Annotated in this window: 109 protein-coding genes, 1 tRNA gene and 2 pseudogenes (1 of these 112 running past the window's edge); 58 read left to right on the top strand and 54 right to left on the bottom strand. The window is 45.8% G+C overall.

Annotated elements, in window-relative coordinates:
- From QT979_RS02645 to QT979_RS02635, 3 genes are all read left to right on the top strand, one after another.
- A protein-coding gene (locus tag QT979_RS02645; protein WP_333307995.1) for a pitrilysin family protein crosses the window boundary here: on the top strand, positions 1–1093 show its 3' portion. 173 nt of this gene lie to the left of the window's left edge; 1093 of the gene's 1266 nt are visible here — the last part of the coding sequence; its start codon lies beyond the left edge, outside the window; its stop codon occupies positions 1091–1093.
- A gap of 263 nt (positions 1094–1356) precedes the next feature.
- Entirely contained in the window at positions 1357–2625 is a 1269-nt protein-coding gene (locus tag QT979_RS02640; protein WP_333308100.1) for a pitrilysin family protein, read from the top strand.
- 7 nt (positions 2626–2632) lie between these two features.
- Positions 2633–2821: a hypothetical protein gene (locus QT979_RS02635; RefSeq protein WP_333307993.1), complete on the top strand. Its 189-nt coding sequence runs from the start codon at positions 2633–2635 to the stop codon at positions 2819–2821.
- Between the two features lie 244 nt (positions 2822–3065).
- Here the strand turns inward: QT979_RS02635 and QT979_RS02630 are convergent, their stop codons facing one another.
- Positions 3066–5369, bottom strand: a complete 2304-nt coding sequence (locus tag QT979_RS02630; protein WP_333307991.1) for a patatin-like phospholipase family protein — start codon at positions 5367–5369, stop codon at positions 3066–3068.
- 629 nt (positions 5370–5998) lie between these two features.
- Between QT979_RS02630 and QT979_RS02625 the strand changes: the two genes are divergently transcribed.
- The 9 genes from QT979_RS02625 (at position 5999) to QT979_RS02585 (ending at position 13650) form a co-directional block, all read left to right on the top strand.
- Positions 5999–7816, top strand: coding sequence for an efflux RND transporter periplasmic adaptor subunit (locus QT979_RS02625; protein WP_333307989.1), 1818 nt, complete (start codon positions 5999–6001; stop codon positions 7814–7816).
- Positions 7817–7989: 173 nt separating this feature from the next.
- A complete protein-coding gene (locus QT979_RS02620; protein ID WP_333213779.1) occupies positions 7990–9255 on the top strand; it encodes an ABC transporter permease in 1266 nt (421 codons plus the stop codon).
- A gap of 344 nt (positions 9256–9599) precedes the next feature.
- Entirely contained in the window at positions 9600–9938 is a 339-nt protein-coding gene (locus QT979_RS02615; protein WP_333307987.1) for an NADH-quinone oxidoreductase subunit K, read from the top strand.
- A complete protein-coding gene (locus QT979_RS02610) occupies positions 9935–11368 on the top strand; it encodes a cation:proton antiporter (RefSeq protein ID WP_333307985.1) in 1434 nt (477 codons plus the stop codon). The genes QT979_RS02615 and QT979_RS02610 overlap by 4 nt, the downstream gene beginning before the upstream one ends.
- Positions 11365–11748, top strand: a complete 384-nt coding sequence (locus QT979_RS02605) for a Na+/H+ antiporter subunit E (protein WP_333230471.1) — start codon at positions 11365–11367, stop codon at positions 11746–11748. Before QT979_RS02610 ends, QT979_RS02605 begins: the two co-directional genes overlap by 4 nt.
- Positions 11749–11893: 145 nt before the next feature.
- Positions 11894–12124, top strand: a complete 231-nt coding sequence (locus tag QT979_RS02600) for a hypothetical protein (RefSeq protein ID WP_333308098.1) — start codon at positions 11894–11896, stop codon at positions 12122–12124.
- Entirely contained in the window at positions 12121–12408 is a 288-nt protein-coding gene (locus QT979_RS02595) for a monovalent cation/H(+) antiporter subunit G (protein ID WP_333307983.1), read from the top strand. The genes QT979_RS02600 and QT979_RS02595 overlap by 4 nt, the downstream gene beginning before the upstream one ends.
- Positions 12398–12985 carry a DUF4040 domain-containing protein gene (locus tag QT979_RS02590; protein WP_333213789.1) on the top strand — a complete coding sequence of 196 codons (588 nt, stop codon included), beginning with the start codon at positions 12398–12400 and terminating at the stop codon, positions 12983–12985. The genes QT979_RS02595 and QT979_RS02590 overlap by 11 nt, the downstream gene beginning before the upstream one ends.
- Complete coding sequence (locus tag QT979_RS02585) at positions 12985–13650, top strand: Na(+)/H(+) antiporter subunit B (RefSeq protein ID WP_333213791.1); 666 nt, start codon at positions 12985–12987, stop codon at positions 13648–13650. The genes QT979_RS02590 and QT979_RS02585 overlap by 1 nt, the downstream gene beginning before the upstream one ends.
- A 277-nt stretch (positions 13651–13927) precedes the next feature.
- Here QT979_RS02585 and QT979_RS02580 read toward each other — a convergent pair whose 3' ends face one another.
- The 7 genes from QT979_RS02580 to ndhC all read right to left on the bottom strand — a co-directional run bounded on the left by QT979_RS02580 (position 13928) and on the right by ndhC (position 17847).
- Complete coding sequence (locus QT979_RS02580; protein WP_333213793.1) at positions 13928–14548, bottom strand: Uma2 family endonuclease; 621 nt, start codon at positions 14546–14548, stop codon at positions 13928–13930.
- A gap of 115 nt (positions 14549–14663) precedes the next feature.
- Entirely contained in the window at positions 14664–14912 is a 249-nt protein-coding gene (locus tag QT979_RS02575) for a DUF4926 domain-containing protein (protein WP_333307981.1), read from the bottom strand.
- An 18-nt stretch (positions 14913–14930) separates the two neighbouring features.
- A complete protein-coding gene (locus QT979_RS02570) occupies positions 14931–15263 on the bottom strand; it encodes a DUF6883 domain-containing protein (protein ID WP_333307979.1) in 333 nt (110 codons plus the stop codon).
- Positions 15264–15368: 105 nt separating this feature from the next.
- Positions 15369–16139, bottom strand: coding sequence for a hypothetical protein (locus QT979_RS02565; RefSeq protein WP_333307977.1), 771 nt, complete (start codon positions 16137–16139; stop codon positions 15369–15371).
- 136 nt (positions 16140–16275) lie between these two features.
- A complete protein-coding gene (locus QT979_RS02560) occupies positions 16276–16779 on the bottom strand; it encodes an NAD(P)H-quinone oxidoreductase subunit J (protein WP_332960671.1) in 504 nt (167 codons plus the stop codon).
- A complete protein-coding gene (gene ndhK / locus QT979_RS02555; RefSeq protein ID WP_333307975.1) occupies positions 16772–17494 on the bottom strand; it encodes a photosynthetic/respiratory NAD(P)H-quinone oxidoreductase subunit K in 723 nt (240 codons plus the stop codon). The genes QT979_RS02560 and ndhK overlap by 8 nt, the downstream gene beginning before the upstream one ends.
- Positions 17485–17847 carry a photosynthetic/respiratory NAD(P)H-quinone oxidoreductase subunit C gene (gene ndhC, locus QT979_RS02550; protein ID WP_006635500.1) on the bottom strand — a complete coding sequence of 121 codons (363 nt, stop codon included), beginning with the start codon at positions 17845–17847 and terminating at the stop codon, positions 17485–17487. The genes ndhK and ndhC overlap by 10 nt, the downstream gene beginning before the upstream one ends.
- 162 nt (positions 17848–18009) lie before the next feature.
- On the opposite strand from ndhC, the gene QT979_RS02545 reads away from it, so the two are divergent.
- The 7 genes from QT979_RS02545 to QT979_RS02515 all read left to right on the top strand — a co-directional run bounded on the left by QT979_RS02545 (position 18010) and on the right by QT979_RS02515 (position 22864).
- Positions 18010–18345, top strand: coding sequence for a rubredoxin (locus QT979_RS02545; RefSeq protein ID WP_333307973.1), 336 nt, complete (start codon positions 18010–18012; stop codon positions 18343–18345).
- Entirely contained in the window at positions 18332–19345 is a 1014-nt protein-coding gene (locus QT979_RS02540; protein WP_333070732.1) for a photosynthesis system II assembly factor Ycf48, read from the top strand. The genes QT979_RS02545 and QT979_RS02540 overlap by 14 nt, the downstream gene beginning before the upstream one ends.
- Before the next feature lie 56 nt (positions 19346–19401).
- A complete protein-coding gene (gene psbE, locus QT979_RS02535) occupies positions 19402–19653 on the top strand; it encodes a cytochrome b559 subunit alpha (RefSeq protein WP_333139432.1) in 252 nt (83 codons plus the stop codon).
- A gap of 20 nt (positions 19654–19673) precedes the next feature.
- Complete coding sequence (gene psbF, locus QT979_RS02530; RefSeq protein ID WP_006635504.1) at positions 19674–19811, top strand: cytochrome b559 subunit beta; 138 nt, start codon at positions 19674–19676, stop codon at positions 19809–19811.
- 9 nt (positions 19812–19820) lie between these two features.
- Entirely contained in the window at positions 19821–19943 is a 123-nt protein-coding gene (locus tag QT979_RS02525) for a photosystem II reaction center protein L (RefSeq protein WP_015176850.1), read from the top strand.
- A gap of 69 nt (positions 19944–20012) precedes the next feature.
- Complete coding sequence (locus QT979_RS02520; protein WP_006635506.1) at positions 20013–20135, top strand: photosystem II reaction center protein J; 123 nt, start codon at positions 20013–20015, stop codon at positions 20133–20135.
- A gap of 476 nt (positions 20136–20611) precedes the next feature.
- A complete protein-coding gene (locus tag QT979_RS02515) occupies positions 20612–22864 on the top strand; it encodes a transglycosylase domain-containing protein (protein ID WP_333307970.1) in 2253 nt (750 codons plus the stop codon).
- 154 nt (positions 22865–23018) lie between these two features.
- Here QT979_RS02515 and cobA read toward each other — a convergent pair whose 3' ends face one another.
- The 4 genes from cobA to QT979_RS02495 all read right to left on the bottom strand — a co-directional run bounded on the left by cobA (position 23019) and on the right by QT979_RS02495 (position 27241).
- Positions 23019–23828: a uroporphyrinogen-III C-methyltransferase gene (cobA, locus tag QT979_RS02510; RefSeq protein WP_333307968.1), complete on the bottom strand. Its 810-nt coding sequence runs from the start codon at positions 23826–23828 to the stop codon at positions 23019–23021.
- The gene (locus tag QT979_RS02505) at positions 23825–24568 is read right to left on the bottom strand and encodes a sirohydrochlorin chelatase (protein ID WP_333307966.1); all 744 of its coding nucleotides are present in this window, start codon (positions 24566–24568) and stop codon (positions 23825–23827) included. Before QT979_RS02505 ends, cobA begins: the two co-directional genes overlap by 4 nt.
- 266 nt (positions 24569–24834) lie before the next feature.
- Complete coding sequence (locus tag QT979_RS02500) at positions 24835–25518, bottom strand: manganese catalase family protein (protein WP_333107647.1); 684 nt, start codon at positions 25516–25518, stop codon at positions 24835–24837.
- 196 nt (positions 25519–25714) lie between these two features.
- A complete protein-coding gene (locus QT979_RS02495) occupies positions 25715–27241 on the bottom strand; it encodes a serine/threonine-protein kinase (RefSeq protein WP_333307964.1) in 1527 nt (508 codons plus the stop codon).
- 767 nt (positions 27242–28008) lie between these two features.
- On the opposite strand from QT979_RS02495, the gene QT979_RS02490 reads away from it, so the two are divergent.
- The 4 genes from QT979_RS02490 (at position 28009) to QT979_RS02475 (ending at position 33833) form a co-directional block, all read left to right on the top strand.
- A tRNA-His gene (locus QT979_RS02490) sits at positions 28009–28081 on the top strand.
- Positions 28082–28256: 175 nt separating this feature from the next.
- On the top strand, positions 28257–32561 hold the full coding sequence (locus QT979_RS02485; RefSeq protein ID WP_333307962.1) for an AAA domain-containing protein: 4305 nt from the start codon (positions 28257–28259) through the stop codon (positions 32559–32561).
- Positions 32539–33420 (top strand): hypothetical protein, encoded by an 882-nt coding sequence (locus QT979_RS02480; RefSeq protein WP_333213815.1) that lies wholly within the window; start codon positions 32539–32541, stop codon positions 33418–33420. The genes QT979_RS02485 and QT979_RS02480 overlap by 23 nt, the downstream gene beginning before the upstream one ends.
- A gap of 260 nt (positions 33421–33680) precedes the next feature.
- The gene (locus QT979_RS02475) at positions 33681–33833 is read left to right on the top strand and encodes a hypothetical protein (protein WP_333213817.1); all 153 of its coding nucleotides are present in this window, start codon (positions 33681–33683) and stop codon (positions 33831–33833) included.
- Positions 33834–33844: 11 nt separating this feature from the next.
- On the opposite strand, the pseudogene QT979_RS02470 reads toward QT979_RS02475, so the two are convergent.
- The 4 genes and pseudogenes from QT979_RS02470 to QT979_RS02455 form a co-directional block, all read right to left on the bottom strand.
- Positions 33845–33895 (bottom strand): annotated as a pseudogene (locus QT979_RS02470) (hypothetical protein); the annotation flags it as partial.
- A gap of 63 nt (positions 33896–33958) precedes the next feature.
- Positions 33959–34093, bottom strand: a complete 135-nt coding sequence (locus tag QT979_RS02465) for an S-layer homology domain-containing protein (protein ID WP_333308096.1) — start codon at positions 34091–34093, stop codon at positions 33959–33961.
- Positions 34094–34136: 43 nt separating this feature from the next.
- On the bottom strand, positions 34137–34856 hold the full coding sequence (locus QT979_RS02460) for a DUF3747 domain-containing protein (RefSeq protein ID WP_333213819.1): 720 nt from the start codon (positions 34854–34856) through the stop codon (positions 34137–34139).
- Positions 34857–35288: 432 nt separating this feature from the next.
- Positions 35289–36281 (bottom strand): ribose-phosphate pyrophosphokinase, encoded by a 993-nt coding sequence (locus QT979_RS02455; RefSeq protein ID WP_333213821.1) that lies wholly within the window; start codon positions 36279–36281, stop codon positions 35289–35291.
- 608 nt (positions 36282–36889) lie between these two features.
- Here QT979_RS02455 and QT979_RS02450 point away from each other — a divergent pair.
- The 4 genes from QT979_RS02450 (at position 36890) to QT979_RS02435 (ending at position 41775) form a co-directional block, all read left to right on the top strand.
- On the top strand, positions 36890–37348 hold the full coding sequence (locus QT979_RS02450) for a GatB/YqeY domain-containing protein (protein WP_006635515.1): 459 nt from the start codon (positions 36890–36892) through the stop codon (positions 37346–37348).
- Positions 37349–37834: 486 nt separating this feature from the next.
- A complete protein-coding gene (locus QT979_RS02445; protein WP_333307960.1) occupies positions 37835–39535 on the top strand; it encodes a serine/threonine-protein kinase in 1701 nt (566 codons plus the stop codon).
- A 60-nt stretch (positions 39536–39595) separates the two neighbouring features.
- Positions 39596–40303: a dethiobiotin synthase gene (bioD, locus tag QT979_RS02440; protein WP_333213825.1), complete on the top strand. Its 708-nt coding sequence runs from the start codon at positions 39596–39598 to the stop codon at positions 40301–40303.
- 257 nt (positions 40304–40560) lie between these two features.
- Entirely contained in the window at positions 40561–41775 is a 1215-nt protein-coding gene (locus QT979_RS02435; protein ID WP_333307958.1) for a M20 family metallopeptidase, read from the top strand.
- A gap of 270 nt (positions 41776–42045) precedes the next feature.
- Here QT979_RS02435 and QT979_RS02430 read toward each other — a convergent pair whose 3' ends face one another.
- From QT979_RS02430 to QT979_RS02420, 3 genes are all read right to left on the bottom strand, one after another.
- The gene (locus QT979_RS02430) at positions 42046–43026 is read right to left on the bottom strand and encodes an aldo/keto reductase (RefSeq protein WP_333307956.1); all 981 of its coding nucleotides are present in this window, start codon (positions 43024–43026) and stop codon (positions 42046–42048) included.
- 347 nt (positions 43027–43373) lie between these two features.
- Positions 43374–44765, bottom strand: coding sequence for a glycoside hydrolase family 10 protein (locus QT979_RS02425; protein ID WP_333307954.1), 1392 nt, complete (start codon positions 44763–44765; stop codon positions 43374–43376).
- Positions 44756–44986: a hypothetical protein gene (locus tag QT979_RS02420; RefSeq protein ID WP_333307952.1), complete on the bottom strand. Its 231-nt coding sequence runs from the start codon at positions 44984–44986 to the stop codon at positions 44756–44758. Before QT979_RS02420 ends, QT979_RS02425 begins: the two co-directional genes overlap by 10 nt.
- Before the next feature lie 8 nt (positions 44987–44994).
- Here QT979_RS02420 and QT979_RS02415 point away from each other — a divergent pair, with 8 nt between their 5' ends.
- The 3 genes from QT979_RS02415 to QT979_RS02405 all read left to right on the top strand — a co-directional run bounded on the left by QT979_RS02415 (position 44995) and on the right by QT979_RS02405 (position 47979).
- On the top strand, positions 44995–46248 hold the full coding sequence (locus tag QT979_RS02415; RefSeq protein WP_333307950.1) for an FAD-dependent oxidoreductase: 1254 nt from the start codon (positions 44995–44997) through the stop codon (positions 46246–46248).
- Between the two features lie 116 nt (positions 46249–46364).
- Positions 46365–47027 carry a DUF2834 domain-containing protein gene (locus tag QT979_RS02410; RefSeq protein ID WP_333307948.1) on the top strand — a complete coding sequence of 221 codons (663 nt, stop codon included), beginning with the start codon at positions 46365–46367 and terminating at the stop codon, positions 47025–47027.
- 199 nt (positions 47028–47226) lie between these two features.
- Positions 47227–47979, top strand: a complete 753-nt coding sequence (locus tag QT979_RS02405) for a gamma-glutamyl-gamma-aminobutyrate hydrolase family protein (protein WP_333215527.1) — start codon at positions 47227–47229, stop codon at positions 47977–47979.
- Between the two features lie 4 nt (positions 47980–47983).
- Here QT979_RS02405 and QT979_RS02400 read toward each other — a convergent pair whose 3' ends face one another.
- The 8 genes and pseudogenes from QT979_RS02400 to QT979_RS02365 all read right to left on the bottom strand — a co-directional run bounded on the left by QT979_RS02400 (position 47984) and on the right by QT979_RS02365 (position 52918).
- The gene (locus QT979_RS02400; RefSeq protein WP_333084521.1) at positions 47984–48172 is read right to left on the bottom strand and encodes a CPXCG motif-containing cysteine-rich protein; all 189 of its coding nucleotides are present in this window, start codon (positions 48170–48172) and stop codon (positions 47984–47986) included.
- Positions 48156–48617 carry an SRPBCC family protein gene (locus QT979_RS02395; protein WP_333307945.1) on the bottom strand — a complete coding sequence of 154 codons (462 nt, stop codon included), beginning with the start codon at positions 48615–48617 and terminating at the stop codon, positions 48156–48158. Before QT979_RS02395 ends, QT979_RS02400 begins: the two co-directional genes overlap by 17 nt.
- Before the next feature lie 13 nt (positions 48618–48630).
- Entirely contained in the window at positions 48631–48981 is a 351-nt protein-coding gene (locus QT979_RS02390) for a transcriptional regulator (protein ID WP_333215523.1), read from the bottom strand.
- A complete protein-coding gene (locus tag QT979_RS02385) occupies positions 48974–49315 on the bottom strand; it encodes a type II toxin-antitoxin system RelE/ParE family toxin (protein ID WP_333215521.1) in 342 nt (113 codons plus the stop codon). The genes QT979_RS02390 and QT979_RS02385 overlap by 8 nt, the downstream gene beginning before the upstream one ends.
- Before the next feature lie 34 nt (positions 49316–49349).
- Positions 49350–49463: pseudogene (locus QT979_RS02380) on the bottom strand (SRPBCC family protein); the annotation flags it as partial.
- Positions 49464–49576: 113 nt separating this feature from the next.
- The gene (locus tag QT979_RS02375; RefSeq protein WP_333307943.1) at positions 49577–51214 is read right to left on the bottom strand and encodes a radical SAM protein; all 1638 of its coding nucleotides are present in this window, start codon (positions 51212–51214) and stop codon (positions 49577–49579) included.
- Between the two features lie 394 nt (positions 51215–51608).
- Entirely contained in the window at positions 51609–52124 is a 516-nt protein-coding gene (gene lspA / locus QT979_RS02370; protein WP_333215517.1) for a signal peptidase II, read from the bottom strand.
- A 215-nt stretch (positions 52125–52339) separates the two neighbouring features.
- Positions 52340–52918: a biotin transporter BioY gene (locus QT979_RS02365; RefSeq protein ID WP_333215515.1), complete on the bottom strand. Its 579-nt coding sequence runs from the start codon at positions 52916–52918 to the stop codon at positions 52340–52342.
- A gap of 383 nt (positions 52919–53301) precedes the next feature.
- On the opposite strand from QT979_RS02365, the gene pstS reads away from it, so the two are divergent.
- The 4 genes from pstS to pstB all read left to right on the top strand — a co-directional run bounded on the left by pstS (position 53302) and on the right by pstB (position 57640).
- Positions 53302–54486 (top strand): phosphate ABC transporter substrate-binding protein PstS, encoded by a 1185-nt coding sequence (pstS, locus tag QT979_RS02360; RefSeq protein ID WP_333215513.1) that lies wholly within the window; start codon positions 53302–53304, stop codon positions 54484–54486.
- Between the two features lie 343 nt (positions 54487–54829).
- Positions 54830–55786, top strand: a complete 957-nt coding sequence (gene pstC / locus QT979_RS02355) for a phosphate ABC transporter permease subunit PstC (protein ID WP_333215511.1) — start codon at positions 54830–54832, stop codon at positions 55784–55786.
- 34 nt (positions 55787–55820) lie between these two features.
- A complete protein-coding gene (pstA, locus tag QT979_RS02350; protein WP_333215509.1) occupies positions 55821–56714 on the top strand; it encodes a phosphate ABC transporter permease PstA in 894 nt (297 codons plus the stop codon).
- Positions 56715–56839: 125 nt separating this feature from the next.
- Complete coding sequence (gene pstB / locus QT979_RS02345) at positions 56840–57640, top strand: phosphate ABC transporter ATP-binding protein PstB (RefSeq protein WP_333036858.1); 801 nt, start codon at positions 56840–56842, stop codon at positions 57638–57640.
- 233 nt (positions 57641–57873) lie between these two features.
- On the opposite strand, the gene QT979_RS28940 is transcribed toward pstB, so the two are convergent.
- Positions 57874–58137: an NblA/ycf18 family protein gene (locus tag QT979_RS28940; protein WP_445242851.1), complete on the bottom strand. Its 264-nt coding sequence runs from the start codon at positions 58135–58137 to the stop codon at positions 57874–57876.
- A gap of 135 nt (positions 58138–58272) precedes the next feature.
- Between QT979_RS28940 and QT979_RS02335 the strand changes: the two genes are divergently transcribed.
- The 3 genes from QT979_RS02335 (at position 58273) to QT979_RS02325 (ending at position 60833) form a co-directional block, all read left to right on the top strand.
- The gene (locus tag QT979_RS02335; RefSeq protein WP_333215507.1) at positions 58273–58869 is read left to right on the top strand and encodes a phycobiliprotein lyase; all 597 of its coding nucleotides are present in this window, start codon (positions 58273–58275) and stop codon (positions 58867–58869) included.
- Between the two features lie 248 nt (positions 58870–59117).
- The gene (locus tag QT979_RS02330) at positions 59118–59876 is read left to right on the top strand and encodes a phycobilisome rod-core linker polypeptide (RefSeq protein WP_333307939.1); all 759 of its coding nucleotides are present in this window, start codon (positions 59118–59120) and stop codon (positions 59874–59876) included.
- A gap of 279 nt (positions 59877–60155) precedes the next feature.
- Positions 60156–60833: an NERD domain-containing protein gene (locus tag QT979_RS02325; protein ID WP_333307938.1), complete on the top strand. Its 678-nt coding sequence runs from the start codon at positions 60156–60158 to the stop codon at positions 60831–60833.
- A gap of 236 nt (positions 60834–61069) precedes the next feature.
- Here the strand turns inward: QT979_RS02325 and QT979_RS02320 are convergent, their stop codons facing one another.
- The 4 genes from QT979_RS02320 to QT979_RS02305 all read right to left on the bottom strand — a co-directional run bounded on the left by QT979_RS02320 (position 61070) and on the right by QT979_RS02305 (position 64644).
- The gene (locus QT979_RS02320) at positions 61070–62035 is read right to left on the bottom strand and encodes an RluA family pseudouridine synthase (RefSeq protein WP_333307936.1); all 966 of its coding nucleotides are present in this window, start codon (positions 62033–62035) and stop codon (positions 61070–61072) included.
- A gap of 195 nt (positions 62036–62230) precedes the next feature.
- Positions 62231–63679 (bottom strand): ATP-dependent DNA helicase RecQ, encoded by a 1449-nt coding sequence (locus QT979_RS02315; protein WP_333307934.1) that lies wholly within the window; start codon positions 63677–63679, stop codon positions 62231–62233.
- 37 nt (positions 63680–63716) lie between these two features.
- On the bottom strand, positions 63717–64085 hold the full coding sequence (locus QT979_RS02310; protein ID WP_333215497.1) for a DUF4087 domain-containing protein: 369 nt from the start codon (positions 64083–64085) through the stop codon (positions 63717–63719).
- Positions 64086–64260: 175 nt separating this feature from the next.
- Positions 64261–64644, bottom strand: a complete 384-nt coding sequence (locus QT979_RS02305; RefSeq protein WP_333215495.1) for a hypothetical protein — start codon at positions 64642–64644, stop codon at positions 64261–64263.
- A 33-nt stretch (positions 64645–64677) separates the two neighbouring features.
- On the opposite strand from QT979_RS02305, the gene QT979_RS02300 reads away from it, so the two are divergent.
- Entirely contained in the window at positions 64678–64857 is a 180-nt protein-coding gene (locus QT979_RS02300; RefSeq protein WP_333083634.1) for a hypothetical protein, read from the top strand.
- Positions 64858–65124: 267 nt separating this feature from the next.
- Positions 65125–65679 (top strand): M23 family metallopeptidase, encoded by a 555-nt coding sequence (locus QT979_RS02295; RefSeq protein WP_333215537.1) that lies wholly within the window; start codon positions 65125–65127, stop codon positions 65677–65679.
- Positions 65680–65861: 182 nt separating this feature from the next.
- Here QT979_RS02295 and ftsH read toward each other — a convergent pair whose 3' ends face one another.
- A complete protein-coding gene (ftsH, locus tag QT979_RS02290) occupies positions 65862–67796 on the bottom strand; it encodes an ATP-dependent zinc metalloprotease FtsH (protein ID WP_333466423.1) in 1935 nt (644 codons plus the stop codon).
- Between the two features lie 457 nt (positions 67797–68253).
- Between ftsH and QT979_RS02285 the strand changes: the two genes are divergently transcribed.
- Positions 68254–68799, top strand: coding sequence for an NADPH-dependent FMN reductase (locus tag QT979_RS02285; protein WP_333308093.1), 546 nt, complete (start codon positions 68254–68256; stop codon positions 68797–68799).
- A gap of 199 nt (positions 68800–68998) precedes the next feature.
- Here QT979_RS02285 and QT979_RS02280 read toward each other — a convergent pair whose 3' ends face one another.
- Positions 68999–69229: a hypothetical protein gene (locus tag QT979_RS02280; RefSeq protein WP_333046561.1), complete on the bottom strand. Its 231-nt coding sequence runs from the start codon at positions 69227–69229 to the stop codon at positions 68999–69001.
- 132 nt (positions 69230–69361) lie between these two features.
- Between QT979_RS02280 and psb32 the strand changes: the two genes are divergently transcribed.
- The gene (psb32, locus tag QT979_RS02275; protein WP_333307929.1) at positions 69362–70084 is read left to right on the top strand and encodes a photosystem II repair protein Psb32; all 723 of its coding nucleotides are present in this window, start codon (positions 69362–69364) and stop codon (positions 70082–70084) included.
- Between the two features lie 60 nt (positions 70085–70144).
- Here psb32 and QT979_RS02270 read toward each other — a convergent pair whose 3' ends face one another.
- Entirely contained in the window at positions 70145–70528 is a 384-nt protein-coding gene (locus QT979_RS02270; protein WP_333213357.1) for a DUF4346 domain-containing protein, read from the bottom strand.
- Between the two features lie 61 nt (positions 70529–70589).
- On the opposite strand from QT979_RS02270, the gene QT979_RS02265 reads away from it, so the two are divergent.
- The gene (locus QT979_RS02265; RefSeq protein WP_333213358.1) at positions 70590–70790 is read left to right on the top strand and encodes a hypothetical protein; all 201 of its coding nucleotides are present in this window, start codon (positions 70590–70592) and stop codon (positions 70788–70790) included.
- Between the two features lie 76 nt (positions 70791–70866).
- Entirely contained in the window at positions 70867–71919 is a 1053-nt protein-coding gene (gene dcm, locus QT979_RS02260) for a DNA (cytosine-5-)-methyltransferase (RefSeq protein ID WP_333307927.1), read from the top strand.
- Positions 71920–72317: 398 nt separating this feature from the next.
- Here the strand turns inward: dcm and QT979_RS02255 are convergent, their stop codons facing one another.
- The 3 genes from QT979_RS02255 to QT979_RS02245 all read right to left on the bottom strand — a co-directional run bounded on the left by QT979_RS02255 (position 72318) and on the right by QT979_RS02245 (position 75811).
- A complete protein-coding gene (locus tag QT979_RS02255) occupies positions 72318–72728 on the bottom strand; it encodes a hypothetical protein (RefSeq protein WP_333213360.1) in 411 nt (136 codons plus the stop codon).
- 267 nt (positions 72729–72995) lie between these two features.
- On the bottom strand, positions 72996–74804 hold the full coding sequence (locus QT979_RS02250; protein WP_333307925.1) for an aspartate kinase: 1809 nt from the start codon (positions 74802–74804) through the stop codon (positions 72996–72998).
- Between the two features lie 212 nt (positions 74805–75016).
- Complete coding sequence (locus tag QT979_RS02245; RefSeq protein WP_333213362.1) at positions 75017–75811, bottom strand: Uma2 family endonuclease; 795 nt, start codon at positions 75809–75811, stop codon at positions 75017–75019.
- Positions 75812–75860: 49 nt separating this feature from the next.
- On the opposite strand from QT979_RS02245, the gene QT979_RS02240 reads away from it, so the two are divergent.
- Both QT979_RS02240 and QT979_RS02235 read left to right on the top strand, forming a co-directional pair.
- Positions 75861–76520 (top strand): HAD family hydrolase, encoded by a 660-nt coding sequence (locus QT979_RS02240; protein WP_333213363.1) that lies wholly within the window; start codon positions 75861–75863, stop codon positions 76518–76520.
- Between the two features lie 405 nt (positions 76521–76925).
- Positions 76926–80270, top strand: a complete 3345-nt coding sequence (locus tag QT979_RS02235; protein ID WP_333307923.1) for a PAS domain S-box protein — start codon at positions 76926–76928, stop codon at positions 80268–80270.
- Between the two features lie 273 nt (positions 80271–80543).
- On the opposite strand, the gene QT979_RS02230 is transcribed toward QT979_RS02235, so the two are convergent.
- A complete protein-coding gene (locus QT979_RS02230; protein WP_333307921.1) occupies positions 80544–82793 on the bottom strand; it encodes an iron uptake porin in 2250 nt (749 codons plus the stop codon).
- Positions 82794–82964: 171 nt separating this feature from the next.
- Between QT979_RS02230 and QT979_RS02225 the strand changes: the two genes are divergently transcribed.
- Complete coding sequence (locus tag QT979_RS02225) at positions 82965–83696, top strand: sucrose-phosphate phosphatase (RefSeq protein WP_333307919.1); 732 nt, start codon at positions 82965–82967, stop codon at positions 83694–83696.
- Between the two features lie 145 nt (positions 83697–83841).
- Here the strand turns inward: QT979_RS02225 and QT979_RS02220 are convergent, their stop codons facing one another.
- Complete coding sequence (locus tag QT979_RS02220; protein WP_333307917.1) at positions 83842–84840, bottom strand: IS630 family transposase; 999 nt, start codon at positions 84838–84840, stop codon at positions 83842–83844.
- Between the two features lie 346 nt (positions 84841–85186).
- Here QT979_RS02220 and QT979_RS02215 point away from each other — a divergent pair, with 346 nt between their 5' ends.
- Positions 85187–85540 carry a DUF6464 family protein gene (locus QT979_RS02215; RefSeq protein WP_333066483.1) on the top strand — a complete coding sequence of 118 codons (354 nt, stop codon included), beginning with the start codon at positions 85187–85189 and terminating at the stop codon, positions 85538–85540.
- Positions 85541–85622: 82 nt separating this feature from the next.
- Here the strand turns inward: QT979_RS02215 and QT979_RS02210 are convergent, their stop codons facing one another.
- From QT979_RS02210 to QT979_RS02185, 6 genes are all read right to left on the bottom strand, one after another.
- On the bottom strand, positions 85623–85973 hold the full coding sequence (locus QT979_RS02210; RefSeq protein ID WP_333231044.1) for a late competence development ComFB family protein: 351 nt from the start codon (positions 85971–85973) through the stop codon (positions 85623–85625).
- 74 nt (positions 85974–86047) lie between these two features.
- A complete protein-coding gene (locus tag QT979_RS02205) occupies positions 86048–86356 on the bottom strand; it encodes a DUF1830 domain-containing protein (RefSeq protein ID WP_333307915.1) in 309 nt (102 codons plus the stop codon).
- Positions 86357–87416: 1060 nt separating this feature from the next.
- Complete coding sequence (locus QT979_RS02200; protein ID WP_333083611.1) at positions 87417–87803, bottom strand: response regulator; 387 nt, start codon at positions 87801–87803, stop codon at positions 87417–87419.
- Between the two features lie 275 nt (positions 87804–88078).
- Positions 88079–91540 (bottom strand): PAS domain S-box protein, encoded by a 3462-nt coding sequence (locus tag QT979_RS02195; RefSeq protein ID WP_333307913.1) that lies wholly within the window; start codon positions 91538–91540, stop codon positions 88079–88081.
- Between the two features lie 279 nt (positions 91541–91819).
- Positions 91820–93742 (bottom strand): response regulator, encoded by a 1923-nt coding sequence (locus QT979_RS02190; protein ID WP_333307911.1) that lies wholly within the window; start codon positions 93740–93742, stop codon positions 91820–91822.
- Between the two features lie 202 nt (positions 93743–93944).
- Complete coding sequence (locus QT979_RS02185) at positions 93945–95231, bottom strand: chemotaxis protein (protein WP_333213372.1); 1287 nt, start codon at positions 95229–95231, stop codon at positions 93945–93947.
- A gap of 249 nt (positions 95232–95480) precedes the next feature.
- On the opposite strand from QT979_RS02185, the gene QT979_RS02180 reads away from it, so the two are divergent.
- From QT979_RS02180 to QT979_RS02170, 3 genes are all read left to right on the top strand, one after another.
- On the top strand, positions 95481–98033 hold the full coding sequence (locus QT979_RS02180; RefSeq protein ID WP_333307909.1) for an ATP-binding protein: 2553 nt from the start codon (positions 95481–95483) through the stop codon (positions 98031–98033).
- 120 nt (positions 98034–98153) lie between these two features.
- Positions 98154–98519: a four helix bundle protein gene (locus tag QT979_RS02175; RefSeq protein WP_333307907.1), complete on the top strand. Its 366-nt coding sequence runs from the start codon at positions 98154–98156 to the stop codon at positions 98517–98519.
- Positions 98520–98633: 114 nt separating this feature from the next.
- Positions 98634–99308, top strand: a complete 675-nt coding sequence (locus QT979_RS02170) for an N-acetylmannosamine-6-phosphate 2-epimerase (RefSeq protein ID WP_333307905.1) — start codon at positions 98634–98636, stop codon at positions 99306–99308.
- Positions 99309–99627: 319 nt separating this feature from the next.
- Here the strand turns inward: QT979_RS02170 and QT979_RS02165 are convergent, their stop codons facing one another.
- A complete protein-coding gene (locus tag QT979_RS02165; RefSeq protein ID WP_333213375.1) occupies positions 99628–99987 on the bottom strand; it encodes a phage holin family protein in 360 nt (119 codons plus the stop codon).
- Positions 99988–100201: 214 nt separating this feature from the next.
- Between QT979_RS02165 and mrdA the strand changes: the two genes are divergently transcribed.
- Entirely contained in the window at positions 100202–102016 is a 1815-nt protein-coding gene (gene mrdA, locus QT979_RS02160) for a penicillin-binding protein 2 (protein WP_333213376.1), read from the top strand.
- A gap of 138 nt (positions 102017–102154) precedes the next feature.
- Here mrdA and QT979_RS02155 read toward each other — a convergent pair whose 3' ends face one another.
- Entirely contained in the window at positions 102155–102856 is a 702-nt protein-coding gene (locus tag QT979_RS02155; protein WP_333307903.1) for a Uma2 family endonuclease, read from the bottom strand.
- A 308-nt stretch (positions 102857–103164) separates the two neighbouring features.
- Positions 103165–104196 (bottom strand): hypothetical protein, encoded by a 1032-nt coding sequence (locus QT979_RS02150; protein ID WP_333307902.1) that lies wholly within the window; start codon positions 104194–104196, stop codon positions 103165–103167.
- A gap of 102 nt (positions 104197–104298) precedes the next feature.
- Between QT979_RS02150 and QT979_RS02145 the strand changes: the two genes are divergently transcribed.
- Both QT979_RS02145 and QT979_RS02140 read left to right on the top strand, forming a co-directional pair.
- Complete coding sequence (locus tag QT979_RS02145) at positions 104299–105234, top strand: metallophosphoesterase (RefSeq protein WP_333213379.1); 936 nt, start codon at positions 104299–104301, stop codon at positions 105232–105234.
- Between the two features lie 27 nt (positions 105235–105261).
- Entirely contained in the window at positions 105262–105744 is a 483-nt protein-coding gene (locus QT979_RS02140; RefSeq protein ID WP_333213380.1) for a PD-(D/E)XK nuclease superfamily protein, read from the top strand.
- An 88-nt stretch (positions 105745–105832) separates the two neighbouring features.
- Here QT979_RS02140 and QT979_RS02135 read toward each other — a convergent pair whose 3' ends face one another.
- Positions 105833–106708, bottom strand: a complete 876-nt coding sequence (locus QT979_RS02135; protein ID WP_333307899.1) for a DNA adenine methylase — start codon at positions 106706–106708, stop codon at positions 105833–105835.
- A gap of 274 nt (positions 106709–106982) precedes the next feature.
- On the opposite strand from QT979_RS02135, the gene QT979_RS02130 reads away from it, so the two are divergent.
- From QT979_RS02130 to QT979_RS02120, 3 genes are all read left to right on the top strand, one after another.
- Positions 106983–107186: a DUF751 family protein gene (locus QT979_RS02130; RefSeq protein WP_333083642.1), complete on the top strand. Its 204-nt coding sequence runs from the start codon at positions 106983–106985 to the stop codon at positions 107184–107186.
- 344 nt (positions 107187–107530) lie between these two features.
- Positions 107531–107923: a PadR family transcriptional regulator gene (locus tag QT979_RS02125; protein WP_333083597.1), complete on the top strand. Its 393-nt coding sequence runs from the start codon at positions 107531–107533 to the stop codon at positions 107921–107923.
- A 319-nt stretch (positions 107924–108242) separates the two neighbouring features.
- Positions 108243–108785 carry a cofactor assembly of complex C subunit B gene (locus QT979_RS02120; protein ID WP_333213382.1) on the top strand — a complete coding sequence of 181 codons (543 nt, stop codon included), beginning with the start codon at positions 108243–108245 and terminating at the stop codon, positions 108783–108785.
- 356 nt (positions 108786–109141) lie between these two features.
- Here QT979_RS02120 and QT979_RS02115 read toward each other — a convergent pair whose 3' ends face one another.
- Both QT979_RS02115 and QT979_RS02110 read right to left on the bottom strand, forming a co-directional pair.
- Positions 109142–109465, bottom strand: coding sequence for a DUF3155 domain-containing protein (locus QT979_RS02115; RefSeq protein WP_006635576.1), 324 nt, complete (start codon positions 109463–109465; stop codon positions 109142–109144).
- A 106-nt stretch (positions 109466–109571) separates the two neighbouring features.
- On the bottom strand, positions 109572–109739 hold the full coding sequence (locus QT979_RS02110) for a hypothetical protein (protein ID WP_333307896.1): 168 nt from the start codon (positions 109737–109739) through the stop codon (positions 109572–109574).
- A 121-nt stretch (positions 109740–109860) separates the two neighbouring features.
- Here QT979_RS02110 and QT979_RS02105 point away from each other — a divergent pair, with 121 nt between their 5' ends.
- Both QT979_RS02105 and QT979_RS02100 read left to right on the top strand, forming a co-directional pair.
- Positions 109861–111249, top strand: coding sequence for an ATP-binding protein (locus QT979_RS02105; protein WP_333307894.1), 1389 nt, complete (start codon positions 109861–109863; stop codon positions 111247–111249).
- 28 nt (positions 111250–111277) lie between these two features.
- Positions 111278–111973: a hypothetical protein gene (locus QT979_RS02100; protein ID WP_333213386.1), complete on the top strand. Its 696-nt coding sequence runs from the start codon at positions 111278–111280 to the stop codon at positions 111971–111973.
- Positions 111974–112701: 728 nt separating this feature from the next.
- Here QT979_RS02100 and QT979_RS02090 read toward each other — a convergent pair.
- Positions 112702–114234 carry an ATP-binding protein gene (locus tag QT979_RS02090; RefSeq protein ID WP_333213387.1) on the bottom strand — a complete coding sequence of 511 codons (1533 nt, stop codon included), beginning with the start codon at positions 114232–114234 and terminating at the stop codon, positions 112702–112704.
- Positions 114235–114404: 170 nt separating this feature from the next.
- A partial coding sequence (locus QT979_RS02085; RefSeq protein WP_333213388.1) for a GAF domain-containing sensor histidine kinase occupies positions 114405–115343 on the bottom strand: 939 nt, incomplete at its 5' end.

Genomic DNA, 115343 nt, shown 5'->3' with positions numbered 1-115343 from the left:
AGAACACATGATATTTAAAGGGACGGATTCGATCGCCCCTGGAGAATTTGATCAAGTAATAGAAAATCGCGGCGGTGTCGCGAATGCAGCTACAAGTCACGACTACGCGCATTTTTTCGTCAACGCTGCGGCCGATTATTTAGCAGAAACAGCGCAGCCACTGGCAGAATTGCTGCTGCGGGCTTCGATTCCCGATCGGGAATTCGATCGCGAGCGAGATGTGGTGCTAGAAGAAATCCGCCAAGCTCAAGACAATCCCGATTGGCTGGGTTTCCAAGCCATGATGGAAACAGTTTACCAGCGACATCCCTACAGGCGATCGGTATTGGGCACGGAAGAACTGCTGATGTCGCGAACTCCCCATGAAATGCGCTGTTTTCACCGATCGCACTATCAGCCGGAAAATATGACTGTGGTGGTAGTCGGGGGAATTGATGAACAACAGGCCAGAGATGTTACGGGGAAAGCATTCGAGCAGTTTTCGGATCGGTGGGATTGTCCCAAATTAACCGCAGAGGCGGAACCGCCACTGATAGAAATTCGCCGTCAGGAATTGAGCCTCCCGCGATTGGAACAAGCCCGCCTGATGATGGCCTGGACGGGCCCGGGAGTTGAACACTTGCAAAGTGCTTGCGGCTTGGATTTGCTGTCGGTGTTGCTTGCAGACGGGCGGACTTCGCGTTTAGTCAGGGAACTGCGGGAAGAATTACAATTGGTAGAGGCGATCGACAGCACTTTCTCGCTGCAACGGGAATCGAGTTTATTTACTATCAGTGCAGTCTTGGACGCCAAGGATGTCGAACAGGTGGAATCTCGGATTTGCGATCGACTTTGGCAATTGCAGTCTGAGCCAGTTTCCGAGGTAGAATTGCTCCGCTGTCAGCGTTTGCTGTGCAACGATTTTGCTTTCTCGCTCGAAACGCCGGGACAGCTAGCCGGTCTTTACGGATATTACAATACGATCGCCACTGCGGAAGTAGCGCTCAGCTATCCCACTAGGATTAAGGCATTTGGGCCCTTAGACCTCCAGCGCCTAGCTCAACAATATCTCTCTCCTCGGCGCTATACAGCAGTGGTACTCAAACCAATCTAATAATAGTTGACTGTTCACTGTTCACTGTTGACTGTTCACTGTTAACAGCAACTAGGTTGAGTTGAGACATGAAACCCAAGTCTATTAATTGGAAATTTGAGATTTGTCCCTCAATCTAAAATCTCAAATCGCCAATCTCAAATCGGATGATCGGTAACGCTCACGCTCTACCCATCCTACGAATAATCATGACTAACAGCCAACAGTCAACAGTCAACAGTCAACAGTCAACAGTCAACAGTCAACAGTTAACAAATAATTCAATGAAAAATGAAATCCAGCGCACGGTTTTAGACAACGGTATTGTTGTCTTAGCAGCAGAAAATCCAGCAGCAGATATTATTGCAGCTAGGATATTCCTGCGGGCCGGCAGTCGCTACGTGCAGCCGGAACAAGCAGGGTTGTGTCACTTGCTGTCGGCGGTAATGACTAAGGGAACCGATCGGCTGTCTTCGCTGGAAATTGCCGAGTGTGTAGAATCGGTGGGAGCGAGGTTGAGTGCCGACTCTACTACAGACTATTTTTTAGTGAGTTTGAAGACGGTTTCTGCGGATTTTGAGGAGATTTTGGAGTTGGCGGCGCAATTGACGCGATCGCCCACTTTCCCGGAAGCTGAAGTCGAACTCGAACGCCGCATTGCCATATCGGCAATTCGATCGCAACAAGAACAGCCATTTGCGATCGCCTTCGAGCAATTGCGGCACGCGATGTACCAGGAACATCCCTATGCTTTCTCTCCCTTGGGCACGGAAGCTACTATGTCAAAGCTCACCAGAAACGAGCTCGAACAGTTCCACAAAACCTATTTTCGTCCCGATAATGTAGTTATTTCTGTAGCCGGCAGAATATCGACCGAAGATGCGATCGCCCTGATCGATCGAACTTTTGGGGACTGGAAAGCGCCTTTAACACCCCTGCCAACTTTAACCGTCCCCCCCTTATCACCATCCCCTCAATCGGTCGTTACAGCGCAAGATACGCAGCAATCAGTGATTATGCTGGGCTACCTCGCACCCTCTGTCAAAAATCCCGACTACGCAGCGATTAAGTTGCTGAATACTTATTTGGGTAACGGTTTGTCGAGCCGATTGTTTGTGGAATTGCGGGAAAAGCGGGGCTTGGCTTACGACGTTTCCGCGCTCTACGCGACGCGCTTGGACACGGCTCAGTTTGTCGTGTACATGGGTACGGCGCCGGAAAATACGACGACTGCTTTTGAAGGATTGCGCGCAGAAGTCGATCGACTCGCCAACATCGAACTAAGCGAGGAAGAATTGCAAGCTTGCAAGAATAAAATGCTCGGTCAATATGCTTTAGGAAAACAAACTAATTCGCAAATTGCCCAAGTTTTAGGCTGGTACGAAATTTTGGGATTGGGAATTAAATTTGACCAGCAATTTCAAGAAGAAATTGCACAGGTGACAGCTTCACAAGCGCGGGATGCTGCTAAGAAATATTTTGTAGAACCGTATGTTTCTTTGGTGGGCCCGGAGGCGGCGATTACAGAGTTGGGTGTAGTGGCTGTTTGTTGAGGAGGAAATGGGCGATCGAACTTTTGAAAAGTTCGATCGATGCGATCGCAGATTAAAAGACTTTTCGCTTAACAATTATTGGTGGTTTGCGATCGCTTTTAATTTTTCCAAACTTAACAACAAAGCCAACTATTCTTGCTGGCATTATCTAGAACTGAAACCGACCACCTCAATGAACTTTTCGCTGCGGGTATAACGTTCAGGTTGAGCGGTTGCAAATAGCACTCCTAGCACCACCAGCGACTTTCAACAATCTCCTCCAACCGAATTGTTAGGTTGCGCCGTTAGCTTAACGATTTCACGATCCCGCCTTTGCTAAATAGACAGTAGGTGTAGATCGCTAGACATTACCTTAATCTAACTCAAATCGTTGCCAATCAATGCGATCGCACAAAGGTTATGATTGTCATCCCTGCTCACCTGAACGTTTGCAATGGCTTCTAGGAATTTTTTGGTATCACAGGGTCTTGCTTTGGGGTCATTCTCAAATCGTCGCCAATCGATGTGATCACACAAAGGTTATGATTGTCATCCATAACCACCCGACCTTTTGCAATGGCTTGTCGGAATTTTTTGATATCACAGGGTCTTGCTTTGGGGTCAGGTGTCTGCTGATCGATAAATACCCTTGAGTGTTTAGAGATGAGCCAACCCAGAGGCAACTTAACTCCATCACCTGACTTTTTCAGGAACAAGGTTCTGAATTTATATTTGAGTGGATCGTCAATCCCATCATTGACCGTGAACGTAGACAACTCAACAGCACTGCGGCTGCGGGACTTGCGCGCACTAAACAAGGCACGAACTGGGGATAAAACCTCGTTCAGTCCTTCACTCTTGAGTTGAGTTGTAGGCTCGTTAAATTGCCCATCAATTAAGGATAGGTAGACAATTTCAAAGGTTGTTCCGTAACCATTAAGTCGCTGTAAGCTCCGCCCAATGTCCAAAGCGGTAGGAATACCAGAATTATCAAAATAGCCGCCATCAGCCAAATGCAATTTACTTTTGTCCTTACTGCGTTGGTACCACCCTACAGGGGTGAAGTAGGGAAAACGAGCACTGAGGCCAGCCGCTGTACTCAGTTTCAAATCTAGATCGGGTTCATCAATGGCAATATTTTCTTTGTTGGGCAAGTTAATCTGAAAGGGGCTGATCACCAGGCGATCGCCAGTTTCGACAACAGTTGTGTTGAGAACCAGTGCAGGGGCAATGCCCTGGGGCTGCCAGTGTTGGTAAAAAGACTGCCGCAAGGGATTATCTTGATTTGGAAGAGACAGCTTATCCCAAGCTTTTTCAAACGCAACTTCCAGACCTCTTCCCCGATCCCAATCGTATATTGGGAAAAAGATAAATCGTTGAATCAGGTCAGGGAATAGCCCCATCGTTAGGAGGGGCGTAAGCAAGTCACTGCTAAACAGTTTGCTAGCCGTTTGGCTAAGGGATGTACCACTAATTCCACCAAATTTCACCAAACTTGAAAAGGCAGAAGCCCCCAAGCTACCGCCAGAAACACTACTGATTGCAAATATATGCTGAGGAAAACTTGGAAAATATTCTGTTAGCTTTGTGAAGGCTGTCGCTGCATGATAAGCGGCATAGATACCCCCACCTTGAGCCGCAGCGATATAGACAGGATAGGGTTTATTTGAGAATTGATCGAGATCGGGGCGATTAGCTAACCATTGCTGAAAACTAGATTCTAAAGCTGGAAGGACTGACTTTTCGGGTTTGCTAAATTGTCGAAAGCGATGATTGTCATTAAAATTAAAATTGCTAGAAACAACAATCAACACGATGAGAATCGTAATCCCAGGTATTTTGGTTTGCAGACCCCAGTCGTAAATTGTTGAAAAAACAACCACCACAATCGTCAATGATATTGCCACCACACTAATTGATCCCAGCAGATCGGGAAGAAATGTCGGAGGCATTATCAACCCTAATGCGAGGGATGCCAGCAGAGAAATTGAACAAGTCCTAACAACTGTAATTCGTGATTTTATCGTGGGTTGCCAAGAAAACAGCGCCATATTAAAAAATACGAGCAACAGAAAAACAGCAACTAAACCAAAAGACAAATGTGAATCTTTTGCTGCCACGATCATAGGCAAAGATAAAACAATAAAAACAAAGCAGGAAATATTAACAAATACATTTTCAAATTTTTTACCAAATAGACCTTCACCCTTTTTGCTAGAGGCAAAGGAACCTAGGTACTTTGAGTTTTTTAAAAGTTCAACACGTTTAATTATTAAATAAGATAAAATTCCTAATAAAACTATATTGCTAAACATCCACACTAGCAAAAAAATCTTGGGAGTAGGATCTGATAAGTTCTGCAATGTTTTTTGGGTAGCCCAAGTGCCATAAGCAAGGCTACCCAGTGGTATAGTACCTAGCAAACGAGGTGCATTTTTGTATAAGCAATCGAATTTTGGCTTGTAGAAGTCAGGAAGACGAGCTTCATAGCATTTCTCAAGTAAACGTGCCGCGAACCACACACCAAGTGAAAGAAAAACAACCAATACTGTAGAAAAAACTGCCTGAGCTACATTATTATCGAAAGCAATTACACGATAGACCTCAATGGTTTGATCGATCTGGGTATAAAAATACCAAGATACCACTGCGATTGTCAGAGGTACTCTTAAATATATCAAAAACTGCACGATGGGTTTAAGCTGGTTTTCAAACCAATTAGAAATTATTTTAATTAATTTATTTCTGTTATCACTTTCAAGCATATATCACTAACTAATGACTTTAAGGGAACATCTCTATCTTGACATAAGTGCAACCTAACGGCTAAATTGAGCGGAAAACGATCGCCTCTGACTCAAACCTCAAATATTGCGATTTTGTCAGATCCAATGATTCGTTAGGCATCGATCGCTTAACAATTATTTATGCTTTGCGCTCACCGATAACTTCAGCTTGACTAAAATCATAGGTGTTTGTCCGCTCCAATGATTTGTTATACCTTGATCGCTTCAATAGTCCGGACTGTTTTTAGTTCTTAGGCTGAAAACCACGATTTTCCGTTCGTAGCGAACTTGCCTTGGAGCTTTGAAACCCTTATTCTACGGTTGGCAATCAAAAACTGTCCGAAGTATTGTTAACAATTATTTATGCTTCGCGATCGCCAGCCCAAAATGCTCACTCATCCCAAAATTCGTGGTGTGACACGCTCGCGGGTGCCAAAGGTGGGATCAATTTTAGCGTGAGGTTCTTTCTCTAAAGTCATGTTTAAGTCGTCCAGGACTGTGAGTAACTTGGCGCCACCACAAACGCAAAAACTCGCTCAGACTTCAATTGAACCTTTTCTGTTCCCGATCGGTCTAAATTCAAGACAGACCCATCAGGTCTAATTTATATGTACTTAGTAAAGCACTTTCAGATTAAAAAAGAGTTGACTCCGTGGCTTAGCGGACTCCTGGCCACATCCCTGCTTGCAGGAGTCGGCTACACAGCTTACAGCCAGTTAACAGTCAAATCCAGCCGCGAAACCAGGCGCAAGGAAAAAACCGTTGCTATCGAAAGGGTGAACCTGCCGATTACTATTTCGGCAAATGGCACAATTGTGCCTGAACGTTCCGTTAACGTCAGCCCCAAAACTTCAGGAATGCTCAAAAGTTTGCTTGTCAAGGAAGGAGATAAGGTTGAACAAGGGCAGATTCTCGCCTACATGGACGACTCCAACCTCCAAGGCCAACTTACCCAAACTCGCGGACAACTCGCAGCCGCGGAAGCAAACCTGCAAAAATTGCTCAACGGCACTCGAACCCAGGACATTGCCGTGGCTAAGGCAGTGTTAGCAGAACAGCAGGCAAGTCTGGAAAAATTGCTCAACGGCAATCGAACCCAAGACATTGCTGTAGCTGAGGCACAACTAGCAGAACAACAGGCAAGTCTGCAAAAATTGCTTAACGGCAATCGAACCCAGGATATTGCTGTAGCCGAGGCACAACTAGCTGAACAACAGGCAAATTTACAAAAATTGCTTAAGGGCAATCGGCCTGAAGACATCGCCCAAGCGATCGCCAAACTCAGAGATGCCGAATACGCCAAAAACCAAGCAGAGGAAGACTTTCAGAGAAATCAGGAACTCTATAATGCCGGAGCCATTGCTTTGCAAGTTGTCAACAACTCCCGCACCGAGCGCGATCGAGCTCAAACGCAAGTCAGGCAAGCCGAACAAGCTGTAGCTTTGCTGCAAGCGGGTGCTCGCCCCGAAGAAATCGCTGCGGGGCGGGCTGCTGTGGAGCAAAAACGGCAAGCTTTGACCCTGGCGCGATCGGGTGCTCGCCCCGAAGAAATCGCTGCGGGGCGGGCTGCTGTGGAGCAAAAACGGCAAGCTTTGGCCCTGGCGCGATCGGGCGCACGCCCGGAAGACATCGCTGGGGGACAGGCTGCCGTCGAGCAAAAACAGCAAGCTTTGGCGCTACTAGAAGCCGGTTCTCGCCCGGAAGACATCGCCCAAGCCCGCGCTCAAGTTCTCGCCGCTAGAGGCAGCCTGCAAAGCGTTCAAGCGCAGATTAACGACACTGTGCTGCGGGCTCCTTTCACCGGCACTGTTACTCGCAAGTACGCCGATCCGGGCGCTTTTGTGACTCCCACTACGGCAGGTAGTGCGGTTTCTTCGGCGACTTCTTCTTCGATTTTGTCCTTAGCTTCAAAAAATCAATTAGTAGCAAACGTAGCAGAAACAAATATTTCTCAGATTCGGATCGGCCAGGCTGCGTCTATTCAAGCTGATGCTTTTGCGGGAAAGACTTTTGTAGGTAAAATCAGTCAAATTTCGCCTCAGTCGATCGTCCAGCAAAATGTGACAAGTTTTGAGGTTAAAGCGGCAATTATTAATGATGATAAACAAATGCTGCGATCGGGCATGAATGTGAATGTTGAGTTTAAGGCTGGTGAACTCAAAAATGTTTTGGTAGTTCCGACTGCGGCAATTGTCCGCCAACAAAGGGAAACGGGGGTTTATGTTCCGGGTCCAGAAGATGGTAAACCTGCTTTTATGCCGATTAAGACTGGTATGACGGTGGATGATAAGACGGAAGTGCGATCGGGTTTGAAAGGAGATGAAAAAGTGCTGCTTAGTTTACCCCCCGGATTGCGGCCTAGATCCCAAAATCCATCGGGTGGGATTCCGGGTTTGCAACCGGGTGGGGGAACGCGCTTGCGTTAGGGTTTTGATTTTTTTATTGAACCGCGAAGGCGCGAAGGGCGCGAAGGAGGAAAAGTTCGGCAACGGATTCTGTAACGGATGTCAGGAAGAAGGAAGAAAGTTTTAATTACCGATGCCCAATGCCCAATGCCCAATGCCCAATGCCCAATGCCCAATGCCCAATCAATAATAATATGAAATTACAGACTCGCCCCCGCACCAACAAAATCTCTAATGTTCAAATCGCGTTCATGGCGACAGAGGCGCTGTGGAATAATAAGTTGCGTACCAGTTTAACTATGCTGGGCGTAATTATTGGGATATCTTCGGTAATTGCTATTACTTCGGTGGGACAGGGAGTACAAAAATCAACTGAAGAACAGTTAAAGGCTTTGGGTACAAATGTGCTGTTGGTTTTATCGGGCGCTTCGCGATCGGGCGGTGTCAGTCAGGGAAGCGGTTCTGCTACTACTCTTACTTGGGATGACGCTAGGGCGATCGGCAAACAAGCTCCCGCTGTTAAGGCGATTTCGGCTTATTTGCAGCGCCAAGTGCAAGTGGTTTACGGCGGACAAAATTCATTTACTTCGATTTTGGGAACGGATTTAAACTATCCAGATGTGAAGAACATTCAACCCCAAGAAGGACGGTTTTTTAACGAGGATGAATTGAATGCTGCTGAGCCTGTAGTTGTCCTCGGTTCTAAGGTGCGGGACGAACTTTTTGGAGCCGGAGTTAATGCGCTATCCTCCGATATTCGCATTCAGGGAAACCGCTACAAGGTCATTGGAGTGATGGAAAGCAAGGGGTCTGTAGGGGGGACTGATCAGGACGATAGAGTGTATATTCCCCTCAAAAATATGTCTTCGCGGATTGTGGGTAGAAATTCTTTAGCGGGGATTGCGATATCGGGTTTTTGGTTGGAAACTGCCGGCGAAGCGGATTTAGCGGATGCTCAATTTCAAGTGGAAAATATCATGCGCTTGCGCCACAATATTTATCCGCCACAACCGGATGATTTTCGAGTTGTCAATCAAGCTGAAATAGTCAATACTTTTAGTAATGTGATCGGTTTATTTACGGTTATGGTGGGCGCGATCGCCGGAATTTCTTTGGTGGTTGGAGGCATCGGTATTGCTAATATTATGTTGGTGTCTGTTGTGGAACGGACTAAGGAAATCGGGATTCGCAAAGCGGTAGGTGCTACTAATGCAGCAATTCTAATTCAATTTATGGCGGAATCTATTTTAGTTTCCACGGTGGGGGGAACGGCGGGTATTGGGTTGGGAGTTGCAATCGCGTTTGGGGCTTCGACAGCGTTCAAATTTCCGTTTGTGGTTTCTGTATGGTCGATCGCGGCAGGTTTTGGGCTGTCTTTTACTGTAGGCTTATTGGCGGGAGTATTGCCGGCTCGGAATGCGGCTCGCTTAGATCCGATCGCAGCTTTGCGGAATGATTGAAGTTACTGACATTCAACCCCGTTAAATTCAACAGTCTTGGACGCAGGAGTGGTCAGAAACCAGGTTTGATGGACGATCAGACTTCGTTTTAGGCTACAGATGCGCTAACGGGACTTAAACAAAAATCAGCTCAAAAATGGCTGCAAACTCAGATCGGTAAACCATTTGAGCTTGAATTTGCTTGGATCTCGAATTGACAAGGGTTTTAGCTCTGACGGGGCGTCAAACTCTTTCCTTTATCTAGACTGCGTTTCAGGTAAGGGAAAGAGCTTGACGCCCATTATAAATAATATACGCTCATTCAAATATAATAACAAAAACCCCTTATCCAACACGCAATTTCCATGTTAGAAGCATTGGTATTGGCAACAGTATTTTGCGGATTTTTTGGTATCATCTTTAAAAAGAACCTGCTCATGAAAATCGTCTGTATGGATGTCATGAGTACAGGGGTTATCGCCTATTACGTGGTGGTGGCATCGCGAGCAGGCTTGCTGACACCAATTATTTCAAAGGGGAAAAATGTTGTCGCTTACGCCGATCCAGTTCCCCAGGCGGTGATCTTAACGGCGATCGTGATCGGCTTTTCGATTCAGGCTTTAATGCTGGTCAGTGTGATGAAGCTGGCACGAGATAATCCGACATTAGAAAGTAACGAAATCGAGATGAATAATACCCCATGAATACCCTGACGCTAGCCTGGATTGGACTCCCGTTTTTTGTCGGGTTTAGTATTTATTTGATTCCGAAGTTTGCCAAGTATCTGGCAATATTCGGCGCGATAGCGTCCGCTGCCTATGCGTTCCAGCTTTTTGCTATGCCGTCAGCGGTGACGCTGCAGTTACTGGATAATTTCAGTGTCACGTTGTTAGTCGATCGCTTGAGCGGCTATTTCATCTTAACCAATGCCTTAGTCACAGCAGCGGTGATTATCTACTGTTGGCCCACAGATAAGACGGCATTTTTTTATGCACAAATTCTGATGTTGCATGGCAGCCTGAATGCGGCTTTTGCCTCTACTGACTTTATCAGTTTATATGTGGGGTTAGAAGTCAGTGGCATTGCGGCTTTTCTGTTGATTGCCTATGCTCGCACCGATCGCTCGATTTGGGTGGCTTTGCGCTATCTATTTATTAGCAACACGGCAATGCTGTTTTATCTAGTCGGTGCCGTGCTGGTTTATAAGGCTAGTAATTCGTTTAGTTTTGCCGGCTTGGGTGCAGCGCCCCCAGAGGCGATCGCTCTGATCTTTATGGCACTCTTGGTTAAGGGAGGTGTGTTTGTATCGGGGTTATGGCTACCGTTAACTCACTCGGAATCAGAAACGCCTGTGTCGGCTTTGCTGTCAGGGATTGTGGTCAAAGCGGGGGTATATCCCCTCGTGCGGTGCGCGCTGATGGTGGAGGAGGTGGCACCAATCGTCCAGATTTTCGGAGTCGGGGCGGCGTTTATGGGCGTGTTCTATGGCATCTTTGAAAAGGATACCAAGCGGGTGCTGGCGTTCAGTACGGTTTCACAGTTAGGTTGGATTCTCGTAGCCCCGGAAGTAGCAGGCTTTTATGCCCTCGCCCACGGCTTGGTCAAATCGGCGCTGTTCCTGATTGCGGGTTCTTTACCCAGCCGCGACTTTAAGGAATTGCGACAAAAGCAGATTAATACTACGCTTTGGATTGCCTTAGTCGTGGCTAGCCTTTCGATCTCAGGCTTTCCCTTTTTGGTTGGCTTTGGGGCAAAGATGTTGACTCTGAAGAATTTGACACCCGCTTATGCGATCGCCATGAATGTAGCAGCAGTAGGAACGGCTATCCTATTTGCTAAATTCATCTTTCTGCCCCGTGGTGGAGAAGCAAAAAAATCAAAACCTGGTTTTTGGCCTGCGGTGTTGCTGTTGCTAGGTGGGCTGATTGCAGCCAATGCTTTTGATGTTCAGGCTTATACGCTGGAAAATATGCTTAAGGCGATCGCCATCATCGGTGTTGGTTGGTTAGCCTATTTTCTAATTTTTCAACGCACGGCCATCAAACTGCCACGTATGCTTGAACAATTCGATCATTTGGTCGGTTTTATGAGCTTGATTTCGCTCCTACTATTCTGGATGGCATTCTCAACATGATTGGACAGCTAATATTAAGACTGACGATCTGGTTTCTACTGACAGCCGATTTTAGTTTGGCAAATATTGCGATCGGCTTCATCATTGCTTTCCTGTTGCCGCGCAGCTACGCACCCCCGGAACCTTTGAGGGAATGGTTGGGAGTGTTGGGTAAAATCTTCATGGCGATTCCGATAGCTTATTTAGAAGCATTTGAACTCATCCTCCGTCCCCATAGGCACGAAGATGTGATCATGGAAAAAGTGCCAAACCATCGATCGCCCTTGCTGATCTTCCTAGATGTCTTCCTGATCACTTTTACTCCCAAGACGATTGTTGTGAAATATCACGAAGAGGGTTTTTACGAAGTACACCGAGTGCGACGGACATCAAACACCTAGTTCAAGTTTGTTTCTGAATGATTTAACCGCTTTTGGCGCCGAGTCAGAGAAGAGAAGAGAGAAATGAATAATTCCGATTTAGCTAAGTAAGAAAAATCAGGAGTGAACACAATTGAACAACTTGAACAACTTGATTCTAATTGCGATGATTCTGGCTCTGCTCATACCCATGTACGAGGTATGGAAAGATCATGATATCTGGCAGACAATGTTGGCCTTTGCAAGTATTTCGAGCAAGGCGGCAATCATCGCTCTCGTCATATCCGTCTGGCGCGATGATTGGATGATCGGTGTGGTGGCGGCGATTATCCTCAGTGTGGGTAATGCTGGATTGATGTTGTTGGCACATATAATCAAACGTATCAGTGAAGCATGATCGTAATAGATGTATTGAGCTATACCTGCATCGGTATAGGGATTTTTTTCTGGTTTTGGGGTACTTCTTTCCTACTTGGGAAGCGATCGGTTTTATATAAACTGCACAGTCTTTCGGTAGCAGATACGCTGGGTTCGATCGCGATCGTCGTCGGATTGCTGCTGCAAATACCCAATAAATGGCCCCTGCTGATTCTGGCGATCATTTGCTTAGCAACCTGGAACACCATGCTGGGATATGTGTTGGCCTATTGTTCCAAAACAGGGAGTAACTATGAACGATAATAGCTACATTTATGTCCTCGTCGCTCTGCTACCCTTAGCTGCTGGTATGGTGGTATTTCAGGTCAATCCATACCACGCATTGCTACTGCGGGGGGTATTGGGAGCGATCGCCGCCTTGGTGTATACAATTTTAGGCGCGGGGGATGTGGGCTTGACCGAAGCCTTGATGGGTACTCTGCTGGCGATTACACTTTATGCAGTGACGGTGCGTTCATCCTTCGTGCTGCGTCTGGGTGTAATCGAAGAGGGGACAGAGGGCGATGCTATACCAAACGACAAAACCGCAGGTGATTTTAAGCAACTGATAGATGACATCCGCACAATTTTTCAGAAACGCCATATGCGCCTGGAACTCGTTCCCTATGCGACTACACAGGCATTGCAGCGGGCGCTGAGGGAAAAAGAAGTTCATGCAGCTTGTGCGCCACAAAGCCTATTGGAAAACAGCGGCGAAGCGCAACTTTATAACACCGCAACCAGAGTTCGGCGTGTCTATGACATCATGCAAACCGAACTTTCATCACCAGGGACAACCCTAACCTATGTAAATACACCAGACGCAGAGGACAAACATTGATGAAGTGGGTTTACTTTTTATCAGGGATAGCGCTGTTTGTCAAAATGCTGCTAATCGCCAATCCCACAATGGAGTTATCGCAGCAAAGTTCGATCGTCGAATTGGTTGTTCAAGATAGTGGAGTAACCAATGCGGTTTCCGGTATCATTTTGCGAAATCGGCTGTACGACACGATCTTTGAAGTTGTGGTATTTACGATCGCCATCTTGGGTGCAAGTTTTATGCTAGCAAATGAAAAGCCGTCCTGCGCCATATATCAGTTTACCGATCAACCATCGATTATTTTGGCGCGATTGGGAGCGACGATTGCCGCGTTGGTGGGTATCGAACTAGCAATTCGCGGGCATTTAAGTCCTGGCGGTGGTTTTGCTGCGGGTGTAGCGGGGGGAACTGCAATCGGCTTGGTGGCGATTACCTCATCACCGCAGTGGATGCAAGAAATCTACCAGCGCTGGCACGCCGCGACTTTGGAGAAAGTTTCGGTACTTGTTTTCATTGTATTGTCCGTTATCACTCTGTCAGGATATGAGTTACCCCACGGAGAGTTAGGCACGCTTTTCAGCGGTGGCATTCTCCCCTTGCTGAATATCCTGGTTGCAGTCAAAGTCGCATTAGGATCGTGGGCGGTGATGTTGGTGTTTATTCGCTATCGCGGATTGCTATGACAAATGTTCCGATCTCAAATCCATTGACATCGAAATTAATCATCTCTCTCAATCTCTGACTCAGTGTCCTCTGTGTTCTCTGCGGTTTAATCATTCAGAAACAACCGTAAACGATATTTTACGTTTATAAGGCTTACGCACGAGTAGTCAGAAACCGGGTTTTTTTGCGAGGTCAAAAACCCGGTTTCTTTGCTTTTGATAAGAAATTCCTGTGAGCTCATCTGCGTTTATCTGCGTGCATCTGCGGTTAAAAAATCCCAATCTGTAAGATATCAGCTTACACTAAACCAGCTTGAAAAATCTGGTTTGCAGTGAGGTTCAAATCAGGAAAAGTTTGCGACACAATGCGATCGTTCTCTCGAAACTTGAGGATTTGATATTCACCATCAACCAAGTTACAGACAGAAATTGTCGGTTGTTTAGGATTGCCAATAAAATTGCGTCCACCCAACGCAGCATAATCCACAATCCAATATTCAGGGATACCCATCTCTTCATAATCAGCGTATTTCAAATAGTAATCATCGCGCCAATTGGTTGACACAACCTCAATTACCAACGGTATCGATGCACCCCAAGTTAGGATAGATTGTTTTTTCCACAATGTTTCGTTCGCCAGATTTCCACGATTCAGCACCAACACATCAGGCAAATAACCAGAATCTTTTTCAGGAGGTCTAACTATCACTTGGCGGGGGATACCGTAGGGCAATCCCAGACGTTTGATTTCAACAGGAATTTCGACTGCAAGAAAGCTTATAACTTCCTCGTGTTCGCCTACTGGTTGTGCCATCTCAACAATATCTCCATTATGCAGTTCGTAGCGTACCGCCGAATTTTCAGGTAGCCACTCCACAAATTCCTCGAAGTTTACGAGTTTGGGTAAAGCTTGAGTCATAGGTTTTCAGAATCACCGATAATATAAATTATATCTCTATCTATCTGCGTTTATCTGCGTGCATCTGCAGTTATAAATTACAATTTTTTATAAAGTCCGTAAGTTATTGTGCCGCTTATGCTGTAACCATTTCGGGTTTGATATCAGGTGATGCTGGCTCAAAATACAACACCATGATTTGCTCTGGATACAACCCGACAGATTCATAAGTGCGTCCGTTGCGATCGCTAAATTCAACCTCAAACGCTGCACCATCAGCCAACAGTTCAACTACAGTCCCTACTTGTCCGCGCCACAGATTGTATTCAGGAATGTCAACGGTTAAGGCAACGACATCTAGTAATTTAATTGTATTCTTTACCACTTTTATTACCTTCAGGCACTACAGAGGATAGCAGGTTGTTAATCTCGGAATTTCCAAGTCGTGCTCAATAATCCAGCCACTCCGAAGAGTCGCGCTTCTATTTTGCCATTCTATCGTGAAATCTAGGCTGTAGCGTTGCCCGAACCCATCCCGCCTCCCTAACTGAGCTTCGTGAGTTTGAATGACTTCAAGCAAAATTTGGCGCAATTCCTCAGCATTGTTAGGCGTCATCCCAAGAATTGAAGAAAAAAGCCGCGCTTTGTGTTTGCCATCGTCGTGTTCTGGATTGAGGCAGTAGTCACGAAGTTTACGAATATCAACAACTGCATTCTTTGCATTTGGAATGAGCATAGAAAAGCTGATACGAATAAGCAGCCCTCAGTTTATCTTGAAATCGGCGATCGCTTTAACGGCCAAGCTCACCGGATGCAGATAATCTTTCGGACTCAACGTCATCTACCTTGAAGATTTAATCTTATCAATAACCTGCAACATTCTCTTTGCACAGGCAACTGCCTGATCTGCGGTTTGGCACTCTGAGGCTCGGATTCGCTCAATATGGACCCCCTCATGGGCAAGCATAGCTGTCCTATCATGTGCTGCTGCTGGTGTTTCTTTATGTACAGTATCACCATCTACTTCTACAACCAGTACAACACCGTTTTTAACAATGACAAAATCGGGTTCAATTCTTTTGTATTCTTCACCACCTCTAATGAAAACGGGTAATGGAGCAAAGGGTACCCCAAGTAATTTAAGAGCTTTGTAAAAAAGCACTTCGTTCTGAGAACGAAAGAACAGCCCGTCTACTATTCTCGAAGGTATATTATCAGACCTAACACGACCTTGATTATTGACACCTTTACCTGTGACCCAATTGTTTGCTTTTTCACGCCACTCCTCACCTGCGCTCAGAATTGGAGTAATACTCAAATAAGCTAAATCATCATCTGGGTATGGTTTGAGAAGTATTCTTGCCTTCTCCAGAATTAGATTTTCATATACCTCAATCTCGTCAGAAATTTCCGAGTAAAGGCAATCAGGAACTTGAAGATAGAGGTGGTAAATGTCTTGGCCGAATTCTTCCCGACACCAGTCGATACTATACTCTGCATTTGCTAGGATAGCCACCTGACGCACGGAACCTTCTGACGCAAATAGGCTTGCGCTTGTCGCCAGAAGAGCTTCAATATCATTAATGAGTCTGCGACTTGGGTTTGAGGTCATGCGAAGGTATTATAATTCTTAGAGTAAAAACATCGCCCTACAGCAATAGATTAAAAAAACAGAGGGCGGGTGGGTGCATAAAACTTGACTGCAAAAGTCAAATTTTATGCTCTACACCCGCCCTCGCAAAACTCCCTTAATAAGCGTCTTGCAATTCGTAAAAATCAGGGGAAATGTAATCTTTCCGCAGCGGCCAGCCTACCCAATCTTCGTTCATCAAAATCCGTTTCAGATTCGGATGTCCTTCGTACACAATGCCGTACATATCGTAGGATTCCCGCTCTTGAAAGTCGGCTGCTTTCCAAATCCAGTATACTGATGGCACTCTGGGATCTTCGCGGGGTACGAATACTTTGACGCGGACTTCTTCAGGCTTGGAAGCATTGTCTGTCAGTTTAACCAAGTGGTAGACGCTGACTAAATCTTGTCCCGGCCCTTGGTCGTAGGCGCACTGGCACTGCATATAATTAAACCCGTAGGCATACAGTGCTGTTGACATTGGAATTAAGAAGTCTCGATCGACCTTTAATATCTCCACGCCCAAATTATCGGCCGCTAAAGCTTCATGTTCAAAGCCATTTTGAGTCAACCACTGGGAAACCTTCCCGGCTTCAACAATTGAGGTTTCTGTCTCAGCCACGGTTTACCTCCTGTTTTTGTCCTGCAAGCAGGGCCGGTGGTACTGGCATTCCCATAGCTTCCGTCAATTCCTTCGGCGGCGCTATCCGGCCTGGAATAGACAAGTATTTGCCGTCCAAAATGTCGTCTACTACTTTCATTTTGTGGGGTCTGGTGTAGTAGCGGTGGGTTGGCAGCAAATTGGCCCGTTCTTGCATGGAATCGTTGGCGATTTTTTTCCGCAGTTTGATAATTGCGTCAATAATCGCTTCAGGGCGGGGGGGACAGCCGGGGATGTACACGTCTACGGGAATCAGTTTGTCAACGCCTCTGACTGCTGTGGGGGAGTCCATGCTGAACATTCCGCCGGTGATGGTGCATGCGCCCATCGCGATGACGTATTTGGGTTCCGGCATTTGTTCGTACAGCCGCACCAAGATGGGGGCGTACTTCATGGTAATTGTGCCGGCGGTGATGATCAAGTCGGCTTGCCGGGGGCTCGATCGCGGTACTAAGCCGAATCTGTCGAAGTCAAAGCGCGATCCGATCAAAGCTGCAAATTCGATGAAGCAGCAGGCTGTGCCGAAAAGCAGCGGCCACAGGCTGGAAAGTCTCGCCCAATTGTAGAGGTCATCCACTGTTGTCAGGATGACGTTCTCTGAGAGTTGCGATGTGACTTCCGGGCGCTCGACTGGGTTGATCAGCGCTTTTTGTGATTTGTCAGAACTTAAGACCATTCCAAGGCTCCTTTGCGCCATGCATAGACAAGAGCAATAACGAGGATCGTGATAAAAAACAAGGCTTCGATGAAAGCCAACAGTCCTAGCTGGTTGAAAGCAACCGCCCAAGGATAGAGGAAGACGGTCTCTACGTCGAAGATGACGAAGACTAGGGCGAACATATAATATCTGATGTTGAACTGAATCCAGGCTCCGCCGATCGGCTCGACGCCGGATTCGTAGGTAGTGCGTCGGTCGTAGGGACGACTTTTCGGGCGCAGTACCTTAGACGCCGTGAGGGCGAGGATAGGGACTAGGCTGGAAATTAACAGGAAGCCTAAGAAATACTCGTAGCCGCTGAGTGCAAACACGGTGAATAATTACTGCCTAGGTGAAAGGGTTCTGTAACTTGTCTGTTACATTATATAGATTTTGGGTAGCTAAAATTACGAGTTAGTTGAGATTAATCCTCCATCTTCTGCAATAATTTTTAATGTATATTTTAAGATTAGCTTACCTACTCTTTTTGAGCTATGAGCGATCGAGCCACTGAAACCAAAACCCTCGATCGGCACGAGTGCCGCGCCTGCGGCTACGTCTACGATCCGAAAAAAGGGAATCCTAAAAATGACATTGCCCCTGGCACGGCTTTTGAAGATTTGCCCCAAACTTGGGTCTGTCCCGTTTGCGGGGCGCGCAAGTCGGTGTTTCAAAATCTCGGTCAGCAGGAAGGGGTATCGGGATTTAAGGCAAATCAGCGCTACGGTGTCGGTGTCAACGGCATGACCGAAGGTCAGAAAAGTTTGCTGATTTTTGGCGGCTTGGTCGTTGGTTTCTTGTTTTTACTTAGTATGTATGGTTTGCAGTAAAACGATTGTGAGATTTTGGCAACGAATTGTAATGTTATTGGCCGCTGCGCTCATCTGTACGAGTTGCAGCACCATCGGTTCTGTGAGTTACAACCCCTGGCAAGTGATTTCCTTGCCGACGGAAGCTAATTTGCAGGATATTGCCTTTACGGGCAATCCTCAGCACGGCTGGGTTGTGGGTTCTGAGGCGACTCTGCTCGAAACCCTTGACGGTGGCACTAGCTGGAAGTCTATAGCACTGGATATCGACGATCCTCGATCGCGTTTTGCCTCGGTGAGTTTTTCGGGTTCCGAAGGCTGGATTGTCGGCCAGCCTTCTGTTTTGCTCCACACGAACGATGAGGGCAAGTCTTGGACGCGGATTGCTTTGAGCAGTCAGTTGCCAGGTTCTCCGAGTACGATCGCAGCTTTGGGCCCGAATTCCGCCGAAATGACGACCGATGTCGGGGCGATTTACCGGACTTCTGACGGCGGCAAAAATTGGAAAGCTGTCGTCCAGGATTCTTTTGGGGTAGTTCGCAATATCAACCGTTCTGAAGACGGGCAGTATGTTGCGGTTTCCTCGAAGGGCAATTTCTACTCGGTGTGGAAACCAGGACAAGAAGCTTGGGAACCTCACAACCGCAATAGTTCTCGCCGCCTGCAAAATATGGGCTTTACCAAGGACGGGCGTTTGTGGATGCTCGCCCGCGGCGGTCAAATTCAGTTTAGTGACCCGTCCAATCCTGAAGGTTGGGGAAAACCGTTTTTTCCCGATCGCAAGGCGAGTTGGGGTTTGCTGGACATGGCTTACCGGACTGATAATGAAGTTTGGGTAGCCGGCGGCGGCGGCAATTTGCTGTGCAGTTTGGACGGCGGGAAAACTTGGCTAAAAGACCGCGAAGTTGAAGATGTTCCGGCTAATTTTTACAGGATTGTCTTTATGGGCCCCGATCGCGGATTTGTGATCGGCGCGAGCGGTACTTTACTTAAATATCAAGGTTCCGCGCAAGCTGCTTGATAGTAGAATAGTAATAGAGATTGTCTGTCAATTTGTTGTTGAAAGGAGGATTCTAAATGGCTGGTACAACTGGAGAACGTCCGTTTGGGGACATTATTACAAGTATCCGTTATTGGGTAATTCACAGCATCACCATTCCGGCTTTGTTTATTGCTGGATGGCTGTTTGTGCAAACGGGTTTGGCTTACGATGCTTTCGGAACTCCTCGCCCTAACCAGTATTTCACACAGCAGCGGGAAGAAGTGCCGATTATTTCGGATCGCTTTGAAGCTAAGAAACAAGTAGATCAGTTCATTAACGCCAAGTAATTTAACAAGGATTTGGAAAAATGACGAGCAGAACCCCAAATAATGAGCCAATTTCGTATCCGATTTTTACGGTGCGCTGGTTGGCAGTTCATACTTTAGGTGTCCCAACAATTTTCTTTTTGGGCGCGATCGCAGCAATGCAATTTATTCAACGATAGGAGTTTACAATGCCTGAGCGCGTTCCTAATCCCAACGAGCAGCCTGTTGAGTTAAACCGGACTTCTTTGTATTTGGGTTTGTTGCTGATTTTTGTTTTGGGTATTTTGTTTTCCAGTTATTTCTTTAATTAACTGGTGTCTGAGTTTGCTTTCGATAGTTCCATCGAATTTGTTTAGCTGTAAATTAGTGAGGTGATGGCTATGTTTAGTGAAAGTGGCAGAATTCCTTTGTGGCTGGTAGCTACTGTTGCAGGCCTCGGTGTTCTCAGCATTGTGAGTCTTTTCTTCTACGGTGCTTATGCCGGTTTGGGTTCTTCGATGTAAGGAGAATCAAGCTGATTTTCGGCTTTTAACCCCCCTTTTTCAAGGGGGGTTTTAATTATGCGAATTGTGTTGGTAAATCGGGGATAACTGTTATCGATAGTGTGAATTTTTTGGCCAGTTTATGATATAAGTTCCGGTGGCACCGGAATTATTGTTGACTGTTGACTGTTGACTGTTAACTCGGGGTCGAAAAACTGAATGATAGTTGAGTCTTGACTGTTGATTCCATTTTACAATTCCGATGCTAGCGGAGTTGATATGAGAATTTAATCCGGCGTTGTCAGATGAAGATTTTTGGTGGTTGGGTGGAGATTTGCTCAATCAACTGCTGGCATTGCGGGTTCACCAATAACCCCAAAATCGAGCGCCACTAGCCGACGATCGCTAAGAGAGTGTGAGCCGATCGTGAAATTAGCCAAAAGTTGCGAGTAGAATGGTGCAAGAGCCGATCGCTCGATCGTAGTGCACAGCGAAATATGACCCCACCGCCGCCGCCCCGCAAACCTCAAACCGTCTTGGGTGCGATTACCCAAGCAGTCCAGACTATTGCTAAGGTTAATTTTAACCAGCTAGCGCTGAAACCTAATGCCAAAGTACCCGAATTGTGGGTACAGGATGCTGGTGCAGCTAAAGCTGAGGTTTATCCGCTGTTGGGCGATCGATATTTGTTAGGTCGATCGTCCAAATCTTCAGATATTGTAGTTCGCAATCCCGTTGTCAGTCACGTGCACTTATCCCTGTCGCGCGATACTCGGCGGCGGACTCCTTTTGTCATCAAAGATGAAGACTCCACAAACGGTATTTACAATGGCAAAAGGCGAGTTAAAAGTATGTCCCTGCGTCACGGAGACGTGTTCACTTTAGGGCCGCCGGAACTAGCCGCCGCTGTCAGAATTCAGTACGTATATCCGCCGCCTTGGTATTTGCAACTTGTGCGTTACAGCTTTTACAGCGTCAGCGGAATCACCGCTTTGATTGCCGTGTTGGTAGGCATGGAATCGACAAAGTTTCAAGTGAGGCCTCTGCCAAGAAGTATCAATGGCCCCGTGATTGTTTACGCCCGCGATGGGCAAACTCCCCTGCGTCCTCCTCAGAATAACGCTCACTTAGAATTAAAGCAATTACAGGATTTTTCGCCTTATTTATCCAAGGCGGTACTTGCTTCGGAAGACAGTCGCTACAATTGGCATTTGGGAGTAGATCCGATCGGAGTTTTGCGCGCGCTTTTGACCAACGTTCGCGGGGGAGGAATTCGCGAAGGCGGAAGCACTGTGACGCAGCAGTTAGCGAGAAGTTTGTTTCGAGATTATGTGGGAACTCAAGATTCGGCAGGACGTAAGTTACGGGAAGCTGTAGTTGCGTTGAAACTGGAGAATTATTACAGCAAAGATGAGCTGTTGCTGACTTATTTAAATCGGGTGTTTTTGGGAATTGACCTTTACGGTTTTGAGGATGCGGCTCGGTTTTATTTTGGGAAGTCGGCGAGGGATTTAACTTTGTCAGAGGCGGCAACTTTGGCAGGGATTTTGCCTGCTCCCAACAGTTTTAATCCGATTCAAAATTATCAGTTGGCGGTACAGTACCGCGATCGAGTGATCGAACGGATGCGGGCACTGGGGACGGTTTCTCAGGAAGAAGCCGATCGCGCAAGGCGATCGCGAATTGAGATCAATCCTAAAGCCCGCCAATATCTGCAAAGTACGATCGCTCCTTATTTCTACAGTTATGTATTTGACGAATTGGAGTTTTTGCTGGGGGAGCAGTTAGCCAGAGAAGGCAATTTTATTGTAGAAACAGGTTTGAATCCCGGCCTGCAAAAAGTGGCTGAAGCTTCCCTCAGAAATGCTGTTGAAAATGCCGGAGCCAGTGCAGGTTTTTCTCAAGGAGCCGTGGTAACTCTCAATAGTACAACCGGGGAAGTCTTAGCTTTAGTTGGGGGCGTAGATTACTTGAAAAGTCAGTTTAATCGGGCTACTCAAGCTTTGAGACAGCCTGGTTCTACATTTAAGATTTTCACCTATGCAGCGGCCCTGGAACGGGGAATCTCACCCGATAAAACTTATTCTTGCGCTCCCCTTTCCTGGGGCGGACAAAGTTACAGCGGCTGCGAAAGAACCAGCGGCAGTGCGGATATGTATCGGGGTTTAGCACAGTCGGAAAATGCAGTTGCTTTGAGAATTGCACAAGATGTCGGTTTAGACAATGTAGTGGGAATGGCAAGACGTTTGGGAATTACTTCGGAACTGCGTTCTAACCCTGGTTTAGTATTAGGTGAAAGTGAAGTTAATGTGTTGCAATTAACGGGTGCTTTCGGGGTTTTGGCAAATCGGGGTTTGGGCAATCGCCCCCACGTAATTAAGCGAATTATTGACAGCAGCGATTGCAAAGATCGAAATGATTTTAAGAGTTGCCGGGTGATTTATGAGTATCAAAAAGATGGCATTGCCAATCGGCAGTTAGTTTCGGAAGCCGTAGCGGATACGATGACTGATATGCTGCAAGGTGTTGTGCGGGGAGGTACGGGTAGCAGTGCTGCTTTGGGGTTGGGAGAAGCTGGAAAAACAGGTACGACTAATGATAATAGAGATTTGTGGTTTGTCGGTTATATTCCGAGTCAGCAACTGGTGACTGGAGTTTGGTTGGGAAATGATGATAATTCTCCGACTGGGGGAGGTAGTTCAAATGCCGCTCAGTTGTGGGGGGAATATATGCGGCAGGTGGCGCGTTGAGTCATTAGTCATTAGTCATTAGTCATTAGTCATTAGTCATTAGTTAGTGGTTGGTTGTTAGTTGTTGGCGAGCATAACTAATCGCCAAAAAAGATTTAGCAGTAAGGTGCGCGGCCCGGCGCACCCTACGAGGATTTAGGGGGAATTTCTGCGCTTATCCTAGAGTCTGAGAAACTGGCCGACAGCCAGACAATATTGAGTGCAAATTGACAACATTTCCGATTACCGCGATCGCAGGTGCTGCAAATCCGGCAGCCTCAACTTGCTCTACAATTGTACCCAAAGTCCCAATCAATTCTTCTTGTTCCGGCCGCGTTCCCCAGCGCACTAACGCTATGGGCGTTTCTGCACTCAATTCGGCTGCTGTTAACTGACCGATAATATAAGGCAAATTGTGGATTCCCATGTATACTACAATGGTTTCGGAGCCGCGGGCGATCGCCTGCCAATTTACCTCCGGTCGATATTTGCCCGCTGATTCGTGGCCGGTGACAAAGGTGACAGAGGAACTGTACGATCGATGTGTTAAAGGAATTCCCGCATAAGCAGGGGCAGCAATCCCAGAAGTTACGCCGGGGACTACTTCTACTGACACTCCAGCTTTTACCAACTCTTCCATTTCTTCGCCACCGCGGCCGAAGATAAACGGATCGCCGCCTTTAAGACGAACTACGATCGCATTATCTCCAGCTTTTTCTATCATTAACTGAGTGGTTTCGTCCTGCATTAACGAGTGACGCCCTTTGCGTTTTCCGGCATCAATTCGTTCTGCTTGGGGGTTGATTGCTGCCAAAATTTGAGGGCTGACTAAAGCGTCATAAATCACCACATCCGCACACTCTAACAAAGCTTTTCCCTTCAAGGTCATCAAACCCGGATCTCCGGGCCCCGCACCTACTAAATACACTTTTCCTAAAGACATCTTTCTTGCTTCCTTTACCTCTTCTGTGCCTCTGGGGTTCATTTTTGAATTAAATTCCCAATTAAGTCTGCTAATTGTACACTTGCGCCTAGAGGATTCGCGAGATGAAGTTCCGCCGCAGGAAATTGCTGCTTTAGCTGTGCGACATTTTTGGCGATCGCATCTGTAATTCCTCCATTAAATAAGAAGTATGGCACAATCCCTATTTGCTGCTGTCCACCACGAACCAAACTGTCAATTTGCTCTGACAAACTCGGCTTTACCGACCAATAAGCTGTCAGCGCACCGAGTTTGCTGGCGATTTCCTCAACTGTCGAGTTACCTCCGGGCCGACGGCTGCCATGAGATAATAAAATCCATTTTGGCAATAGCAGATTGGGGAGAAAAGCAACCTCTTCCATCTGACTTTTCACCAATTTTGTTAAGCCTGCTTCCTGGGAACCTAAATGCGGGCGCAATGCAATTTTTAGCTTGTCACCAAAAGTTTGTTGGGCAATTGCCACCTCTGCCGGTATGTCTTCGGCGACGTGAACTCCCGGCAATAAAAATACAGGCAGTATTTGCAATTCTGTCAGTCCCAGCGACAAAGTACGTTCGCCAAAACTGCAAATTTGTTCGTGCAGCGGTGCGGGGCCGAGTTCTAAGGTGGCGGTTGCGACTGCGGGGAATGAGTCAGCCAATGTTTGAGACAGCAGTTGACCTAGGTTTTCCAAAGCTAGTTGGGGTCTGGGGTCACGGCTGCCGTGAGAAACTAATAAATAGGTCGATGATCGCAATTTCAATATAGATTTGATGTTAATGTTCGAGCCGGATTTAAAATAATTATAACACCGTGGGGCGCGTGACTTGAAAAATACTCAACCCTCAACCTGAAGCTTGCGAGTCACGCACCTTTAACAACTAAAGCAAAGTACCCGGCTGGGAAATTAATCAACACAGGGCTTAAATTTTCTAAGCCGCCCACCTTACAAAAGAAGGTGCGCGGCTTAAAAATTACTTACTAGAGGGCTTAAATCTTCTAAGCCACACACCATAAACAACTCACAAATTAACCTTTGGGAGCGGGATCGGCGATGTATTTGAAAGTAGGTTCCGAGTTCCAAGGGCCGCGTTCATCCTTGCCATTTGTGGACAAGTTAAAGTATAGATCTACGGTGTTATCTGGCGGAATGTTGCCGAACATCGGATCGGTGAGTTTACCCAGCGATTCCAGAGCTTTCATGAACATTTGAGTGTGAGAAATTTCGCGAGTCAGCAGAAACTGCAACGTCTTTTTCGTTCCCATATCCGGTGCTAGTTTAATCAACTCTTCGTAAGTTTGGCGGGCTCCTGCTTCCGCGCCGATATCAGCGCGCAAATCGCGCACCACATCCCCGCCTTCGTTGATATAAGCTGCTGTCCAAGCTTGACCTTGGCTGTCCAACAAGTGTGGGCCTATGCCACGCACGGCAAACAAAGTGCTTTTGTAAGCTTCTGTTTGGTCAACGTTTTTGGTGTGCATTTCTATGAGTTGGCCCACCATTTCTAAGTGGCTGAATTCTTCGATAGCAATATCTTGAAGCATATCCTTAATCCCTGGATTTTCACAGTGGAATGACTGCACCCAGTATTGCAAAGCTGCTGTGAGTTCTCCGGTTGCTCCGCCAAACTGTTCTAGCAGCAATTGGGCAAAACGGGGGTTGGCTTCGTCTACTGTGACTGCAGCCATTAATTCTTTTTTATGAAAAAACATGGATCGGTACCTCTTTTTAGTTCGGTTGTTAAAGTCTGAAGGATTGCAGACTTTATCTGTGTTCGCCTTCAGAATCCATTGTGCGACAATCGATCGCACCGAGCCTCGGTCGATGGATACATCTAGCTCGACAAATTTCTCTGCTTTCAGGTAGAGTTTAAATATGAAATTTTACTTAGTGAGTCGGTAGACCAAATTACAATTTACAAGCTGCATTATTGTCGCACTCGGTTAATTTTGCTGACAGGGCATCGAGATGCCGCAGCCACTGAACGCCACCAACCCAAGTGCGAGAGGGGAGGTGTCCGATTGGTGCTTGCTGACTAAATTTAATCTGCCCTAAAGTAGTAGCAGAATTGTAGGTTTGCCAGTTGACCCGATCGCAAAATCTGATATAGTCTCCCTTAACGCTTTCGTAAATCTGTTTTTGGACGCTGAAGCCAAACCGACCTTGACTGTAGTGCAGCCAAAGGCGATCGACTGTTTGCAAATCTTCGCAGGGGATCTGGTAAATTTGGCTAATTTCTAGCTGAGTTCCCGGTTGCTGGGAAAGAGATTGACACATCAAGCCCCAAGTTTCGCGATCGGCTTCTTTCCAATTTTTGTTTGACAAAAAATCTCGCAGTTTGGTATAATTAATTCCCCGGGCAGAAATCAGGGTATGATCTAGATTTGAAATAACAGAGAAGGGAAAATTTTCTGCGGAATTGGCTACGGCATTTGTGGGTAAAATCGGAGAATCAGGAGTTGGTAGCGCGTTGAGATCAGAAGAGTTGTCGCTATGATTAAGAGCAGGAGCGATCGGCTTTTTGGGCGAAAGCAAATGTTGATGGCGAATATCTAAAGCTGCTTTGATATCATCCAAAACTTCCGTAGCAAAACTGTACCGCTGAGTGAGACGAGTTTGTAGCAATTTATCTAAAATTTCACCTAACTCGTCGCTAATACTCGTGGCTTTGGGGAGAAACTCGCGCCACCACCAGCGCTCGTTGTTGCAGTCGTACATATCCAAGGGAGGAACTTGCGTCATCAGGCGAACGCAAGTAACCCCTAAACTGTAAAGGTCGCTAGCAGGAAATACTTTGCCGCGCATTTGTTCGGGAGCTACATAATCTTGACTGCCGATGAGCGTTGCTGAACGGAGTATCGCTGAATCAGTCAGCAGTTTGGCTATGCCGAAATCGATCAATACGAGTTTGTTGTCCGACTGTCTGCGGATAATATTTTCGGGTTTGATATCGCGGTGAATGACGCGCTTGTCGTGGATAAATTGCAGCACGGGCAATAAGTCTTGCAGCAGTTGCCAAATTTGATTTTCATCGTAGACACTCTTGTCTAATTCTTGTTTAAGAGTCTGCCCCTCTATAAACTCTTGAACTAAATAAATATGACCTTCTTGTTCAAAGCAGGCTAATAATGTGGGGATTTGCGGGTGTTGTCCGAGTTCGTCTAAACGGACGCCTTCTTGCCGAAATAATTCAACTGCTTTGTTGAAAATTTCGGGGTCGCGGTCGTAAAAATAAAATTGCTTGACTGCACAGCGGGGTAGAGATGGGATGTCTTCATCAATTGCTAGGAAAGTTTTACCAAATCCGCCTCTACCTAAAAGTTCAATCGGGCGATATCGCTGTCTCAGCAAGAGGTTAAAGCCGCAGTTTAAGCAAAATTTGGCGGTGTGGGAGTTTTGAGGATTTTGACATTCTGGGTTGATACAGTAGCTCATATCGATTTTAGATTTTAGATTTTAGATTTTGGATTGCGGAGAAGAGTTTTTTTTAAACGAACCGCGAAGACGCGAAGCGACGCGAAGGAATAGGGAAAAGAGAAGAGAGAGAAAAGGGATGGTTGATAACTCATGCGGTGTGGGATAAGCTGTCCCGCTTCTGGCGTTGTATTTTTCGGGCGGGCGGGACACCCCACAAGCATTTCATCTGAGATATTGCACCATTCTCAATCAGGCTTTTAGGGGTGGGCTAGAAGATCCCACCCTAAAAGAAATTCATTCTTTGTGGAACAGGCATCTTGCCTGTTCTTAAAAATGGTGTCAGAGGTGAGTTTTATCAAACTGGACTGTAGATGCGCCTGGGCTGATAAGGCTATTTTAATGCGCTGGATCGAATCGGGACGCGGCCAGAGCTGCCGAACCCACGCCCCATGACCGAAAGCATCCAGGATACAAGCCCCCGGGTTCATCCGTGGAGACATAAAAAACCTGTATCCGATAAAGGAGCCCCCGAATTTATCCGTGGGGTCAATTCTAAAATCTAAAATCTAAAATCTAAAATCGATTGAGTGCTGGGGGCGAGATAATTGCCGATCGCCCTGTGCGATCATCGCACAGACCGAAAATTGTGCTAAACTCTTACTGTGCCTGGAATTTAATGCACAATCGATCTGTCCGGTTCAGGGACGCTCAAAAATATTTCAAAATATTTTTGCCTTACCCCTAGACTTGTGCTGAGATCTGGTGCTATAGTTAAAACTGATACGGCGAGCGTAGCCAAGTGGTTAAGGCAGTGGTTTGTGGTACCACCATTCGTGGGTTCAAGTCCCATCGTTCGCCCTTTTGATTCTCCACTGTTTAATACGATCGCCCGTTGCCTGTACGGTAATTTGCGATGCTCTTAGGGTGTGCAGTGCACACCTTAATTTTTTTTGGGATGTCGCGGTTCTGTCGGCACAAGTTCCGATGTGCTAATCTTAAATCCAATCTAAAATCTAAAATCTAAAATCAAAATATGCCATCTTTAGTAACAGAAGATTGGGGATATAAATTTAGTGGCGAGCGCACAATTAATAAGTTTATTCGGGATATAGAAGGAGAAGCGGCTTTAGCGAAATATTGCGATTGGGAATGCAAAGAGCGTGCGGAAATTCTGATGTCGGAGATAGCTGGCAAATCCCACAATCTTTTCTACGTGCGTCGCCAAAAGGTAAATGAGAGATTTTCGGAAGAAGAAATCTGGGAATTGCTGCTTGCTACGGATGGAGATGATTTTGAATTACCCGAATTGTTGCAAAAAGCAGATCGCACTTTGCGGTTGTTAGCAACTGTACGCTGTGAAGACGGAATCGGCGGTTTAAAGCTGCTGGATGCTGGTTTGGTGGCGATTCCCAGAGGGAGGAAAGATGGGTATGCTTTGCCGGTTCAGTTGCGACTTTTGGCTAACAGTAGATCGCCAATTCCTGTAAAGTCGATCGCCCGCGTCCAACAAATGCCATTTTGGGACGACAGACACATACCAACTACCGAACAGCTAAAAGTTTGGCATACTTTTTTAAATGTTGAAAAACGCATCGCGGAAGCGCGTCAATTTTGCGTGCCTTTCCGAGGACACAATTACGGTTCCGGCTTCAAAATCGTCACTTTTGAAATCGATCGTAATTCCGCAACTCTTGATGGCTACGAGGAAAATTCCTTAGAATTGGGCGACTTTCGCGAAAGGCTAAAAAAGGCACGAAATGAAGAAATTATCCTGTTTGATTCCCCCCCCGGAAGCAGAAGCAGCCGCGATGGAGAGACATTGGGTAGCATCGCCGAAATTGACTTTGAACATGGTAAATTACGGATTAAGTTAGATGTTGATTTAGGCGATCGCATGGCGGGCGGCAGATATCAACTGCCGAAACAAGGATTCTTGTATTTTGAGGCTGCGGGCGATATCAGTCAGATCGAACGCAAGAAAAAAGCTTTAAAAATGCTGACCGACGGGCGCGCTCAAAATCCCTATTTGAGCGAGTTTTTATTCGACTCTTCTCAGGCGAGAATGCCGGAAAAACTGATTAAATTGGATCGGGAAAACTTATTAAATCGCAATGCTAATGACGACCAACTTGCCGCCGTAGAAACCGTGCTTTCGGCGCGGGATTTAATTTTGATTCAAGGCCCGCCGGGAACTGGCAAAACGACTGTGATTGCGGAGATTTGCTATCAAATTGCCCGTCAGGGCGGCAAAACGCTCATTGCTTCCCAAGCAAATTTGGCTGTAGACAATGCTTTGAGTCGGTTAGTTCACAATCCGGCGATTCGGGCTTTGCGGAAGGGAAAAGCTCATAAGGTGCAGGAAGAAGGGCAGCCGTTTTTAGAGGAAAATGCGATCGGCACTTGGCTGCAAAATACGGCGACTGACTGCGAACAAAAGCTCTCGCAGCGCCTGACTAATGTCAAATCTTTGCGCCAGTTGGTGGCAGAATCAGAGCGATTTACCGCCTACTGTGCCGCCGAAAGAGATTTTTTTAATGAACTAAAACACCTGCACGACAGCAAAGCAAATATTGAGGAAAAGTGCAACCAACAAGCAGCCGATTATGAACGGAATTTAACCAAAAAAAGCGAGATTGAATGTGTGGTTTCGGGGCTAGAGAATCTACTGGATGCGCCGCAAGTTAACTGGGAATCTCCAGAAGTTGCCGAGTTTATGCCGAGGTTAAAACCCTATTCAGAAGGCAATGTTTTAATAGAAAACTTTATGGCAAATGTTCGGATTGCCACTAGCAATGCTATTCAAATAGGTTTCGATCGCCCTGCTTGCGGCGCGTTTGGGATTGCGGTTTGGCTGCAGGAAACTGTAGCAGCGCAAATATCGGAATTTAAGACAGCATTCGATCGCGCTGATGATATTTGTCACGCTATGTCAACGGTTGCGGAGTCGTTGCGGGTGTCGCGGCAGATGTCGGATGCTGTGAATCAACTCGAATTGGGCGATCGGCAAAATCAGACACACCGCCAAAATCTTGAACAGAAAATCAAGAATTTGGAACTGCGAAAAGCGGAAATTGCAGCAGTTGTTGTCGCCGTTGCACAGTGGATTGAGACAGCAGATACGGGACTTTATGAAGTCGTGAAAAATTGCTGGGAAACGGGCGCAATGCTCACGGATGATATGGTAGAATTGCCCGCAGGATTGTTGAAAATTGCCCGATCGCTCAAATTGCCGATCGTGCCGCCCAAATGCAAAATCAATTTGCCCGATTTGGATCGGTTGCAAAAGGCGGTAGCCCACGAAGAAAGCGCAGGTTTTAAGGATATACAAGGGCAACAGTTCCGGTTTAGCGAGTTTTTGCACCTAAATTTGAGTCAAACGCCGATCGTGCTCTCTGCGGGCGATCGTACACAGTGGCAACAACTCGCCAAAGACTTCGCCAGCTACTCCCAAGTCAGCCAAAGTCAGCGCAAATTTATCATCGAAAAAGCTCGCACTTTCTTAGCTAGCATTCAACAATTTTACAGTGAATCATTGCAGCCAAATCATATCCAGGCTACCTTCGATCGCCTAGTCAAAGAATTGCTGCACAGTATCCTCGCCAATGCCCGTCAGTGCGTGGTTCCCCTGAAAACCGAAACCGAACAGCAGCTTATCAAACAGCAACAGTTATTAGATAAAATCGGTCAAACCTTGAGCCAGCAGGAAATAGCCGCCGCTAAACTTCAGGTAGAAACAGCGCAGCAAGAGGCTAACTTAAAAATTAGCGAAGTTACTAATTTGTTGCAAGCAATTGTCCAGCAGCCCCATGTACCTGAAAAATTGCGGATTTTATCCGAACAATATCTCGCCCAAAAATCGAATATTTGGGAGCAGCCGCAGCAGTTTGTCAAGCAAGTTGAGGCTTGGAAAGCAAGCGCGCTTCAGCTTGAAAAATCCATTGCTGAGTTAGATCCTTTTGGGGTTTTGGAAACCATCAAAAACACCCTTGACGAGCATTTCTCCCCGCTACAAATTGCGGCTGCAACTTCGCAGCAGCAACTCGCTCAACTTCAAGCAGAGTTAAGCGAAATTAACGCTCAACTCCAACAGCAGCAACCAACACCAGCATTACTTCTTGAGAGAAATTGGTGGGAGTCAGTATGGCAAACTATCCCCAGTCAATACCAGCCCGAAGTTCCGAATACAGGATTATTTAGTGTAGCTTTTCTGAACAAAATTAACCGTTTATTCAAAACCTGGCAGCGGAAATTAGAGCAAGAAGAAACCGCCCTAAATCGTTCTCAAAACTTTGTAACTGATTGGATTCAAAAACTCCGCAATCCATCAGAAAAAGACCGCAACGATTTAAAGCAAATTTATATTGACAATGCCAACGTAATCGGCATTACTTGCGTGCAAGCTGCCAGTTTCGATTTTACTAAAAACTTTCCCAGCTTTGATGCAGTCATCATTGACGAAGTTAGCAAATGCACTCCCCCAGAGTTATTAATTCCCGCTTTGAAAGGCAGAAAGTTAGTATTAGTGGGCGATCACCGACAATTGCCGCCGATGTTTAATCAAAGTACGATCGACGATATTGCCGAAGACATCGGCTGTACCGGAGACGAACTTAGCTTTATCAAAGAATCGCTGTTCAAAGTTTTGTTTGAAAATGCCAGCGACAGCATCAAAAAAATGCTGACAACTCAGTATCGAATGCACCCACAAATCATGGGCGCAATCAATCAGTTTTACCAGCAAAAGCTCAACTGTGGCATTCAGGAAGCTGACACAAAACGCGCCCACAACCTCGCAGGTAGAATCATTCAAGAAAATAATCACATTCTGTGGGTGAAAACGCCGATCGGACAAGGGTTTGAAGAGGAAAAACAGGGTACTTCGCGGTGGAACGTCAAGGAGATTGATGCGATCGAGCGTTTGTGCGAACAAATGGACACAGCTTGGCGGCCCAAAGTTGCCGAGGGTGAACCGCCAAAAGAAATCGGAATCATCACTTTTTATGCTGCTCAATTAAATGCAATTAAAGACAGAATCGAAGGCGATAGATTCCCTGCTTTGAGTATCCGCACTGGTACGGTTGACATATTTCAAGGCATGGAAAGACCTGTAATTATTGTCAGCACTGTGTGTAATAATGTTAGGGGCGATATTGGATTTGCTAAGGAACCAGAACGGGTGAATGTGGCATTTTCCCGGGCTCAAGAATTGCTAGTAGTTGTCGGCTGCCACGATTTATTTACCCAACAAACAGGTACAGTGGGGAAAATGTATCAGGAAGTTTCAAAAACGGTGCGTCACTGCGGAGGTTTTGTAGATGTCTCTAGCGTCCTCAACTAAACCAATTGACTCGAATTTAAGTTCGCTAGCCGAACAGATTGAGCAACAAAATCCGGGTTTGTCGGTGTTGGCGGCGCGTCAATTCCGCTTTGCAATCCGCCAAACTCCGCTGGAGGTGGCGATTAGCGAACCGCGCGAGTTTAACGTGTTGGAAGAGTTCATTTTGCGGGCGGGCGTTGAGTTTGAACCTGCGCCAACTTTGAAGGAATTGGCGGATTTGCTGGGTTTGGATGAGATTTTTGTGAAGACTACGGCGGCGACTCTGGTTAGTTTGGAAAGCTTGGAGGTGGCTGAAAATGGGCAAATTGCGATCGCCCCGCAAGGTAGAGATTTTTTTGCTAAAGGTGCGGTTAGTCGATCGCAAATTCAATCAATTTATGCCATTTCCGATCCGCTGAATCAAACTCTTACCTTTAAATTTGATCCTTTAGCGACAGAATCGGTCAACTTGCCAGATTTAGCAGATTTAATATCCCTAGAACATAAAATTACAGACCTTGCGGATTTAAGTATAGCAGAAATCCAGCCGTTAATTCAAGCTTCCGGCTTAGGAATTCACGTCCCAGAAAACGGCAAAATTGTCTCTGCTTGCGATGTCGTCGGCGACGATTTAGATATTTGGCAAACAGTCTCGATTTTTGTGTTGATAGATGCGATCGAAAATAAAACTACTATTCAAGTCCGACAGGGAAAGCAAATATTAGAAACAGCTTCAAACTTGCTAAACGAACTCGAATCGCAGCAAAAACTTTCCTTAAACGACTTGTGTAAAGTAACCCCAGACACCGCACAGCAAGAATCAGAGACAATCCCCGTCCAGAAAACTCCTAAAAAGCCATCTAAGAAGAAACCCAAGTAAACGATATGATGAGAGCTAAAGTCCTGATTACGAAGTGGTTTGTCGTAAAGACTACAGTCCTGATTAACTGATATCTTGCACCAGGCTCAATTACTTTTTTAGGAACGGGCAAGATGCCCGTTCCACAATAAAATCAAATTTTGTGGAACGGGCATCTTGCCCGTTCTTGACAAGAGTACAACATATAACTATTAACCCACAAATGAGGTGATTGTATAAGGGACAGACTAGATCAATATCGTCAATACCTTCAGACATTAATGAGCCGTTATTCTAAAAAAGTTTTAGACGGCTCTTTAGCAACTAAATTTGGCTGCATTCCCGCCGAAAAACCGAATTCCGCCTCTCGACGGCGCACCCCCATCAATTCAGCGCGAGTGACGGGCTGCGTAGGTTTAAAAGTTCCATCTTGATAGCTGCTAACTATCTTGTTGTCCCGTGCAAATAGAAGTTTTCCGGCACTCCAGTGGGAAATAGGAACGTCGCTATAGGGAGGGATAGAAACATAGCTAGGAAATGTGATATTAGCACCTTGTATTCATTTCAAGGATTCCCAAACTAAAGATACCAATTGCTCTCTGGTAACAGCAAGTTGTGGTCGAAAGGTATTATCTTGAGAAAACCCGGCTACAAACCCCAGGTCCACAGCTTCTTTAATTTCGGAAGCGTAGATATCATCGGTAGCTATCTCCGAATTGTAGAAAAGGCAGTATTGCCTACGGTATTGGTATTTCCTGCGGTATTGGCTGCGGTATTGGTATTTCCTGCGGTATTGGCTGCGGTGATAGCTGCGGTATTGGCTGCGGTGTTGGCTGCGGTGTTGGTATTGGTATTGGTATTGGCTGCGGTATTGCTTCGGTATTGCCTCCGGTATTGCCAATTTCTCCCGGTGCGGATTGATTGGTAGTGAAATAAAAGTGGCCTAATGTGCGGCCTTGGTAAGCTCTTTTACTCAAGCGCCAAGCAGGATCGAGACTGATTTTCATGAAGTCGTTAACATCGCCGTTTGTGCGACCGATAACCACCGATTTACCTTGGTAATCTACCGGAGTTCCAATTAGTAAAACATTGCCATCAACAGTTTCCAAAGTTAGGGTGTATTTTAATGCTAAATCTGTGCCTGCCATGCGAATTGAAAAGCCGTTGCTGTCGGTTGCGCGGCCACAAATACCCGTGAAATCAAAACTAACTAATAAGGGATCGACTTTCACGGGATTAGAGCCACTTTCGCTCCAGCATTTTCGCGTGTCAGAGACTTGTTCTAGAACTAGCAATTGGTAGCCGCCGAAAGGGCGGGGTTGGGCGATGACAATTACTCGGTCTTGGTTAATGTCGGTTTCGTCAAAAGTAAATGCTTTAGCCGAACCGATCGCCCCAAGTGTTAAAATTGCTGAACCTGCCAGTGCGGCCACTGTTCGTACAAGTGAATGTTTCATGATTTTTCCCTATTGGCTCCTTATGGTGATGAGACTTATCTAGAATATAAAAAAGTCGCCCTCTTCAGACAACAAGATAGAATTTTACCATCTCTTGTTCCGGTGATACCAAGTGCGATCGATCGCCGATCGTCACATTGGTTCGTAGTGAAAACTCAACTCCGAGCGAATTTTATGAGGACTTGAGTCCTCCCTACAAAGTTATAAGCGTTATTTTACCGAGGAACTTGATAAGCTGTTCGACCTCTAAATTGTATTTTCCGGGCGGGCGCGACGCCCAATCCACAAGAATTTGATGGGACTTGAGAGTAAAAGTTAGATGAGACTGGGCTGATTACTTGCGGGAAATGATCGCACTCTTCACAAAAAAATGGTGCGTTACACTCTTGTTAACGCACCCTAAAACAAACATTCAAAAACTGTCTTTGCCCTCTAGCGGAACATACTGCTAACAGAACTATCTTCGTGAATCCGCCAAATAGTTTCTCCGAGCAAATTGGCTACCGAAAGCACCGTCAACTGCTGAAAACGGTTCTCTTCAGGCACAGGAATTGTATTCGTAACAATTACCTCTTCCAAAACCCCGCTAGACAAACGCTCGATCGCCGGAGGCGAAAACACCGCATGAGTAGCACAAGCATAAACCTGCCTCGCACCCTCGCGGCGCAACAATCTCGCACCTTCAGAAATCGTGCCGGCAGTATCGATCATGTCGTCCACCAACACAGCAGTTTTGCCCCTGACATCACCGATAAGATTCATCACTTCTGCCACGTTGTGAGCTTGGCGGCGCTTGTCAATAATTGCCAGGGGAGCATCACCAAGCTTTTTGGCAAAAGCTCTCGCCCTAGCGACTCCGCCAACATCCGGCGAAACCACAACAATATCCGTCAATTGCTTGCTCGCCAGATAATCTAAAAGCACCGGCGAACCGTAAACGTGATCGAAAGGAATGTCAAAATAACCTTGAATCTGAGCCGAGTGCAAATCCATCGCCAAAATGCGACCGGCCCCAGCTTCCGTAATCAAATTAGCCACTAATTTTGCAGTAATCGACTCTCTTCCGGCCGTTTTGCGGTCAGCCCTAGCATATCCGTAATAGGGGATGACGGCAGTAATTTGTCTGGCCGAAGCGCGGCGACAAGCATCGATCATAATTAACAATTCCATGAGGCGATCGTTTACCGGACAGCAAGTTGGCTGAATCAAGTAAACATCGCAACCCCGAATCGATTCTTGAATTTGAACGTAGAGTTCCCCATCAGCAAACCGCTTGCGAACCATCGGCCCCAAATCAATCCCCAGATAGCGAGCCACCTCTTGGGCGAGGGGAATATTAGCAGAACCGGAGAACAGCCGCAGACGGTCATGAGCGGAAACCGGCGGCTCGGGAAGCGGAAGCGGTAAAGTAGCAGAACGGATCACAGCAGGCCTCTTGCAGGACGTTTATTCCATCGCTATCTTACCATCTGAAACTAGAAATATTCAGCCAATTTTTTAATAGATTTAACTTTCGGGGCGGCCACAAGTGTGAAGTTAGGCGAATTGAATAGGACTTGCAGAAATATGTCCAACAAATCCGGTTTCTACCCCACATTCGGTATCCTTAACGGTCAGAATCGGTTTTTACTTATTTTTATCCAGCAATAAAACTATGAATTATACTTGAATACCGTACATTAACGGATATAAAACTTTTTAAAGGCATAATTTATTACTGTAAAGATAGAGTTTTCTGCGTAATTATGCTGTATGACACGCCAGGGTGTGGAATGTGGGTTGTAGCGAACTCTGTACTGGCAGAAGTACGATCGCACTTGTGTCCCTGCGTCTAAAAATTCTGGCGAGAGTCAATTTAGGGCTGAGGCTGGAAGTCTAGCCACCCAAAATTCAGCCGAAAGCCGAAGGCATCGGGGTTCAATGCGATAAAAAAGCCACCAACAGGCAATAAACTTGAAAAATACTGTAAAAAAAGTTAAGAATCGGAAGCATACTTCAGATTTTTGATATCGGGCAAAGCAAGGTAGAAATCGATGAGCTTAAGAGAACGCATTGACGAAGAAATCAAAGCAGCCATGAAGTCCAAGGACAAAGTTCGCTTGGAAACAGTTCGCGGCATCAAGAAATTTATTCTCGAAAAAGAAGTCAGCCTTCGTCCCTCTGGCCAAGAGACGCTGACAGAAGCTCAAGAAATGGAAATTTTGATGCAAATAGCCAAACAGCGCCGGGATTCGATCGAACAATACCGCAAAGGTGGCCGCGAAGATTTAGTGGCACAAGAGGAGGCGGAGTTAGCAATTGTTGAAGAGTATTTGCCACCCCAGATGTCAGACGAAGAGGTGAGTCAAGTCGTTGACGAAGTGATTGCCTCGGTTGGCGCTACTTCTGCAAAAGATATGGGCAAGGTGATGGGCAAGGCAATGCAGCAGCTTAAGGGCAAAGCAGACGGTAACAGAATTCAAGACATGGTGAAAGCAAAGCTTAACAGTTGACAGTTGGCAGTTGACAGTTGGCAGTTGACAGTTGGCAGTTGACAGTTGCCAGTAGTCAGTTGACAGTAGTCAGTTGACAGTAGTCAGTTGACAGTTGGCAGTTGACAGTTGCCAGTAGTCAGTAGACATCTCGCATAAATCATCTCAAGCTTTATAGAGATGTATGGGTTAGGCCGGGGGGCGACAATTTATTAGGGCTAAGACCAAAAAACCCGGTTTCTACGAAAAATCGTGCATTTCTTCCTTGAGATATTGACGCAGAAACCGGGTTTTTGATCGGATATGCAGGTGGCAACCTCTGTGTTTTCGTGAAAAAACCCGGTTTCTGACCATCCTGGCGTCCAAGAATGTCAAAAAAATGTAAAATACTAACTTTGGTCGGGACTGGGGACTACAGAGAGTGAAGTATGCTCAAGAGCATTAAAGACCTAGCATTACTAAGTCTGTGAGCGATCGTCTATTTTTTAACAGTTTCAGCTTAAACTTATGCAGCCACCTATTGCTATTGGAACTCTCCTACAAAACCGCTACCGCTTGGTGAATATTTTAGGTCAAGGAGGATTTGGCCGGACTTATTTAGTAGAAGATTTGGGACGGTTTCAAGAACGCTGCGCCCTGAAGGAATTGATCCCGGTGCAAAGCGGGCCTTACGTTTTGGAAAAATCGAAGGAATTGTTTCAAAGAGAGGCGGCAATACTTTACCAAATTGGGCACCCACAAATTCCCCAGTTTCGGGCAATATTTGAAGAGAACCAGCGTTTGTTTTTAGTGCAGGATTACGTGGAAGGGATGACTTACCGCGAACTAATGCTCGATCGAACTTCAAATGGTCGCAGCTTCACCGAAGCCGAAGTCTTGGTATTCATCCGGCAAATGCTGCCGGTACTGGCTCACATCCACGCCCGCGGCATCATCCACCGCGACATCTCCCCAGAAAATATCATCCGGCGGGAAAACGACCAGTTGCCGGTGCTGATTGACTTTGGAGTGGTGAAGGAACTCGCCACCAAAGTCCAGTCTCCCGAAGGAACAGCCCACGCGACAACAGTCGGTAAAATCGGCTACGCGCCGATGGAACAGTTGCAAAGCGGGCGGGCAACAGCCAGCAGCGACCTCTACGCTTTAGCTGTAACGGCGATCGTCCTGCTGACAGGCAAAGAACCGCAGGAATTGCTCGATCAAACAACGCTGCAGTGGAATTGGCAGCAACAAGCGCAGGTGAGCACAGGTTTGGCTTTGGTTCTCAATCGGATGTTGAGTCGGTCTCCGGGCGATCGATATCAATCTGTCAGCGAAGTCGCCCAAGCACTCGACGCCCAAACTAATCCTAAACCTAGCCAGCCAACTGTACCGCCCGCGCAGCCAGCAGTGGTGCCGCCAAATCCTTCGCTAATAGCAACGGTGGCCGTGGGCAGACCGCCCGAGCCCGCCGCCCAGAGTTCCCACCCCCAAAAAAACCAACCAGACCCGTTAATTGAGCCTGCTGCCGACACTTTTTGGGACAATCCCATTGCTGCGATCGGACTGCTGGCGGGCTTAGTAATCTTGACGGGCTTCGGTTCATGGGCTTTAGTCGGCTCATTTCTCAACAATTCGCGCCCCAAACCCACTCCGACAGGGCCAGCACTGACAAGTCCAACGCCGACACTAACTCCGATACCAAACCCGCTACCTTTACCAACCCCAACCCCACAACCTTTACCAACCCCAACCCCGCAACCTTTGCCGGAACCAAGCCCAGAACCTTTGCTGGAACCAACCCTAGAACCTTTGCCGGAACCGAGCCCAGAACCTTTGCCGGAACCGAACCCAGAACCTTTGCCGGAACCGAGCCCAGAACCTTTGCCGGAACCCAGCCCAGAACCAAGCCCAGCGCCAACTCCGACACCAAAACCGACGCCAGCGCCGGCTCCAGCGCCCAAACCGGCGCCCAAACCGGCGCCCGCACCAACACCCGCACCCAAACCAACTCCCGCGCCGTCCCCAACACCCGCACCAACACCCGCACCAACACCCGCACCGTCGCCGGAACCGGCCCCAACACCCGCACCGTCGCCGGAACCGGCTCCAACTCCCGCACCAACACCGGAACCGGCTCCAACACCCGCACCGTCGCCGCAACCGGAACCGGAACCCGCGCCGTCACCGGAACCAGCACCAACACCCGCACCATTGCCCGAACTCTAAACTTCTGGCAAAATTCCCCTAGACTGAGGTTGATGCCAATTAATTGTTAGCTATTTGCCAATGAACTCGCTGCTAATTGCTGGAACTGATACCGACGCGGGCAAAACTGTTTTGACCAGCGCTCTGGCTGCTTATTGGCAAATGTATTTTCCCGATCGCAGTTTGGGAATTATGAAACTCATGCAAACGGGAACGGGCGATCGCGAACTCTACACCCGTTTGTTTCCCCTCGACCAATCCCCCGAAGAACTCAATCCGCTGCACTTTGATGCGCCTTTAGCACCACCGATTGCTGCGGAACGGGAGGGGAGACGTATTGAACTCGAAAAGGTCTGGACGGCTTGGCAAAGCCTCTCGGAGCGCAAGGATTTTGTGTTGGTGGAAGCTTTGGGAGGGCTGGGCTCGCCTGTAACGTGGGAACTGACTGTAGCCGATATTGCCAGGGATTGGCGGCTGAGGGGGGTTTTGGTAGTACCTGTGAAGTTGGGGGCGATCGGGCAAGCTGTGGCGAATGTTGCTCTCGCCAGACACACTGGTTTTAAGCTGAGAGGAATTGTGCTTAATTGCGTTAAAGCTTATTCTGAACAAGAAATTGCCGATTTAGCGCCCGTTGATTTGATCCAGTCGCTGACTCAAATACCTGTGTTGGGTATTTTGCCGCATTTAGATGACCCAACTGACCTTGCTAAATTAGCTAAAATTGCTTCAGATTTAGATTTAGAACGGTTACTGCCAGGGGTTAATTTAGTTGCTCAGACTTCTAAATAACCCTATTCTCAACACCTCTCTTTCTCATTCCTCTCTTCCTCTGCGTACTCTGCGTCCTCTGCGGTTCATTTAAAAAAAATCTCCTGCACAACTCAGATAAGAATGAAGAAGATTTTCTTTTAACCGCAGAGAGCGCAGAGAGCGCAGAGAAAGAGAAGAGAGAGTTTCACAAATTATTCGGGTTTGCTATAATTAGTGATTACCATTTATTAAGTGATTAAATCTAAAACCTCATCAAAAAAAAAGGAGAATAAAACATGGTTTCTACTGTACCAAATTTAACCTCTGTCGATTTATCTCAATTGCGGCTGGAAATTAGAAATTTGCAGCCTCAGCTAGTCGAATGGCGTCGCCTTTTGCATCAAAAACCGGAGTTGAGTTTTGATGAAAATTTAACGGCGCAGTTTATCTCACAAAAGTTGCAGGAATGGGGAATAGATCATGAAACTAATATTGCTAAAACTGGTATTGTCGCCACTATAGACAGCGGCAAACCGGGGCAGGTTTTGGCAATTCGGGCGGATATGGATGCTTTGCCTATTCAAGAAGAAAATGAGGTGGATTATCGATCGCAGCATGATGGAATTATGCACGCTTGCGGTCACGATGGCCACACTGCGATCGCCCTTGGTACTGTTTGTTATCTGGCCAAGCACAAACACAGCTTTTCGGGTAAAGTAAAATTTATATTTCAGCCCGCCGAAGAAGGGCCAGGGGGGGCAAAACCGATGATTGAAGCGGGAGTTTTGAAGAATCCTGATGTTGATGCGATCGTCGGCTTGCATTTGTGGAACAATCTACCTTTGGGCACTGTAGGCGTTCGCAGCGGCGCGCTGATGGCGGCTGTCGAAGTTTTTGACTGCACGATTTTTGGCAAAGGCGGGCACGGCGCAATGCCACATCAGACTGTGGACTCGATCGTAGTTACAGCCCAAATTGTCAGCGCTTTGCAGGCAATTGTCGCGCGGAACATTGACCCGATCGACTCAGCGGTAGTAACTGTCGGCAAATTCCACGCAGGCCACACCCACAACGTCATTGCCGACACCGCTCAAATCGGTGGCACGGTGCGCTATTTCAATCCAGTATATCAAGGTTATTTTGCAAACCGAATCGAGCAAGTAATTGCCGGAATTTGTCAAAGTCACGGGGCAAATTACCAATTAGATTATTGTGCGCTTTATCCGCCAGTTATTAATGATTCGAGAATAGCTGAATTGGTGCGCGGCGTTGCAGAATTAGTTGTCGAAACTCCTGCAGGAATCGTTCCCGAATGTCAAACAATGGGCGGCGAGGATATGTCGTTCTTTTTGCAAGAAGTTCCCGGTTGCTATTTCTTTTTGGGTTCAGCAAATCCAGAGAAAAACTTGGCTTACCCGCACCATCACCCACGCTTTGATTTTGATGAAACTGCGCTGGGGATGGGTGTAGAAATGTTTGTGCGGTGTGTGGAAAAGTTTTGTGTCATGTAAATCAGGCTTTTAGGGGTGGGCTAGAAGCCCAACCCACCACAAAATTTAGTTTTTCTAGAACAAGCAAATTCATGTCTTGTGGAACAGGCATCTTGCCTGTTCTTCAGAATGGTACAACATCTCACATCTTGCACCATTCTCGATAAGCATTTTATGGGCGGGCTAGCAGCCCACCCTACAAGAAAATTTAGTTTTTCTAGAACAAGCAAATTCATATCTTGTGGAACAGGCATCTTGCCTGTTCATGAGAATGGTACAACATCTCAGATATTACCGAGTTTGGAAGATATTCTGCACCATTTTCTTATCTACACTCGCCGCCGCCTTATCCAATTCGGCAATCTCCCCGGAGTTTAACTCCCAGCCCAAAGCACCAATATTATCCCTCGCCTGTGCCGCAGATTTCGCCCCCGGAATCGGAATAGTTTCTTTGCAGATGCACCAGTTAATTGCTATCTGGGAAACAGTCTTGTTTCTGAATGTCGCTATTTCTCGCAAACACTCCAAAAGCGATCGCATTCCCGGAAGTAGCTGCTTGCACGCCAAACCTCGGATACCTTTAGGAAGAGAGCCGTTTTCGGAATATTTACCCGTCAGCAACCCCAAGGCTAGAGGACTGTAAGCAATCAATTTTATTCCCAATTCATCGCAAACATCTTTCAATCCGAGTTCTGTCACCGGATAGGTGGAAAGTAGCGAATATTGCACTTGTAAAGTAACAATAGGAATTTGGCGATCGCTAAATTTCCGATGCACCCATTTCAGCCGTTTCGGCCCGTAATTAGACAAGCCCACTCCCTTGACCAATCCTTGCTCATAAAGGTCAGCCAAACCATCTAAAAGAGCACCCTCTTGCCAAGGAGCGTAATTGGCTGTAGACCAGTGCATTTGCACCAAATCTACATTTTTTCCGAGGCGCGCCGCAGAGGCTTTGCCAGCCGATATCATTGATTGTCGCGTCAGTCTCCAAGGATAAGCAGCCAGTTTTGTCGCAATACAAATACTGTCTTTGTTTGCACCTTGATATTGTTGAGAAAATTCCCCCAAAAGCTGCTCGCTGCGTCCGTTTAATTTCCCTGTTCCGTAAGAGTCGCCGGTATCGAATAAAGTGACGCCGTTACTAACACAAAGATTGAAAACGGCTTGCAATTCCTCGTCCATACTTTCATTGTAGCCCCAGAGGAATCTGTTGCCCCATGCCCAAGTGCCGCAGCCCATTTTTGGCAGTAAAAGTTTTTGGTTAGTTGGCATTTTTATTGATGGTAGTTGTTGGTAATATGGATATTTTATAGGAACATAACTCGGTATCGCCTAGCCCCCAGTAGAGCTGTTTCATTCTGCCACAGGCCGCCAGGGACTCAAGTCCCTGTCTAATAGCATAAGTCGGTTAAAACCGACTCAAATAGTAATTTCAATTTTGAAAATTAGAGTTACACATATATTCAGCGCTAACTCTATACAAAAACAGCTTTGATAGAATTGCTACAGTCGTCTAAAGACGACTTCAGCTATGAGACAGGGGTTTAAACCCCTGTCGGACTGTCGGACTAATGGCACACCCTACAAAATTACCAATGACTGATGACTTGTTAATTCTTTTACGTGGTTGGCGAGGGTGAAGGTGTGCTGTTTTTGGTAGGTTGCTCTGGCTTAGTTTTCGGATCTGGTTTTGGTGGTGGCGGCGGAGGGAAAGTAGCCGCGCGTCTGGGTATTTGTAGCGCTGTTCGGAATGCAGAAGACGGGAAGAAAGCACTAAATTGAGACAGTCGATGGGCGATGGGTTCGGGCGCATATTCCCACAAGCTTTCGTAGTAGAAGAAAGCGGCGCCTAAGCCGTATTGTTGGACTGCTTGCACCTGAGATTTAATTTGCTGAATCGGTACTGGGTTATTTCTCAAACCTGTCATAATCCCAACTCCGGTGGGAATCTTTTGCTGTGCTTCTTGCATTTCTGGACGGTTAATCTTGCCCACAAATGATTCTAAATTGGGACGGTACACTTGCACGATTAGCTCGTCGGCAATATCCAAACGCACCCAAGTCAGCCAATCTTGTAGATGATGTTTGTAAGCAAACTCGTAGTAATTGGGAGAAATTGAGAAAATTGCATTGGGCTTGACTGCTTTGACGGCTTGATTTAGCTGCGACATAAAAGCGGTGATTTTATTGGCTCGCCACTGCACCCATGCTGGATTTTGAAAATCTTTGGGCGGCGCTTTTTTGGTTTCTTTGGTATACAAAGCAATTGTGTAGTCATCGTATCCAAATTCCGACGGCAAACTCATGTGGTCGTCAAATTGAATGCCGTCTGCGTTGTATTGAGTGGTGATTTCTAGTACGAGTTCGGTAATGAATTGCTGAACTTCGGGATGAAAGGGATTGAGCCAAACTACTTCGCCGCCCGCGCCGTTTGATGTTTGGCTGCCATCTTGTTTTTGTGTCAGCCAATCGGGATGATTTAAGGCTAATTCTGAGGTGGGAGGAGCCATAAAACCAAACTCAAACCAAGGAATTACTAGCAGGCCTTGGCGGTGAGATTGAGCGATTAAATCGGCGATCATATCTTGTCCCTCTAACCCTCTGTAAACAAAGGGTTGAATATCTCTTTGCTGCGCTACATTGCTGGGATACATTGCATAGCCCGAATTCCAGACAACGGGATAGATTGTGTTGAAATTTAACCGTTTTAGTTTGCTGACAGCATCTCCTAGTTTGCGACGATCTCTGAGGATGTCTTTGTCGTTTGTCGTCATCCAAACGCCACGAATCTCCTGGCGGGGTTGCTGGGCGATCGCCGGAATGAAGTTGTTCGCCAGCAATACTATAATGAATGAGAGGGCAAACAGAAGCGGGAAAAGAGTTTTAATCGATCGCTGCCAACTGCGCGGAATGATGCGTAATGTCATAGTTTTGAATGGTGAGTTAGCTATTGAAACACACCCCGACATAATTTGGTGATAAAATTTGCTCGCTCTACAGTCTACAGCCATTGGCGCTGAATGTGGAATCGGTTAACTGAAATGGGTGAATTGATGTTATGCGATCGCAACTGAACTCCGTATAATCTCTGAGACAGAGGGTAAGTGACAGCATTCTGTCTAACTGCTGGGAAATCATTAATTACGCACTGCCAGCTCTCCTTACCGGACTGTGCTGCCCAATGAGTGCGAGTGCTGTAGAATATCGGTGCTGGAATATTTCGATCGAACATCTGTAATTGTGAAAGATTTAGTGTTAATTGGTGGCGGTCACAGTCATGCTATCGTATTAAAAATGTTCGGTATCAAACCGCTGCCGGGAGTGCGTTTAACTTTGATTAGCGACGTGCTGCACGCGCCTTATTCGGGAATGCTGCCGGGACACGTTGCCGGGTTTTACGATTATGATGAATGTCACATCGATTTGCGATCACTCGCGGAATTTGCCGGATGTCAAATATTAATCGATCGGGCGATAGCGATCGACCTTAACAAAAATTTAGTTATTTGTCAAATTCACCCTCCGGTTAATTTTGATGTGCTTTCGGTGGATATCGGCAGCACTCCTGCGGCTTTATCTGTACCGGGTGCTGCTGAATATGCAATTGCAGCTAAACCCGTACCGGAGTTTTTAGCTAGCTGGAATCAGTTAATTTCAGAAAGGCAAAACTCTCTCCAAAAACCGCTGCGGATCGCCATTGTAGGGGGCGGTGCAGGTGGCGTAGAATTAGCATTAAATATACAATCTCGATTGGGGAAGGAAGAGGGGTTCGGCAACGGATTGTGTAACGGATTTAACGGATTTAACGGATGGGGATTCAGGGAAGAGGGAAGGGGGAAAAAAGAAGAAGAACTAGAAATACATTTGTTTCACAGCGGTGCTGAATTGATGCAGGGACACAATCAGCGGGTGCGCCGACGCCTTCAAGAAATTCTCATCAGTCGCGGCATTCAATTGCATTTAAAGGAAAAAGTCTGTGCTGTAAAAAAGATTGAGAGGGAAACCAATCCTCAATTCCCTACCAATTACCAAATTTCCTGTAAATCAGGTTTAGAATTAGAGTGTGAGATTATTTTTTGGGTGACACAAGCATCGGCAGCCAATTGGATAAGAGAATCCGGTTTAGCAGCCGACTCAAACGGCTTTATGGAAGTCAACGATTGCCTACAATCAGTCTCTCACCCCAACGTATTTGCGGCTGGAGATATCGCTGCGATGGTTAATTATCCCCGTCCCAAAGCAGGCGTGTTTGCCGTGCGTCAGGGCAAACCGCTGTTTGAAAACTTGCAGCAGTTTTTATTGGAAAAACCGCTGAAACCCTTTGCACCGCAGGAACAATACTTAGGGTTAATTGGTACTGGGAATAAAAGGGCGATCGCATCTCGCGGCAATTTCATGTGGGAATCATGGGTGTTGTGGTATTGGAAAGATTGGATCGATCGCCAATTTATGCAACAATTTAGCAATCTGCCCAAAACAGGCGATACCAAATAGCAAGACATTCAGATATTCTCCTCTCTTCCTCTGCGTCCTCTGCGGTTAATAAAAAAGTGTTATTCAAAAACGCTTTAAGATTGTTATAGTAATATCAGAAGTAAAGAAAACTAACTATGTTCAGGAAAATTGGATTTGGGCTGCTTTGGATTGCATTTATCACCTACGCCTTTGTATTTGCACCACCCGACAGTCCAGAAAAAACCATCACACTAATTACCAATATTTCCACAGGCAAAATAGCAGACATCAACCCTTTAATTGTAGCGTTATTCAACCTCATGGGAGTCTGGCCGCTCATCTACAGTTGTGTCTTATTTGCTGACGGCAGGGGGCAGAAAATACCTGCATGGCTATTTGCCACTTTATCCTTTGGCGTCGGCGCCGTTGCCTTGCTGCCTTATTTAGCCCTGCGCGAACCGAATCCTGAATTTCCCGGTCATAAAAATATCTTTTTAAAGATATTAGACTCCCGTTTTACTGGAATTTTCTTAACATTAGCTGCGGGTGGTTTAGTTGCCTTTGGCTTGACAAACGGCGATTGGTCTGATTTTATTCAGCAGTGGCAGACTAGCCGCTTTATCCATGTAATGAGTTTAGATTTTTGTATGCTTTGCCTACTATTTCCTGCCTTATTAGGAGACGATATGGCGCGCCGAGGAATGCAAAACTCTACAGCATTTTGGGCAGTAACATTAGTACCGCTGTTCGGGCCGTTGGCTTATCTGTGTACGCGCAAACCGCTGCCGGAAACTAATACTAAAACTGTTACAAATTAGACAGCAGTGCTGGTAATTTTCAGTTTAATGTAGGAATCCATCACAAGTAATCAGACAAGAAACAGGCAAGATTCCTGTTTCACAATAAGTAAGTAAGTTTTATTGTGGCGTTGGCTTCTAGCCCGCACATGAAACACTGATTACAAATAGTGCCAAATCTGAGTATTAATGTAAATAATTATCTCCCAGTCTCTAGCAAATGAAAAAATTTCCGATTGTTGGTATCACAACATACAACCGCTGTCCAGCAGGCGAATATCGCTTAAATGGAACTTATATTGATGCAGTTCAGGCTGCTGGTGGCATTCCGATTTTACTGCCGCCCAATCAATTAGATCCGGCTAGTATTTTTGATGCAGTAGATGGTTTGATTTTGTCCGGGGGCGGAGATATCAACCCAGAACTTTATGGCGGTTATGTCGATCACACAGTTTACTCAGTTAATGCAGAACGCGACAATTTTGAATTAAGCTTAGCAAAGCTAGCTTTGAAGGCTGACATACCTGTGTTGGGGATTTGCCGGGGAATGCAAATGTTGAACGTAGCCAGCGGTGGCAGTTTGGTGATTCACGTACCGGATGCTTACGGAAATGAGGTTAATCACGGATCGGGAATTCCCCCGCGTGCGATCGAGCATACCATTGAAATTGAGCCAACCAGTCGGCTAGCAAAAATTATGGGAAAAACTTCAACAACCGTTGTTTCCTGGCATCATCAAGCAGTGAGGAAAGTAACATCCGATTGGCAAATAGTAGCGAATGCACCTGACACTTTGGTAGAAGCAATGGAACACTGCTATCACCCTTGGATGATAGCAATTCAATGGCACCCCGAAATGTCCCCAAACTGTTCATTCAACTCTCGAATTTTTCAGGCTTTCGTAGAAGCAGCAGCTTCAAGATTTATGAATTCTACCAAGTCAGACTCAAAGGCAATTCCTACATTTTTATAGTCACTTATTCTTGATAGTCAGTATCTATTTCAATATCCAGGGTATCTTCGTCTATTCTGACATACAGAACATTGGGGCGACAGCAAACCTGACAATCTTCGATATAAGATTGTTCCATACCACCGCTGATATCAATAAAAGTTGTACTCGGTTCGCCGCAGAAAGCACAGTAATATTCAGCCGTTGTTTGCATCTTTCTCGCACTCTATTTTTGTGACTTCGTGGCGGTAGCGAAACATATCTGTTAATCGCATTTCCACCCACCAACCTAACAACAAATCGACAATCGGGCCGCCCGGTATCGAAAATGCGATCGCATCTGTCAATCTAGTCTTGCCATTTTCTGAGGTAAACTCGTGTCGGTGAGTCCAACGTGCCATCGGCCCCTCAGTTTGTTCATCAACAAACAAGCGATATTGTTCGCACTGAGTGTGAGTCGCCACCCATTTTACAGGAATCGGCCCCAATAACAGGCGAAATTCTGATACAGCACCCACATCGAGTCCCCCTTCGCGGCGAATGATTTTCACCGGTTGCCAAGGCGGAGTCAAAAGTTGCAGAATGTCCGGCCTTTCGTGAAAGTTCCAAACTGTTTCCACGCTCGAATTAATTAGGGATGAATATCGAAAATTAGGCATTTTCTAGATTAAGTTAAACAGTTATTTCCGATCGCGTTTCAGCATTTGCAGTATTATCCTCTGTATCCGTACAAACAGCAACAGTTAGTTTCAATCCCAAAGCATTCAGCCAAGTGCCCAGATTGTAAATCGCATCATTTCCTTGCTGCGATAGCAATTCATCCAGTTTTTTTAATTGCAATTCATATTGTTCGGGAGACATCTGCTGTTTGCCAAGAGCTTCTGCTACATTGCTAAGTACCACTTTTAGCAATTCGGTTTCCGGGTTTTCTTCTTCAAAAAAAGCCTCTAGATACATCGCAGAATCTATTGGCTTTTTGAGAGATTCTATTAAAAAGGGATGGTAAGGTAAACTTTTAGGCATTATCTTCACTCCTGTAATCAGTCCAGTATTTGATAGCTTGCTGTATGTCTCGGTCTTGAGTGCTTTTATCCCCGCCTATTAAAAGCAGGATAATAGTTGTGCCGACTTGTCCGAAATAGATTCGGTATCCAGGGCCATAATCTATTTTTAATTCATAGACTCCTTCTCCAACAAATCGATAATCTCCGAGATTGCCGAGTTGAACTCTGTCTAATCTCAACCTAATTCTAGCTTTAGCTTTGCCATCTCGGAGAACATTAAACCATTCCTCGAAAGGCACTCTGTTGTCTGGCGTAGTATAACGCTGAATTTCTTTCGGTTGGACTTCAGGCATAATTGTATTATAGTATGTCGCTCCTCATCTTATCTTGAACCGGTTGCCAAGGCGGAGTCAAAAGTTGCAGAATATCCGGTTTTTCGTGAAAGTTCCAGACTACTTCAACGGTGGCATTAATCAGCGACGAGTAGTTAAAATGGGGCATAGTATCGTTGCGCTAGACAGTTAAGTGCGATCGCGTTTCAGCATTTGCAGTATTATCCTCTGTATCAGTACAAACAGCAACTGTTAGTTTCAATCTTTCGCATCCGCTATTTCTTAACTCGTCAACTGCAAATCCTTCGTCCTAAAATGACTCGTCGCCTCAGCCAAATGCTTCTTCAAAGTCGCCTCCGGTAGTGGCCCTTTTAAATGACTCCAAGGCAAAACCCGATCCAATTCCCACTCTTGAAAAACATAAAAATCCATCTCCGGCAACTGTCCCCGCAACTCCTTAAACGCCCGCCTATAACTCCCCAAAGTATCGCCGTAATGCCGCACTAATTCTAACAGCCGAGACAACCGCCGATCGCCCTTTGACAACAAACCCTGAATTACCGACCAGTTATAGCTTTCAGGTCTAAATTCTAAACCTAACTTACGCAATTCTTTATCTAAAAACTTCAGCCTCTTCTCCGCATCTTTATTCACTCCAAACCACTGAAAAGGAGTGTGAGATTTCGGAACAAAAGTGCTGCATCCCAGAGTCAACCGCAAACCGGGAACAGCTTTTCTAATCGCCCGCATCATCGCCACCGTCTCCTCTAAATCCTCCATTTCTTCGCCGGGAATTCCCGCCATCCCGTAAAGTTTAATTCCCTTTAAGCCACCAGCTTTAGCATTGATAGCAGCTTGAATAATTTCGTCATTGGTGAGTTTTTTGTTAACGATTTTGCGGAGGCGATCGCTCCCACTTTCCACCGCAATAGTCACAGATTTGCTGTCTCTGTTGGTCAATATTTCTGCCAATTTAACTGTCACCGTATTCGTCCTTACCGAAGAAAGACTCAGCCGCACGCCGTCGTATTTCGGATGATTCAAATGATCCAGCAACGCTTCAAATTCGGGGTGCTGAGTGACCGAAGCACCCAACAAACCCAAACGATTAGTCACAGCTAAACCGCGATCGATCGCCGGAATTAACGAATCCTCCAAACTCGCAGTTCTAAACGGCAAAGTCAGATAACTTGCCAAACAAAAACGGCACATTTCTGGACAACTCCGAACCACTTCCACCATGTAAATATTTTCCCAAGCCGCTTTTTCTGTCACCACAGTGGAAGCAGATAAAGTATTGCCGCGGTACGTCTGTTTTTCAACCATACTGGGAATTTCTGAATCGACAGGCTGAATCGATTTAATCCCCTCAGTCGCATCCAGATAAGTTACTTCGTACAAACTGGGGACGTAAACTCCCGGAACTTGGGCTAAATGCCGCAATTTAGTTGGTCTGTCGGCGGTACGGACTTGTTTATAAGCATCAATAAAATTGTCAATGAGATGTTCGCCATCTCCCAGCAAAATCACATCAAAAAAATCGGCAAAAGGTTCTGGATTCGCAGTAAAAACCGGGCCGCCCCCGAATACTATCGGATGATTATCAGTTCGTTTTGACGCCCAAATCGGAATTTCGAGAGATTCCAATAAATTTAGAATATTTACATAGTCTAGTTCCCAAGAAAGCGAAAATCCCAGTAATTCTGGATTTCGGGGAAGTAGTTCGCTGATATCAGTAAATAAACGGCCCACTTCAATATCCGATCGCACAGCCAAAGTGGCCCACACTATCTGATAGCCGAGACTGGTAATACCCACCGTGTACTCGTTGGGAAAAGCAAAAATAGTCGGGATAGCATCAGCATCGGGGGTTGCTGGGACAAATAGTAAGCGTTCTTGAGCAAATGGATTAGGAGTCATCCGATTTTAGATTTTAGATTTTAGATTTTAGATTTTAAATTTTAAATTTTAAATTTAAAATTTAAAATTTAAAATTTGGGAATTTATCCCACGGATAAACCCGGGAGTTTGTGACCAAATTGCTTGTGATCACGGGCAAGTTTAGCCTTAGCACTAAAAAATTTAATTATAGCTCATAAATGACTCTAACTTTAAGTTGATACCTATACCTTTTGACAGCAGACAACGGACAAATGACGGAAAGCAATTGGTGGCGATGCCCCTAGCTTTGTTAGTGGATAAGCAAAAAAAAGCTCCGCACCCGATAAACCTGAGAACGGTACAGCCCATGGATGGGTTAATCTAAAATCTAAAATCTAAAATCTAAAATTGATTGACTTCTTAAAAGTTACTCTTAAATAGAATCGCGATCGTCCTGAGTTCTCGGAGTAGTCGGAGTAGGTGGTGCACTGTGAAAAGTTGCAATCAGCAAACAGATAATCCCAGCATTAATAAACACATCAGCTAGATTAAAGACGGGGAACCGAATCAGCCGAAAATCGATAAAATCTACAACATGGCCCGAAACAAATCGATCGATCCCGTTCCCCAGTGCTCCACCTAAAATCAAACCGTAGCCAGCTTGTTCCCAGCGGTTAATTCGCGGCCCGAACCAAGCCAGCACAATCAATCCCACACTAACGCCCAAAGACAGCCAGCGCAACCAAATCGCCCCGCCATTGCTGAACAGACTAAAAGCCGCACCGGTATTAACAACATAAGTGAAGTGAAACACTCCGGGTAACAGCGGCTGTGTCTGCGGAGGAACCGTCAAGTCAAAATTTTGTACCACCCAAAACTTAGTCAGGTGGTCTAAAACTAAACTTATAGCAGCAGCAATCCAGAACAAGGGATTTCTTTTAAAACGCATGGATTAAGCAATAGAAAAGGGGGCATCGGGCATGGGATAATTTACTCAAATTTCGCTGGTTATTGTCAGCAGAATGCAGTGCAGCAAAGCAATCCCAGCCGCAGCGAGATGACTCTCCCGCTGGGCAATGATAGTATAACCTTATTTGACACAACTACCAATCCCCGATTACCGATTACCAATTCCCAATTCCCAATTCCCAATTCCCCAATTAATTAATAAAACATCAAGCGGCGTAAAGTAAATGACAGGACTGCGATCGCACAAACTACCGCCAATTGTCCCGGCAGGGGATAAACCGAATATTTAAGAATCTCATCGAATAAAGGTGTTGTTTTTGCCGGAGGTAGCCAGTAAGTAAAAATTAGATAAATTAAGCCGATCGCGTGAACAGTGAACAAACCGCATAAACAGCTAAAAGCCATAGATTCCAGCCGCGAAGCCACCTTAAAAGCTACCCAACCGCACACCCAAGCACCAGGCACAAAACCCAGCAAATACCCAAAACTCGCTTCTTTGAGATAGCCGATGCCGCCGCCTTGAGAAAAAACTGGCCACAAAGTTAATCCTAATGCCAAATAAGCAATTTGCGAGAGAGCCGCAGCATTTTTACCCCCCATGCAGCCTACTAGCAAAACGGCTCCAATTTGATAGGTAACACCTAAAGAGTACGCCTGAAGTCCTCGATCGTCCCACAACCCAATCGGAATTGTGACAGATGCAGGCAAAAAAGTGCCTCCTATCGTCAGGAGCAAACCAATAACAGCCCAGATTAATTCAATAGGAGCAGGCATTATCATCAAACGGCATTCGTCAGAAGGTATAAGGCAGAAGGCATTTGTCAGAGGCAAGCTTCAATGCCCGCAGGTTTTAAATTCTTAATACTAGCACTACTCTCAAAATAACCACCATTGTATGGTTTTCTGGCTCTCAAGCCTCGATCTTGTGATAATTTAATGAGGAATTTTTCGCGATCGGGCGATCGACTGCTTGTTTCCGTAGCTCGGTCTCTGCTATATACCTTATATATTGACACTTGTCAAGCTCATATATAACATTAATAATATTAATTAATATTAAATTGCCATAAAGTGTAAAGATTCTTAACCTAACCTTTACTTTTGCGCGCTATGCTGATGCGGGACACCCATATAACGATCGCAGATTTTTTATACCTATGCTTTTTCGTCTCAACTTGATTAATTCAAACCGTCTGACTACTGCAATTTCCGCTATGGCGATCGCCCTGAGTTTAGCAGCTTGCGGCGGTGGCAGCACAACCACAAGCAGCAGCCCCAGCCCCGGCGACACCGCAGCATCCCCCGGCGCATCTCCCGTTGCAGCCACCGGCACAGCGGAAAACACCAAACTCGCCCTAGCCTCAGACGTAGCCATCACCGCAGCCGGCGCCTCATTCCCCGCCCCTCTGTACCAGCGTTGGTTTCAAGACTTCAACAAAATCAACCCCAAAGTACAAATTAACTATCAATCAGTAGGCAGCGGCGCCGGAGTCGAACAATTTACCAAAGGCACAGTAGACTTTGGGGCCAGCGACACCGGCATGAAAGACGACGAAATCGCCAAGGTTCCAGCCGACAAAGGCGTGATCTTGCTGCCCATGACAGCCGGCAGCATCGTCATCGGCTACAACCTGCCAGACTTAACCGAACCACTGAAACTGCCACGGGATGTTTACGCAGATATCTTCGCCGGTAAAATTACCAACTGGAACGATCCCAGAATTGCAGCCGCCAACCCGGCCGCTAAATTGCCAGACCAAGCCATCACCATCGTCCACCGTTCCGACGGTAGCGGTACCACCGCCGTCTTTACCAAACACCTGAGTGCCATCAGCCCCGACTGGAAAAGTGCAGTAGGCGACGGCAAAACAGTACAGTGGCCCGTAGGCGTAGGCGCAAAAGGCAACGAAGGCGTCACAGCCCAAATTCTGCAAACTGTAGGCAGCCTCGGCTACATAGAATACGGCTATGCCAAAAACAACAATGTCAAATTTGCATCTTTGGAAAACAAAGCAGGCAGCTTTGTCGCACCTACCGACGAATCAGCTTCTCAAGCTTTAGCAACTGTGCCCATGCCGGAAAACCTGCGAGCATTTATCGAAGACCCCGAAGGCGCTCAATCCTATCCAATAGTGACCTACACTTGGATGCTGGTCCCCAAAACAGTTACTGACCCCAACAAAGCCAAAACTATCGAGGCAATGGTTGAATACGGCTTGAATGAAGGTCAAAAAGTTAGTTCCGAATTGGGCTACGTTCCTCTGCCCCAAAGCGTTAAAGAAAAAGTAGCCGCGGCCGCGGACGGCATCAGCCCAGATTACAAAATTGAGGTTGCCAAATAGTAACTCTTGACTGTTGATTGTTGTCCGTTGTCAGAGGGAAAAAAGCCCTTCGGCATTGCGCGTGCGGGTAAAAATCAGCAAGAATGAAGAGAGATATTTCTGTGGGGCGGGTTTTACCAGAAATATTTGTTAAAAAGTCAGGGGATTAATAAATCCGCCCCTCTTCTATGTAACAATCGGTGCATCTGTGTAGGGGTGGGTTTGACCAGAAATACTTGTTGAAAAGTCAGGGAATTAATAAACCCGCCCCTCTTTGATTTTATTTATGGTCTTTCTTTCTGCTTCGTTCTAGCTTTTTCCGAAACAGGCTATTTTCGGCTACTATATATTTGGTTTTTTTTCTATGATTTCAGATAATAACAGCGCTCAATCACAGACCCGATCGCGCTCTCAAGCCGAAAAGTCCTTAGACCAAGGCTTTATCTGGCTGACCCGGATTTTGGGGATAGGAGTAGGTGTAATTTTGCTGGTAATCGCGCTCACCGTTGCTTATCGGGCTTTACCGGCCATTCAACAGTACGGTTTGGGCTTTCTGTTTGGCAGTAGCTGGAATCCGGTTAAAGAAGAGTACGGTGCGCTGCCGATGATTTACGGGACGATCGTCAGTTCGGCGATCGCGCTCCTAATTGCAGTACCATTAGGAGTAGGGACTGCCATTTTCTTGAGCGAGGACTTTCTGCCATTACCAGTGCGTACAGCTTTGGTTTTTTTAGTAGAACTTTTAGCCGCCATTCCCAGCGTAGTCTACGGTTTGTGGGGAATTGCTGTATTGATTCCCATGATTACCACTCTCGGCAAGTTTCTCAACGGCACTTTCGGATGGCTGCCGATTTTTAGCACCTCGCCAGTGGGGCCGGGAATGTTACCAGCCGGAGTAATTTTGGGAATCATGACTTTGCCCATTATTACTGCTATCTCCCGCGACTCATTGGCAAGTCTCCCGCCCGACTTGCGGCAAGCATCTCTAGGTTTAGGAGCTACTCGCTGGACAACAATTTTTAGAGTGCTCGTACCGGCGGCTTTTTCCGGCATTGTCGGCGGAATTATGCTTGGGCTCGGTCGCGCCATGGGAGAAACAATGGCTGCAACTCTGTTAATTGGTAATTCCAATCAGTTAAGTCTTTCTGTGCTAGCTCCGGCAAATACTATTGCTTCTCTGATGGCAAATCAGTTTGCGGAAGCCTCCGGGTTGCAAATAGCAGCTCTGATGTACACTGGGCTTATTCTGTTTATTATGACACTGATTGTTAATATTTTGGCAGAGTGGATTGTTTCTCAAGTAAGAGCGAAGTACAACTAGAAGTTTGCCGCCATTTCCTACATATTTTTAGTTTATGTCAAATAGCGTCTCCGATGAGAATCCTTTGGTATCAAAAACAGGCAGTTTAAAGAAGGTTAAAAACAGCCCGCAAGCGCTGTTTAGTCTGGGGATGACTCTACTGGCTGGAGCTAGTCTGGCCATCACTCTGCTGCCTTTGTTTGCAGTGCTTTCCTACGTCACCGTACAAGGTTTTAATCGCCTGAATTTAGACTTGTTTACCAAGCTGCCACCGCCGCCCGGACTATCGGGAGGGGGTATTGCTAATGCAATTCTCGGTACATTGATGACGGTGGGAATTGCTTCTTTAATTGCTGTTCCTTTTGGTGTATTGGCCGCCGTTTATTTGTCGGAGTTCAGCAGCGGTCAAGTAGCTCGCTGGGTACGTTTTGCTACTAATGTCCTCAGCGGCGTTCCTTCGATTATTGCCGGGGTATTTGCCTACGGTTTGTTCGTGGTAAATATGGGAGGTTTTTCGGCAATTGCAGGGGGTGCGGCGCTGGCTGTGCTGATGTTGCCCACGATTGTGCGGACTACTGACGAAGCTCTACAAATCGTCCCACAAGATATTAGATGGGCGTCGGTTGGTGTGGGTGCTTCTAATTATCAAACGGTTTTGCAGGTCGTTTTGCCTGCGGCAATTCCGGCTATTTTAACGGGTGTGACTCTGGCAATTGCTCGCGCTGCTGGAGAAACTGCTCCTTTGATTTTCACGGCGCTCAATTCGCCTTTTTGGCCGGCAGGATTTGATAAGCCAACTCCGAGTCTTTCGGTTTTGGTGTACAACTTTGCAACGGTTCCTTTTAAGGCACAGAAAGAATTAGCCTGGGCGGCATCTTTAATTTTGGTGATTATGGTTTTGCTGACGAGTATTCTTTCTCGCTGGGCTACTCGCCAAAAAGTTTATTGAAGGAAGAAGATTTTTCAACTTGGCGAATGGGTAAAAAGAAGGAAGAAGGAACATTTTCCCCATCTCCAACTTTCTCACTCTCATCTTCTCCTTATTTTGTAAATTTCGATTGGATACTTACCTGTATGATGATGGATTTAGACAAGCAAACGGAAACAGTTTTACGGACAGAGAATATCAATATTTTTTACGGCGCTTTTCACGCGGTTAAAAATGTTTCAATGGAGATTCCTAAAAATCGCATTACTGCCTTGATTGGGCCGTCTGGCTGCGGTAAAAGTACAATTTTGCGATGTTTTAACCGTCTCAATGATTTAGTTAGCGGTTTTCGTTTAGAGGGTAGAATTGATTACCACGGTCAAAATCTTTACGATCCTGATATTGATGCTGTGGCGGTGCGCCGCAAGATTGGGATGGTGTTTCAAAAGCCGAATCCTTTCCCGAAGTCGATTTATGACAATATTGCTTACGGTGCGAGGGTGAACAATTATAAGGGGGATATGGATGAGCTGGTGGAAAAATCGCTCAGCCAAGCTTATTTGTGGGATGAGGTGAAGGATAAGTTAAAGCAAAGCGGTTTTTCTCTTTCGGGTGGCCAGCAGCAGCGTTTGTGTATTGCTAGGGCGATCGCGATTAATCCTGATGTAGTGTTAATGGATGAACCTTGCGCTTCTCTTGACCCGATTTCTACGATTAAGATTGAGGAGTTGATGCGGGAACTCAAGGAGAAGTATACGATTGTGATCGTTACTCACAATATGCAGCAGGCTTCTCGGGTTTCTGACCTAACTGCTTTTTTCAATGCTAAACTTTCTGACGATGGGAAGCGGTTTGGCTATCTTGTGGAGTGTGACAAGACTGAGGTAATTTTCCAAAGTCCGAAGGAAGAGTCTACTTTAGATTATGTGAGTGGCCGTTTTGGTTGATTCCCCGACAAGTTGAAACAATCGGGCTACACAAACTCTCGTCCCTCTTTAAGGGATGAAAAGAATTTAATTTGCTGAGTATTGTAACGACAAAAAAAACTGCGTAAAACTTTTGTCAATTTAGAATCCCGCTTTCTTGGAGGAAGCGGGATTCTGGATTTTATGATTAAAAGCTCGATCGTACTTTTTGCAGATACAAGCCGCTGATTTTTGTGAAGAAATGCTCGAAGAGTTCACATATTCTTCATCCAATGCTTTAACAGGTTTTCTTTGACCATGTTTTGCCGCATAACTTCGAGCAAGTATTCCTGAGCTTGGTCTTGGCTTAACCTTTTGACTTCTTCGCGCAGCACTTGAAGTTTGAACTGCTGTTCCATGCTGAGGCTGGTTGTAGGCATATCCATAAATCGCTCCTCCAGTTTGCTGAGATTGATGCGAAATTGATCGGAATGACGTTTCGCAGGATTTGTTGTGTCTCCTACATTGTAAACTATCATAACATTCGCTTGACAATATGTCCAAAGTAGACATTTTGAGACTAATTTGTGTAGCAAAAGTACATCTAAGTGGGGGGAGCTCTATCATAAAAAGGCGTCAACACCGGGAAGCATAAGCCAAAGGAGCTAGTTCGTATGGATGCAATGGAGTTTTTTCAAAGCAGTGCTGGGGAGTGGCGTTCTCAGCGCAGCACTCACCACCTCGCTTTCCGTCAAGCGGAGATTGGGGATTCAAATATTCAGGTAACGGCGCTGGGTGCGGATGACGCGAGAGTCGCCGAGATTTGCAAGATGCACGAAGTCGATCCGAGCCGGGCTGCTGGGGGGGCTTTTGTGACCTGGCACGGCTCGATGGCATGGGATAAGGATGATGAGAATCATAAAGGGTCTACCGTGTTCGCGATCGTCCCCGATCCTGAAAATCCCCGACAGGGCTTGATGTTGCGGGAACGCGGCTATGCGGAAATTGTGCCGGTGGCTGGCCGTTTTGAGATGGATGATGAGGATGGGCTGCTGCTGATTACCGAATACGAGACGATGAGTTCGATCGAGCGTTTCTGGTTTGCTAATCCGAACGTGCGGATGCGGACGAGTACCGTAAAGCGCTTTGGCGGTTTCAGCACATCGACTTTTTGTACCGAAATTCGGGTGCAACCAGACTCGGATGCAACATCAGAAGCAGCAGGAGATCAAGTGGCCGGCAGCGAGTTTTATTCGGCTCTGGGTTGGTAATTTATTTGACTGTGAACGGTTGACTGTTTACGGTTGACTGTTTACGGTTGACTAAAATCTGCCAACTGCCCACTGCCAACTGCCCACTGACAACAGTCAACAAATGTTACAGATTGTTGCAAAAATTCAGGAAAATCAGATTTAGATTGCGGGAATCCCCTAATCTGTATGTTGGTTAGTTGTATCCGTTTTGCTGGCAGCTCACGGTGTCAACTATTTCTGAAATTTGAGATAACGGAGATTTTAACGTGGCGCTTCCTTTATTAAGCTACGCCCCCAAGAGCCAAAACCAGCGCGTTGCTGGTTATGAAGTGGGGAGCGACGAGCAGCCGAGAATTTTCACAACTGAAAATGTGCTCTCGTCTGGAGACATCGAAAATTTGATTTGGGCTGGATATCGCCAGATTTACAGCGAACACCAAATCCTCAAGAGCAACCGCCAAAAGTCTTTGGAGTCGCAACTCAAGTTCGGCCAAATTACTGTGCGGGACTTTATTCGCGGTTTGGCGACTTCTTCTCCTTTCTTGGAGCGGAATTATCAAACTAACAGCAATTACCGGTTTGTGGAAATGTGCGTGCAGCGCATTTTGGGCCGGGATGTGTACAGCGAGCGCGAAAAGATTGCTTGGTCGATCGTGGTAGCAAATAAGGGGCCTCAAGGCTTTATTGACGAGTTGGTCAATAGCGAAGAGTACCTGGATAAGTTCGGCTACGATACAGTACCTTACCAGCAGCGCCGAATTTTGCCTCAGCGAGTTGGAGGGGACACTCCTTTCAACTTGAAAACGCCCCGCTACGGTGAGTACCACCGTTCGCAGCTTGGCTTCCCGCAAATCATCTGGCAGACAAGTGTCCGCCGTTTTGTTCCTCAAGAACAGCAGGCGAAGGCTGGCGATCCGTCGAACTATTTGAGTATGGCGCGCAATATGCCCCTGCCTGCTACTGCGCCGCAGCGCGTGCCTCTAGCTAATATCAATATCGAGACGATGGTTCCCCGTCGCCGGTAATTGATGCTGTCCTGATGCGATTATTTGTGTCGGGCGATCAACTGAATCGATCGGCTTTTAGGCTGAGAGAGTTTTGAGTCTTGAGTTTTGAGGTTTGAGTTTTTTGATAAACTTGGAATCCAAAACTCGGGACTCATAATTTTTTGTCATTAGTCATTAGTCATTAGTCATTAGTCATTAGTCATTAGTCATTAGTCATTAGTTATTAGTCATTCGTCATTAGGAAGAAAAATAATTCGACCTTTTCCCATTGTTAACTATAAGTACATAGGTGCATTTATGCAGCCGCAATATAACGAAGGTGCTGGAAAACCATTGCGTCGCCATGCTAAACAGCTTCGTACCAAAGCCTTATACAGGTACGGTGCCGCAACAGGGTTGGTGTTGTTGCCACTGCTGGTATACGCGGTAGCACCTTTTGCTCCTTTATTTTTGGTCGCGGCTCTTGTGATAGCGGCATTAATCGCCCTTCCGTTCATTGAGGACGGGAAAACGTTTTGGAAGTCGTCTCAGAGATTTGACCAAGGGGCGTGTGGTGAAGAAAAGATTCAGCAAGTTTTGGAGTCCCTAATCCAATCTGGATGGATAGCTGAGTACAATTTAAGATTGCCGCAAGTAGGGGATATCGATGTGTGGCTGCGATCGCCTAAAGGAGTCAATTTTATCCTTGATGTGAAGTCTCACTCAACCGTAGTTCTGTTGGATGGCGATGTGCTCAAGCGTCTATCTTACGGGAAATTGAGAGATTTTGAGAAAGATTTTCTGGCACAGATTGCCAAAGAAGTCATGGCTATCAAAAAAGCTAAAAAGTTAACCAAGGTCACTCCAGTAGTTGTATTTAGCGATGCCAAAGTTAGTTTTAGCAACAAAAAGAAGATTAGGGGTGCTTACGTCATGGAACTGGGCAATCTGGTGTCAGGGTTGCAAGAACTCGATCGTACCTATAAAAGTAGATAAGATTAAGAGAAATCAGATAAACGCCTACATCGATATGTTGGACATCAACAAATTTGCACAGAACAGTACCATCCCCGACTTGCACTAGCATCTAAGTGATACTTGTGCTATTAAAAAAAGTTAAGGTAGAAACAATATCCTGGAGGGAATATTGAACAAAGCAATCAAGGTAGATAACATTCTCAACGCCTGATGGCGACTTGTCATAACAGCTTTGGCGACTGCTATACCACTTATCAAATGTGAGATCGCAGGCGCAATATTTTCAACAAGGTATTGAATTGATCTGGTAAAGGTGCGATCGCCTCTATTAATTCTCCGGTTACAGGATGCTGCAAAGTCAGCCGCCATGCGTGGAGGGCTTGTCCTGTTAAATTGACGCCGATAGAACGGTTGGAACTGTACATCGGATCGCCGACAATGGGATGTTTTATTTCGGCTGTATGCACGCGAATTTGATGGGTGCGGCCGGTTTCTAATTGATAGTGCATTAAGCAATAGTTGCCGATTCTTTCTTTGATTGTCCAGTGAGTAACTGCGGGGCGACCGCCTTTTTCTACTGGTACTACCGCCATTTTTTTGCGGTCTGTGGGATGCCGCCCGATGGGTAGGTCTATTGTGCCTGTTTCGGTGTTGGGAGCCCCGTAAACTATGCCTAAATATTCGCGGCGGGCTGTTTTAGTTTTGAGTTGGGCTTGCAGGTGTTGGTGGGCTATGTCGGTTTTGGCGATCGCGATCGCACCTGTTGTATCTTTGTCTAATCTGTGTACGATTCCCGGCCGCTGAACTCCGCCTATTTCTGCTAGGGGACAGTGCGCTAACAAAGCGTTGACTAATGTACCGTCTGCGTGTCCGGCGGCTGGGTGGACGACTAATCCGGCTGGTTTGTTGATGATAATTAGGCTGTCATCTTCGTACAGAATGTCGAGGGGAATTGCTTCGGCCTGCAACTTTGTGGGCTGGGCTTCGGGTAATGTGAGGTGGATGCGATCGCCCGTTTTTACTGATATTTTTTTCGAGGTGCAGGTTTCGTCGTTGACTTTAACGTTACCTTGTGATATCAGGCTTTGGATTCGCGATCGGGATAAGTCCGGTATCTGGTTTGACAGCCAAATATCTAATCGCTGATTGACATTACTGCGATCGAATTCCTCTGTATTTTCTACTGTGTAAATCTGTGCCGCAGTGTCTGTTTCTATCATTTACTTTTTACTATTTTTTGCCAAGTGTGTAAAGCAAATATCTTAATCATAACATCTGTGAGTTAGTTCGCGATCGCACGGGTAGCGAGAAACCGGGTTTTTTCACAGCAATACTTCCTTTAGACCCGCAGATTCGGTAAAAAACCCGGTTTCTTGGATAGGAGTGGTTAAGTCGTTTGAGTATAATCGTCTATTCTATCGACAATTGTCGCAGTGGCCACAGCGCATTGATTTAGCTTCCTTGGCAAACCCAAAAGCTTGCAGCAAAAATTGCCACCTGCACTCGCGATGTTTGAGATATTTTGCCATTTCTTCCGCTGCGGTAAAATTTGATTTTTCCGCTTTTTGCTGGGGAGATTTATTAATCGCATAATTAAAAGGATCTTGCCATGTTAATTGTCCGCTGCTGTGCAAGATTGAAAGGGCGATCGCACTTTCGGGAAATTCGCGGGAAACAGCTTCTATATCGCCTTTAACAGGCAGTTTATTAGCTAATTGCTGAGCTTCTCGGTATTGCGATCGTAATTTATCTTGAAAAAATTCCTTTCTTTGTTTATCTTCGGGATAAAGCAAACCCGTCGGTTCGCTAATCAATGTCAGGGCGATCGCCGATTTGCCGTCGCGTCCGCCTCTACCAATTTCCTGAATGTATTCCGATAATAGCAAAGGTGCTTGATAATGAACAACCCACCGGACATCAGGCTTATTAATTCCCATACCGAATGCTGAGGTACAAGTCACGAATTTAATCTCATTGTTCAGCCACGCTGTTTCTATTTTTCGCCGTGATTCTGGACTTAAACCTGCATGATATGCTGCTGTTTCATAACCTGCTGCTTCCAACAAATTCGCCAAGTTTTCGCTATCTTTTCTAGTGCGGACATAGACTAAACCTGCTTGTTTTGGTCGAGCTTTAATAAAATTTAATAACTGCTGTTTGCGTCCTCTCGGCGTCCAGACTGTTTGCACTTGCAGGTGCAGATTAGAACGGTAGGGACTTAGCAAAAATGCTTCTGGTTTTTGCAGTTGCAAGACATTTTTGATTGTCTGCTGTGCTTCCGGGTTGGCGGTAGCGGTGAAAGCGGCGATCGCAATTTTACTACCTTCCGGCTTGGTTTTCAATAAAGCCGAGCGCACTGCGCCCAAACGGCGGTAAGCTGGTCGGAATGTATCGCCCCACTGCACTAAACAGTGAGCTTCATCTAATATTAAACCATTGATTTGGATGTGGGGCTGACTGATAATTTCCCAAACAGGTTTGCTGAGTAATGTTTCGGGAGACAGGTACAGTAATCTTAATTTGTTTTGTTGCAGCGACTGCATAGTTTGTCGGCGCTGCGCTGTTGGCAATTGACTGTGGAGGAGGGAAGCGGGTAAATTGCGATCGCGCAATTCTTGCACTTGATTTTCCATCAGTGCCACTAACGGCGAAACTACCAAAGTTAAGCCTGTTTGTAACAAAGCTGGCAGTTGAAAGCAGATTGATTTGCCGCCACCTGTCGGCATAATTATAAGTGTATCTTTTCCGGCTAATAAACTGCCGACGATTTCTCCTTGGGGCGGGCGAAAGTCGTCGTATCCCCAAATTTTTTTAAATGTGGCGCGGGCTTGGTTTAAGGATGTTAATTCGGGTTGAAAGTTCATTTGACTGAGTTAAAAAACTTGTATGGTTTCGCCACAACTAACGAATTTTGGGCAAATTCGGATCTTTTCGACAAGTCGAGAGTGGTAATTGTTCACCACCTTGTATCGTGGTAATTCTCATTCGATTTCTATCTGTCACCACATTTAAACAAGCACAGCCATATCCATAGTTAACATTAGTTTTGACATATTCATCGTCGTTAAAAGGAGGAATGTTGTTCATTCCTCGGGCTTGATATCCCCCTTGCACCGAGATAGTCCACTGAGCATCTTTGTCTTTGAGATACCAATTAGCCGGCGTGGGATTTATTAACCATCCGCACCTGGTTTCAGCCGCTTTCGCAGGCATAACAACGATCGAAAAAGATGAGATGATTGCAGCAGTTATCAACCACTTTAGTTTCATAGCTTTATATCCTCATTTTTGAGCGACAATCATACAGGAATTACGCGCTTCGAGAAAAGAAACAGAAACCTGGTTTTTTAGCGAATCTGCGGGTGACAACGAAATATTGTCGCAAAAACCAGGTGTCTAACTACCTGCGTGTAAGTCCTGTCCAAAATCCAAAATCCAAAATCCCCTAAGACTCCTCGCCGTCTCGGCGGCCGAGCTCGTACACGCCGCCACCTATACAGGCGATCGTACCCATAGATACCGCCCAACCAGTACCCAGAGAAAATTCTACGCCCCAATTGCACAGCCCCCCCACAATCAAAAAGGGTAGAATGCTCAACAGCGAAGCGTAAAACGCATTTTGGGCTTCTCTGGCTTGGCGGGTTCTTTCAAACTCGGCTTCCGAGGTGTAGAGGGATCTCTCGGCAAAATTCATCCAGCGGTTCAGTTGCAGGATTACCCATTCTGTGAGGGGCGACAAGCCCCAGTACAGGGCCAAAGACCACAAGGACGCACCGGCGATCGCAGTTGCGTCTATGGCAAAACTAAAGGGAAAAATTTCAGTTAGCATTGCTTGATATCTGTTATGAATTTGAGATTTTGGATGTCATCCAAAATCCCCGAACTTAACTATAGTGTCAAGCAAAAGCTCGATCGAATTCAACCGCAGCACGAATTTCCAATTTTTTTTATCACCCCTGGGCATTTACCCGGAAGCCTTGACACGGGTTTTGGATGGAGTAAGATACACGTTGTTGATAAACTGATTCGCGATCGCGGGTAGAGCTCAAAGCAAATCTTGCAGCGAATTGGCATCACTTACATCTTGCACCCTTCTGAGAAACGGGCTTTCCGGCCCGTTCCACAAAAAAAATCATTCTTTGTGGAACGGGCCGGAAAGCCCGCCCCTGAAAGCTTTATTGACAAGGGTGCAAGATGTCAGCCTAACAGACAACGCAAACTCACACACATTTAACTTTGAGCCGTGAAAAAAATCCTGCAAGACTCTAGAGGCCCGCTGACGGCAAAACGCTTTTTTCGTTTCAGACAGATGCTGCTGCTGGCACTTTCGATCGGCATTGTGTTGATCAGCCCTTATTTGCAGCAGCAGGTGGTCAAAGCTCAGTCAGGCTTACCAAGCAGAGTAGCGACGGGTAATTTGTGGCAAGAAGCTTCTTTTCCAGTCGAAAACTTTGAAACATACACTTCCCCGTTCGGCCCCCGCGGCGGGGATTTTCATTACGGTTTGGATCTGGCTGCGCCCGAAGGCAGCTATATCCGCAATTGGTGGGGCGGGCAAATTGTGGAAGTTTGGGAAGATGGACGGTGCGGCACTGGTATGGTGGTGCGATCGGGAAATTGGGAACACATCTACTGTCACCTCAGAGGCCGAGTGGTAACGGCTAATGGAGGGCGTTATTATACCGATCGCGAAGGTACATTGCAAATTTGGCAAGGTCAAACAGTGCCTGCGGGTGCGAGAATTGCCAGAGTTGGGATGACCGGCCGCACGAGTGGGCCTCACTTGCACTGGGGATTGAAGTACGGCGGCCGCTGGGTTGACCCGGCTTTGGTACTCCGGGAAATGTACGCGCAACAATCTTAATTGGTCATTAGTTAGTAGTCATTAGTCATTAGTTAGTAGTCATTAGTCAGTAGTCGTTAGTCAGTAGTCATTTTTTGGGTTTATAGTAAGGACTAAAGTCCGGATTTTTTCGAGAATGAGGAATAAAGTCCTCACTACAAACTTGAATAACTAATGACTAATGACCAAGGACTAATGACTCTTTAGGTGGGTGCCAACTCTTTTTTTGTCAACTCGGTGTAGCGAGCGACAATTTGGCGGAATTCGTCGCCGTCTATCGTTTCTTCATCCAACAGCGCTTCGACAAGCTTGTCTACCAAAGCGCGGTTTTCGCGGATAATTCGGCGAGCTTCTTCGTAGCACTCAAAGGCAATTTCTCGGACTTGCCGATCGATCTTGATTGCCATGTCTTCGGAATACTCCGATCGCGAATTCCAGTTTTGGCCCAAAAACACCTCATTGTTCGGACTTTCAAAAGCCACAGGGCCCAAATCCGACATTCCATAAAGCGTTACCATCTCCCTCGCGAGACTGCTAACTTTTCTGAGATCACTACCGGCACCGGTGTCGATTTCAGCATCGCCATAAATTTCGGCCTCCGCCGCCCGTCCCCCCAAAGCTACTTTAATTCGGTTTAACAGCAAAGCCCGACTCCTCAAACCTTCGCTGTCGAGCATTTCGTCGTCAAGCACAAAGCTAGTAAAGCCTTCGATGCCCCCGGAACGAGGAATAATCGTTACTTTTTCCACCGGGTCGGCATTTTTGAGCATGGTCGCGACTAGGGCGTGTCCGACTTCGTGGTATGCTGTCATCCACTTTTTCTTGCTATCCAGCAGCGGGTTGAGCGTAAGCCCGATCGTGATCCGGTCGATCGCGTCGTGAATTTCTAAGTTACTAATCGTATCTTTGCGACGCCTCGCGGTGAGAATGGCTGCTTCGTTGAGCAAGTTTGCCAAGTCGGCGCCGGAAAAGCCGGGAGTGCGGCGGGCGATCGTGTCTAAGGCAACTTCTGGGTCGAGTTTTTTGTTGCGCGCGTGAACTTGCAAAATCCCCAAACGCCCTTTGTAACTGGGTAAATCTACCGTTACTTGGCGATCGAACCTGCCGGGCCGCAGCAGGGCGGTATCGAGTACGTCGGGGCGGTTAGTAGCTGCAATCACAATCACGCCACTGTTACCCTCAAAGCCGTCCATTTCTGTCAGCAACTGGTTGAGAGTTTGTTCGCGTTCGTCGTTGCCGCCGCCGATACCAGCACCGCGCTGCCTTCCTACGGCGTCTATTTCGTCGATAAAGACGATGCAGGGCGAATTTTCTTTAGCTTTCTTGAACAAGTCGCGGACGCGGGAGGCGCCAACTCCGACAAACATTTCGACAAATTCGGAACCGGAGATGCTGAAGAAGGGGACGGCTGCTTCGCCTGCGATGGCTTTTGCCAGCATTGTTTTGCCGGTTCCTGGAGGCCCGATTAACAGAACTCCTCTGGGAATTTTGGCGCCGATGGCGTTGAAGCGTTCGGGTTTTTTGAGGAAGGTTACGACTTCTTGCAGTTCTTCTTTAGCTTCTTCGATGCCTGCTACGTCGTCGAACATCACGCCGGTTTTGGCTTCCATTTGGAAACGAGCTCTGGATTTGCCGAAGTTCATGGCATTTCCTTGAGATTGGGTCGATCGGCGCAGGATTGCCATCAGCACTGCCAACACTGCAAAAATCACTAGCAAGTTTATTACTAAACTTACTGCGGCGGCGTTGTCGGCTGTTTGTTTGACTTCAAAGTCAATCTTTTTGGCGCGGATTTGCGAGTACAGTTCTCGGTTGTTGTAGTCGAACAGACTAACTGATTGGGTCTGATCGCTTTTTTGATTTTTTAGCCTAACCTTGGCAGTTTTTTGAGTTTCGTCTACTTCGATTTTACTGACTTGCCCTTTTTCTATGTTGTCGATCAGTTGGCTGTAACTCATGGTGTTTGGCGCGCTGTCGGCAAACACCGGGGTCGAGAGCAATATTCCTTGAGAAATCACCAAACTGCCCAGGATGCGCCAAATATTCCGTCCTGGAATTGATTTTTTAGGATTCTGGCTCGACTTGTCTTTGTTTACAGCTAGATGCCCCAGCCATGCGTGTTTCCAAGAATTTTTCATATTGCTTTGCCCAATGTTGAAGACTGCCAAGATTGACCGCTTTTGGTTTGCTACGTTCATTTATTTTAACAAGAGGGCGGGTGTTGAATGGGTTTATCTCTCGCGGGCATCTTAAGAAACCCCTCAAGAGGGGGGGTTTTGAATCCACGGCTGCTCAAGAAACCGGGTTTTTTACCTCATCTGCGGGCTATAACCCAGGATTTTGCTCAAAAAACCCGGTTTCTCGGCCCCTCAACTGAACTTACCCACGGCTGCTCAAGAAACCGGGTTTTTTACCTCATCTGCGGGTTATAACCCAGGATTTTGCTCAAATAACCCGGTTTGTGGGCTCCGTCGGTAAATCTAAAATCTAAAATCTAAAATCTAAAATCGATTGACAGTTGTCGATCGAACTTGCTATGTTAATCATACTCGTAATGAGTACGCTTTAGTAAGTCAGTTTTTGTTTTTAAGCTTTATGGTAAAAATTGTCGGCATTGGTGGAAGTTTGCGGGCTGGTTCCTACAGCCAGTTAGCATTGAAGGTGGCAGCAGAACGGGCGCAGGCCCTGGGCGCGGAAGTTGAAATATTGGATTTGCGATCGCTCAATCTGCCATTCTGCAACGGTGAGAATGATTATCTCGATTACCCGGATGTGGCAAAGCTGCGAAATGCGGTTAAGCAAGCCGACGGCTTGATTTTGGCAACGCCGGAGTATCACGGTAGCGTCAGCGGTGCTCTCAAGAATGCCCTGGATTTGATGAGTTTTGAGCATTTGGACGGGAAGGTTGCGGGTGCGATTAGTGTTTTGGGAGGGCAAGTTAACAGCAACGCACTCAACGATTTGCGCGTGATTTTGAGATGGGTGCACGCTTGGGTAATTCCCGAACAAATTGCGATCGGACAAGCTTGGAAAGCTTTTAGTCCTGATGGTAAATTGTTGGATGAAAAACTGTCGGAAAGGTTCGATGAATTTGCTCGAAGTTTAGTGGAAAATACGCGGAAATTGCGAGGAATTTCTTAGCAGACGGCTTGCTTTCGCCAGTAGTCATTGGTAATGGGGAATTGGGAATTGGGAATTGGTAGTAACTAACCAATAACCAATAACTAATGACTATGGGTAAGGAGTAATTTGTATTGGTTAGTGGCAATTGGTAATTTGTAGCAACCAACTACTGAATAATGACTACTGACTACTGAATAATGACTACTGACTACTGACTTCAAAATGGCATATCGATCATGTCTCCGAAAGGATGGGGTACGTCGATCGGCATTCTTCCGGGTTTTGACTCATATTTGTCTATCCAGTTTTTGGCCAATTCCAAAGCTTCCTCCTCAGTCTTGGCATTTTGGACGGCGACGTGGCGGTTGCCGCGGCTATCCCAAACCTCGACGTAGAAGACTTTCTGGGATTGAATAATCCAACCTTTATAAGTGTCTGCTGGTTCCATAGTTAGAATCCTAAAATAATCGGGCGGGGAGTTCCACTGGCTAGCTAATTGTAAATATTGCCCTGCATAAAATGAATTTTACGGGGGTTTCTATAGTATTTTTGGAAAAAAGTCAGTTTTACGGTTAACCTCATGACTAGACTCCTGAAGCAATTATTTAAGTGGAGAAAATATCTCCAACCTTTGGCCGCGGCGATCACGATCGCCCTAATCGCATCCCAGATGGCGGTATTGCCGGCATTGGCGACTGGCGTGTACGAAATACCGGTGTTGTCGGCGGGCGATCGAACTTGGGTGCTCGACAAAGGCGACGTGCTCAGCCGCAGTAGCGAAAGCAATATCAGCAGCGTGCTCGACAACCTGGAAAACAAAACAGGGAAACAAGTCCGATTTGTCACCATCCACCGCTTAGACTACGGCGAAACGACTTCCACTTTCACCGACCAACTGTTTGAACAGTGGTTTCCTGCCAAAGAAGACCAGACTAATCAAATTTTACTCGTTCTCGACACTGTTACCAACAGTGCGGCAATTCGGACGGGCGAAGGGGTTAAGTCCCTGCTAACCGATGAAATTGCCCAGAGTGTGGCTGGGGAAACCGTGCAAGTGCCGCTGCGGGAAGCCAATAAATACAACGAGGCATTTGCGGCTGCAACTACGCGCATTGCAACTGTTTTGTCGGGCGAACCCGATCCGGGTGCTCCTGAAGTTGTTGACAACATTCAAGTTGAAGGCACGTTTAAAAAAGCTGAAGAAACAGACCAAGGCAATGCCACAGTTGTTGTGGTTGTGCTGTTGGTATTGGCGACAGTGATTCCGATGGTGACTTATTTCTGGTATCAAGGTTTTTCTTGAACAGTTGACTGTTGACTGTTGACTGTTGACAGCGAGGTTTTTAAACAGTTGATGCTTCGACTAATCTTGAACGTATTCTCGATCGCTCAACAATGCAATTTCTGCCCGTACAAATTCCCGTCCCAGATAAGCCGCGTGATCTAACATTGTCACCGGGCTGGGGCGGGTTTCTTCTAGAATTTTGACACAAAGTTCTTTGGCGGTTCTGCCGGTAAAAAGTGTGACCTCAGTGCGTTCTACTTTGCCGCGGGCGGGGATTGGTTTACCAGTTTCGGGATCGACGGCGAGGCCTCGATCGTCGATGATGTTGGTGAAATGTTTGGCACAAATTAAGCTGGTTTCGCGATCAAGATAAATGATGAAGTAGCCACCTGGATCGAGGTCGATGTGGCGTTTGGATAGGCTGTCATCGATGGCGGTGAGATTTTCCAAGGTTTGACTCATGGTTGGTGAAAGGAAGTAAACAATAGCTATATTTTTTTTGCTATTTCTAGTTTAGTCGGCTGTGGGACAAGTTTGGGACATTGGTTGGTTGAATGCGGGGGGAAGTTTCGGGCGATCGATACTTCCTGCAATTTGCCGATCGCTCCTATGCTACAGTCGATCGGGCTCGACAGAGAAATTGATGAGTGAACTTAAGACGCGATCGCTGTTAGATCCCCGACTTGTTCAAGAAGTCCGGGATCTGGGAATTCTGTTTTTTTAGCCGTTGCTCACTTATCTATGATGCAAAATCGGTTATTATTGTATAGATGATTTGTTTGTGTTAAAGCTGAGCCAAAATGAAATTTATAGATTTGTTTTCAGGAATAGGAGGTTTCAGACAAGGGTTTGAAAAAATCGGCTTTCAATGCGTTTTTTCGTGCGAAATTAACAGTAAATGCCGAGAAGCTTACACGGAAAATTTCGGTGAGGTTCCTTTTGGAGATATCAGTAAAATTAATCCCGTCGAGTTAGAAGACTTTGATATTTTAGTCGCCGGGTTTCCGTGCCAACCTTTTAGCATCTGCGGCAAAAAGCTCGGTTTTGAAGATACTAGAGGCACACTGTTTTTCGAGATTTGTAAAATTATCAAAATCAAGCAGCCTAAAGTTATCGTTCTCGAAAATGTCAAGCACTTAATCCATCACGACAAGGGAAATACCTTAAAAGTAATTATTGCCAGTCTTGAAGATTTGGGATACAGCGTGAATCACAAAATGCTGAATGCTAAAGACTTTGGAATTCCTCAACATCGTGAAAGAATATTTATTATTGCAACTAAAGGTAAACCATTCAATTTTTCTCGGCTTAAAACCCAGGTTACTCCAAAACTCAGGGAATTTCTAGACAAGACAGGGGATTTTGAAATAGTGGATAAATCCGAATATACTTTAATTGATTATCCGAGAAAGCAAGATTCGGGACTTTTGTTTGTAGGTTACAGAAATAAAGGTACTTGGAAAACTGGCGTGAGGCTGAATACAGAACATTTATCGAGAGTTCACAGACAGCCTAATCGCATTTATTCGGTAGATGGAGTGCATCCCACCATTCCTTCGCAAGAAACATCTGGCAGGTTTTTTATCTACATTCCTGAGCAAGATATGGTGAGAAAGTTGACGCTGAAGGAATGTTACCGTCTTATGGGTTTTCCTGAAGATTTTAAGAGTTATCCGAGTACGGGGGAAAGTTACAAGCAAATTGGGAATTCGGTTTGTGTGCCCGTTGTGGAGGCGATCGCCCAAGAAATATTAAGTCAAAATTTATTGTCAAATGAAACGAAGGAACCACAAAGACACCCAGAATCTCGATTTCTTGAAGAAGTCAAAACTCTAGCTAACACTATTACTTAATCTGACAACTTATTTTACTATCTTGACGAAGATTCCCATACAATTCGAGACTGTCTTGCCAATAAAAGTGCAAGCTCATCAGCCCTTGGACGGTTATCTTCACGATAGGGCAAGCCTATAATACTCCCATGAGATGAAGAGTCACGTACTACATTTAGACCTAGTTCTCGAATTCCCCCTACATTAAGGCTAGCGACTCCTTCACAGTTTCTCAATGCACTCAAAGATTGCTCTATGGAAAAATTGACAGAAATACCCTGTTCGTTTATATTTTTCCGCAAATAGTGTCCGATTTGACGATCTATCCCGATCTATCCATCCTTTTCGGAGAGCTCGGTAAACAAGTGTACGATCCGGTAATGTTTCAAACTCTGACGCACTTGCTGAAGATTGTTCTATCATATTTTGTTAAACCACTGCAACCAGTCAACTAATGTTGATGATGAAGCGATATCTTCGACTGCATTTTCATTTTTTGCATGGTGATAAATGTCAACTGGTTGCTCCGCACAGAATGGACAAAATAGGCGAACTGTACGCTCTGGTTCTAAGCTTGTCCAATCAAGTGTAATACTGCCTCTGTCATCTGTACCTGTTGAGGCTTTTGGAAAACTGTTTCCCATGCTATCGTAGGCTTCTACAACTAACTTCATAGCTGTCCTGAAAGCATATTCAGTCGGTCTCAAAATCCCGTACTCATCCTCTTCTTCTAAATCTAAAAGCTCGATCAGACGTTCAACAGTGATTCGGAAATTTAATAAACCGCTATTGCTACTGCTATCAGTAATTTGTTCCTTTGCTACAGTCATAAGATTCAATCCATTTTAGCCGATCGCCAATTTCATTTTAATACAGCCTCATGCTGTGAAATTTGCACTCAAAACTCCCATTGTTGACGGTCGATCGATATTTGTATGAACACGGCAGTGCGGTGTCCAAATCCGAATATATTTGTAGGGATACAGCACTGCTGTGTCCGCGATATTTGCAAGGACACAGCAATGCCGTGTCCCTACCGAAAACCGCCATACAAGCACCGATAGGAGGCAATCTTAATTCCCGACTGCAAACTTGTCTTAAGCTGGAACTTGGATTCTTTCAGTGCCGGCAAGTTCAAAGGCTGCGTGTATTGCCTTCAAAGCAGTTACACCTTGTACCTCATCCACAACGCAGCTAATTTTAATCTCGGAAGTGGCAATCATTTGAATGTTGATTTGCTGGCGGGAAAGCGCTTCAAACATCTTTGCCGCTACTCCCGGATGCGCTACCATCCCGGAACCGACAACGCTAACTTTGGCTATTTGTGTATCGACTGCTACTTCGCCCCATCCGAATTCTGGGGCGGCTTTTTCGAGGACTATTTTAGCAGCTTCGGCGTCAATTTGTGCGACAGTAAATGCAATGTCGCGAGTTAATATGCCGTCGATATTGTGGCAGCGCTGCGACTGAATAATTGTATCTACGCTGATATTTTCCTCGGCTAAAAGTCCGAACAGTTTTGCTGCTACTCCGGGTCGATCGGGCAATTGGCGAATTGCTAGACGCGCTTGATTGAGATCCAACGCAACGGCGCGGACTGCGGGCGGTTTGTGGGATGATGAATGCAGCCCAATAGGGGAGTTGGCGACATCAAATGTTTTGCAGAGTTCGGCAACAGCCCGATCGCAATCTTCGGCATCGATCGCACAACTAACTTTCACCTCGGATGTAGAAATCATTTGAATGTTAATTCCCACATCCGCTAAAGTCTTAAACATCTGCGCCGCTACCCTCGGACGACCGATCATTCCCGCACCCGCAATGCTAACTTTAGCTATTGGCCGCTCTTCTGCTTTCACTTCCGGTTCTCCCAATTCTGGGCGAGAATTCTTGCCGAGGGCGGGGATAATTGCATCTGCAACGGCAGTAGCTTGTTGGAGAGATTTTCGCGTCACTGTGAAGGCAATATCGTTAGTATTTCCTTCATGAATTGACTGGATAATTAAGTCTACATCGAGGTTTTGTTGCGCGATCGCACCAAACAACCGCGCTGCTACGCCGGGGCGATCGGGCAAACGCAGTAGCGACACCCCCGCCTGATCTAAGTCAAATTCCACCGCATCGACGGCTTTTGCGAGCTCCAAGCCCTCCAAAGGCCGGGGTTGCGGGGGTGGGGACACTACCCGCGTACCGGGGGCGTCACTCCAGCTAGAAAGCACTACCAGCGGCACGCCGTAATTCTTGGCAATTTCTACCGCGCGCGGGTGGAGGACTTTTGCGCCCAAACTCGCCAATTCCAGCATTTCGTCGCAGGTGATTTCGTCCATTAATTGCGCGTCGGGAACCAAGCGCGGATCTGTAGTCAGAATTCCGGGAACGTCGGTATAAATTTCGCACCTGTCTGCCCGCAGCGCTGCAGCGAGGGCTACTGCGGTTGTGTCGGAACCGCCACGGCCCAAGGTGGTAATTTCCAATTCTCCGGCATCGGCTATGCCTTGGAAACCCGCAACCACAACCACTTTACCGCTTTTTAACTGGCTCTCAATCCGATTGGGATCGATTCGCAAAATCCGGGCGCGGGTGTGGGCTGCTTCGGTGACAATGCCGACTTGGGCGCCGGTGAGGGAAATGGCGGGCTGTCCCATTTCCTGCAATGCCATGCTCAAAAGTGCGATCGAGACTTGTTCCCCAGTGGAGAGCAACATATCCATTTCCCGCTTGTTGGGATTTGCGGAAATTTCCTTGGCGAGTTTAACTAAACCGTCGGTGGTTTTGCCCATCGCCGAAAGTACGACAACCAGAGAGTTGCCAAGCTGTGCTGTTTTTACTACTCGTCTGGCTACTTCCAAAATGCGATCGACTGTACCAACCGAGGTTCCGCCATATTTCTGAACAATTAGTGCCATAGATTCTACACAAAGCTACAAAATACTTATCAAATAATACAAGCAGCTTCTGGATTAGAAGTGGTAATTTTTAAAATTCCCCTACAACAAACCGGAGAAAAGAAAAAAAATATCTGCGTAAACGATAAAAATATGTGGCTATGGGCGGGTTTTACCAGCCATTTAAGTCTCTCAACGAATATTTTAATAAACCCGCCCTCTTGATTCTGATTTTAGCCTCCTTCTAGCTCTCGCAAACGCGCTTCTAAAGCTTGAATTCGCAGCTCGGCTTCTATTCGCTTTTGCCGTTCTTGTTCTGCTTCTGACTGCGCTTGTTCGACTGCCAATTCCGCTTGTTCGGCTCGTTCATCGGCAGCCAGCAGCAAATTCCCCTCAGCATCCCACCAGCGCATCCAAGGCAATTCTACGCCTTGATAAATTCCTTGCCAAATGCCTAATTCCAATCCCATTGGCTCGATTTGGTAATGTCCGCGCTGATTTTCTGACATTAACTCAAATCTATCTTCCACCAAATGATAGCATTCTATTTTGGCTTTTTTGACTTCATAAATTCCGTAAAAAGCAGGTCGAATAATCCGCTCGTAAATCCAGAATTTGCCTTTTTTGGGAGTTTTATCTCTTTCTTCGCTGCCATCTCCAGAGACAAATTCTAGTATGATTAACGGGGGCATTAATTCTTTCCACATCACATAGGAACGCCGCATATTTCCGTCGAGAGTTGGCGGCACGTCGGGCACGTAAAACCAATCTGGGGCTTCGGCTCCTTTTTCTGGCGGTTCTGGGGGTTTCGGGACTCGCCAATAAATACCTGAATCTTGACCGATGCAGTATTGTCCGTCGGGATGAAGTTGGTCTAAAATGGGTCGGACAGATGTTGTTAACAGGATGCTTTGAGGGAGTTCTTGAAAGTTTTTCACAAAAGTACCGTCGGAATCGGGTAATTGAGTGTGGTCTGGAAAATCTGTAAAATCTGTTACTAGAAGTTCGGGTTTTTCGGTGACACTCATGTTGACCTCTTGAATGTTTAAAAATTATACTTCACATTGGGAACGGAATATGAGTCAGTACAAGTTAATTATTTTCGACTTTGACGGCACTTTGGCAATTACTCACAAAGCTATTGTATTTTGCTTTACCAAAACTTTTGAAACTTACAATATTGCCCCGCCTGCTGCTGATACTATTATAAGTACAATAGGCATCAATTTACCAAATAGCTTTAAAATCCTCCATCCGGCAATCGACGAAAGCGCAATTCCCGAATGGGTTGAAACTTACCGATCTTATTATCGGACTGAAGGTGAAAAGCAAGTAGAGTTATTTACCGGGACAAAGCAAGTCTTGGAGTTGGCGCGTCAGTCTGGATTGAACCTGGGGGTTTTTAGCAACAAACACGTTAGTTTTGTGAATGTGTTACTGCAAAAATTGATAATCCACAGTTTTTTTGATTTAATTTTAGGTGATAACGGACAAATAATTCCAAAACCAAATCCGACTGTTTTTAACTCCATTATTAAACCACTGTTCCTGGATTTGGATAACAGTCAAATTTTAATGGTGGGCGATACAGCGGTTGATTTGCTGTTTGCTAAAAATGCTGGGATAGATGTTTGTTGGGCGGCTTACGGATATGGCGATCGCACTCAGTGTCTCGCCCTAGAACCGACTTTCGCGATCGACGATATTTCAGAACTTGCTGTGTTCGTTCAAAATTAATTTTTCCTGGTTTTTTAGTAATAGTTTGAATACCTTAAGTCCTAGTTTTTTTATTCAAAAAAAATCAATAAAGACTCCGGACATTCTATTTTGATTCAACCGTAAAAATAAATGCGCGAACTTGTAAGCTACCTAAACTCTGCCAAGTAAACCATACCAAAGATAGAGTTATCCCTGGAACAGCTATTATAAATTAACAAGTAGGATTCCTTTGAAGGTAGAAGGCACAAGGCAGGAGCAAATAGGAAAGAAACGAGGGAAGCCCGATTTTTTTTAGGTAGTATTTACCGCCAAAATTCTGCATGATAGCATTTTAACTTCTGCCTTCGGAAAAGAGACAATTTTGTTAAACTCTAGGGTGTGCTGGTAGTCGGTATCTACAATAAACTCAATTTATAGAAACTCATGCAGATAGATATAAGCATTCCTTCTGAAACGCTATCGCCGACTCGTACTGGCGGCACACCGAATTTAATAGAAGAAGTATTTCGGCTGTACGATCGCGCCCTAGCAGCTACCAGCAACGGCATCGCAATCGCGGACGCTACCCGGCCGGACAAGCCTATAGTCTACTGTAACGGGGCTTTCGAGCGGATTACAGGCTACAATCGCAGCGAAATAATCGGGCAGAACTGCCGCTTCCTGCAAGGCCCGGATACCGATCGCGCTGCCGTCGATCAAATCCGCGCGGCCCTGAAAGAACAACACGACTGCAAAGTAGTTCTGAAAAACTACCGCAAAGACGGCACCCCCTTCTGGAACGAACTCACTATCTCGCCGGTGCGCGACAGCAGCGGGCTCGTTACCCACTTCATCGGCGTTCAATCTGATATCACCGATCGCTTCCAAGCAGAAGAAGCCCTCAAAGAAGCCGAAGCAAAATACCGCAGCATCTTTGAAAACGCCACCGAAGGCATATTTCAAACCGCCCCAGACGGGTGCTACCTCAGCGCCAACCCCGCACTAGCCCGAATGTACGGCTACGATTCCCCGTCAGAATTGATCGCAAAATGTTCGGCAAAAAACATTTACGCCGATCGCACCCGGCGCGCTTCATTCATGGCAGAAATCAGCAAAAACGGCTCCCTGAAAGAGTTTGAGTCCTGCATCTGCCGCCAAGACGGCAGCACTACCTGGATCTCGGAAAACGTGCGCGAAGTCCGCGACGCAGGCGGAGAAATTCTTTACTACGAAGGAACCGTCGCCGAAATCGCCGATCGCAAACAAGCCGAAGCAGCCCTGCGAAATCAAGAATACTGGTTGAAAACCGCAATTAACGCCGTCCCCGACGCGATCAACCTCACAGACAGCGAGGGGCGCTGGCTGATTGCCAACGACTGCGCCCTCCAACTTTTGGGCTGGGAAACCGCAGACTACCAGGGCAAGACTACTGCCGAACTCGCTGCTGCCGCCGATCCCAGAGTCAGAGAAATCCTGCTAACTTGGCAGGAAACCGACGAAACCACCTGGCAAGCAGGCACTCTCACCTCCAGCCGCCAAATTGTCCCCTTGCCCACAGGCGGCAGCAATTTGTTTGAAGTGCGGAAAGTGCCGCTGTTCAACCCCGACGGTTCGCGCAAAGGTTTGGCAGTGGCGGGGCGGGACATCACCCAGGAAGTGGCAGCGGATGCAGCTTTGCGAGACAGCGAACAGCGGTTTCGGGCAATTTTTGAACGCGCTGCGATCGGCATGGTAGTCGCTACCCTCGAAGGTATTGCGATCGCCACTAATCCGGCATTTCAAGCTATGCTGGGCAGATCGGAAGCTCAACTGCGGGGTGTCGGCCTGGACGAATGCACGCACCCGGAAGACGTACAAGCTTCGCGGGAGTTGTGCCAACAGTTGGCCGCGGGCTCCCGCGAAGCTTATCAAATTGAGAAGCGCTACCTCCGCCAAGACGGCAGCATCAGGTGGGGACGCCTCAGCGCTTCTGTCATCGACAGCAGTCAGGGAACGCCACAGTTTATTTTGCAAATGGTAGAGGATATTACCGATCGCAAATACGCCGAGTCAGCTTTGTTCCAAAATGAGGCTAAGTGGCGATCGCTAATTCTCAACAGTTCCGACATCATTACTATTCTCGACGCCAGCGGTCGCATTGTTTACGAAAGCCCTTCTGTAGAAAGAGTTTTAGGCTACGAACCCGATGAACTCGCCGGTCAAATTGCTCTCGATTTGATCCACCCTGACGACCTTCCCTCGCTGATGTCCGACGCCGAAAAAATGATCGCAAATCCAGGCGATCCGATCGCCCTAGAAGGTCGGTTCCGGCGCGCTGACGGTTCTTGGTGTTTTCTCGAAGGTGTGGGCATCAACTTGCTAGCAGACCCCGCTGTGAACGGAATTGTGATCAACTCCCGCGACATGACCGCGCGCAGGCAAGCAGAGTACCGCCTCAGCAAAATCAACGAGTGCTTTTTGGGATTCACCACGGACGCCGCTGACAACATCCAGCGCCTGACATCCTTAGCCGGCGAGCTTTTGGGCGGAAGCTGCGCCATCTACAGCCGCGTCGGTGGCGGACTGCTGCAAGCGATCGCAACTTGGCAAGCGCCGCCGGACTACCCGCTGGTCGATCGCGCCGAGGGCCACATCTGCACCGACGTATGCAGCAAAGGAAGCGATCGGGCTGTTGCCATTCTCGACTTACAGAACACGATCTACGGCAAAATCGATCCCGCTGTCATCCGCTACCAACTGCGAACCTATCTGGGACAAGCAGTGCGGCTGGGCGACAATTATGTGGGTGCCATGTGCGTTCTCTACACTGAGTCGATCGCGCCCACAGAAGCCGACTGCAAGCTGATCGGAATTATTGCTGGGGCGATCGGAGTTGAGGAAGAACGGGCCGCCGCCGCCGATCGCGATCGACAAAAATCCCAAGAATTGCAAACAGCTTTGCGCGAATTGCAGCAAACTCAAATGCAGTTAGTACAAACCGAAAAAATGTCTTCCCTCGGACAAGTGCTAGCAGGAATTGCCCACGAAATTAACAACCCAGTTGGCTTTGTCGCCGGCAACCTCTGCCACGTGCGAGGCTACGTTCTAGACTTATTAGAAATCGTACAGGTGTATCGAGAAGAGTACCCAAATCCCCCAGCAAAACTTCAGCAACAAGCCGAAGATATAGACTTAGAATTTCTAGCAGAAGACCTGCCAAAATTGCTCAATTCGATGCAGACCGGATGCGAGCGCATTGTAGAAATTATTCAAACTCTCCGAAATTTCTCGCGGGCGGACGAAGCAAAAATCAAAACTGCCGACATTCATGAAGGTTTAGAAAGTACCTTGTTAATGTTGAACAGCCGACTGAAAGCCAAACCCAACTGGCAGGGCATTAAAGTGATTAAAGAATACGGAGAACTGCCGCAAATAAACTGTCATCCCGGACTATTAAATCAGGTTTTTATGAATGTATTTGCAAATGCGATCGACGCCTTGGAAGAAAGCTGCAACCAAGCAAAAAACATCGCAAATTCTACGATCTTTCCTACTATTACCATTCAAACTAAAACGATTGACGACAAGAGCATTTTAATTCGGATTAAAGACAACGGTCAGGGCATTCCCGAAGATCATATTGTGCGTTTATTTGACCCATTCTTTACCACAAAACCCGTAGGTAAAGGCACAGGTTTAGGTTTATCAATTTCACACCAAATTGTCGTTGAAAAACACAACGGGAAATTGCAGTGTCACTCGGAACCGGGTAAAGGTACTGAATTTATCATCGAAATTCCAATTCGTTGACATCAGGACGACGCTAATCAGGATATAGCAATCCTCGCATCATTTGTGAATTTCTTACTTCCTCTCCGCGGGTTCGGGGAGGGTTGGGGTGGGGTAAAAAATTTACGACTCATTGAGGATTGCTATCTAATTATGTTCAAGTCATATCAAATCCGTTAGCATCGGAATAGTAAATTCGAGTTCAATGTTGACTGTTGACGGCGTCAACCGTCAACCGTCAACAGTCAACATCATGTATGAGTGTAACCGGAAATGATATCAGCCCTAACTTACTTAAAAACTAAACTGCGTCCGCAAATTGCCCACAAAAATTGTCGGGTTGTTATCGAAATTGTTGGCATTGCCGATCGCATAAAATGCCGGCACGATCGAAACATGGTCGGTGAGAGGAAAATAATAAGTTGCCTCAATTTCGTACTGCGTGCCACCGTTACCCCCGCCAGAAATCAGAAATCTCCGACCGCCAGTAAAGTCAAAAGGTACTAAATATGACACGGTAAGCAAAGCTCCTTCTTTGAACAAATCGGGAAATGCAAGTCCTAACTGATAAGATTGATTTTTGATCGTGCCGTCGGGTCGGTTAGTCTTGGGAAATATATTGGTTTCGGCGTAGCCGTAACGGCCGAAAAGACCAAAACCCCGAGTGACTGACCAATCGAAATTGAAACTATAAGTATTCGCAGTAGCATTCCCCAGCCGACCACCAAAACCGTCATCTGCCACACCGTTTAACGGCTTGCTGTTAGGAGAGCCAATTAAGCCGCCGATTTGCTGGATGTTGGAACGGCTGTACAAAAAACGCAAATTAGTCCGATTGCTCGGACTGAATGTTAATTCTGCTGTAGTCGTATTTGTCCCACCAAACAATCCTTGAGACGGATTGGAAGCGGAATTAAATACGGAAGTGGGCAAAAATTCCGTACTCTCGCCCAAATAGCCAAAACGCAGTTTCAATGCGCGGGCAATATCCCACAAAACCACAGCACCGGCACCGCGTCGGGTAGCGCTTAACAAAGGGCTGTTGTTAGAATTAAAGCTGCTCGCACCGTCTACGAAAAAGTTAAATTTATTGTTGTCAAAGTAGCGGTAAAAATTAATCCGCGGCCCCACTACTACTTGCAAGCTGTTGCTAACAGGGAACCGATAGGAAAGTTCCCGCAGGATAACTTCATTGGGATTTGCTCCGGCAGTTTGATCGAGAAAAGGAGTGCCGAATGTATTGAAAAAACCCGTTGAAGTATACTGGTTGGCTGGGGAATTGCCGTTACCTACAGCTAGCTGTGTAATCAATTCGTCTTTCCCTGTAAAGGAAGTAGTGAGAGTCAACCAAACTAACTGACTGAAAGTGATTTCTGGATCATCGTCCACTCTCTGCACAATTGGTCTGTTGGTGACTGGATCGCGTCCGGCTACTCGATCGAGCGGAGCAGCATTTCCATTTGTTGCTTCAACTCGGACTCGATCGCCCGCAAAAGCTCCAGTCAGGTTAAACCAAGCAAATCCGTTGAGTTTAGTAGTAGTTGAAAATTGGTTGGCCTCCAATTCGGCAGTGCGGGCTTCTAAAGTATCTACTCGACCGCGCAATGTAGCTAATTCTGCTGCAAATTCTTCTTGCAATCTTTGCAAAGCAAGTAAATCTTCTCGCTTGACTAAATTACCAGTAGAACCGCCAAGTTGTTTGGTAATTTGGTCTAAGCAAGCGTTTAATCCGGCAGCAAATTCGTAGCGAGTCATGGCTCGATTGCCTCGGAATGTGCCGTCTGGATATCCCGCAATGCAGCCGTATCTTTCTACTAGGGATTGTAAGGCTTGAAAAGCCCAATCTGTCGGCCGCACGTCGGAGAGTTGGGAAACAGAAGTGACTTGTGCTGCGTCTTCTTGTATGCTGAGGTCATCAGCGCTGCCCGTCTCGCTGCTGATGTCGTCAACTTTGCTGGCTTCAGCAACTTGTTGAGACTGAGGAGAGTTTGCAGTTTCTAACTCCTGTGGGGGCAATTCGCGAATTGCCTCCGTTATTTCTGGGGTTGTTGTTGCGTGATCGACAATTGCTATATCTTGTTTGGGTAAAGCAGGATCGACAATTGCTATATCTTGTTTGGGTAAAGCAGGATCGACAATTGCTATATCTTGTTTGGGTAAAGCGCTATTTACCCAAGCTGCATCTGTTTCGGGTAAAGCGCGCTCGACTTTTGCTATATCTGTTTCGGGTGAAGCGCGATCGACTTTTGCATCTGTTTCGGGTAAAGCGCTATTCACCCATGCTGCATCTGTGTCGGGTAAAGCGCGATCGACTGCTGAGTTAGCCTCTGCGGTGATCGCCGCTAACTGCGGTATCTCAATCTTACCTTCTGCCAGCGCTGCGTCTGGGGTAGCCGTAGGGACGGCACTCGCTTCTAGCGCAACTTCTGGAGTTGAGGTATCCTGAATTTGAGCTGTTGCGGAGATCGGCCCCAAAGGCACTGCCGCACCAGAAATCAAGAAAGACAGCCAAAAAGCTTTAACGGAGGTTGAATTATTCACCATACCACTCACACCACTTGTTGAAAATTAAATTTGGCCAATCTTAAACGATAAGCTTGCTTATAAATGTGTTTGGTTTAACAAATTCTTATAAATAGTTAAATTTATTTTAGGAAGCGAGCGATTCCCAATCACTAATGACTGAAGACTACTGACTCCTGACTAATTCCCCCAATGAAGTTTTTATTAGTTACAGATTTAGACAACACGCTAGTCGGAGATGACGAAGCAACTCAAGTTTTAAACCAGCGCTTGCAACCTGTGCGATCGCAAATTTGTTTGGTTTACGCTACCGGGCGTTCTTATGCTTCAACTTGCGAATTAATTGCCCAAAAGCAACTGCTCTCACCCGACTATTTGATCGCAGGTGTAGGCAGCGAAATTTACCAAGACGGAATCCTCGATTTAGATTGGGCGGAATATCTTTCTCAAGACTGGGATAAAATGGCGATCGCCTCTTTAGCGCAGCAGTTTTCCCAGCTCAAACCCCAATCTCTAAAAGAACAAAATCCTTGGAAAATCAGTTATTGTTTGGAACCAGGAGCAGAAAATAGCTCGACTGTCCAGGCTTTGCAGCAAAAGTTAACTGAATCAAGACTGCCAGCTCAAATTATTTTTAGCAGCAATAGTAATGTAGATATTTTACCACAAACTAGCAATAAAGGCAATGCCCTTGCTTATTTACAAAAGCGCCTACAAATTCCATTTGAGGCAACATTAGTTTGCGGTGATTCTGGTAATGATATCAGTATGTTTGACCAGGATGTCCGGGGAGTAATCGTCGCTAATGCTCTGTCAGAACTCTTAGAATGGCATCGCAAATGCGGCACTAAAAATCATTATTTAGCAGGTTCTGTTTGCGCTTGGGGAATCATGGAAGGAATGGCATATTTTTGGGAATTTTGATTGCCAAAAATTCGGTTTGGTTTGTAGTGCTCACTGAAGTCCTCAGTACAAACGCATCCGAAGCACCCCAAGTCCTGCAAACCGTTAAAATCTGTTCAGCAATCTCAACCGCCTATCGATCGAACCTGCCAGTTGCGATAAGTAGCTAGACAAAATTAATTACATAGTTTTCTCCAAATTCTTTCAGGATTTTTTCCACAGAGGTAACAAAAGTACCCCAATTCTTGTAAGCAGATATCTCAATCCATTCATACTTAATAAACCGCCATAAAATTTCAATTAAATTTAGTTCTGGAGAGTAAGAAGGCAACTCAAAGAGAGTAATATTACGTTGTTTCCACTCTTCAAGTTTGTCAACAATAGCATCACTGGTATGAATAGAAGCTTGATCAGTGACAATCACCGTTGGCTTATCTACGGTGGGGAAAAAAGCATCAATACAGGCAATAACCACATCTGAATTAATACTTTGAGATGAAATATAAGTTTCAAGATGGTTATTTCGATTCATAATTCCTAGTACATTCATTCGCTGACTACGACGACTAGGAATTGTTAAATATTCTCCGATGTCCTGCCAGCCATAGGGGACACAAGGAATCAAACAAAATCCCGTTTCATCCAAGTAATATAAATCAATTTTACCCTGCTCATCCAATTGCTTTAATTCTTCTAATTGCGCCTTTTTCTCTTGATATTCCTGGGCTGGAGGCGTTCCTGCAACTCCTTTTCGCATACGATGCCAACTCATATTTAGAGTTTTTAGTATTCTTTTAATTGTTTTTGTACTGGGAGTTATGCCCCAGGTCTCTTGAACTTTTTGGCTAACATTTTTTAATTGCCTTGGTTCTTGTTTAGCCCACTCTTTAATTTGGGCTTTCTGCGAAGAGTTAAATAGTGGCTTAGAACCTCTTCCTGGTTTATTATAAAGTCCTATCATTCCCTCTAATTCCCATCGATTGAACCAGTTATAGAGGGTCTTATAACTTATGCTGAAAATATTCATTAACTCTCCTTTTTTTACTCCTTGCGAAGCTAATATGAGGCAATGTGCTCGTTGACGTACCTGATGATGTCGGCTTTGGCGATAAATTCGCTGTAACAATTTAGACGAAAGAGGGTTTATTTCTCTGATAAACATCATATGAAATTCTAATTAACTCATAATTTTGCCTGGAATATCATTCTACTATGTATTTGTGTAATTAATTCTGTCTAACTACTTACCATCAGCGTGTACTGCTTTATCAAAGCTAATCGAACTTAACTTTAGTTAGCTCAAGCGAGTTGAAGTTTATTTCCTATCCCTCTTGGATACTCGGCTATCCCAAGATAAGTCGGCGATCACCCGATCGCCAAAGGTTCTATAGTTAAGTTTAGCGCCTCAACCTAAATTACTCTCTCTAGAAGAAGTTATTTTTCTAGATCAAGAAGATATAGGTTTAGTCAACTATTTGCCCCTTTCGTTCAGTTCGCGAACGCACCGCCAGATGGAACAAAATACTTTACCCGTAGAGGTGATTCTCTCTCACCCCCGCCAATATTTAGGCAGCATTCGGCTGGATTGGACGCCACAACCGGGGAACTATCTAGATTTAGAGGGACAAACCTACGCTGTATTGGAACGCCACCACCGCTATCAACTCAAATCTGGCCGCTACCGACTGCAAAAAATTGCCTTGTACGTGCAGTCGGCTACACCGCCGACGGAAAGAACTTTTGTAAGTGGCATCTGGGTTATCGGAGATGCTAGCTGTCGCTTTAATGCTCGATCGGAAATTCTGCGCTGTGCTGTCAATCCCAATGGCCCGTGCAACTGCTGTTGCGATTACCAAAAGTCTTGAATCATGGAGTCAGTACACAATTCCACCTCGCCCAACCGAGAGTGCCGAGAATCTCGGCGTCTCCCTCATTTACAAAAAACTATCAAAACCCACTAGCAACCCTCGAACCGAATTTAAATTCTTCAGGCAGGGGGTAATCTATCTTCTGATAGCTGTGCAGCACGTCGCGAATGCCAGTATGAATCAAATTTTCTATGTGCAGCAACTGCTCTGAAGAACAGCGAACCTGAACTGTTTGGTTTGACACAGACTCGCCGGAGTCGATCGCAGTATATCTATTAGGAACTCGGCTGAGTACATAAGCAATTAAATCCTGTCGCAATCCCGAAGGCGAAAAAGCTTGTTGGTAAGGGTGCTTCGGATAAGACTCCAAGATAATTTCTACTTCCTCTGTGACTACAGCTAAGGTAATATTGACAAGATTTTTCTGCATTTTCCCCGTCCCCAAACACTCGTTAACTAATATTTTTGTGGTCGTTCTATATCTCGTCTGATTTCTCATGAATTTTAACCCGCTAATACCCCCAATCGTTCTTCGGTCATCCCCAGCTCGCACTCGGAACTTACCTCTTCTATAACCCGCAGCACGTAGCAGGGAATCTTGTCGGATAAAATAGCACTTGCCACCGTACCAGTGTGAATTTCTAAGACTGCTTCTGCAGCAGCTTCAAACATCAGTCGCTGTCCCGGAAACATCACTCTTTCAAAGTACCAATTAGGAATATTCCCAATCCGAACCACCTGAACTTGGTTGCTAACATTTGCGTAATAGCACAGAATCTGCTTGTTACCTTGATAAGATAGCTGCTCAGACATTTAAAAAATCTCCACACTCTTTCTAAAACTTACTGAGACTTGGCCTTGCCTGTTAGTAGCAATTACGAGTTTGGCTCTTGTTCAAACGATCGACTTATTTTTGGGGTGTTATTCGAGAGCGCGAATCACATCTTCAGTTATTAATTTTTGTAGCATTTAGTTATCCTGCCAACACTTAGAGGACTGGCGCAGAAACCCGGTTTTTCCCGGTACAAAACCCGGTTTGTTTGGTATGCAGGGCCTAGATACTGACTTATGGAGGTTGGTTGTGCTGTAGCACGAGTTAATCGAAAGTACCCTCACTCCCCCGAACTCTCCTGACAACAGGTTCGCTCTTTGGCAGCGGAATGGTGCTGAGAGTGCGATCGACCTTCAGATCCCGAGCTTCGAGTAAACTTTATCTAGAAAATATGAGGAAATTATGAAGACCATCATTTTTTTTGATAAATATACTTTTGTCGAAGGAGAGATTACAACAGTTAGGCAAAAACCTGGTTTTTGAGCCAAAAACTTGGCTGCATCTGTGATCCTGGGTTAAAAAAACAGGTTTCTGAGGGAAATCTGCATAAATCTTGGATTAGCAGGTTGAAACGGAGTTTTTTAGCAAAAAACTTTGCTGCATCTGTGATTCCGGGTTAAGAAAAACCGTTCTTGAGGCAAGTGTTTGTAACTTCTGGAGGAGTTATTCTGCCTGTAAATACGGTGATCGGCTTTGCGCGTAACAAAAAACCCCGACTCCCTGAGATCATCTCTAGAACTTCTAGGGAATCAGAGTTTAAATTAACCAATCACCGATCGATCTCAAAGCTAAATCAAAAAAATGAGGAAATTATGAAAATAGCAGGAAAAACTAGAAGTTTCCTGGACGCATCAACCCGGTTTACCAACATAATTGCGTAATTTTCGCAATAATCAAGAGAACCAGAAAGCGGATTGTCGATCATCATCCGGCTTTAATGCCCCCTTGATTCTTTAGTCGGGCTGGGCCAACTTTGTTTGTCTAGTAAGGGTTTCAAATGCCGAGTTTGATATGGTATCTGCGATCGCTTTTTACCCCAGTTTACAGCAACGGTTCCCAACCCAGAATGTCCGCCACTTGCTGTGCCAAACTCAAAGGATCGAAAGGCTTGGCAATCACCCCCGCTACCCCCAAATCAGCAAATTCGCTCAAATCCATCGCCTGCACCTTAGCCGTCAGGAAAATCACCGGAATCCCCCGAGTAGCCACATTGTTTTGCAGCAAACCAAACAGAGTAAGTCCGTCCATATCCGGCATCATCACATCTAGCAGGATAGCGTCAGGAAGTTGAGTTTCAGCTAACAGCAATCCTTGGCTGCCGTCGGGCGCGCTTAGTACAATCCAGCCGCCTAAATGTTCCAGACAGGCCTGAATCACGCTGCAGAGGTTTTTTTCATCATCGATGACCAGAATGCGCTTTGCTGACATAATTAAAACTCAAATTTTAAATTAATTATGGTAAACTGAAAAAAACTTAAGCACCCTGCCTCATCAACTCGGCTTCTTCACAGATAGAGAAGAAGAAAGAAGCAATAAAATTAAGAGTTTCAGCAGTTAAGAACGTTCTAATCAAGCGGTTGGTATGTAGCCACTCACCTACTGAAACCCTGAACATAAAAATCGACATATCAGACTCCCAAAATCATCCTAACCGCGTGCGTTTCCAGAAACTTTAGCTTTCGCGAGTTCCGATCAAAGCAATCTCAAACCTCCAAACTTTTTCCCCCTTCGCCTTCCAACGGTGCAGGCACTGTGAAATAGAAACTGCTTCCTTCTGAGACAACACTTTCGGCCCAAATTCTGCCGCCGTGCTGCTGTACGATACTGCGACAGATAGCCAAACCCAAACCCGTACCTCCTTTTTGGCGGGAGTCAGAAGCATCGACTTGTTGAAACCGTCCAAAGATAGTTTCTAGTTTATCTGCAGGAATCCCCCGCCCTCGATCTTTGACTTCAAATAAAACCCGTGAAGCGTAGCTATCCCGTAGGGAATCGCCTAAATCTTCCACCCTGAGAGTTACTGTACTCCCTGGAGCGGAGAATTTAATCGCATTGCTCAACAAATTTACCAGCAGTTGAACGATTCTGTCCGGGTCAGCCCAAATTTGGGCTGTTTCGGGCAAAATCGACAAATCAATATTATTTTCAGCAGCCAAAGAAAGTACAGCTTCTGCAGACTTCCGCATCAAGACCTGGGCATCGCACCACTGCTTGACGAGGATAACTTGGCTCGAATCGAGCCGCTCTAAGTCGAGAATATCGTTTACCAAACGCACTAACCGTTCGGTATCGCTCGAAGCGATTTCTAACATCTGTTTGGCAGTTTCCGGTTTACTTTTCAGTACCCCAGCCGCCAGCAAACCTAAAGAACCGCGAATGGAGGCAAGCGGCGTTCTCAGTTCGTGGCTGACAATCGAAATAAACTCATTTTTCATTTTTTCAATTGCCCGACTTTCTGTGATATCTGTGACTGTGCCGACGTGACCAATTAGTTGAGATCTGTCGGAAAAAATCGGAGCTGTTTTCAGCCGACAAAACCGGATGGTTCCGTCTCGCTGGATGTGTCGGAATTCGCAGGAAAATTCCCCATCTAGCGATTGCGATTGGGACCACTTAGACAGAATTAGTTTGAGGTCTTTGCGGTGAACAAACCGCATCCAGCCGTTTCCTAAAGCTGCTGCCGGTGTGAAGCCACCAATTGCTTGACAGCGAGGATTTGTATAGGTACATTTCCCCTCAGTATCGATTTTGAAAATGCCCACAGGGGAGCTCTCGCTCAGAGAGCGAAATAAAGCTTCGCTTTCCCGGAGTTCTGCTTGAGAGCTTTCTAGTTCTCTGGTTCGCTGCAAAACTCGCATTTCTAACCGTTCGTTGAGCTGTTGAAGGGCTGCTTCAGCAAGTTTACGATCGCTAATATCTCGGTGCACTGAGACCCAGTGGGTAAACTCACCATTTTCGTCCGCTATGGGCACAATGCTCATTTCTACCCAAAATTCCGTCCCGTCTTTGCGGTAATTGATCGAGTCAACTCGCAGCGGCTGCCAGGTTTCCAAAGCTGTCCGAATTTGATCGAGACTGGCGCGGTCTGTTTTTTCTCCTTGCAAGATGCGCGGCGTTTTGCCCACAACTTCTTCTAGCGTATAGCCGGTCATCCGCGTGAAAGCTGGGTTGACATAAATAATTCGCGGGCCCGGTTCTTCAACCGGTTCAGCTTCGGTAATTAACACGGCGTCGTTAGTGGTGGTGACTGCTGATTCCAACAGGCGCAACTGCAATTCTCTAGCTTTGCGATCGGTAATTTCTGTAACTGTCCCCACCATCCGCACTGCATCGCCGGCTTCGTTGTAAAAAAACTTACCTTTTCCCTCGATCCAGTGAATGCTGCCGTCGGGCCAAACCACGCGGTATTCCAGAAAGTAATCTGCTCGCTGGGCCAAAGTCTGATTTATAGTATTATCCGTATTTTTTAAATCTTCTGGGTGAATGCAAGCTGCAAAACTTTGATAAGTTCCCGCAAAAGTTCCAGGGGCAAACCCAAACAACTCTTCGTGTTCCCTCGACCAAACAATGCGATTTTTCTGCAAGTCCCAGTCCCAAAATCCGATTTTGGTAGCAGACAAAGCTAAGCTAAGCTGCTGATTAGTTTTCCGCAACTCCATGCTAGTAATAGCAACTCGTAGTTCTCGGGCTATTTCGATTTCGCACCGCTGCCAAGGCAAAGATTTTAACCTCACAGTTTCTTGCCATAAGTCAAAGGAATTGCGAGGAGACAGCGGCCGGCTGCCATCCGGTTTCATTTCAATTTCCCCGTCTGGTTTGCCGGCCCAGTTGACAGTTTGAATTGTTTCGGGACGGAACCACAAAATGTAATAATTTTGCATCTCGGACATGGCAAGGACGAGCAAACCGCTAGCAACTTCTTTAAAAGTCTGCGAGGGCGGATAGAGTTTTGAGAGAGAATCTGTATAAAAAATATCATTATTTATTTGAGTTTTTATCCAAGCAATTAAGTTTTCAATTTCTAGTAATTCCGGGGTTTTGCCGATGGTTGTTAAATTTTCATTTGCACACACAACTCCACCAGTTGCGCCCACTAAGGTCAGCAATTCATCTCCGGATTTAAGTAAACCTTCTACAAACCAGTGTGATTGAGAAATTTTGGTAATAAACTTATGGCAATTTTCTTTTAAATAAATTGCATATTCCCAATTTTCGCTATCTTGTTTATAGCTAAGTTCTAGATTCACAAACTTTGCTAGTAGTTCGCAAGCCTTTCTTGTTTCGTAGTTGACATACTTTCGTGTTGGGTGGTGACAGGCGATCAATCCCCAGAGTTTTCGATCTTTGATTAATGCCAAGGTCATGCTAGCGCCAACGTTCATATTTTTGAGATATTGAACATGGCAAGGGGAAACTGCTCTCAACAAAGAGAAGCCCAGATTCAGGGGGCGGCCGTTCAGCGGATTGCAGTGAGGAATTAGTTCTATTGGCTGACAGTTAATATCGGGAATAAACCGAATTAAATTCATGTTGAACAGCTTTCTTGCCTGGGGAGGAATATCGGTAGCCGGATAGTGCAGTCCCAATAAAGGAGCCAAACTTTCTACTTTGTCTTCGGCGACAACTTCCCCCGCACCGGTGGTATCAAATTGATAGACGATCGCTCGATCGAAACCGATCATCCTCCGCACCTCTGCAACTGCTGTCTGGCACAGCACTTGCAGGTTTGGTGTTTTGTGGATTTTGTCGATCGGCTCTTGGACTAAATGATAAAAATCGAAAGAATCGCTAGGTTTTGGGGAAACAGCCGACTCGAGCTCAAGAATTAATGCTGAATTTGATTGATGTAGCGTCCCCTCAAAAAAAGACTTGCGGTCTTGACTTTTGAATGATAATCTGATAGCGTTACGTTGTTGGTCGTTTTCAAATAAAGCTTTTTCAATAGCTTGAATTTCCTCAGTCTCGACAAATTCCTCTAAAAATTGCTCCAAAAGTTGTTCGGGGTAAAGGCCCATCGCCTCAAAAGTATTGTTGCTAACTTGCAAAATTTTCAACGCCGGAGATTCCAGCACCAAAAGGATGCCGTGAGGTTGAATCGAACCCGGGGCGTAAATTAGTTCGCAGTCGCTGTCATTGAGATTGTTTTTGTCTGAGGGCAATATCATGGCTTTCACCTGATTAATACTTCTCTAAATAAGTCTGTGTTCTTGATGAGCTGGCAAGCATCTATTAACGCCATCGCGTCCGAATCGCACAACCAAACAATCCCAAGTCTTGGCTAAGGCTTCCTGAGTCGTTTCCGACACGCACTGCATATTTATTCATGGTTATACCAGTTTTAAACAAGAATACAACTGTAGCCCCGTGCTCCCAACCACGAGCTTCATCATTCATTCCCAATTCTTCAATTCTTTAATTCTTTAATTTTTTAATCTAAAATGGGATTAGCGCTGTGCCTGAGCCAGTCTGTTTCTTAGTTGAGTCCGCTCCAAACGATTCAGGAGGCGAGCAATTAATTCCGGTTTCACGATCGGCTTGTTCACGTAGTCGTCAGCACCTGCGACAAACATTTGGCGCACTATTTCTGACTCGGAATGAGCTGTCAAAAATAGGACGGGGAGCTTGCTCCAGCGCAAATCGTTGCGAACTGCCAAACACAGCTCGATACCGCTGTAACCGGGCATCTCCACATCTAAAATTAGCAAATCCGGACAAGTCGTTTCGAGTACCTCCCAGAACTTTTCGGGATCGTCCAATGTTGTTACTTGAAATCCCCAAGGTTGTAGAATCACTTGCAGTACAGCCAATAGATGCACGTCATCGTCTACCACCATAACTTTAGCTTCAGCAGGGCCAGTCTGGTCGATTAATTGGGCGACTGCTTTGAGTATATCTGCTGGGGGTATAGATTTGTGTAAAAAGCCCGAAGCTCCCAAACGAGCAACTTCTATTCGATCGCTCAATTGATTGTGTCCGCTAAAAACCATCACCGGAATTTCTGGCTTTTCACTGCGGAGTTCGGCTAAGAGAGAAAGTCCGTTTTCCTGAGATCGGGAAAATTTCAAATCCAGCAAAATCGCGTCGGGAGGCTGTTGAGAAATCGCATTTCTTGCCGCTTGCGGAGAGTTGGCGACTTCTATCTGAAAGCCGGAACCGGATGCTACTGTTTTCAGTTGCTCGCTCCCAAAAGTATCATCATCAACAATCAGCATTCGGCGCGTTTGGGAAACCGCAGGAACCAAAGCGCCTTCTGGTTCGGGCGACGGGCGATCGAATACCTGTTTGAGCTGATGCAGAAATCCCTCAATCTGCTGAGCTGTCCCCGGTTTCAAGATATTTTCAGCCTTGAACAAATGTTCTATCTCGCGCGCAACTTCCGAACCTTTCGGCAGGCCTAACGTTCCCAAAGAACCGACTAATTTGTGAGCTTGGGTCTGGGCTTCCTCGCGCAGTTCGCCCTCCAAGCTTCCGTTTTTCAGTTGAGCGATCGCGCGATCGAATATCGCCACCTTTTCTATAAAATTAGCTTTTAAATTTTCCCGCATTTGGGCAATCGCATTCAAGACTTTGAGACGGCGCTCGTCTTTGTTTAATTCCTGGCTAGACCCGCTGGATTCAGTAGATAAAGTCTCTTGATTTTTAGCAGTTTCTGCCGTTTCCTGCCCAACTTGTTGGCTCTCAATCTCCTCCGGCAGACTTTTGAGCCGATAGCCCAATCCGTACACGGTTTCCACTAAATCTACAGTCATCCCGGCTGCTTTCAGCTTCTGCCGCAGCCCCTTGATGTGAGCGGTAACTGCTTCTTCTTGAGGAAATTCGCCGGCCGACCAAATGCGATCGAGGATAGCGCTGCGACTGAAAATGCGCCGAGGATTTCTCAGGAAAAGTTCGAGCAAATTGTACTCTTTGGGAGTCAAGTGCAGCACTTTTTCGGCATAAGTTACTTCCGTAGTGTCTGGGTTGACTTGCAGTTTTTCCCAAGTCAAATTTGTACTTGACAAAGTTGCCTTACCCCGGCGCAGCAAAGCCCGAATTCGAGCGATTAATTCTTCGAGATTAAAGGGTTTGACCACATAATCGTCTGCACCCGCCTCTAAACCTTGGACTCGATCGTTGCTGCTATCTAGCGCTGTCAGCAGTAAAATCGGCATTTGGCAGCCGGACGATCGCAATTTTCGACACAAACTAATGCCGTCGAGTTTAGGAATTAGCACATCCAAAACAATCAGGTCGTAATCGTATGCCTGCACCAAATGCAACGCTGTTTCACCGTCTGCTGCCGCATTCACATTGTAATTGTGAGAGTTCAGCGCTTGAGTCAGCAAACTGACTGTAACTATGTCATCTTCTACCAGCAGGATTTTCATAAACTTCACCTGTCCTTCCAACTATTCTTGGAACTTTTTATCGGTTTTTGGGGCTAATTAAATAGCCTTTTTACAACTGAATTCAAAAAATCCCCACCTTCAGTATAACAAATACTATTCTTGAAATAGAATTATTGTCAATTATTATTTTGATTTTATTTGTTTTCCTCTCGAAATGTTTCATTATATTCGGGCTGATATTTTATGGTTTTTTGTACTTCAGCGCCTGCTGAATCTTTTGAATCAAATATTGCGAGGAATCTTGATTTTTAACTAAGTCTTCCAACTCGGTGACCGCGACTTCTGTGTGTTCTATATCTCTAACTAAAGAATCAGCGGTAACACTTTTTATGACTCCCAAAGGTTCTTGGATAGCGGTCAACGAATTGAAATTTTTTTCCGCTATTAATTCTTCCAACTCTAATAGGGCCATTTCGGCGCGATCGATCTTGATAGTCACTGATTTAGCCACATTAGCACCCGCTCTTGCTGCCTCCGTGAGTTCGTGAACTCGAAGTTTAAATCGGCTAGCAATTTGCTCCATTTGAGTCCCCAATTCAAAAGTTTTACTTGCCAGTCTGCCAATTTCTAGACTCACTTTGCTCAGGCCACTAGGCTGACTTCCCATTTGATTGGTAACTACAGCCACCTGTACTGCTAAATGCCTGACTTGTTCGATCGCCTCCCGGATGGTTCGGGAAGTGCGGTTAACCGTTTCTAAATCATTAGCTATTGCTTTGCCCACCCCCAAAATTTTATCTGTATTGTTGCAAATAGAATTAGCACCTTGAAAAGTAGCTTGAAATGCTTGGCGACCTTCCGAAGAAATCAGTTTCGCAATCCTTACAAATCGCTGATTCATTTGAGCGATTTCTTCAGCTTGTTTGACCAGTGCCACTTGCTGGGAACTAGGATTGGCATGGGAATTTTCTGTTTGACGTTGGTGGATTTTTAAAAGTTCATTACATTCGTGAACCTTAGCCTGTTCTTGTTGAATTAGCGCCAAATACTTGTGTCTTTCTACTCGGTATTTTTGAATAGCTTTGTTGGCTTGCGCTAAAAGTTTCGACTGGGCAATCACCAGAGTATGAACGTCCAAAAGGTGGTGGCTCTGGTCTTCCCTTACCACAATAATTGGTTCATAAATCAAGTCTTTGTGCCTGTGGAAAGACGCTTGGACGGCATCGTCAACTTTCCAGTTTTCCGAAAGCAGCAAAGGCGGAATTCTAATAAAATCTAACAATGCTCGAATCGGGTGTGACCCGTAAAGTTCTGCGCGATCGGGAAAACTCATTTGCTCTCGAAATTTGACGCGAGAAATCATGCCCAATACCTGTGATTCATGAGTAATAATGACTCCCGGCAGGTCTGGTTCTTGCTCAAATCTTTCAGCCACTACCTGTCCTAGAGTTGCAGCGCTCACTTGAAAGTCGTGACACGGCAGATGTCCGATCGTGAAATCGGGGGTGAGTTGAGTTGGATTGCTCATTTACCCGGATAGTGTTAAGTACAAGTTAACAAATTATATATTAATATTATACTGGAATAAGATTGTTTCAAGTAATAACAATGATAGGGAGAAATAAGCTCTCTGGCTCCGGGGCCTTCTATTACCTACTTTCTGACTACTGTCATCTCAAGCCTGTTGGATCGGCCGCACCTGTTATGCCACGGGTTCCGTCCTCACAACAGGGGCATTCATATTTTGTTCTTTAAAACAACCGGGAAAATATCTAGATTGAAACCAAAAACCTTACATCGGACTTTGCCCCTAGCAACCTTTGAGGCTGCTTACCAGTTGTTACAGCAAATGGCTGAACTCCCAGGGGCGATTTGGCTGACCGACGATGCGATGATCGCTGATTCTCACAATCTGGAAAATTCGTCGGAAAGGTTTGCAGCAGTGGTATCAGAGCATTTTAGCGCACTGCTGCGGGGCAATCTATTAGATGAGTTCGCAACAAACGGACACAAGCACAGCGAAAAAAATTTCCATTCGCAATTGAATGTGCAGTTGACTTTCGACCCCGGGGCGATCGCCGATTTCCTGTCTCCCCTCGCAGACAAACTCGCAGAAATAACGCCCGCACCCTCGTGGCCAATTAACATTCGCGCCCTCAAACAAGCAATTAAAAATATACAGACTAACTCGGCCGTTCTTCAAAGCGAATTCACCCTAAATTTGCTGGATATTCTCGCTGCCAATGCCAGCCCAAATAATCGCCCGCCCCTACACAGCCAAAGAGAAATAGAGGGAAAATCCGCGCCCAAAGTTATAGATCCAGAAACGCTACAAAGCCAGATTGCTGAAGCCGTCAATCAATTACAAATTGCCAGTCCCTGTATTTCATTTTGTCAGCCAGTAGAAGATGCTTTGCAGCAGCAGCTCGAACAAGAGCGACTTTTAAATCAGGTCACAACTCAAATCCGCCAGAGTTTGGAATTGCCTGTAATTTTGTCAAAAGCAGTCGAGCAAGTGCGAGAGTTTTTGGAGGTCGATCGCCTGTTAATTTATCAATTTGAAAAAGTGCCAGCACCGCACAAGATCGAGTTAGCGAAAGAAAGACCTACGGCGGTTTCTGGGTCTGGCGAAATCCCAGAAAATTCCGGGTCTTACTTGTATTTAGGTCGCGTTACCTACGAAGCTTTAGCCAACGATGCTATCTCGTCTGTACTGAATTTTAGTGATGGCGCGCAGTGTTTTACTAATGGAGTCATTGACCGAGAGAAATATCGCAAAGGTTTGGCTTTGTGCGTCGCGGATGTGGAAACAACTTACTCTTCGCAGCCTTGTTTTTTAGAGTTGATGCGGCGGGCCAAGGTGCGGGCAAAGTTGCTAGTGCCGATCGTAGTTCAAGATGACTTGTGGGGGCTGCTAATTGCCCACCAGTGTACTTTTCGGGAGTGGGAAGAAAGCAAAAAAACTTTTTTGCGACAAATAGCAGAACATTTGGCGATCGCCATTTACCAAGCCGAACTTTATGCACAAGTCCAGCAGCAAAAGCGCACCTCAGAACAGCGCGTAATAGAGCGCACGCGAGAACTGCGCGATGCACTGGTTGCCGCCCAGTCTGCCAGCCTCGCCAAGAGCGAATTTTTGGCAGCTATGAGCCACGAATTGCGGACTCCTCTCACTTGCGTCATCGGTATTTCCGACACGCTGCTGCGGTGGTCTTACGGCAAAGTTGGCAGCAAAGAAGTGCCGATACAAAAGCAGCGGCAGTACCTGCAAACTATCCGAGACAGCGGCGACCATTTATTAGAATTAATTAACGATATTTTAGATTTATCGCAAGTAGAAGCTGGAAAAGCAATATTAAAAATTAGTGAATTTTCACTTTCTAAATTAGCTTCTCAGAGCCTGCACGCCCTCAAAGAAAAAGCTGCGACTAAAGGCGTGGAACTGCTGCAAGAACAGCGAATAAAACAAGAGTGCGATCGCTTCATCGCTGACCCGCGCCGCTTGAGACAAATTCTCTTCAATCTTATAGGAAATGCGATTAAGTTTACTCCCAAAGGCGGGCGAGTCATCCTGCGAGTTTGGGTGACAGAAGATCAAAATCGAACGCCGGCATTTCGGCAGGCCGGTACTGCACCTGCTGGCAGTACCGCTGTTTTTCAAATCAAAGATACTGGCATTGGAATTCCCGAAAATCAGCGATCGCTGTTGTTTCAAAAATTCCAGCAGTTGGATTCCCCCTACCGCCGCGAATACGGCGGCACCGGTCTGGGATTGGCTTTAACTAAACAGTTAGTAGAGCTTCACGGCGGTGCGATCGAAGTCAACTCTACAGTTGATGTCGGCTCTACTTTTACCGTTTTTATACCCATCCAAACTCTAACCAAAGATGAATCCACAAAATTCACATATGAAAAATCCAATTCATCTTTACCGCTGCATTCTTCCTCCTTGCGGGGCAGTCTCGTGCTCGTCGAAGAAGATGAAGAAACTGCCATGCTGATTTGCGATATCCTGACAGCAGCAGGACTGCAAGTGGTGTGGATGATTGAAGGTTCGGCGGCGGTGGAACAAATTGAACTTTTGCAGCCCAATGCTGTGATTGTCGATATGCGTTTGCCGGGTATGAATGGCTGCGAAATAATTCACCAACTGCGCCAAAGACTAGCTACTGAAAATATCAAGATTCTAGCTTTAAGCGCTCATGAAATTCCGCTAGATCAGATATCTTTCGTGACGGCGGGAGCTAACGATTGTTTGGCTAAACCGATTCACCCTGAGCAATTGCTGGACAAAATTATTTCTTTAATGGCCGGGATTGCTAATGGGTAATTGGGCATGGGGCATGGGGCATGGGGCATGGGGCATGGGGCATGGGGCATGGGGCATGGGGCATGGGGCATGGGGCATGGGGCATTGGTCATTTAATATAATTCAGTTTTTGAGGCAATTATGGGAAGACCTGATTTTGAGGAATTAGAGGTTTATAAGTTGGCGGAAAGTTTGGCGAATCAGATTTGGGAAATTGTTAAAAAATGGGATTACTTCACAAAAGATACGATGGGTAAACAGATCGTTCCGTCTGCTGATAGTGTCTGTGCTAATATTGCTGAAGGAAGAGGTCGTTATAATGACCAAGATAATCGGCGTTTTGTAAAAATTGCGAGAGGCTCTTTGTACGAAACAGTAAACTGGTTAAGATTAGCCTACGCTAGACAACTTATCACAAGCGAAGAAGTAAGCAAATTTAAACCAATTGTCGATAAATTACTACCAAAACTTAACGCTTATTTGATTTCAATAGGGCACAGGGAATAAATTACAAAAAAGCCCCATGCTCCATGCCCCATGCCCCATGCCCAATTCCCCATGCCCCATGCCCAATTCCCCATGCCCCATGCCCCATGCCCCATGCCCCATCCGCAATTCCCCATGATTAATTGTCAAATTCCTACAGGATTAATTGTTTCTTGTCAAGCACCTGCTGATTCGCCGCTGCACGATCCGATCGTAATTGCGGCAATGGCTCGAACCGCCATCAATAGAGGTGCGTCGGGCGTGCGGATTGACACTCCGGCTCACATTGCAGCGGTGCGAAAACAGATATCCGCTCCCATAATTGGGATTTGGAAGCAGCAATTGCCGGGATGCGAGATTTACATTACTCCTCGGTTTGAAGACGCGGGGGCGATCGCGGCTTGTGGAGCCGATATTATCGCCGTTGATGCTACTCTGAGAAACCGTCCTGCTGGCGAAGAGTTAAAGACATTAATCGGGCGAATTCACAGTGAATTGGGTAAATTAGTGATGGCGGATGTAGATACAATAGAAGCTGCGATCGCGGCCGCCGAAGCTGGTGCAGATACTGTAGCAACTACTCTTTTTGGCTACACTGCCCAGACGGAAAATTTTTCGCCGCCGGGATTTGATTTGCTTGCAGAAATGGTAGAAAAGCTTAAGGTTCCCGTTATCTGCGAAGGCGGGATATCGGGGCCGGAAATGGCTAAAAAAGCCTTGGATTTAGGAGCGATTGCTGTTGTTGTGGGGACAGATATTACTGGGATTGATCTTAAGGTGACGGCCTATAAGTCGCTGATGGGGAAGTAAGTTCGGCAACCGATTGTTTAACGGATGTAACGGATGTAACGGATTGAAAAAAGTTAGGCAACCGATTGTTTAACGGATGTAACGGATGTAACGGATTGAAGGAAGTTCGGCAACCGATTGTTTAACGGATGTAACGGATGTAACGGATTGAAGGAAGTTCGGCAACCGATTGTTTAACGGATGTAACGGATGTAACGGATTGAAGGAAGAAGGGAGAAGAAATATTCGGCGATAGAAATGGCTTGTAGGCACAGGAAACGCGCCTGCTAAGGGTGGGAAATATCGGGCGATTTCTATCGCCCTTTATCAGGGGAAGTTACTAAATCAGTACGCCGTTGATAAAGCTGCTAACTACAGCCAAGGCGATCGCCCCCAGTACCGCGCTCCAAAGGCCCATCCGCAAACTAAATCCTTCAACTAACTTCGCAGCCGAGGCAAAAACAATCACGTTCATTACAAAAGCAAACGCGCCGGAAAGCAATCCCAGCGTCAGTAGGTTCGGCACGAAAAAAACTGCTTTCAGAATTGGCAAAATTAAAACATTCAACATTCCCAAAACCGCAGCGGAAATTACTGCTTTCGGTGTGCTGTCAATTTCTACGCCGATCGGCAGTTGAGAAATTAGCAGCAAGCTGCTGCCCGTCACGAGCCAAGCAATCAAAAAATCGATCGGTTCCACAGAGCACCTACCTCCTTAACAGTTGAATTGTCAGAAAAACCTGATATTTAATGTCTAACTTAGTCAACAAATCCGGCTGATTCATCTGCCAATCGATAGAATTTATGTCTGTTACTAAAGAGTTAGAAGTTATAATCCCTGTATCCTCTGCCAAATCATCCGGATGGGAACCGTATCAACCTGTTAGTTGAATAAAAAGAGCAGATTAATTAATATGGCTGGCGATTTTTCTTTTAACTCTAAAATCCGATTCGACAAAAATGGCTTGGACAATGCTTCACGGCAACGCAGCCGATCGCTCCAAGTTATGATTTTTATGCTGCTCGTCACTACGTTGGTGACGCTACCAATATTTCGTCTAGCCGAACTGCAACTGGTACAGGGAGCCTACAATCGACAGCGGGCGGAAAATAACCGCATTCGCCCTGTTTCAGTCCCAGCGACTCGCGGTCAAATTTTAGACCGCAACGGCAAAATTTTTGCGGCCAGCCGCGTATCTCGATCAGTATATGTGTGGCCAAAAGAACGATCGGCCAAGGAGTGGCAAGAGATCGCCGCTACACTGGGCCCGATCGTCAAACTTCCCGCGGCCGAAATTATCAAAAAAATCGATGTAGCTGGCTACAGATCAGCCCTGCCAGTGCGAATTAGTAAGGATATTGATGTCGGTACTTTCGTCGCTTTGGGAGAACAAAGTAATGCTTTGCGGGGAGTTGAAATTCGCGTAGAATCGAGCCGAGACAATCCCAACCAGCAGTTAGCAGCTCACCTTTTGGGATACGTCGGCGAAGCTAGTTTAGATCAATTAAAAGCTAATCCTGCATATCCGATGGGAATGATCGTGGGTCAAATGGGAGTTGAAAAATTAGCCAATTCAACTTTAGAGGGTGTTTGGGGAAACCGTTTAATCGAGGTAAATGCTAAGGGCGAGGAAATCCAAGATTTAGGTGTAAAAGAGCCTATCCCCGGCAAACCGGTACAGCTAACTTTAGATTTAGATATGCAGAAAACTGCGGAAAAAGCTTTGGGCGATCGCCTTGGTGCAGTTGTGGCGATCGACGTGAAAACCGGCGCTCTTTTAACAATGGCTAGTTGGCCGACATTTGATCCCAATATTTTCACCCGCAAGGTAACTCAAACAGAATGGGATCGGCTGCAAGGGCCAGACAAGCCATTTTTAAATCGGGCAGTTCAAGGCTATCCAGTCGGCAGCACTTTTAAGATTGTAACTTCTGTAGCCGGGATGGAGTCGGGCAAGTTTTCTCCTGACTCGACTTTGGTAAGTTCTGCTTCAATTAACATCGGCGGAATTTCCTTTAACGAACACGGTGCCGGTTACGGCGTTATCGGTTTCCGCGATGCTTTAGCCTACAGCAGCAATACGTTTTTCTATCAAGTAGGTATGACTGCAGGGCCGGAAGAAATGGCGAAATGGGCTAAAAAAATGGGCATTGGCGGTACTATTAATTTAGATCTTTTGGGGATAGACGGCGCCAATCACGGTCAAGTTCCGATACCAGCAGAGAAACAGAAAATGTATGGGGAAGATTGGTATGTTGGCGATACGGTAACAATGGCGATCGGTCAAGGTTTGGTACTTTGTACTCCGCTAGAATTGGCAGTGATGGTGTCAACTATTGCCAACGGTGGTTGGCGAGTGCAGCCACATTTGTTGGCTTCTCAAACCAATACGCCTGTTACTCAAAAAATTTCAACAGGTATTAAGCCGGCAACTTTAAATGTCATTAAACAAGGATTGATTGAGGTGGTGAAAAAAGGTACAGGCCGCGGCTTGAATGATGGTACTATTCCTTTAAGTGCGGGCAAAACTGGGACGGTGGAAATGCCCGGTCATCCTGACAATTCTATGTATGTGGGTTTTGCTCCTGCTGACAAACCGGAAGTTGCGATCGCAGTTATAGTTGAAGGCGGCGGATTTGGTTCTGTATCGGCGGCACCAATTGCTCAAGAGGTATTCCGAACCTATTTCCAAAAGCAGGGTTTTAAACCTACTAATAAGCCTCTCTAGTCATGACTTCACTGTTGACTGTTGACTGTTGACTGTTGACATTTTGTCCAATACTTCGATCGCACTATTCTTGATATCTGGGAAAAGTGCGATCGATGTTCAAAAGTTTTCCCCTACCAATCGTCTCACTTCCACGGTCTATAAATTCATCATTGGCGCCACCTGTTCCACACTCATTCCAGAATTTAAGAGTTGAGTTACGAGCTGGCGCAATGTTGACTCCGCGGCCATTCGTCCCAGTTTTTCTTCCTTATGAGTCTTCAAAAACTCACCCGTTTCAGGAACTCTAAACCTCAATTCTCCTGAAATTAGATGCAATTCCAGTCCCAACACTTCACTGAACAACCACAGCGTATCGAAAGCGATATTGTTGGCTGCAATCGGCTCATACTGATTGTTTATTAAACGTACTCCCTGTAAAATTGGATTCAGATAATCTCCCGACGGATGGTACTGAAAATATTCCCTAACTCCCAAATCCCGATAAATTTCCGGTTTCGTTTGTTGGTCTTTCGTCTGAGTAGTTTCCGAAGTAATTTCTAACACAAAATCGGGAGTAATTCCGCCTTCTTCCCAAACTTTATAATTATCCCTTTTGCGGTTAGCTACTCCAAACACCACATAAATATCCGGAGCAACAACCGCTTGGTTGTTCCCTTGTTCATAATAAATGAAAGAATTAGCTGACACGTAAACATCAGAACGTTCTTGAAAGTAAAGCTTGACAGCTTCAACGCTGTAAGTCATGTAATCGCGCGTGATGTCGCTTTCAGCCATCGGCTCTCCGTCGCTGCTGGGATATTCAATTTCTAGTTGTTCGACTTGAGTTAAAATTGTCATTTTTCAATTTCCCTCAAAGTTAATTAATTTAATGTCCGGTAAATAAGTTTGGTAGGGTGCGTCGCTGCGATATCTTGGATAAAACTTGCAGATTATAGATGGCGACGCACCTTACACGGGATCTCGTAATATTGTGTGTATCACATATACATGGAATATGCTGTATAAACGGAGGACACGGCACTGCCTTGTCCCTACAATTAATGGGGTATGGACACTCCAAAAGCCGTGTCCTCGGTATGATTCCGATGCAGCCGGAAATGATATAACATCTGTTTGAGAGTCTACAGATACAGACTCTTTAAATTCTAATTAATCCCTCTATCTAAAATAATCATTTCCGAACCAACAACCGGACTTCTAGCTATTAACTTCCCTTCCATATTCGCAATTTCTAACTTGCTGAAATCGAGTGAGTTAGCCTCCTTCCACATCTTTGTTGCGAGTTGATTTTGCTCAACTTCGCTGAGTTTGTACCAATCTTCAGCGACTTTTACTGTCAAAATGCTGCTGGAAAAATTAACTTGAACAGACTCAACTAAACCGCCGCCCAGTCGATTCTTAATGTCAGTAACTTGATTTTGAATCGCAGCAATCAGAGACTGTTCGGGCGTCAGCGGTGGCGGTGGGATAAGTTCTACTGGTTGGGGTTTTTCCGGCGCCACTAAATCGGGCAACTTGCTTTTGAATTTAGTAGAGATTGGCTCAGATGGTACGATCGACTCTGGCGATTTCGGCGTTCCCGATGCCATAAAATCACCAAAAGTTTGCGGCGACTGCTGCGTTGCTGGGAGAGGCACTTTTGCTACTTTCTCCGGCGGTTTTGCTGAGAAACTGTTGAAAGTTAAACCGACTACAACGATAAGAGTTGCTGCTATGGCGGCGTTTAAAATTGGATCGGACAGCTTCTCGTTGGCAGATGGTGGCAGTAGCGATCGCACTAGCCGTACAATACTTTGCCAAAGTACAACGACTTTCTCTAAAAAACTCCCTTCCTTGCGTTGGGATACAGGCTTTTGCTCAACTTTTACAGCAACTTTTGGTGGCACGCTGTTAACTTCCACAGCAACAGCCGGAGGAGTTGCTGTTGCTGAGTCTGAAGCGGTGGGTGCGAGCGGCTTTTCTTGCTGCAACGGCGGTTCGGCTGGTAATTTTTTGCCTTTTTTTCCCAAATTCCCGATCGATGCAATCAAAGTTTTGATTCTCTGATTTTTGGGAACCGCGCTGCTGGCATTTTGAGTTTTGCTGCCAGTGGGGGCAGACTTGGCGGCCGAATCAACCTCCGGTGTCGGAGATTGAGAGGGTTCTGGAGTTGACTGGTTTAGCTGTTCTTCTGACATTTTCTCTGCCTTGGGGCGTTGCAAATATATCTAAACGCGATAAATTTTAGTTGAGCCATCTCAACCTTAATTTATCATTTTATTAGTTGTAACCGAATCAAAATGAGCATCAAACGCCGTCACTTTCTAATTTTAGGCAGTCTCAGCAGCTTAGGTTTTGCCGGAGTCTGGAAAATGTTTCAGCTTCGGACTGCCTGGGATACAGACGCCAACGCTGCTTTGCCTTCTAACGTTGAGGCAGAAAGGGCGATCGTTCCTTTGCCGGCCTCACCGCCTATTTTACGCTTTATTTCGGTAGCCGACACCGGTACCGGCGCAGAAGGTCAGTATGCTGTGGCTGAGGCGATGGCGCAATATCACCGGGAAAACCCTTTTAATGTTGCTGTTCTTGCCGGCGACAATATCTACAATAACGGCGAAATTGAAAAAATTAATGCTGTTTTCGAGCGGCCTTATCAGCCCTTATTACAGCAAGGTGTAAAATTTTATGCTTGTCTGGGAAATCACGACATCCGCACTGCTAACGGGGATCCGCAAGTTAAATATGCGGGTTTTAATATGCAAGGTCGCTACTATACTTTTCGCCGCGATTCCGTACAGTTTTTTGCTTTAGATACCAATCACAATGCGGATTGGAAAAATCAGCTTGTTTGGCTGGAAAAAGAGTTGAGTCAGAGCACCGCACCTTGGAAAGTTGTGTTCGGCCACCACCCGATTTATTCCTCTGGGGTGTACGGAGTGAGTCAATCTTTTATTAAGACTTTGACGCCTTTGTTTCAAAAGTACGGCGTGCAGCTTTATATCAACGGACACGATCACAGTTACGAACGCACTCGCTCGATTAACGGTACGACTTATTTAATTTGTGGGGCCGGCGCGGGTACTCGTCCGGTGAGCCGTTCTGAGTGGACGGAGTATTCTGCTAGCCGCCTGAGTTTTGCGACGTTTGATGTCTATGAAGACCGGATGTTTGTCAGTTCTATCGGTACTGACAAAGGGGTTTTTGACAGGGGAGTGATCGAAGTGCGATCGGCTTAATTCAGATTATATTCAGGAGCCAACAAAATGAATAGGGGTTTTAGAGCCAATAAAACTGGTTTTGTTTTAGAAACAACTGTAGAAGGTACGTTGAGAGGCCACGGATATCTCGAAATATGCCCCCAGTTGCCGAAAAAGCGCAAGCGAGAGTGGCTCTTAAGCTCTACTGAAAATCCCAAGCGATATGCTAAACAGGTTTATATCGGGTCTAGCATCTATGAAACTGAAATAAATGTCGATTTTTATATTGTTGATTCCGGTTTGTTTCCTCGGGGTCTAATTGTTGAGTGCAAGTGGCAAGAAGACAAAGGTTCAGTAGACGAGAAGTATCCTTACCTAAATTTAAATATTAAAAATTGTTATCGGGTTCCTACTATTGTTATAGTGGGTGGGGACGGTATGAGGCAAGGTTCGATCGACTGGTTTAAAAAACAAATTCCTGACAATCAAAATCTGTTGGCAGTCCACAAGCTCGAAGGTTTCATTACCTGGGCTAACAAATATCTGTAACAGGAGTTAGGGGACTTTCCCGCGTGTGGGGCAACCACGTATTGATCCTACGAAATATACTTAATTAGAGACTTTGCGTAAGTAAGACTTAAAATGAACGTATTAATAATTCCGTGATTTTTCCGCGCTTAAAACTATTAGAATTAATTCCCCTAGATGCTGATATTTCAAGGAGCTTTGGCAGAGATTTATTTGGAAAAAGTTGAGTATCGCTGTAGATTTTTTCGATAAAATCGCAGTTTGAATTAGACAGCATAACTTTCACCCCCCGTTCTGCAAGTTCTGCAAAAATATCTCTCAGTTTAATCTGTTCCGATTCTTTGAAATTATCCCGGCTGTAAGTCGTGAAGTTACTGGTGGCACTGATTGGATAATAAGGCGGGTCAAAATAAACAAAGTCTTCGCTACTGGTAGCAAAATCCAAAACTTCATCGAATTTTCTGACTTCAATTTGAGCGGGCGCGAGTAAAGATGAGACCGATCGCAGTAAATCTGCTTGACAAATGTTAGGATTTTTGTATCGACCTATAGGAACATTAAATTCACCTTTTGAGTTTTCTCTATAGAGGCCGTTGTAACAAGTTTTATTTAGGTAAATCAGGCGTGCTGCTTGTTCTGTATCTGTTTTGTAGGAGCGCGATCGCACCGAGTAATAATAATCTTTATTGTCCTTGGTATGTTCTAACTGATGTTCCTCTAAAAGTAGAATCAGTTCCTCCACTTTATCCCTGACACAGCGATAAGCATTAATCAACTCAGGATTAATATCTGTTAAAACAGCTTGCAAACCAGGGTGCTGCTGTGCTAAGTAAAAAAATATAGCTCCGCCACCCAAAAAAGGCTCGTAGTAAGTTGTGAACTTTTCAGGAAAATAAGGTTGATATTGTCCAATCAACCTAGTTTTGCCTCCTGCCCATTTCAGAAACGGACGTGGCAAGACGAAAGAAGGTGCGGCAGCAGACATTTATCTAGAAATAACGGCCCTATAATATTTATCACAACTAGAACTCAATAGACATACTTCTGAAGTTCTTACCGGAGGTCGCGTGGCATTAAACAGACAGTGCTGGAGCCATCGGCGAAAAGTTTTCGTTAGAATTATATATGTCAGCCTGGCCGGCAAAAATGCCCGATCGCCCGATCGGCAGATTTAGCTCCGGCTGTGCCAAAATTGTCTAACTCGCTCACAAGTGTTACCAGTCAAAGATCGTGCTGTGACACTTTACCCCACCAAGCCAATGCAAGATTTTATTAATAACGTCTCTCGCTACCCGCGCTTTTTCATTACGATATGTCTGGGAATTTTCTTTTTCCTGTTCGAGCGACTCAAACCCCTGCTCGATCGACCGACAAGTGCGATCGCCCTGATTAGTTCGATTGTAGCGACTTTTGTCTTTCTAACTTTTACACTGCGGGCTATGTTAGGCCTGAGTTCGGTTTAAAGCCTGCGCTTGAACGCAAACATCAACGGCAAATTCAGTTAAAACACTAACTCCCAAAGTAACTGCCAATTCTTGCAGGCGATCGCACACTTGACAATAGTCGCTGCGATAGATTGGAAGAGGAAGTTAGTAAGCGGCGTTACGTCAGCGCTGCTCAACCAAGCCGCAGGCCCACATTACCGAAGTGCAGGACAAGCGTTTGGGGCTATCAACATTCACTGGGGAAATACTGCACCTCTGTTTCCCCGGTGTCCCACTTAATCATTAGGAAGCGGCACACCCCGCCCCGCTTTCCTCTCCCGTTAACCTGACGGTATCACGAGAGTTTCCAGCGGACAAGACAGATGAAGTTTGAACATATCTATCAATTTTTTCAAGACCCCCCTCCTGTTTATCTAAACAAGGAGTTAGCTGTGTGTTACATTCTCTCCGTGTTATTGCGCGGAGATTCCTACGGTACAGAACTGATTGGCCAACTAGAGAGGGAATTCCCCATCTACCGACTATCTGATACCGTTCTCTACAGCGCTCTGAAATTCCTCGAAGATGAAGCCGTAATCACCGGTTACTGGAAAAAAGTAGAAGGACGCGGCCGCCCCCGCCGGATGTATCAAATCCTCCCTGAGTGGCGCCACCAAGCTCAAGACCTCGCTCGTCTCTGGCATGAGTACATTGGTCAGGGAAACGGCTCGTCAGAGCGTCGTTCCCGCGCCTTAGAAACTGGTCACACAGGTTAGCCGAGTTGGAATCGGATGCCTAAACCCTGGAGATGCTGGCGCTACTTGCAAAGCGATTTGCCCGATTGCCTTCGCTTTGCTCGATCGCCACACAGCGATTAAAGCAGCTACACTACATCAGGACTTACGCATTGTCACTTAAGAATTAGGGATGATGGGGAGATATGGAAATTATTGGGTGATGGAGAGCAAAACGCTTTGCAGAAGAAGCTTTCTGCGAATTTTGATAAAAAAGTGTCTGCGTAAGTCCTCGATCGCTTTCTTATGTAAAGTTCTGTAAAGTAATAGTAGATAATTTCAATTACACAAACTTCTACCAATGGATACTGCTGTTCTTCCCTCTACCTTTGTGCTGACGCTGCTGTTGGCCGTAGGCTTGTTTTTCTTCATCAAGGCTTCAGTCAAAGATCGCATCGAACAAGTCAAGCTGGCTTCCGAGAGCGCCCAAGAGTCACTGTTAACCGACTTACAACAGTATTTTGCCGATAGAGCTTACCGAGTTGCAGCCGTCGATGCCCCCAACTATAAAGTCACGTTTGAGGGTTTTGTGCGGCCGAGTTGGTTTCTAGCTATTTTTCTAACTCTGCTGAGTGCAGGTGGCACTCTGTGCTTGGGACTGGTTTTGGGAATGCTAGTTCCTCAGCAGGGTCAAATTTTCCTAGCTTTGGTACTGCTGTCCCCGCTGGCGGGGGTATTTTACTGGAAAAAAGCTGGACGCTCTGAGCAAGTCTCCCTCAAACTCGAATCAGTTGCTGAGTCGGGAAGCCCAACCAAGAGCTTTGTTACTGTCAGAGCTCACCGCGATGAACTAGCAGCCATGCAAAAAGCTTTAGATTTGAAACCGATCGATTATAAAGTTTGACGCGGAACGTTTTTTGATATGCTAGATGCCGTAGTTAGACTTCGAGCTGACAAACTGATGACTCAAGAGAGGCTCTTTCGTTGATAAACCCGTGGCTGTTTTTTTGATCCACTTGTTTGATCGACAAATTCGATCGACAAAACAGTCAAAAAAAAACCATTATCGTGAAAGTGCCAATTGTGGCGATCACCCTTGGGCTGCGATCACGCCTGTTGCGATGGCTCCTTATACCCTAGTTTCTAAGGACTTTTCGCAGAAATTTCAGTTGGCACTCTCCAGACAATGAGAACTCTCGCGCTTTTGTTAAAAAACTTAGAAAAACATTGCTGTCAATGTTTTGAGCTAAACATTTTGAGCTATGCGCGGCTGGCTGACACCACAGGAATTTTTTCTGTGGTAGCTTCCAACATCACCTTTAAGCTGGGAAACAAGAAATGGTTCTCTTCTACGTATTGGGCTCCAAATAAACCTTTTTCAGCCCAGAAGTATCTGTCAGTGGTATGCTCGTTACGCTTGACTAACAGCAAAGCTGGGGGAGCAATGCCTTCTGCATGGATGAACTTGCGAGCCGCTGTTACGGGTTTATCTTCGCCGCTCTCGATGCTATATTGAGGCACACACTCTAAAATTCTGCGTCCTTCTTGTCGGCGGCGACTCTTGCGTTTGCGTCTCCTGGCCAATTTCTTTACCTCCTCTGTGAGCAGACAGTATGAGCAGACAGGTTGTAATGATAGCTACCAAATCCGAGGCCAGTATATCCGTTCTAGCTCAAAATTTCAACTGTTTTTAATATATCGACATAATCTTAACATTCGTGCCGATCGACAAAAGTGTAGCGGTTGTGGTATGGTTTGGCCCAAATTCCGCCAAAAGCCAAGGTTGGGGATCGGTGGAAGCTCCGCGGACGGCGATGCGGGGCAATCTGGGTTCATGAAAGCCCCATGCCTTCAACATAGCTGCCTTCTATCAAAGGGAAGAAACCTGAAATCTAGAAGTCTCTCATCAGTAATCGGCCGCCGATCGTTTGTAATTTACTTAGAATTCCGTTAGATATCTTAATGTGGCGCTCATGTTAATGCCAGCCAGTTCAGAATTTGTCAAACTTTGCCGCTCGCAGGTAGCCATCGCCGTTAGTTTGGGAGCGAAATTCAGCGCGGTATACCTGACACAAGAGTTGGTAGAAGGCAGCGAAGCAAAGTTGGTGCCGATCGCAGTTTACCCAGAAACCTCAGCCGAATCGGAAGAAAATCAGGGGTTGAGGTTGCAATCTTCCGAAAGCTCGACAGTGAAACCGGTACCGCGACTGCTGGCGCAGCCTGTTGAGCCTGTGGAAGAATCAACGGTAGGGGCGATCGCACCCGAACCGCTTCCGGGTAATGAGCGCAGTTCCCATCAGTGCCAAGGCCCGGAGAATGTGTGGCAGCAGCGCAGGCAAATTGTGACGCCTCTGATACACGAGGGAGCTGTAATGGGACTCCTAGTCAGCGGTCGGCAAGACAGGCCTTGGAACGAGCGAGAAGAGGCTCAAATACAACAAATTGCTCGCACCTTAGCCCTAGCCTGCATTTTAGACCAGCGCTCGCAGTGGATGCAGCAGGAATTGGGTACGAGTCGGCAAATCCAGGCTCAGGTTTACGACACGATGCACAATTTGCTGCACCAGTTCAAAAGTCCGCTGACAGCGTTGCGAACTTTTGGCAAGCTGTTAGCGCGGCGGTTGGTACCCGAAGACAAAAACCGCAATGTGGCTTTTAGTATTGTCCGAGAGAGCGATCGGCTGCAAGAGTTGCTCGGCCAGTTCGATCGAACCGTTGACACCGGCGAAGCACATCTCAAACTGCGATCGGGCACTTCAGAAAAAGCAATGTCCAATGTGGAATCAATCCGGCATTCTCCTCTGTCGCTGTCACCTGCAGCCAATTTGGAGGAATCCTGTTTTGTGGCAGAAGTCTTAAAACCGCTGTTAATTTCCGCCGAGGCGATCGCATCTGAAAGGAATCTGAAATTGGTAGCCGACATGGAGGCGAATTTGCCGCCAGTCTCAGCGAACGATCGAGCTTTGCGCGAAGTTTTGAGCAATTTAATTGACAATGCTTTGAAATATACCCCCGCCGGCCGCCAAATTTATATTAAAGTCCGGTACAAAGCAGCGGATGGCGATCGGGCAGGATACAGCCAATTGCCTGCCATAGCAGTTGCCGTCAGCGACACAGGTTCCGGCATTCCTCCCCAGGATTTAGAGCATTTATTTGAGCGGCACTACCGGGGAGAAAAAGCGCAGACAGAAATTCCCGGTACAGGATTGGGTTTGGCGATCGCCCGCGATTTAGTCCGCCAAATGCAAGGAGAAATAGAAGTATTTTCCCCAGTCAATCCAGAATGGCTGCCCTCTGCAGAAACTAATTTATTATATCCAACCGATCGCGGCACTACATTTGTGGTTTGGCTACCAGTGAATAAGTAACGAACTCTATTGCTTAGAGACATTTTTTATGAAGCATCTACCTTTATTCGATAAAATTCCTAAGTTGTCAAATTCTTTAGAAATTTTCAAAAAACACTTTTTTCGTGTACGGTTTTTAGCTGCTTTTAACATTCTGACTGTTCTGATTTTGGGCGGGCTGAGTGTATACGCAAAACTCAACAACCAGGGAGACGGAGTTGAACGCCTGTTTAGCGACCCTTTTAATTTCTGGTTCCCTTACGAAGGAATTCTCACCGGAGTTTCCGAAGTCCTCTGGTGCATCCCAGTAGCAATTTGTGCATTTACTTTCGGAGTGCTGCGCCAACAAAAAGAGCCGCAGAGTCGATCGGGGATGTTCTTATTTTTTAGTGCTTTACTACTCGGAGTCTTTTTCCTAGATGACCGGTTTCGGATGACTTTGATTCTTTCTGGGTTGGGAATATCTAGCAAATTAATTTATTTCTGTTATGGTAGTGCTGTCTTTTTTTACGGAGTTAAGTTTTGGCGAGACATCAAAACCACTCCTTACCTGCCATTAGTCGTAGCATTCCTCTTGTTTGCTATCTCACGGTTTGAGGATATTTTTGAGTCTCAAAGTCTAGGAGTACACGCGATGTTAGAAGATGGCACTAAATTATTAGCTCTTCTGAATTTAGCACTGTATTTTTGGCACGTATGTCATCAAGAAATCGGGCGGCATTTACAGCAGAGGGAAGAACGTTGAGCGCCTAAATTATTTTACCAAAAAAGGCGTTTATAAATTAGGGTATAACTAAGCAACGCCGGCGATCGCATAGAACCAAAATAATTTATTTGATTTTGATATGGCATCGGAAGATTAGCCAATTTTAGATAGTGAATTAATAACCGAAGGGAATGTCTGAGCAACTTGTTATCTGATGTAGAATAACAAAAAGTTTTTCCTGTCAAACGAGCTATCAAGATGTGTTAATCTTGTATTTACGCGCTCAACAATTCAACACCGCCCTAATTGATGTATCACCGGGTTCATCAGCTTTGACTATTTTTTCACGAAACTCGATCGCATAAATTTTCATTTTTCTGCTTCTCTACGGAATGCAGCGTACTAAATATACATGGAATATGCTGTATTTTTACGGCACAGTTAATAACGCCTCGGAAGAGATTGTTAAAAAATATATTGCAAACCAACACAATTAAGTTAGAAGAATATGGCTAAAGCCGCAGCAAGTCCCCACCCCAGCAAAGGCGGGACTTGCTGCGGGAAAAAATTCTGTCAGAATTCCGATGAATGAGGAATTAGCAATTACCCTATTCTCATGCAACTGAAAACCGATATATAGCAATCCTAAATCATTTGTGAATTTCTTACTCTCTCCCCTTGATAAGGGGAGGGTTGGGGTGGGGTAAAAAGTTTACGACTCCTGCAAGGATTGCTATATGATCAATCAATTCAGCCAGATAAGTTTTCTAGGCATTCGCTACAGCGATCTTAGTGGCTCTACAGATAGTGGGCAGATCAATAATAAACTGCGTTCCCTGCTCTGGCGTAGAAATACACTCCAATTGACCGCAGTGTTTTTCTATCAGAATTTTTCGGCTGATGGACAATCCCATGCCTGTACCTTTTCCTATGGGTTTAGTAGTAAAAAAGGGAGTGAAAAGTTTAGCACGAACTGTTTCTGTCATGCCGACACCATTATCAGAAATTGTTACCAGGATGTGGGAAGCCGAGCTAATGTTGTCATGCGAATTGCCGGGTACAACTTCAGTCCGAATCAAAATCTGGGGGTGAAAAACAGCACCATCTTCTCTATTTACCCGCTCTTCCAAAGCATCTATAGCATTCGCTAAAAGGTTCATAAACACCTGATTGAGCTGACCAGCATAACAGTTCACAAGTGGCAATACACCATAGTCTTTTATCACATTAATAGCAGGCCGATCCGACTTAGCCTTTAGTCGGTGCTGTAAGATCAGCAAAGTGCTATTAATGCCTTCGTGGATATCTACTGATTTAATTTCAGTTTCATCCAGCCGCGAAAAATTGCGTAGAGAGTGAACAATATTGCGAATGCGTTCGATCCCTAACTGCATGGAAGAAAGCAATTTTGGTAAATCATCTATGATAAATGGCAACTCTGCATCTTCTATTTCATGGATAATTTCTGCTTCTGGTTGCGGGTAATACTTTTGGTAAAGATTCAACATATTAATGAGTTCTTTAATATAGTCGTTGGCGTGGGACAGATTGCCATAAATAAAGTTAACCGGATTATTGATTTCATGAGCGACACCTGCAACTAATTGACCGAGACTAGACATTTTTTCACTTTGAACTAGCTGGAGTTGTGTTTCTTGGAGTTCTTTGACAAAATGCTCTAAGGCAACAGATTTTTGGTGCTCTTTTTCTTCACTGAGACGGAGTGCTTTCTCTACTTGTTCGCGTCGCTCTATTTCAGACTGCAATTTATGACTTAGAGAAAAACTTCTCAAAGCTGTTAGCATCGTAGTGTATAGCTTTGATGTCGTTAATTCAGTTTTAGTTTTATAGTCATTAATATCGTAATTGATAATAATGCTTTTTTCAGGTACTTGTCCGGGTTGACCCGTGCGTAAAATAATTCGCACTAACTGGTTCCATAAGACTTCGCGGACATATTTAACAAAGTTTAAGCCAGCATCATCTGTTTCCATAATTACATCAAGTAAAATGATGGCAACATCAGGATTTTCTTGGATTAGCTGTTTAGCTTCACGAGCGGAGTAAGCATTAATGAAGGTTAAAGATTTATTCTCAAAGACAAACTTCCTGAGTGAAATTTCGGTAGCGGTGTGAACTTGAGCCTCATCATCTACAACTAAAATTTTCCAGCTTTCACTCAGTTTTTCTTCTGTGGTTTCATCTGCAAACAATATCTCGTCATCCGAGTCGATTACTTCGGCAAAGTATACTGTTTCTGGAGATGGTTGAGTTAACAAATCGTCAAAATCACTTTTCATTGCTGTACACCTTTATTTTTTACTAATGTTTAGGTTTGAAGTTAGAAAACCTGTTAAGAAAAAGGCAGAAGGGAGAAGAGTTACACAGCAACCTTTTCAGTCATCCTTACTTTACTTTTAATGAGGTGGACTTACTTAGTTATCTTGGTCAGGAAATCGGAATTGGAACTCTACATTGGTGAATCAATTTGCATGGGTAATTTAATAATAAACTTGGTGCCTCTTCCCACCTCACTTAGACACTCAATTTCACCTTTGAGTTTTTGGGTGACTAAATTGTAGACAATATGTAACCCTAACCCACTGCCACCTTGACCACGCTTAGTGGTAAAGAATGGCTCAAAAATTTTACTTAAGTTTTCTGGGGGAATACCTTTACCTTCATCGGCGTATTCAAACCTTAGCCGATTACCTTCTTGTTCCCAAGCAAAGATTATTTCCCCAGAAATTCCTGGTTCATAGGCATGAATCAGAGAATTGATTAGCAAGTTTGTCACAACTTGGGACAAGGCTCCTGGATAAGAATCTATAGCAATTTTGCTATCTCCCTTAATTTTAAGCGAATGTTGGCTATTTTTCAACTTTGGTTTTAATTGTAATAAAATTTCATCAAGATAAGGTCTGATCTGGAAAGTACGTCGTTCTTCGCTAGAGCGATCTACTGCTACTTGCTTAAAGCTTTGAATCAAGGCTGCCGCCCGATCTAGGTTAATTAGAAGTGCTTTACTGCTTTGACTAGCAATATCGACAAACTCTTCTAAATCCGAGCGCTTCATTTTGCCACTTTTATAAATAGATGCAAATTCTGTGGTATTTTCTGCCAAAGCTGAAGCAACAGTGACGCCCACTCCGATGGGAGTATTAATTTCATGGGCAACACCAGCAACTAATCCTCCTAGAGATGCCATTTTTTCAGATTCGACTAGCTGAGTTTGGGTGGCTTTTAAAGCCTCTAGGGTGTTCGATAATTGTTGAGTACGATCGCTCACTAATTGCTCTAAGTTTTGATTAAACTCCTGTAAATTTTTGTAAAGTTGAGCATTCTCAATGGAAATAGCAATTTGGGCAGATAAAAGTTTTAACAATTCTAGCCGATCGGTAGTAAAAGC

The sequence above is a fragment of the Microcoleus sp. w2-18bC1 genome, assembly GCF_036700365.1.
Lineage (GTDB): Bacteria > Cyanobacteriota > Cyanobacteriia > Cyanobacteriales > Microcoleaceae > Microcoleus.
This window is presented reverse-complemented; position numbering and strand designations above follow the sequence as displayed.

Bases quoted from the DNA above. Each gene is read 5' to 3' on its own strand.
- QT979_RS02640 (WP_333308100.1), top strand. From the start codon at position 1,357: ATGAAAAATGAAATCCAGCGCACGGTTTTAGACAACGGTATTGTTGTC.
- QT979_RS02635 (WP_333307993.1), top strand. From the start codon at position 2,633: ATGGGCGATCGAACTTTTGAAAAGTTCGATCGATGCGATCGCAGATTA.
- QT979_RS02630 (WP_333307991.1), bottom strand. From the start codon at position 5,369: ATGCTTGAAAGTGATAACAGAAATAAATTAATTAAAATAATTTCTAAT.
- QT979_RS02625 (WP_333307989.1), top strand. From the start codon at position 5,999: ATGTACTTAGTAAAGCACTTTCAGATTAAAAAAGAGTTGACTCCGTGG.
- QT979_RS02620 (WP_333213779.1), top strand. From the start codon at position 7,990: ATGAAATTACAGACTCGCCCCCGCACCAACAAAATCTCTAATGTTCAA.
- QT979_RS02615 (WP_333307987.1), top strand. From the start codon at position 9,600: ATGTTAGAAGCATTGGTATTGGCAACAGTATTTTGCGGATTTTTTGGT.
- QT979_RS02610 (WP_333307985.1), top strand. From the start codon at position 9,935: ATGAATACCCTGACGCTAGCCTGGATTGGACTCCCGTTTTTTGTCGGG.
- QT979_RS02605 (WP_333230471.1), top strand. From the start codon at position 11,365: ATGATTGGACAGCTAATATTAAGACTGACGATCTGGTTTCTACTGACA.
- QT979_RS02600 (WP_333308098.1), top strand. From the start codon at position 11,894: ATGATTCTGGCTCTGCTCATACCCATGTACGAGGTATGGAAAGATCAT.
- QT979_RS02595 (WP_333307983.1), top strand. From the start codon at position 12,121: ATGATCGTAATAGATGTATTGAGCTATACCTGCATCGGTATAGGGATT.
- QT979_RS02590 (WP_333213789.1), top strand. From the start codon at position 12,398: ATGAACGATAATAGCTACATTTATGTCCTCGTCGCTCTGCTACCCTTA.
- QT979_RS02585 (WP_333213791.1), top strand. From the start codon at position 12,985: ATGAAGTGGGTTTACTTTTTATCAGGGATAGCGCTGTTTGTCAAAATG.
- QT979_RS02580 (WP_333213793.1), bottom strand. From the start codon at position 14,548: ATGACTCAAGCTTTACCCAAACTCGTAAACTTCGAGGAATTTGTGGAG.
- QT979_RS02570 (WP_333307979.1), bottom strand. From the start codon at position 15,263: ATGCTCATTCCAAATGCAAAGAATGCAGTTGTTGATATTCGTAAACTT.
- QT979_RS02565 (WP_333307977.1), bottom strand. From the start codon at position 16,139: ATGACCTCAAACCCAAGTCGCAGACTCATTAATGATATTGAAGCTCTT.
- ndhK (WP_333307975.1), bottom strand. From the start codon at position 17,494: ATGGTCTTAAGTTCTGACAAATCACAAAAAGCGCTGATCAACCCAGTC.
- QT979_RS02545 (WP_333307973.1), top strand. From the start codon at position 18,010: ATGAGCGATCGAGCCACTGAAACCAAAACCCTCGATCGGCACGAGTGC.
- QT979_RS02540 (WP_333070732.1), top strand. From the start codon at position 18,332: ATGGTTTGCAGTAAAACGATTGTGAGATTTTGGCAACGAATTGTAATG.
- psbE (WP_333139432.1), top strand. From the start codon at position 19,402: ATGGCTGGTACAACTGGAGAACGTCCGTTTGGGGACATTATTACAAGT.
- psbF (WP_006635504.1), top strand. From the start codon at position 19,674: ATGACGAGCAGAACCCCAAATAATGAGCCAATTTCGTATCCGATTTTT.
- QT979_RS02525 (WP_015176850.1), top strand. From the start codon at position 19,821: ATGCCTGAGCGCGTTCCTAATCCCAACGAGCAGCCTGTTGAGTTAAAC.
- QT979_RS02520 (WP_006635506.1), top strand. From the start codon at position 20,013: ATGTTTAGTGAAAGTGGCAGAATTCCTTTGTGGCTGGTAGCTACTGTT.
- QT979_RS02515 (WP_333307970.1), top strand. From the start codon at position 20,612: ATGACCCCACCGCCGCCGCCCCGCAAACCTCAAACCGTCTTGGGTGCG.
- cobA (WP_333307968.1), bottom strand. From the start codon at position 23,828: ATGAACCCCAGAGGCACAGAAGAGGTAAAGGAAGCAAGAAAGATGTCT.
- QT979_RS02500 (WP_333107647.1), bottom strand. From the start codon at position 25,518: ATGTTTTTTCATAAAAAAGAATTAATGGCTGCAGTCACAGTAGACGAA.
- QT979_RS02495 (WP_333307964.1), bottom strand. From the start codon at position 27,241: ATGAGCTACTGTATCAACCCAGAATGTCAAAATCCTCAAAACTCCCAC.
- QT979_RS02485 (WP_333307962.1), top strand. From the start codon at position 28,257: ATGCCATCTTTAGTAACAGAAGATTGGGGATATAAATTTAGTGGCGAG.
- QT979_RS02480 (WP_333213815.1), top strand. From the start codon at position 32,539: ATGTCTCTAGCGTCCTCAACTAAACCAATTGACTCGAATTTAAGTTCG.
- QT979_RS02475 (WP_333213817.1), top strand. From the start codon at position 33,681: ATGAGCCGTTATTCTAAAAAAGTTTTAGACGGCTCTTTAGCAACTAAA.
- QT979_RS02460 (WP_333213819.1), bottom strand. From the start codon at position 34,856: ATGAAACATTCACTTGTACGAACAGTGGCCGCACTGGCAGGTTCAGCA.
- QT979_RS02450 (WP_006635515.1), top strand. From the start codon at position 36,890: ATGAGCTTAAGAGAACGCATTGACGAAGAAATCAAAGCAGCCATGAAG.
- QT979_RS02445 (WP_333307960.1), top strand. From the start codon at position 37,835: ATGCAGCCACCTATTGCTATTGGAACTCTCCTACAAAACCGCTACCGC.
- bioD (WP_333213825.1), top strand. From the start codon at position 39,596: ATGAACTCGCTGCTAATTGCTGGAACTGATACCGACGCGGGCAAAACT.
- QT979_RS02435 (WP_333307958.1), top strand. From the start codon at position 40,561: ATGGTTTCTACTGTACCAAATTTAACCTCTGTCGATTTATCTCAATTG.
- QT979_RS02430 (WP_333307956.1), bottom strand. From the start codon at position 43,026: ATGCCAACTAACCAAAAACTTTTACTGCCAAAAATGGGCTGCGGCACT.
- QT979_RS02425 (WP_333307954.1), bottom strand. From the start codon at position 44,765: ATGGCTGTAGACTGTAGAGCGAGCAAATTTTATCACCAAATTATGTCG.
- QT979_RS02420 (WP_333307952.1), bottom strand. From the start codon at position 44,986: ATGTTCGATCGAAATATTCCAGCACCGATATTCTACAGCACTCGCACT.
- QT979_RS02410 (WP_333307948.1), top strand. From the start codon at position 46,365: ATGTTCAGGAAAATTGGATTTGGGCTGCTTTGGATTGCATTTATCACC.
- QT979_RS02405 (WP_333215527.1), top strand. From the start codon at position 47,227: ATGAAAAAATTTCCGATTGTTGGTATCACAACATACAACCGCTGTCCA.
- QT979_RS02400 (WP_333084521.1), bottom strand. From the start codon at position 48,172: ATGCAAACAACGGCTGAATATTACTGTGCTTTCTGCGGCGAACCGAGT.
- QT979_RS02395 (WP_333307945.1), bottom strand. From the start codon at position 48,617: ATGCCTAATTTTCGATATTCATCCCTAATTAATTCGAGCGTGGAAACA.
- QT979_RS02390 (WP_333215523.1), bottom strand. From the start codon at position 48,981: ATGCCTAAAAGTTTACCTTACCATCCCTTTTTAATAGAATCTCTCAAA.
- QT979_RS02385 (WP_333215521.1), bottom strand. From the start codon at position 49,315: ATGCCTGAAGTCCAACCGAAAGAAATTCAGCGTTATACTACGCCAGAC.
- QT979_RS02375 (WP_333307943.1), bottom strand. From the start codon at position 51,214: ATGACTCCTAATCCATTTGCTCAAGAACGCTTACTATTTGTCCCAGCA.
- lspA (WP_333215517.1), bottom strand. From the start codon at position 52,124: ATGCGTTTTAAAAGAAATCCCTTGTTCTGGATTGCTGCTGCTATAAGT.
- QT979_RS02365 (WP_333215515.1), bottom strand. From the start codon at position 52,918: ATGCCTGCTCCTATTGAATTAATCTGGGCTGTTATTGGTTTGCTCCTG.
- pstS (WP_333215513.1), top strand. From the start codon at position 53,302: ATGCTTTTTCGTCTCAACTTGATTAATTCAAACCGTCTGACTACTGCA.
- pstC (WP_333215511.1), top strand. From the start codon at position 54,830: ATGATTTCAGATAATAACAGCGCTCAATCACAGACCCGATCGCGCTCT.
- pstA (WP_333215509.1), top strand. From the start codon at position 55,821: ATGTCAAATAGCGTCTCCGATGAGAATCCTTTGGTATCAAAAACAGGC.
- pstB (WP_333036858.1), top strand. From the start codon at position 56,840: ATGATGATGGATTTAGACAAGCAAACGGAAACAGTTTTACGGACAGAG.
- QT979_RS28940 (WP_445242851.1), bottom strand. From the start codon at position 58,137: ATGATAGTTTACAATGTAGGAGACACAACAAATCCTGCGAAACGTCAT.
- QT979_RS02335 (WP_333215507.1), top strand. From the start codon at position 58,273: ATGGATGCAATGGAGTTTTTTCAAAGCAGTGCTGGGGAGTGGCGTTCT.
- QT979_RS02325 (WP_333307938.1), top strand. From the start codon at position 60,156: ATGCAGCCGCAATATAACGAAGGTGCTGGAAAACCATTGCGTCGCCAT.
- QT979_RS02320 (WP_333307936.1), bottom strand. From the start codon at position 62,035: ATGATAGAAACAGACACTGCGGCACAGATTTACACAGTAGAAAATACA.
- QT979_RS02315 (WP_333307934.1), bottom strand. From the start codon at position 63,679: ATGAACTTTCAACCCGAATTAACATCCTTAAACCAAGCCCGCGCCACA.
- QT979_RS02310 (WP_333215497.1), bottom strand. From the start codon at position 64,085: ATGAAACTAAAGTGGTTGATAACTGCTGCAATCATCTCATCTTTTTCG.
- QT979_RS02305 (WP_333215495.1), bottom strand. From the start codon at position 64,644: ATGCTAACTGAAATTTTTCCCTTTAGTTTTGCCATAGACGCAACTGCG.
- QT979_RS02300 (WP_333083634.1), top strand. From the start codon at position 64,678: ATGTCATCCAAAATCCCCGAACTTAACTATAGTGTCAAGCAAAAGCTC.
- QT979_RS02295 (WP_333215537.1), top strand. From the start codon at position 65,125: ATGCTGCTGCTGGCACTTTCGATCGGCATTGTGTTGATCAGCCCTTAT.
- ftsH (WP_333466423.1), bottom strand. From the start codon at position 67,796: ATGAAAAATTCTTGGAAACACGCATGGCTGGGGCATCTAGCTGTAAAC.
- QT979_RS02285 (WP_333308093.1), top strand. From the start codon at position 68,254: ATGGTAAAAATTGTCGGCATTGGTGGAAGTTTGCGGGCTGGTTCCTAC.
- QT979_RS02280 (WP_333046561.1), bottom strand. From the start codon at position 69,229: ATGGAACCAGCAGACACTTATAAAGGTTGGATTATTCAATCCCAGAAA.
- psb32 (WP_333307929.1), top strand. From the start codon at position 69,362: ATGACTAGACTCCTGAAGCAATTATTTAAGTGGAGAAAATATCTCCAA.
- QT979_RS02270 (WP_333213357.1), bottom strand. From the start codon at position 70,528: ATGAGTCAAACCTTGGAAAATCTCACCGCCATCGATGACAGCCTATCC.
- dcm (WP_333307927.1), top strand. From the start codon at position 70,867: ATGAAATTTATAGATTTGTTTTCAGGAATAGGAGGTTTCAGACAAGGG.
- QT979_RS02255 (WP_333213360.1), bottom strand. From the start codon at position 72,728: ATGACTGTAGCAAAGGAACAAATTACTGATAGCAGTAGCAATAGCGGT.
- QT979_RS02250 (WP_333307925.1), bottom strand. From the start codon at position 74,804: ATGGCACTAATTGTTCAGAAATATGGCGGAACCTCGGTTGGTACAGTC.
- QT979_RS02245 (WP_333213362.1), bottom strand. From the start codon at position 75,811: ATGAGTGTCACCGAAAAACCCGAACTTCTAGTAACAGATTTTACAGAT.
- QT979_RS02240 (WP_333213363.1), top strand. From the start codon at position 75,861: ATGAGTCAGTACAAGTTAATTATTTTCGACTTTGACGGCACTTTGGCA.
- QT979_RS02235 (WP_333307923.1), top strand. From the start codon at position 76,926: ATGCAGATAGATATAAGCATTCCTTCTGAAACGCTATCGCCGACTCGT.
- QT979_RS02230 (WP_333307921.1), bottom strand. From the start codon at position 82,793: ATGGTGAATAATTCAACCTCCGTTAAAGCTTTTTGGCTGTCTTTCTTG.
- QT979_RS02225 (WP_333307919.1), top strand. From the start codon at position 82,965: ATGAAGTTTTTATTAGTTACAGATTTAGACAACACGCTAGTCGGAGAT.
- QT979_RS02220 (WP_333307917.1), bottom strand. From the start codon at position 84,840: ATGATGTTTATCAGAGAAATAAACCCTCTTTCGTCTAAATTGTTACAG.
- QT979_RS02215 (WP_333066483.1), top strand. From the start codon at position 85,187: ATGGAACAAAATACTTTACCCGTAGAGGTGATTCTCTCTCACCCCCGC.
- QT979_RS02210 (WP_333231044.1), bottom strand. From the start codon at position 85,973: ATGCAGAAAAATCTTGTCAATATTACCTTAGCTGTAGTCACAGAGGAA.
- QT979_RS02205 (WP_333307915.1), bottom strand. From the start codon at position 86,356: ATGTCTGAGCAGCTATCTTATCAAGGTAACAAGCAGATTCTGTGCTAT.
- QT979_RS02200 (WP_333083611.1), bottom strand. From the start codon at position 87,803: ATGTCAGCAAAGCGCATTCTGGTCATCGATGATGAAAAAAACCTCTGC.
- QT979_RS02195 (WP_333307913.1), bottom strand. From the start codon at position 91,540: ATGATATTGCCCTCAGACAAAAACAATCTCAATGACAGCGACTGCGAA.
- QT979_RS02190 (WP_333307911.1), bottom strand. From the start codon at position 93,742: ATGAAAATCCTGCTGGTAGAAGATGACATAGTTACAGTCAGTTTGCTG.
- QT979_RS02185 (WP_333213372.1), bottom strand. From the start codon at position 95,231: ATGAGCAATCCAACTCAACTCACCCCCGATTTCACGATCGGACATCTG.
- QT979_RS02175 (WP_333307907.1), top strand. From the start codon at position 98,154: ATGGGAAGACCTGATTTTGAGGAATTAGAGGTTTATAAGTTGGCGGAA.
- QT979_RS02170 (WP_333307905.1), top strand. From the start codon at position 98,634: ATGATTAATTGTCAAATTCCTACAGGATTAATTGTTTCTTGTCAAGCA.
- mrdA (WP_333213376.1), top strand. From the start codon at position 100,202: ATGGCTGGCGATTTTTCTTTTAACTCTAAAATCCGATTCGACAAAAAT.
- QT979_RS02155 (WP_333307903.1), bottom strand. From the start codon at position 102,856: ATGACAATTTTAACTCAAGTCGAACAACTAGAAATTGAATATCCCAGC.
- QT979_RS02150 (WP_333307902.1), bottom strand. From the start codon at position 104,196: ATGTCAGAAGAACAGCTAAACCAGTCAACTCCAGAACCCTCTCAATCT.
- QT979_RS02145 (WP_333213379.1), top strand. From the start codon at position 104,299: ATGAGCATCAAACGCCGTCACTTTCTAATTTTAGGCAGTCTCAGCAGC.
- QT979_RS02140 (WP_333213380.1), top strand. From the start codon at position 105,262: ATGAATAGGGGTTTTAGAGCCAATAAAACTGGTTTTGTTTTAGAAACA.
- QT979_RS02135 (WP_333307899.1), bottom strand. From the start codon at position 106,708: ATGTCTGCTGCCGCACCTTCTTTCGTCTTGCCACGTCCGTTTCTGAAA.
- QT979_RS02130 (WP_333083642.1), top strand. From the start codon at position 106,983: ATGCAAGATTTTATTAATAACGTCTCTCGCTACCCGCGCTTTTTCATT.
- QT979_RS02125 (WP_333083597.1), top strand. From the start codon at position 107,531: ATGAAGTTTGAACATATCTATCAATTTTTTCAAGACCCCCCTCCTGTT.
- QT979_RS02120 (WP_333213382.1), top strand. From the start codon at position 108,243: ATGGATACTGCTGTTCTTCCCTCTACCTTTGTGCTGACGCTGCTGTTG.
- QT979_RS02110 (WP_333307896.1), bottom strand. From the start codon at position 109,739: ATGTTGAAGGCATGGGGCTTTCATGAACCCAGATTGCCCCGCATCGCC.
- QT979_RS02105 (WP_333307894.1), top strand. From the start codon at position 109,861: ATGCCAGCCAGTTCAGAATTTGTCAAACTTTGCCGCTCGCAGGTAGCC.
- QT979_RS02100 (WP_333213386.1), top strand. From the start codon at position 111,278: ATGAAGCATCTACCTTTATTCGATAAAATTCCTAAGTTGTCAAATTCT.
- QT979_RS02090 (WP_333213387.1), bottom strand. From the start codon at position 114,234: ATGAAAAGTGATTTTGACGATTTGTTAACTCAACCATCTCCAGAAACA.